The sequence below is a fragment of the Inquilinus sp. KBS0705 genome (assembly GCA_005938025.2).
Taxonomy (GTDB): Bacteria; Bacteroidota; Bacteroidia; order Sphingobacteriales; family Sphingobacteriaceae; genus Mucilaginibacter.
On the sequence record VCCI02000004.1, the window covers coordinates 57,672 to 173,014 of the forward strand.

The window sequence follows — 115,343 nt, forward strand, 5'->3', positions numbered from 1 at the left end:
AGCGGGCATAGTCGCTGTTACCTAAAGTGGCTTCAATATGCTTTAGCCCGTTGTGCCCCGCAGCGCTGCCTTTGGGTTTTAGGCGCAGGGTGCCTAATGGCAAAGCAAGGTCATCTACTACTACCAGTACATTTTGCACAGGTATTTTTAATTCTTTCATCCAGTGGTTTAGGGCTTTACCGCTAAGATTCATGTAAGTAGTTGGTTTAATTAAGTATAGCGTGCGGCTTTTGTAATTTATCTCGGTATAATAGGCATGGCGCATATTATAAAATTTTGCACCCTCCTGCTTAGCCAATTCATCTAAAACCATAAAACCTATGTTATGCCTTGTATCGGCATACTCGGGCCCTATATTTCCTAAACCAACAATTAAATATTTCATGCCCCCAACATTCCGCGCAACGGCGGGCTTACTTTTTAAATACTTACTAAAATAGGGCTTGAAACCCATAGCTGTTATTTTACCGGCAAATTAAAACAAAAACAGCGATAAGTTTAACTCATCGCTGTTAATGGTGTAATCACACAACAATCGGTGTAATCTCCAAATTATTTTTTAGCAGCTTCTTGTTCTGCCTGGCGTAACGCACGTGAAGTAGTTACAGATACGATAGTATCTTCTTGTGCATTGGTGATAGTTAAGTTTGCAACTTTAATATCAGCAACACGTACAGATTTACCTACTTCTAATTCGCTAATGCTTACTTCGATGTTATCTAAATGATCTTTAGGTAATGCTTTAACACGTAGTTTACGTAATTTTTGCACTAATTTACCACCCACTTTAACACCCGGAGAAGTACCTGTTAATTTTACAGGGATCTCGATAGTGATAGGTTTTTTCTCGTCTAACAACAAGAAGTCTACGTGAATAATTTGTTCCGTTAATGGGTGGAACTGCATATCCTTAATAATAGCTTGTGATTTAACTCCAGCTACTTCAATGTCGATGAAATGAACAACCGGAGTGTAAACTACGGCTCTCAAATCAGCTGCGGACACTGCAAAGTGGGTTTGGGTTGGCCCACCGTAAAGTACTGCAGGCACTAAGCCCTGGTAACGCAGTTCTTTAGCGTCTCTTTTCCCTACGTTCTCTCTTGGAGAACCGCTAATAGCAATTGATTTCATTATTTATATTTATTTACTTAAGCCATACCAATACGGCATGGATATTTTTATTCTGTTTTAATCTACCTTAAATAGCTGGCTTATCGATCCGTGTTCGTTCACATTCATAATTGCTTTTGCAAACAAATCGGCTGTTGATAATACCCTTATTTTGGGGCTGGTGTGTTTTAATGGTATAGTATCGGTTACTATCAACTCGGTTAAAGCCGAATTTTCGATAGTTTCGTAAGCCTTACCAGATAACACCGGGTGTGTACATACCGCGCGTACGCTACGTGCGCCACGCTCCATAATTAAGCTGGCTGCCTTTGCAAGCGTACCTGCCGTGTCACAAATGTCGTCTATTAATACAATATCCTGGTCGGTAACATCACCTATCAGCGTCATCGATTCTATTTCGTTGGCGCGTTTGCGGCGTTTATCGCATATTACCACTTCGGCATTAAAATATTTGGCAAAGCTACGCGCCCTGTACGAACCGCCCATATCAGGCGATGCAATGGTTAGCGCTTGTAAACCTAAACTTTTTATATAAGGCACAAATATGATAGATGCATCCAGGTGATCTACAGGTACATCAAAAAACGCTTGTATTTGGGCCGCATGCAAATCCATCGTCATGATACGGTGAATACCTGCCGCAACCAGTAAGTTAGCTACCAGCTTTGAGCCGATGGCTACACGTGGCTTATCCTTCCTGTCTTGCCTTGCCAAACCAAAATATGGGATAACGGCAGTAATGTAATGAGCAGATGCGCGGCGGGCGGCATCAATCATCATTAATAACTCCATTAAATTGTCAGTTGGTTGGTGGGTAGATTGAATAAGAAACACATCACAACCGCGGATAGATTCATTAAAGTGTGGCTGAAATTCGCCATCGCTAAAACGAGATACTGCCATATCGCCAAGCTCTTTACCATAAGATGAAGCAATGTTTTTGGCCAGCTCTGTTGAACCGGAACCTGCAAATAGCTTAACTGTATTAAACTGTAATGGCATCTTGTTTAGATTTCGAAATTCGAATGTTTAACAGCGATTTCTCTCTTATTAAACAGTGTATCAACCCTGTATAAAAAACTTCGGATTTCACATTTTCCATCAGACCTAAATCCGAAATTGAAAATCCGAAATCCGAAATCATCTTGTTGCCCGACCAGGATTCGAACCTAGACAAACGGTACCAAAAACCGTCGTACTACCATTATACTATCAGGCAATCTCCTTTGGTTTGTTATCCACCCCGAAAAGGAATGCAAATATAAGACGAAAAATCAGAACTCAAAAGCAAAATTTAAAAAAGTATTTTTAGGGGTGCAAAACACAAAAGCAAGCGTTAAAAAGTGTTAATGATTAGCTATTTCGCTTAAACATAGTAATGTTTTTACTAATTTCGGCTGCGTAAACCCGTATAAGCTTGTATAAAACAGCATGAATTACAATAAATTAAATAATATTTTTGGTTGGGCAGTAGGCATAATTGCCACCATCACCTACATTTTAACCCTCGAACCGTCTACCAGTTTTTGGGATTGCGGCGAGTTTATTGCCTGTATTTACCGGTTGCAGGTAGCCCACCAGCCCGGCGCGCCATTGTTTACCATGATAGGCAAGGTTTTTTCGCTGCTATCATTGGGCGATAATAACAAGGTTGCTTATTTTACAAACATGTCGTCGGCATTGGCCAGCGGTGCTACCATCATATTTTTATTTTGGACCATTACCGCACTGGCTAAAAAAATGCTGGTTAAAGCAGGCGAAGAAGTTAGCCCAACCAACCTGATCCTGATCATCGGTTCGGGATTAGTGGGTGCGCTGGCTTACACATGGTCTGATACGTTTTGGTTCTCGGCTGTCGAGTCGGAGGTTTATGCGCAATCATCGCTTTGTACAGCCATTGTTTTTTGGGCCATATTAAAATGGGAAGCCCACGCCGATGAGCCACGCGCCGATAAATGGATAGTATTTATTGCGTATGTAATGGGCCTATCTATAGGTATACACTTATTAAACTTGTTGGTTATACCGGCCATTGCCTTAATTATATACTTCCGCAGAGCTAAAAATGTAAGCACCGGCGGCACTATTTGGGCCTTTATATTAGGCGTAGTTACCGTTGCAGTTATACTTTGGGGTGTTATTCAATTTACGGTTAAAGGTGCCGCCTTTTCCGATCTGTTTTTTGTGAACACCCTGGGCATGGGTTTTGGCGATGGCGCTATCATATTTTTTGTATTGGTGATAGGCGCACTGGCATCGGGTATATATTATACCATTAAACCCTCTACAGCATTAATTGTAGCCGCTGCAGCATGCTTTATACTGCTGTTAACTTTTAGTGCAGGCGTTATAGGCTTTTTTGGCGGAACTGCTGTTTTAGCCATATTAGAGTACGTTTTAAAAGTGCGCGAAAGACGTTTTGCGCTTAACCGGGTTTTAATATGCGCCGTATTTATATTATTCGGATATAGCTCATTTGTGATGATCGTTATCCGCGCCAAGGCCGGTACTAACCTAAACAACAGCGATCCGCAGGATGCCTTTGCATTAAACGGTTACTTAAACCGCGATCAGTATGGCGATACACCATTAATGTACGGCGAATACTTTGATTCTAAGCCAATTGACCAAACGGAAGGTGCTAAAATTTATCGCCGTGGCGAAACTAAATACGAGGTAGCTGGTAAAAAACTAAACACTATATACGACCGCAATACGCTTTTCCCGCGTATGTTTAGTCAAAAGCCAAACCACCCCGAGTTTTACAGGAGCTGGTCGCAATTAGGGCCGCAAGAACAGCCCACAATGGCTACCAACCTTGGCTTTTTTGCCACCTGGCAAATTAACCAAATGTACACCCGCTATTTTATGTGGAACTTTGTGGGCCGCGCTAACGAAATGGATGGCCAAACCAGCTCATCGGGTATTGATGGTAGCTGGATAAGCGGACTAAACTTTAAAAAGGAGCTGCCTGCTACTGTTACGCAAAGCAAATCATATAACCGCCTGTACTTTTTACCGCTTATTATTGGCTTGTTGGGCGTTGTTTATCATTTTAAACGCAACCAGCGCGATGCCGGCGTAGTTACTGTACTGTTCTTTTTCACCGGTTTAGCTATTGTGCTTTACCTTAACCAGGACCCATTACAACCACGTGAGCGTGATTACGCGTACGCAGGATCATTCTATGCATTTGCCATTTGGATTGGTTTAGGCGTGTTATTTATAGCAGAATTACTAAGCAAAAAGATAAATGCCAAAACGGGTGCTATAGCAGCCACAGTGGTTTGTTTATTGGCCGCGCCTATACTAATGGCCAGCCAGGAATGGGACGACCACGACCGCTCTACCAAGCTTACCCCGCACGATATGGCCTACAACTACCTTAACTCGTGCGCGCCAAACGCTATCTTATTTACCTATGCCGATAACGATACCTACCCGCTGTGGTATATACAAGAGGTTGAAGGTGTTAGGCCGGATGTACGCATTGTAAACTTAAGTTTGTTGGGTACCGATTGGTATATCCGCCAAATGAAAACGCAGATGAATCAATCGGCACCCTTGCCTATCAGCATGGATAATAAGAAGTTTGAAGCCGGTGTACGCGATGTAATATATTACAACGATGCCAAAGTTGCGGGCCCTATTGAATTGAAGGAAGTATTTGATTTTATGACCTCTGATAACCAGCAGGCAAAGGTGCAGTACGAAAGCGGCGAAAGCGCTAACTACCTGCCTACCAAGAACTTTAAGTTAATGGTAAATGCCGACGAGGTGATAAAATCGGGAACGGTGCCTGCCAACCAGCGCGACCGTATTGTATCCGAAATGGACTGGACCTATCCGGGTAAATATGTTACCAAGGATAACCTGGCCATGATGGATATATTGGCGCATAATAACTGGAAACGCCCCGTGTATTTTGCCACCACCGTACCAAGCGACAACCTGCTTGGGCTTGATAAATACCTGTATAGCGAAGGCTTTAGCAACCGCCTAATGCCCTTTAAACCAGATACTACCGTAGCCCCGCAGGAAAATACCAACACCATGATCATGTACAACAATATGATGAACAAGTACAAATATGGCAACATGAAAAACGCCAAGTACCTTGATCATGAGTCGTTAACGTTGTTTAACCCGCTGATTGCCCGCTTATTTGGCACGCTTGCTGACAACTTGGTAAAAGAAGGACATAAAGACCTGGCTAAGAATGCGTTAAAGAAATACGCTGAGGTGGTTCCATCGCAAATTGTGGCACCGGAGATTGCCGTACGCAAATATTATATGGTTGAAACCGCCTTTAAAATGGGCGAAACCGCTTTAGCACTGCAACTGGCCAATCAGGTAGACGATTATGTAATAGACGTATTGAAATTTAATTACACGCAGTACCAAAAAGACACCAACGCAGTAGATGCGCGCGACGTACAACTCTCATTATCAATACTTAACGGTATGATGAATACCACCCGAGCTAATAACCAACCAGCGCTGGGCAGCAAATTTGAGGCACAGCTTAAAGATTACTCCGCTAAATTTGGCGGCCTGGCCCAGCAATAAAGGCGGACTTAAACAACAAAAAAAAGCGGCTGATGGCCGCTTTTTTTGTTACTCATAAATCTAAAAATATTGTTGTTTTATTATTACTTCAACACGCAAAAGCGTTGCATTTTCTTCGTTATTTTTCGCTGCTATTAGGTAATTTTTTTGTTATTATTCGTTTATTTTGTTGGTTGGTGCTTACCTAATATAACAAAAAAAAGCGACTAAAAAGCCGCTTTTGGTTTATTTATTTTTACTTGGCTTCTAAATATTAGCCTTCAATAACCACACCCATGTTGCAAAACTTGTCGATGCGCTCGGCAACCAGTTCGTCAATGTTGCGTTCATTTAGGGTTTTCAGATCCTTAAGTAATTGTTTCTTTAAAATGGCAGCCATAGCAACCGGGTCTTGATGTGCGCCGCCAAGGGGTTCTTTAATTACGCCGTCTATCAACTTGTTCTTCAACATCTCTGTCGAGGTAAGTTTCAGCATTTCGGCAGCACGCTCTTTTTGTTCCCAGGTTTTAAATAATATGGTCGAACAGTTTTCGGGAGAGATAACCGAATACCACGAGTTATCCAGCATCAGCACCCTATCGCCTATACCGATACCTAATGCACCACCCGATGCACCCTCGCCTATCACTACGCAAATAACCGGCACTTTTAGTACGGCCATTTCTAACAGGTTGCGTGCAATAGCCTCGCCCTGCCCGCGCTCTTCAGCTTCAAGGCCGGGGAAGGCGCCCGGTGTATCAATTAAGGTAACAACCGGTTTATTAAACTTCTCGGCCATTTTCATTAGCCTTAATGCCTTCCGGTAACCTTCGGGGTTGGCCATACCAAAGTTGCGGTACTGCCGCTCTTTGGTGTTGCGCCCTTTTTGGTGCCCTATAAACATTACGGTTTGCCCGTTTAACGATCCAAAGCCTCCAATAATGGCCTTATCGTCGCCAACTGTCCTGTCGCCATGCATTTCAATAAAGTCATCGCACATCAGCTCCAAGTATTGCAGGGTGTAAGGCCTTTCGGGGTGGCGCGATATCTGCACCTTTTGCCAGCCGGTAAGGTTAGCATAAATTTCCTTTTTGGCTGCTTCCATCTTGGCTTCCAGTTCAGCAATAGTAGCGCTCATGTCCAGCTTGTTTTTTTCTTCAACCTGCTGTACTTTTTCTATCTGCTGCTGTAACTCTGCCAGCGGTTTCTCAAAATCAAATGTGATCTTCATACAAATTTCCTGGCCGCTAAATTAAATAAATCCAACGGTATAATTATCAATTATGATTTTTCAATGCGCGCAGCCTGTTTATTTGCTGTGGCGACAACAATTGCTGCGTTTTAAATGCAGCCTGTAATATAGCGTTGCGCAGCTCGCCCTGGTATATCCCGTAGCGGTTGGTATAAAATATAATTACCCCGTCGTTAAGCTTATTGGTGCGGAACAGGCTGTCTATCACCTTCTCGTTACGTACAATAACAGCGCCCATTTCTTTCTTTTTAAACTGCAGGGCATCGTTAATTTTTTTGAGCGATACAGCCTGCGTAGGGCTAAGGTCAAGCTCTTTCTTATATTTTAAGGCTTTATCTGCCGATGGATAATTATTTAGTTCGGCCACCAGGCCAAAATTATTAAGGTCGTCGCCATTTATTAAAGCGGTATACTCCTTGCTGCTTAAGGTTTTTACCGGCGATGGTTTCAGTAAGCTATCGGGCGTTTGGGCGCTTAGTTTAAAGCTGATGATGAGGAATAGTATGAAGATGGGTAGTTTTTGCATAGTATTATTTAACGTATTTATCAAATCGTCATTGCATTTCGCCCGGTAAAGTGTCCACACTTTACCGTAATTGGCTAGGAAGCGTCTACGCTTCCTAGTAAATGTAAACGTGGACGCTTACTTCCTTAACATCCAAGCGTGGACGCTTGGATGAGCGGGTTGTCTTACTTTGACACACGCGGCACGCGTGCGCCAGCAATGGGGTATTATTTAACGACTTTATTGCATCGTCATTGCGCGGTTGTTAATTACCTCTACAGCTCATTCTTAAACATCAACAATTCCGCTTCTACCCTGTCGTTAGCAAACGTGAGCAGCCTGTAGCCAAACGTAGTGCCGCTTACCTCAATTTGGGCAGCATCTTTGTTTATTTGGTACGATGATGCCGGTGTAATGTATTGCGTTACGTTGCCATTGGTTTGCACATCATCCATATGGTAATGCCCGCAAAATACGTATACTTTGTTGCCGCAGTTGTGCAGTGCATCTAACATGGCTTCGCGGCCGTGCAGTGGGTATGCCCTATCCACAGGCGTATTTACGGGCAGCACAGGGTGGTGGATAAACAGTACCACAGTTTTATCGGTAGCCAGCTGACTGTTGAGCCAGTTAAACTGCGCAGCACTTACCCTTTCGGTGCTGGTATCCATAAAAATGTATTTAAAAGTGGCATCCTCGCTGCTGTAATACAATTCGTCATCGGCGGCGAGGTCTGCATCTTTATAAAAGCCCGCGTCGTTGGCAAACCTATCGTGATTGCCGAGTATAAACTTGTAGTTGTACTTTTGTAACGACTGAAAAAGCCAGGGGTATGCCGATGCGGCACCAATATCCCCGCCGAAAACGATCATATCTACATTGCGGGTGCTAACATCCTGCAACAGGCGTTCCCAGTTCAAATAACTATCAACCCCGGCCTCTTTGGGGTCGTCTTCATCTAAATGGATGTCGGTTATGAAAGCTATTTTTTTCATGGTTATTATTAACTATCTACAAATCGTCATTGCGAGGAGCGATAGCGACAAAGCAATCTCCCGACTTGGTTCACGAACATTGCTACGTGATTTTCTATCGGGAGATTGCTTCGTGCCTTTACAGCAATGACGATTCATTCTAATCCCCTTACTCCACCTTTATCACTTTCGTCCGCTTACTAATCCCGTTCTCGTTAAAGGCCTCTATCTGAAAATAATATGGCAGGTGTTTTTCCATGCCGTTAAAGTAGTACTCGTTTGCATTGTACACCATTATATTGTTGTACAGCTTATCGGGTGCTATGCCCATGTAAATGGTGTAGCCTACCGCGCCGTCGGTTTGGCGCCAGCGCAGCCAGGAGTTGCGCCGCTCGGCATCGCCACGCAGTACGATCAGGTTTTGCACTGTATCGGGCGCGGCCCCTGCCCCCTTGCCAAATACCCTAAAGCCCGAAAGGCCAAATTTACCCGTAGGCATGTGCAGGTTGGTTATTTTTAAATAACGCGCCCTGGCGGTTTTTTTTAGTTCCACATAATCGTGCGGTACATCGGTTTTATTTTTGCTTTTATCTACCAGGGTCTTCCAGTTTTTGCCATCTGTTGATGAAGAGATAACATACTGGTGGTACACGCCCAATGATTTGCCCATAAAGGTTGCATCCTGGTCGGCGTAATTAATTTGGATAGCCTTAACGGTGCTTACTTCGCCCAGGTCGGTTTGCATCCACTCGCCTTTGTTGGCGGTTTTTGCGCTCCAGTAGGTTTTAATATCCTCGTCTACCGCCAAATTAGGCACATAAGCGCCAAGCGTTGATGATACCTGCACAGGTTTGTTATAGTTCAGCAGCATCCAACCGGTAAAATTGCTTTTCAGGTGGTCTTCTTTCCCTGCCGATAGGTAATGCGGATAATCCCCATAGGCGGTATTGGTGTACAGTACTCCGTCATCATCAAAACCGGCCGGCCAAAAGCCAATGCGGCGTTCAAAGTTGTTTTTTACATCAACCACCATGGTAGATATGTGCCAGTAATTGCCAAACTTATCGGCCCAGGTTGCACCATGCCCTGCCCCCTTGGCAAAGCCGCCGGGTTTGTAGCTAAAGGGGTTATGGCTTTGGTATTTGAACGGACCAAGCGGCCTATCGCCTACATACACACCGTCGCCGTAGCCCTTGCCCTCAGTTCCGGGCGCGCCGTATTGCAGGTAGTATTTGCCGTTATGCTTGTTCATCCAGCTGCCTTCCATAAAGCCGGTCAAAAATACATTATCGTTGTTTTCGCCAAAGCGCTCCCAGCCATGCTCTTCCCAGTTTAGTTTTATCATTTCCTTTTTGGGGCCAATGGGCTCAAAGGTTTTACGGTCTATCTCTTGCCCGTAAAGCGGCAGGGTGTTGCTGCTGCCGTGGTATATATACACGCGGCCGTCATCGTCGGCAAACATGCCGGGGTCCCAGGCTCCTACCTTAAAATAATCTTTAGCTGCCTTCCAGGTATCGGTACGCGGGTCGGTGCTCATCCACAGGGTAAAATCCTTGTTATAGGTTGATCCGATAACCAGCAGCGTATCGCCAATAACCAACGTGGCCGGGGCGCAAAGTTCATCGCCCTGTACCTGGTTGTAGGGCCGCACAAACTTGCGCGATACAAACTTCCAGTTTAGCATATCGGGGCTCCACCAATAGCCAAACTGGTTGGTGCTAAACAGGTAGTAATTACCCTTAAAAAAGGTCATGGTTGGGTCGGCTGTGGCGCGGTGCTTGCCCCATGCGGCAAAATTTTCAAATGGCGTGTAGCCATAATCTAAATTTAGCGGGTTGCAGTACGTTAATCGTTTTTGTGCCGATGCCGATATTACACAGCAGGTTAATAAAATAAAAAGCAGGAAACGGTTGGGGTGTTTCATAGCCGGGATATAAATTGGTTAGAATTTCAAATATAGGTTTTGTTTGGATTTAAACACGTCGTAAAATGACCGGGAATAGCCGCAATTTACCTTACGTGCAAACGCCTAACCTGTTATATTTGTTAAACCAATAATCTAAATAGCTTAAAATGAGCAATAACACACCAGCCGAATTACAATTTGCCCAGGTTGGCTGGGTAGTGCCGGATATACAGGCGGCAGTGAAATTTCTGTCGGCAACGTTAGGCATCTCCTTCCCCGAACCGCAGCATATAAGCGCACAGGATTTGAACATGAGCCACTATGGCGAGGTTGTGCCCGGCGAATGGCAGACCACGCAAACCTATAATGGTATTTTTATTGAACTGGTACAGCCGCTATCCGGCCAAAGCATGTTTCACGATTATTTGGCCAAGCACCCGCTGGGTGGCATACAGCACAATGCCTACCGTTTACCAGTGAGTGATTTTGAAAAGGTTACCGCCGAACTGCAAGCGCGGGGCTACACGGTAATGAGCGAAGTGGACCACCATATTGCGCGAATGGCCTTTTTTGATACTTATGAAACGCTGGGTGTAGCTACCGAGATAATGGGCATCACCCCGCAGGGGTGGGAAGCTATTAACCAAATGGAGAAAGCATGATGAATAACTCACAGATCACCTTAACTAAAACAGAAGAAGATGACCTGAACACGCTTTTTCAATTTCAGCTTGATGAAGAAGCCAATTATTTAGCGGCCTTTACCGCTAAAGACCCTACCGATAAAGCGGCCTACTTAGCAAAGTATAGTCCGTTTTTAAGCGACTCTACCATAAACAATCGCACTATCAGAGCTAATGGCGAGATTGTAGGCAGCATAGCCAAATTTGTGATGCACGGCGATGCCGGGCTTACCTATTGGATTGACCGCAAATTTTGGGGACAGGGAATTGCTACTGCGGCATTAAGCGATTTTTTAAAAATAGAACAGGCAAGGCCAATTTACGCGGGTGTCGCTTTTGACAATTATGGCTCGCAAAGGGTGTTAGAAAAATGCGGCTTCGTAAAAGTTGGTACGGATGAAGGTTTTGCTAATGCACGGCATGCGGTAATAGAGGAATATATTTATAAGTTGGAAGAATAAGCATCTGGGATTCATTTTAACCTATCCTAAATGTTGTTGGTGACAATGCCACAGGTGTTCGGAAGATTAGAAAAACAGTCGTCCTGAACTTGTTTCAGGATCTCACAGGACGGTAATTAGCATGCTATCCACCTTTCTGATCTCGCATTTTGCATGTGGGATGCCGAAATAAATTCGGCATGACGGGTTGTTTTGTTTCTTCCGAACACCGATGGTGACAACACCAACAACGGCGCAAAATTGCCATGTCATAGCGAGCTTGTCCAACCAGTAACCAATTGTAAAGGTTTCGACAAGCTCAGCCTGACAAGGTTTATATCGCGCTTATTGCACCACCAGCGTAGCTATTGAGTGTGGCTCGCTTACGGTTTTGGCCTCTTTGCCTTTTATCCAAAGGCTGTATTCTATCTTCTCATCAGTGCGGTTCATTACTACAACTGCAATGGAGCCATCGGGGTTCTGATAGGCGGTGGTTAATAGTTTATCCCTGCTGGCGGCGGCGGCAATACGTTTGGCTCCCGGATGGATGAATTTAGAGAAATGACCAATGTAATAATACGAATTGGTGTATATCAGTTCGCCGGTGCGGGTATCGGCATGCACAGGTGCAAAACAGAAGTTGCCTACATGGTTGGGCCCGCCTTTTTCGTCAAGCAATACGTTCCAGTCGGTCCAGCCTACCGTACCTGCGTTAAAATCGTTTAACATGGATAAGCCGTAACGCTCGCCCAGTGCCCAATCGTTTAGTCGGTTAAAATCAAATTTCTCAACACAGCCTTCGGTGAATATTAAATTTTTACCAGGGAAGGCCGCGTGCGTAAGGCGAAGACTTTCGAAGTTTTGCCCCGCGCCTGTCCAGGTCTCATACCAGTGAAAGCCAATACCCCATATATACTTTTCAGCCTCAGGATCTTCAAGTATTGTGCTGGCACGCTGATACAGCAGATCGCGGTTATGATCCCAAACGATCAATTTTTTTGATGCCATACCGCCCTTGCGTAATGTTGGGCCCAAATAGTTCTTTACAAAATCACGTTCTTCCTCGGCAGTATACTTACACGATTCCCAGGTTTGGGTAGCCATCGGCTCGTTTTGTACCGATAAACCCCATACCGGGATGCCCGCTTTTTCATAAGCGTTTATAAACTTAACATAAAAATTTGCCCAGCTTTGTGCAAACTCCGGTTTCAATTTACCACCGTGAAGTACATCGTTATTATCCTTCATAAAAGCAGGAGGGCTCCATGGCGATACAAACATGGTTAGCTTACCTCCGGCAGCAGCGGTTGCCGCCTTAATAAATGGTATGCGATATTTTTTATCGTGGCTAATATCAAAAGTGCTTAGCGCTTTGTCGCCCTCTTTTACATAGCTATAGCTATCACTGCTAAAATCGCAGCTTTGTATGTTAGTACGGGCCAGTGTATAGCCTATACCTATTTTTTTATCGTAAAGCGCGCCCAAAAGTTCGTTCTGCTTCTCTTTAGGTAGTTTATAATAAGTTTCGGCAACGGCATCTGTTAAAGCGCCGCCGATACCCAGCATGGTTTGGAATTTCTTTGAAGGGTCTACAAATACCAGTGTTTGCGTTTCGGGCGGCTGCGGGTTACTTGTAAACTTTAAAGTTTCGGTTTGCGACAGGCGCTTGTTCGATCCTTTTTCGGTTACGTAAACCTTTACTGTTTTGTTGGCCGCATTGTATGGCGCGTGCCTGTCCTTTTGCATTTGGCCGAATGAGCTTGCCGCAAGGCAAACCAGGCATGTTACTAAATATCCTTTTTTCATGGTGAGACTGAAACAGGTTTAATTAAATTGGTTACTAAATGTAATTACATTATTTTACTTTATTGCCGGTACCCATCCACATTATAGCATCAATGATCAGCTTATCTTCTACCGGGTTACCCAGCGTGTGCGACAGGTCCTTATTGGTTTTGCCTTCATAGTCGATATCGTTATGGCCCATATTAAAGTATATCATTTTGTAATTGCGGTTGGTCCACACTACGGGGTAGTAACCGCTATGCCAAATCTCGTGCTGTTTGGGGCCTGTACCCAGCGGAAAGCTCGACGGATCAATAGATGCCAGTATTTTGATATCCGGGTTTTTGGTCAGGTCTTTTTCCCAGCGGTACCATTCGTTGGGCGATGCCTTAAAGGTTTCCGGCAGGTTTTTGGTTGCGGGATGGGTGCGATCCTCTACCTTTAAAATTGCCGATGTTGGCCGCCATGTATTGCTGCCATACTGCCCCGAGCCCAAAAACTCGTTATGGTACCAGTCCCAGTTAGCCTCAACCGCCGATGGCGTAAGCGCGAATGCCGCGAAATGGAAGCCCATCCAGCCGCCGCCAGCTTTCATATATTTTTCAAATGCTATGCGTTGCTGCGGATCTTCGGGGCGGGTATCTAAAAATATAACCACCTTATAATCAGCCAAAAACTTTTCGTTAAGATTGCTCCAGTTATTGGTAGAGTCGTAGCCGAAGTTGTATTTCTTAGCCATCTCGGGGAACCATTTATTGGCCTCGTGGACAAAGCTAATATGCGCCTGGTCTTCCTTAGCGGTATAAAAGGCTATCACTTTAAACTTTTGCGCCTGTGCCAAATTTATTACGCACAAAAAGGCCAGGCATAGCATTAAAGCTTTGGTTTTGTATTGGTTTAACATGCTGCGATTATTGGCTATTTTATTTTGACGTAGGTTTCTACAATCTCACGGTCTACTTTAAGGCTGTCTATCTTTTCGATACCTTTTTGTATAAGCGTATCACCTTTAAAGCTTGCCTTAAAATTGAACGAATGGTTTTCCCACTCGCGGTAGTTGCAGTATTGCAGGTTTTCGGTATAGTTGCCGTTTTCAAAAGTGTAGGTACCGGCACCCGAATCAAAAATGGCTTTGCTGCCGGGCTTTTTAAGATCATGCTTAAAAAAGGCAAAATGGTCGGCGTTGATCACCTTTATCATTTCGTCTTCCTGGCCCTTTTCCGGGTAAGTTACTACGGTATCGCCTTTGGTTACCGCTACGGCCGATACCAGTTTCCAGGTGCCTTGTATAGGTGCGGCGGCTAATGTGTCGGCGGTTTTTTGATCAGCAGGTGCCTTGCAAGCTGCTAATGCTAAAAATGGGATTATTAAAAATTTAGGTTTCATGTGAGATAATGAGCCCCCAATCTACACAATTTATTAATTATCAACCAACTGTTGGTAAAGGCGTGTTATGGTATCTTCGCCATCTATACAAAAGCCGGGGTGCACCTTTGAGGTTTGCACCACTGTACTGCGGGTAGCGGTTAACCACCTAAACCGCAATGGCGCATCCAACTGACCAATTGGCCCGCTATTTTTACCGCCGCTGCATATCCGCTCAAACGATAGCAGGTTTTGCTCCAATTCGGTAATGTCAAGGTCTTTGCTAAAGGCTTTAAGCCGGTTGGCATCTACCTTGTACATCATTTTTAAAAACTTTTGTTTGGCACAATACAGTATAACGCCCACATTCATAAACTCCTCGCGCTCTACCCTGGGCACTACACGTATTACGGCATATTCAAAAAGGTGCCTATCTTGCATTGTTAGCCTCCTTCACAAATATGGCCGAATTGGCCAACCGGGTATTTAAAAACTGTGCATATATAGCGCGTTGCTCATCAGGCGTGCCATAGGTGGCTTCGGTAAGCCAGGCATCAGGTATCAATGCGGTAATGGCATCTATCAACTCTGGTGTCAGTATCGCTTTAAATTCCGCGTCAACGGTATCCAGTTCGGTAGCTTTTTTGATCAATACATGATCTTTTATCTGCACAAAGGGGCGTATGGCCTGCTCTTTCCAGTTATCCATACTGTGATGAAAATACAGCGCTGCTCCATGGTCTATCAGCCACAGCTCTTTATGCCAAATCAGCATATTGGTATTGCGCACCGTGCGGTCAACATTGGTTAGCAGCGCATCCAGCCATACAATTTGCGATGCAAGCTTGCTATCAACCACAGTAACCGTAGGGTCGAATGTAATAGCTCCCGACAGGTAATGCAGCGCCAGGTTTAAGCCTACGCTAAATTTTAGCAGGTCTTGTATCTCTTCGTCGGGTTCGGTACGGCCGAAGGCCTCATCTAAATTTACAAACACCAGTTCGGGTATACGAAAACCCAATGCACGGGCAATTTCGCCGCCGATCAGTTCGGCAATAAGCGCCCTTGGCCCCTGCCCCGCGCCCCTAAACTTTAAGACATATAAAAAGCCGTCGTCTGCCTCGGCAATGGCAGGCAACGAGCCACCCTCGCGCAATGGGGTTACATAGCGGGTTACATTAACGGTGCGTAGTTCGGGTGTTTTAATAGCCATTTTAACGGCGCTAATATAGGGATTTTTAGAAAGGGGCTGGCTGGCTCAACTAAATCCCCTCCAAAAGAGAGGTTGGGATAAGGCTGGCCAAATGCAAGTATTAGATATTCTCAAATTAATTATATTAGTACCCATTATGAAACCTAACCTTACCTTATTATTTAAACTTACCTGCATTGTTTTACTTGCCACTACGCTGCAAAGCTGCAGCAACGAAATTGGCGTTTGGAAAAACGACCAGATAAAAGGCAGTATAAAAGATGACTTGCACAAATTAAACACTCAAACGTTTAATTATATCAAGGCCAACGATCAAAAAAACCTCGAATCAGTATTGTCTAAAGAAATGATAGAGAATAACACCACTACTACCATAGCAGGCCGGGTAAGCCACGAAATGGGCATGGATAGCTTTAAAGTAGTGAATGAATACTTTGTGGTAAACAAGTATATGGGTAAGGATACTATAGATATTGATAACGAGGGTATTAATAACCACAAGCTGGTTTACCCCTCAGCGGCGCAGGAAATGTATATAATTATGTACCTGCCGGTAAACAAAAACGTACCTAATAAATTTTTAGTGACCGCCTATTATACTCACTACAATTATGGCTGGAAACTAAGCGGGTTAGATTTGGATGCTTACACTGTAAACGGTAAAACCGCTCCCGAACTTTTAGCCCTTGCACAACAACACTACGAAAAAGGATACCTGGTTTCGGCATCAAACTTAATGACCCAGGCTGTTACTTGCGAAAGGCCGGCCAAAACATGGCTATATGATGATGAGTATGAGCTGGAAAACTTTGCCACTAAAGTAGGTAACGAAGTAAATGATAAATACCTGCTGCCAATATCATTGCGTAAAGTAAGTACACAACCCCTGCTATTGGGCATATATAACACTGTGACAGACGATGGTACTTTGCCGATGGTAAGCTACCAAACCAAAATAGACCTTAAAAATACCGAGGCCCTAAAAAAGGAAAAAGAGGAAGTTAAAAAAGCGGTTTATGAGTTAATGCCGGGTATAAATAAAGACCGCAAGTTTTTAGTCTTTGCCGCTTATCATGAATTGCCTTCGGCTACAAAAAACGTGTATCATTATGATATGCGCGAAAAGCTGTAACTTATCCTTACTCACTATCCTCATTTTTTATACCCTTTAGCAAGGCATAAATAGCCATAGCATGGCCGTGGCCTAAATCAAAATCGGTTTTTAGCCATTGTACAATGTCGCCTGCTTTTACCCTTAATTCGCCGTTTTGCGTAAAGTTCTTTTCTTGGGCAAGCTGCATAAAGCCTGCGGCAGTTTTGCCTGTTTTATCTTTTATGGTTTTTAAATATCCCTGGAAAGACATGTTCAAATGAATATTTTTTATCAAATTTGCATAAATAAATGTTTATTAAAGCCATTATTTGCCATAATTATAAAAAACTAACCTAAAAACCCATACGTATATACAAAGCCGGCGTAACAATTTGTATGACCATGCCGTCTTATTTTGAAAAAAACCTTCCCATTTTGGAGTGGTAAACGCTAACAGAAACCCGCACCTAAAAATAAATATCTGTGTTTAAACTATTTAAACACACATTACATATAAAGGCGCAATTTTCGGCACTCTTTTAGCTGTTTAATAATTATAAATATTGTATATTAATTGTAACCAACATGTTATTAGAATTTTTTGAGGTAATTGTCATGTTAGCACTGATCATATTACCCCTGGCCTACCCAAAACGCAAACCCAAACATAAAGCAGAATTAAAAGTAAATACTGACACACACGATTCTGAATATGCTGTTAACGAAAACGGTAAACTGGAAAGAATTACCTGGCACGCCCATAATTAGTAATTTATAACCTCGGGTTAACCACAAAAAGCCGCTCTGTTTAACAGGGCGGCTTTTTACATTTCAAGCATTGTTTATTTTTTTGCTTTGACTAACCTGCTCCCGTATATCCAGTTAATAGCAATTACCACTATTAATATCACCAGGCCAAAAAACTCTCTCGACTCTTCTATCCATGGTTTTTCGGCCTTCATGGTTTGTACCATGCTTTCGGCATGGTGCTCTTTCATCCAGTCTAACACACCTGTGCGGTCATAAAACAAATAAGCTGCATAGGCCGCATATACAATTATGCCTGCCAGGTAAGCTTTGGGATAAAACCTTTTTTGCGATGCCATATAGCATAGCGCGGCGCTATATAAATAAATAGGCATCCACACGTAAGGGTCGGGGTCGTTGTACTGCAGTGCGGCAAAAAACACAAACAGCACACAAAAAAACAGGTTAAATATTTTCATTTCGGGTTAGTTTTTATCTACAAATTTGCGGTTACTCTCATTGTAACGCTCGCCGATATTGGGGTACTTTTGCAGCAGTTCTTCTATTTGCTGCAGGTTTTGGGCCGATAATTCTACATCAACACTGTCGGCATTCTCTTGCAGGTATTTACGCTTTTTGGTGCCGGGGATAGGGATAATATTATCACCCTGCTCCAATACCCAGGCTATGGCCAGTTGCGCCGGGCTGCAGCCTATGCTATTGGCAATAGCTTCAAAGCCCTGTGCCAGCAGCAGGTTATTTTCGGCATGATCTTGCTGGTATCGCGGCAACGACTTGCGGAAATCCCCTTCTTTTAGCTCGCTTACATTAAGTTTATTAGTGATAAGGCCCCTTGCCAGCGGACTAAACGGCACCAGCGATATGCCCAACTCGTTACATAGCGGCAGTATTTCGCTTTCCACATCGCGGGTGAGTAACGAGTATTCGCTTTGCAGGGCGGCTATTGGGTGTACCGCATTAGCGCGGCGTATGCTGTTTGGCGATGCCTCTGAAAGGCCTATGTATTTTACCTTACCCTCTTTCACCAGGTCGGCCATGGCACCAACAGTTTCTTCAACAGGTACGTTTGGGTCTATACGGTGGGCATAATAAAGGTCTATTACATCTGTTTGCAGGCGTTTAAGGCTGGCCTCAACCGCGGTTTTCATATAGGCTGGCGACCCATCAAAAGTAGTAAGCCTGCCGCTACTATCGGCCCTGAAACCAAATTTGGTTGCTAAAAATATCTTATCGCGGTTGGGTTTTAATACCTGCGACACCAACTTTTCGTTTTGGCCATTGCCGTATACATCGGCGGTATCCCAAAAGTTAATACCCAATTCAATAGCCTTATTTAAGGTAGCTATAGATTCCGCATCATCCGGTTCGCCATAAGCATGGCTCATGCCCATACAGCCCAGGCCCACGGCCGAAAGCTGCACCCCTGTTTTCCCCAAAGTTCTGTATTTCATTATACAAGTATAAGGGTTGCGTAACTGATGTTATACATCTGATTTAAAAATTTTTATCCAACAAAAAAGCCGCCCGCTGAAACAGCGGACGGCTTTGTGATATAGGGTTAGTTTAGTTTTAGAAGTTAAAGCCCAGGCGCACAAAGAAACGGCGTCCGTTGCCACCCATTTGCACGGCATCACTCGGGCCCGAAGGCTCGTTATTATATGCGTAACCTTTAGCACCAACTACATAAGCAAGGTCGGGGTGTACGTTAAACACGTTATCGGCACCTATTGATACGCGTGTTGCTTTGTTTAAACGATAAGCAAAGTAAATATCGCTGGTTGCTTTACCGCTGTACAGGTACTCATCGGCTAACTGCGCGCTGCCGTCGTCGGTTGGTACGGTTGGGGTAAGCGTGCTGCCATCGCCATAACCTAATAGGTCTATTTTACCAAAGTAGGTAAAACGGGCACCAACGGTAAAGCTTTTATGGCCAAACTCGGGGTTAAGCGCAAATTTTTGCGGCGGTGCAGATGCCAGGATAAACTTCCGCTCGCGCGAGCTTAAAAAGGTTTCGCGCAGTGCAGCTGTTTTACCTAATATTGGCGGATAATTTACCTTATCAATGGTCATTTTTTGGAAGTTGCCGGTAAACAGCAAACGGTAGCGGTTATCGCCAACGTTTTTGTTGTAGTCTATTACTACATCCAAACCTTTGTTAATGGTATTAACCGCGTTGGCAAAAAACTGTGCCGAGCTTACATGCAGGCTGTTTAAAGCGCCGGTAAAGGCCGGATCAAGCGTTGGATCTGACGCGCTGAACTGGCCCGAAAGCACCACCCTATCTGTTACATATATTACATATCCATCTAACGTAAAGCTTAAGCCGGGAATGGGTTTAAAGGTAAAGCCTAAGCCGGCATTTTTTGAGCGCTCCTGCTTTAAGTTAGGTATACCCGCTGCTTTGGTTATAGTGCTATAGTTTGGCGCAATCTTCACTTCGGATATTACAGTACCCTGCACATTGGTAAAGGTGTTACTGTAATTGATCTGTTGCAGCGATGGCGCACGGAAACCCGTACCCAATGATCCACGAACATTAAAGTTGCTGGCTATTTTATAGCGGGTGGCAAACTTACTGGTAAAGCTCGATCCAAAATCACTGTAATGTTCGTAACGGTTGGCAAAGTCTACCAGCCATTGTTTGGTAACATCCAGCTCCAGATCAACAAAAGCACCTAAAACCGATCGGTTAGCATTCACCTCATCGGCAGGCTGGTAACCCGGGAAGCCCTGCGATCCCGCTGCTTTTACACCTGCAGGGTCGTAGTTTTTGTAGGATGCCTCCTCGCCGGCAAATATTTTATAACGCTCGTAGCGGTACTCGCCGCCAAAGCCAAGGTTAAAGCCTTGGGCCGCTTTAGGGAAGTGTTTATTAAAGTTTAGGTTGGTAGTATTTTGTAAAAACTCCGACCCGCCATCATCAAAATGTGTTTTATCGGGGCCTAACGAGGCATTAAAAGTTTTATCGCCAAAAAAGTGAAACTTGTTAGTACCAATGTTATTGCTCAGGTCCCAATCCCAGTCATTGCCCATGGTGCCTTTTAAGCCTGTTGCCAAAGCGATATCGGTATTGTGGGTTTGTATATGCGGGTTATAGTACGAGTCGCCGCTTGGGTCGCCAAATATGATGCCGCTAACAGGTATCAGGTCGCCACTGGCTGTAGTTGGGAAACGCTCGGGCCTGCCCGAAAAATTACGGGTAAAGGCATAGGCATCACCGGCTTTATAAGAATAACCGCCAAAGCTGTAAAACGTAGTGCGTGTGCCGGCAAGTGGTATCTCGTTATTAAAAAATATGGTACCGCTCTTTGATGAGCCATCGCCATTGGCGCGCCTGTAGGGGTTTATAGGTAAGGCGTTAGGGTTTGATGTAGTGGTATCGTGCGTTTGGCGGTAGGTTTTACCGTTTTTGGCATAATCGCCTGTAAGATTTAAAAAGCCACCGTTTTTACCAACGGGCAGGCCGTAATTGGCATCAATGGTAATACCGTTACCATCAATAGCGCCGCCATGCGGATAATAGCCCGATACTACGCTTTTGCCAGAATTATAAGTAGGATCGTAATAACCCGAGTAGCCTACGTTGGCGGTAAACTCCCCTGTGTTCTTTTTTAATACCAGGTTGATAACACCCGCAATAGCATCCGAACCATATTGGGCCGATGCACCGTCGCGCAATATCTCTATCCTGTCGATAGACGCGGTTGGTATCGAACTTAAGTCGACACCGGAATTACCACGGCCACGTGTACCAAATACCGATACAAAGGCCGTGCTGTGGCGGCGTTTGCCATTTATTAATACCAGGGTTTGGTCGGGGCCTAAGCCTCGCAGCGTACCCAGTTCTACGTGGTCGGCACCGTCAGATCCTGATTGTTTGTTGTAGTTGAATGATGGTGCAGAATAGTTTAGTATATCAGTCAGATCTAAACGGCCGGTTGTGGTGGCCGCTTTGCCAATGTTCACCACATCAACCGGTACGGCTGTTTCCAGCTTTACACGCCCTGCCGACCGGGTACCTATGGCAACTACTTCGTTCAGTTGGTTAACGTCGCTGCTTAGCGTTACATCAATTGTGCTGCGGCCGCCAATGCTTACCGTTAAGGCTTTATAACCTGTATAAGTAAACACCAGGTCGGCAGTTGCAGGCGCCGATAACGAGTATTCGCCTTTGGCGTTAGTGCTTGAACCTACTGTGCCGCCTTTTATGCGCACACTTACGCCCGGCATGGGCAAGCTGGTTGATGCATCAGTAACGGTACCTGTTACCGTACTGGTTTGTGCCGATACTATTTGTGTAATAGCAAATAATAACGCGATGATAAAGAGTAGATTTTTCTTCATATGGGGGTATTTAAGGGGATGAAACTTGTTTAAATCTCAACGTAAGATAACAATTATTGAATAATTATCAGTTAAAATCATTTTTAGTTGATAAATTTTAAATGACAATTTAAGTGTTAAGTAAATTAACCCGCCTTTTTAATAATATTATTTCGGGCATGGCTTATTTGTCAAAAACACAATTATTGTCATGCCAGTACCACAAATAGCATTTAATATAAAATAACATTTGCATAATATAGACCGAACGGTCTATATTTGATCCATCAAACCGAAAGGGCATGACAAAAGCAGAAAGAACACGCCAGTTTATAATAGAGCAAGCCGCCCCCTTGTTTAACACCAAAGGTGTTGCGGGGACTGCCATGAGCGATATTATGGAAGCCACTAAAATGGCTAAAGGCGGGTTATACGGCCATTTTGAAAGCAAGGAAGAATTATCGTACGCCGTGGTTGATTACAGTTTAAACCTGCTGGCCGATAAATTAACGCTGGCCCTAAGTAAAGCGGCTACTCAAAAAGATAAGCTGTTTGCCTTTGTCGACTTTTGGAGCAAGCCAAACCAATGCCATTTACAGGGCGGCTGCCCCATGATGAATTTTGGCATGGAGGCTGATGATACCAACCCGGTTATCAGGCAAAAAATAAAGGCCAACATTGAGGGTTCGATAGAATTGATAAAGTGTATTATAAGCACCGGTATAGCCAATGGCGAATTTAAAGCTGATTGGGATGCCAAAGAATTTGCTATTAGAGTATTTGCCATGATGGAAGGCGGCACCATGATATCGCGCGTTATTGGCAATGATGACTTTATGGCAATTATTACAAAATCACTTAAAAGAGAAATTGAAAACCAGGTTGTATAAGCCTTTTTTTATGACACAAGAAAAGACCGATAGGTCTATAATATAATTCACAAACAAAATAATAACAACAATAAAAAATGAAAACTCAAAAGATCGCTCTGATAACCGGAGCCAACCGCGGATTAGGATTTGAAACCGCTAAACAATTAGGAGAACAAGGTGTAACTGTAATTTTAGGTGCACGCCAGCTAAGCGCAGCAAACGAAGCTGCCGATAAACTAAAGCAACAAGGCATTGATGCCTATGGTATACAACTGGATGTAACTAACGATGCCGACCGTAAAGCTGCTGCCAAACAAATAGAGGAACAATTTGGCCGCTTAGATATACTAATAAACAACGCTGGCGTATCATCAAAGGGAGCATCGTTATTTGAAAACAAAACGGTTGCCACCACTGCCGATGAATTTGAATACGTATTTGGCATTAATTTGTTTAGCCTGGTATATTTAACAAACGAGCTGCTACCATTAATCAAGAAAAGTGACGCAGGCCGTATTGTAAACTTATCAAGCATATTAGGGTCGCTTACCTTACACTCGCAGCCCGATAGTCCTATAGCTTCTATGAAAAGGTTGGCTTATAACGCTTCAAAAACAGCTTTAAACGTTTTCACTAACCACCTGGCTGTTGAACTGGAAGGCACCAACATTAAAGTAAACTCGGCTCATCCGGGCTGGGTTAAAACCGACCTGGGCAGCGATGCCGCCCCTATGGAAATTGTTGACGGCGCTAAAACCAGCGTTGAACTGGCTTTAATTGGCGAGGATGGCCCCAACGGCCGTTTTATACACTTAGGCGAGGAATTACCCTGGTAATTAAATAAGCCTGTAAATGCAAAAGCCGCCCCGATAATATCGATGGCGGCTTTTTTTCGTATCGGCTAAAATAATCCTTGGGCAGGTGTTTTTACTTTATCACCTCTTTTGTGTTTCATTCTATCCTTCATTTGCGCTTTTAGCTCAGCATATTTAGTTTGCTGGTCGGCAGTTAAAACAGCTTTCAATTGTCCGTCAAGGTTGGTTAGCACAGCTCTGCGAGCCTGGCGGTTTGCCTTACGGTCGGTTGATCTGTTTTGTTTAAGGCTATCCATCTGTACTGCTTTAGTCAGTAAAATAGCATTCACCTTTACCGATTGATCGGCAGTAAGGTCTAACTTCTTCTGCAGCACTTGGGTCATGTGCTGTGCCTTTTGCTCTGGCGTTTTGTGTGCCTTGGTTTGTGCGTTAGCCATTGCTCCAAGCCCGGCCACCATCATTATCATCAAAATTAATTTTTTCATTTTTTTTAAATTTGATGGTATGACCCTGAAAAACCAGCCATGGTTTAACCCGTATTTGCTTAAATTCAATCTGTAGTTAATTTGTTACAATTATAGCTTATTGTCCTTTCCGGTTTTATCCATGCTTGCTACATATAAGGTAAGTTCTTTAGTAAAGCTATCCAGGTCAAGCGCGGATGTTTCCATGTAACTTACCAGCTTTTTAAGGGTGGCCGGTGCTTTTATATACTGCTCTAATACACAAGACAAACCCAAAATGTTGGCTATAGGCTGCCTTACCCTATGGTGGGTAATAAACATCATTTGCTCTAAGCCTTTAATATAATTTTTTAATACATCTTCTGCTTTCTTAATTTTAATATAGGCTTTTGATAGTTCTTCGGCGCGCTTTTCCTTTTCTTGGTTTTGAAAGTGTAATTCAGTATTGGCTACGCTTAACTCTGCTGCACGGTTCTCTTTTTCGGTATTTTGATATTTAAGTTCGGTATTGGCTATTGCCAGTTCCGAGGCTCGGTTCTCTTTTTCGGTATTCTGAAAAGCAAGTTCGTCATTAGCAACAGCCAGCTCTGCAGCCCTATTTCCTTTTTCGGTGTTCTGAAAAGCCAGCTCTTTATTAGCGATGATCAATTCGGCCGCTCGCTTATTTTTTTCAAAATATAATTCAATAAGTTCCTTATTGGCAAGTAATAGTTCGGCAGCACGCTTCTCTTTTTCTTTGTTTTGAAAAGCAAGTTCTTTATTAGCTATTATCAGTTCGGCGGCTCGTTTTTCTTTTTCTCCATTTTGAAAAAGCAGCTCCATATTAGCAATAATCAGTTCGGCTGCGCGCTCCTCTTTTTGCTGATTTTGAAAAACAAGTTCCTTATTGGCTATGATCAGTTCGGCAGCACGGGCTTCTTTTTCCCGATACTGGTAAGCAAGTTTCTTATTAGCAATAATTAGTTCAGCTGCAATTTTCTCGTTTTCCCGGTTTTGGTTGGCACGTTCCTTATCGGCTATCATTAATTCGGTTGCCCTTTGCTCGCGTTCATCTTGTTTAATGGCGGCGCCATTTGCAAGAACGGCCGAATCTTCCTTCCCGTTTTTTTTCTTCATAGCCGTTTTGATAAAGTGGGTCTACTGCTTAACACACAATTTAAGCAATAAATTACATTTGGAATGATAAATGTTTAATTGACTGCTATTAAAATGATTTTTGCGTAATAATTATAGCTATAAGCAAAAACAATGCTTTAAGCTTATAAAAACGGTTGTCTATGTTTGGATAATAAAGTCATTTAGTGTTATCAGGTTATTAATGGCATCGCCCATTGTATTATTAAAATAGGCATAAACGGTTTTGCCATCATGTATATAATCAATGATGTATTGAGCATACTCGTATAAAAAGGCATCGGTGTAGCTGCCGCGGTAACCACCGTTTGGCCCATGAAAACGCAGGTAAACAAAATCGGCTTCCTGGTCTATGATTGGTGTGATGGATTTTGGCATGTCCTGTATCACCATCACTGCATTATAATCATCTAACAAGCGGTAAATATCATCGGCATACCAGCTTTTGTTTCTAAACTCTACTGCCACATCCCAACTGTTTTCAACATCGGCCTGGCGTATGGTCTCTAAAAGCTTTTGTAATTGCATGCGGGTGGCTATGCCTGTACCTGGCGGCAATTGTATAAGCAGGCTGCCTTTTTTATCACCGGCAGCATTTATCACTTGCATAAAGCGGTCCACATCGGCAGGGTTAAATTGAAGCTCTTTGTTATGGGTGATGTCGCGCCAAAGCTTATAAGTAAACTTAAACCCCTCGGGTACATCAAGCGCCCATTTATTTACAGTTTTAGCTTGCGGTATTTTATAAAACGAGCTGTTTACCTCGATACTGTTAAACAACGATGCATAATAACAAAGCCGGCTTTTTTCCTGGTATTCGGGCGGGTATAATTGCTTGTTGGGCACAGGCAACACCAACCCGCTGGTGCCCGAATAGAATTTTATTGGCTCATCAATTGTCATACAATGGTATTATATACTTGTAAACACCGCATTTGAGCAATTGATTTGACAATAAGTAACGCATAACTAACATTTGTGACATTTCGATGTACATTAAATTTAATTTATCGCTGTACATTTGCTTAACGGTGTTAAATTAATTTACACCCTACAAAAATGGCAAGTAAAGACAGGATATTACGTTTGAAAGAAGAAACCAGGATAAACATCCTGGATGCTGCGCTTCAAATTGTGAAGGAAGAAGGATGGCAGGCTTTAAGCATGCGCAAAATTGCCGATGTAATTGAATACACCGCTCCTATTATATACGAGTACTTCGCAAATAAGGAAGCAATTTTATTAGAGCTTACCCGCAAGGGCTTTTTATTGTTATCAAAAGACTTAGAGGAAGCTAAAAGCCATCACCGCCTGCCGGCCAAACAACTGGAAGCCATGTGGCTGGCTTATTGGAATTTTGCTTTTGCTAATAAACAGCTTTACCAGGTAATGTTTGGTGTAAGCACCAACTGTTGCTGCGAACTGGTTAACAGCTTACCCGAAGCCGATTTGCCATGGGATCAGTTTACCGGTGTTATTGGCCAATTGATGAACATATCAGATATGGAATCGGAAGTTATTTGTACCAAGTACTACACTTTTTGGAGCGTAGTGCACGGGCTGGTTTCTATCAACCTGCTTAACAGGGGCAATACCGATGATATAAATAAGCAGGTATTAAGAGATGCCATCACCGGTATAATTAGGTCGATCACCCCTTAATTTTTTTAATACAAAAGCTACATCGTTAAATAATTTAACGATGTTAAATAACAAGCACAACATTAATACTATATATCATGAAAGCAATTTATCTAACTCCACCATTACAACTTAACAGTGTTAAATATCCTAACAATATTAAATATTGTAAAAATTAGCTTAATAATAACTCACAAATTACAAGTATTACAATATAACACACAATAAATAATAAAATGAAAACTACTAACTCCATATATATAAACAGTATCCGGGAGACCCTAAACCCCGACCGATCACCTTTAAAACTCATCATCATGAAAATTATCCTTGCAGCTATTATAGCTATATCATTATTCAGCTGCTCATCGCAGCCGCAAACGGCGCAGGCACCGCCGCCGCCATCGTTACCTGTAGCCAGCGTAACATCGGGCACCCAAACTACCTACCAGGATTACCCTGCATCAATAGAAGGTACCGTTAATGTAGAAGTTCGCCCGCAGGTAAGCGGCGCTTTAGACAAAGTTTTTGTTGACGAAGGCGCGTTTGTTAGCGCGGGCCAGCCCATATTCAAAATAAACGACCAACCCTACCGCGCAGCATTAAACAATGCATTGGCCAGCTTACATGCGGCAGAAGCAGCAGCAGGCAACGCACAGTTAGAGATTGATAAACTTACCCCATTGGTTACTAATAAAGTAGTATCAGACTACCAGTTAAAATCAGCCAAAGCAACGTACCAGGTGGCAAAAGCTAACATCGAATCGGCTAAGGCAAATGTATCAACAGCACAGATCAATTTAGGTTACACCTTAATTAAGGCGCCGGTTAGCGGTTATATTGGCCGCTTGCTAAAAAAACAAGGTAGCCTTGTTTCTCCACAAGATGCAGAAGCTTTAACCCAACTATCTGATGTGCATAACGTACATGTTTATTTCTCGTTAGGCGAAAAGGACTTTGTAAACTTTAAGGAACAATACCCCGGCACCAGCCTACAGGATAAAATTAAAAACCTGCCAGCGGTATCGTTACTATTGGCAGACAACAGCGAATACAAAACGCAAGGAAAGATAGACATGATAGACGGCCAGTTTGATAAAACTACCGGCGCTATTACCGTAAGGGCAAGCTTTGCTAACCCTTTGGGCTTATTAAGATCGGGCAATACCGGTAAAGTGCGCCTAAGTCTGCAACATACTAACGCGTTAATAGTACCTGAGTCGGCCACTATTGAGATGCAGGATAAAGTATTTGTTTTTGCATTGGCCGATAGCAATAAAGTAAAAAAAGTACCTATTGGCATAGTAGGTAAAAGTGGTACCAACTACCTGGTTAATGATGGCCTTAAAGCCGGCGACCAGATAGTATTAAGCGGTATTGACCACTTACAGGAAGGTACCGTAATAGCACCGCAAAAACAAGCTGATAAAGCCGCCGCAGTGGTAAAAAACTAATTATCTCTTAAAGATTCAAGAACCAGGAGTCAAGAATAAAGATAGCGTAGCGACAGTCGATTTTCGGCTTGTCTCTTGTGTCTTGAATGTTGCCTCTATAACCTCAAAAGTCATGTTTCAAAAATTCATAGAAAGGCCGGTACTATCAACCGTTATCTCCATACTGTTGGTGATAGTGGGCGTACTGGGCTTAACCAAATTGCCCTTACAGATGTTCCCGGATATTGCCCCGCCGGCAGTATTGGTAACTGCTGTATACCCCGGCGCTAATGCCGAAACCGTGCTTCGCTCGGTTGCACCATCGTTAGAAGAATCAATAAACGGTGTTGAGAACATGAGCTACATGAGCTCGACCGCAAGTAACGATGGATCGTTAGCCATAACAGTATACTTTAAACAGGGTACCAACCCCGACCAGGCTGCCGTAAACGTACAAAACCGTGTTACACAGGCCACAAGCCAGTTACCGGCAGAAGTGGTACAACAAGGTATTACTACTGTTAAACAACAAAACAGTTTAATAGGTGCCGTAGGTATTTATACCGAGGACCCTAAAAAGTACGATCAAACGTTTGTTGCCAACTACGCGCAGATCAATATCATCCCCGAAATTAAACGTATACCGGGCATTGGTTCGGCCGTAATATTTGGTGGTGTTAAAGATTACTCGATGCGTGTTTGGTTAAACCCAACACAAATGGCTACCTACAAAATTACCCCTGCCGAGGTAATGGCAGCCATACAAGATAAAAACTTAGAAGCCGCCCCCGGTAAATTAGGCGAGCGCAGCAACGAGGTTTTTGAATACGTTATTAAATATAAAGGTAAACTAACCAAACCCGAAGAATACGACAACATTGCTATCCGTGCAAATGCAGATGGATCTGTACTGCACTTAAGGGATGTTGCCCGTGTTGAACTGGGTGCCTACTCTTATACCAGCGCTACCCACCTAAATGGTAAAGATGGTATTGGTATCGGTTTGATACAATTAGCCGGTTCAAATGCCAACGAAATTCAGTTAGCGGTAGATAAGGTGATGGAAAAGGCAGCCAAAGATTTCCCTGCCGGTATTAAATGGAACCAGTTTTATCGTACCAAAACAGCTTTAGATGAATCGATATCGCAGGTGCAGCACACGCTGATAGAGGCTTTTGTGCTGGTATTCATTGTGGTGTTCATCTTCCTGCAAGATTTCAGGTCGACGCTTATCCCTGCTATTGCCGTTCCGGTGGCTATTTTGGGCACTTTCTTTTTCATGAACATATTTGGTTTTAGCATTAACCTGTTAACCATGTTTGCGCTGGTGCTTGCCATTGGTATTGTGGTAGATGATGCTATTGTGGTGGTTGAGGCAGTGCATGCCAAAATGGAAAATGATCACCTTGGGCCAAAAGAGGCCACTACAAAGGCCATGAAAGAAATTACAGGTGCCATTATATCAATTACCCTGGTAATGGCAGCGGTGTTTTTACCTGTTGGTTTCATGAGCGGATCTACAGGTATCTTTTACAGGCAGTTCGCCTTTACCATGTCGATAGCTATTGTTATATCGGCTATCAACGCTTTAACATTAAGCCCGGCGCTGGCTGCTTTGTTCCTAAAAAGCAACCACACCAATACAGAGGGCGAAGTAGTTAAAAAGAAAAGCTTTACCGAAAAATTTAACGCGGGTTTTAACAGCAGCTTTAGTGCTATTACCAGCAGATATATTGGTGGTGTAAAGTTCCTGATCAAAAACAAATGGATAAGCATGGGTGGTTTAGCTTTAATAACCGCCGCTACTATTTATTTGGTAAGTACCACCAAATCAGGCTTCATCCCAACAGAAGATCAGGGTTTTGTGGCTATCTCGGTATCTACCCCATCGGGTACTTCGTTAGATGGTACCACCAAAATACTGAACACAGCCGAAGCCAAATTAAGGGCATTACCGTCTGCAAGGTTTGTTACCGCTATCTCTGGCTTCAACTTGTTAACCAACTCTAACAGCCCATCTGCCGCTGTTGTGTTTGTGTTGTTAAAACCGAATGAAGACCGTGGCCAGGTAAAGGATATCAACGCTATACAAAACATTATTCGCGGCGAATTAGGTGCTGTAACCGGCGCAAGCTTCTTTGTATTCAGCTTTCCAACTGTACCGGGCTTCAGTAACGTAGAGGCCTTAGACCTTGTTTTACAGGATAAAACCGGTGGCAAGCTGGATAAATTTAGCGGCGTAGCCAACGAGTTTATAGGCAAATTGATGACCAAACCGGCCATCGCCTTTGCATTTACCTCATTTAAAGCTGATTACCCGCAACTGCAATTAGAAGTTGACGACGAAAAAGCTAACCAGTTAGGCGTAAATGTGAAAGACATTTTACAAACCATGCAGGCTTACTTTGGTAGCGCGCAAGCGTCAGACTTCAACCGCTTTGGTAAATACTATCGTGTTGTGGTACAAGCTGATATTGCCGACCGTACCGACCCTGCATCTATCGACCGTGTATTTGTAAAAAACAAAACAGGCGAAATGGTGCCTATCAACACACTGGTAAAATTAACCCGTGTATATGGTTCCGAAACGGCTTCACGTTATAACTTGTTCAACTCAATACAAATCAACGCTATTCCTAAACCGGGTTATAGCTCAGGCGATGCCATTAAAGCTATACAGGAAACAGCCAAAGAGCAGTTACCATCGGGCTTTGCCTACGAGTTCTCGGGCCAAACCCGCGAAGAGATATCATCAGGCGGACAATCGGCCATTGTGTTTATGCTTTGTTTGGTGTTTGTATACTTTTTGCTGTCAGCACAGTACGAAAGTTATATACTACCATTAGCCGTTATCCTGTCTATCCCTACAGGTATATTTGGTGTGTTTGTGGTATTAGGTTTAACCGGTATCGAAAACAACATTTACGTACAGGTTGCATTAATAATGCTGATAGGTTTATTAGCTAAAAACGCCATCCTGATCATCGAATTTGCCGTACAACGCCGCAAGGCCGGTTACGGGTTAATCGACTCAGCATTAGAGGCTGCCAAGCTAAGGCTTCGCCCAATTATCATGACATCTATGGCCTTTGTGTTCGGTTTGTTCCCTATGAGCATTGCTACCGGCCCATCGGCACAAGGTAATCACTCTATTAGTATTGGTGCCGCAGGTGGTATGGTATCGGGGGTATTATTGGGCTTGTTTATTATACCGGTGCTGTTTGTGATATTCCAGCACTTGCAGGAAAAGATAACAGGTGCACCTATATTAAGGCACCTGGATAAACCGGCACAGGGGCATGATAAGTCAGAAGCTGAACTGCAAAACGAATATTCGGCTTAATTTTAAACGATCACGACAATGAAAAATTTATTTAATAAACTCGGTTTTATACTGCTTGTATTAACCGGTTGTTCTGTTTCAAAAGATATAGAAACACCCAAAACCGCGCTGCCTGTAGCTTTCAGGAGCGCGGCAACCACCACTGATACCACCAGCATAGCTGATGTACAATGGAAGAACTTTTTTACCGAACCTACCCTGCAAAAGCTGATTGACAGCGCTATAGCCAACAATTACGATATGCAGATAGCGGTTAAGAATATAGAAGCATCGCAGCTATTATTTAAACAGGTAAAATGGAACTATGTACCACAGGTTAACCTAAATGTTACAGCTACCACCAACCGCCCGTCAGACAATAGCCTGAACGGTTTAAGCCTGGGCCAGTTTTTGGGCAGCAAGCATGTAGAGGATTACTCGGCTAACCTGGGTGTATCCTGGGAGGCTGATATTTGGGGCAAAATACGCAACCAAAGCAAGAGTGCCTTAGCCGCTTACCTGCAAACCAACGAAGCTAAAAAGGCTATACAAACCAATATCGTAGCCGGCGTATCGCAAGGGTATTATAACCTGCTGATGCTTGATGCTCAGTTAGCTATAGCCCAAAAGAATGTGAAGCTGAATGATAGCACCTTACGTATCATCCGCCTGCAATATGATGCCGGGCAGGTAACCTCACTGGCTGTACAACAAGCTGAAGCACAACGCTTAGCAGCAGCACAACTGGTACCTGTATTTGAGCAGAATATCACCATACAGGAAAACGCGCTGCGCATTTTAACAGGCGCGTTACCCGACAGGATAGAGCGTAACGCCAGCCTTGATGTTTTGGTAATACCTGATAATTTGCCCGCCGGGCTGCCATCGGCTATAGTTAGCCGCAGGCCCGATGTTAAAACCGCCGAACTGGCCCTTACCATCGCCAACGCGCAGGTAGGTATAGCAAAAGCCAGCATGTACCCATCCTTAAGCATTACGGCTACAGGTGGTGTAAACTCCTTTAAAGCAAGCAATTGGTTCAATATTCCGGCATCGTTATTTGGTACGGTTACGGGCGGTATAGTACAGCCCTTGTTGAACAATAAACGACTAAAAACCCAATACGAGGTGGCAAAGGTTGACCGCGAACGGACTGTATTACAGTTTCGCCAGTCGGTGTTAAACGCTGTGGGCGAGGTATCTGACGCGCTTGTAAAGATAGAAAAGCTTAAAAGCCAGCAGCTTATAGCTGCCAACCGTGTTAACACCCTGCAACAGGCTACCGGCAATGCCAACCTACTGTTTAAAAACGGCATGGCTAACTATCTGGAAGTGATTACCGCCCAAAGCAATGTGTTGCAAAGTGAGCTGGAACTGGCTACTATTAAGCGCGATCAGCTAAGCGCTATATCCGATTTATACCGCTCTTTGGGCGGCGGCTGGAACTAACATCAAAACTACACTAAACAAAAACGAGGCTATCCCAAAAAGGTAGCCTCGTTTGTTTGTATGCGGTTTTTTCCATTCCACAGCCTTACTTAAAGCATTCCACTTTTTTCGCTGCTATGCGGGAATTTTTCGTTTTTTTTCGTTTTAATTCGTTCGGGGTGCTCAACTAAGATAACATAATTTTTGACAATTACAAGTTATAAAAAGCAAAAATGGATTTGGTATATTTTTGTTGGGTGCAAGAGGCTCGACACTTTCTGTAACAATTATTATTATAATTCGCAGGTCGAAGAGGACCCTGAGGTTTTAAACCCCGCTGCTTTTGGCTTATCACTCATCACAAACACCAAATGCCCGCCCTTCATGATGCTTTGGTGGCTAATGTAGTTTTGCAGATAAGGCTTGCCGTTAAGGCTGATGCTTTGCACATATTTACGGGTGGCCGATAGTCCCCTGGCCTCGATGGTAAACACTTTATTGCCGGGCAGGCTCATGGTTATTTTAGGCAACTGCGGCGCACCGAACACATAATGCCCGTCCGCCGGGTTAACGGGGTAAAAGCCCATGGCTGCAAACACATACCAGGCCGACATTTGCCCGCAATCGTCGTTGCCGGATAGGCCCTCGGGGGTATTCAGGTAAAACTGGTCGGCTATTTGCCTAACCATTTGCTGGGTTTTGGCCGGGTTGCCTGCCAGCGTATATAAATAGGCTACATGATGCACCGGCTCGTTGCCATGGGCATACTGGCCTATCAGCCCGGTAACATCCAGGGTAGAGCCTTTGCCAAACACCTTTGATTCCATGCTGAACAGCGAATCCAGCTTATTGGAGAATGCTTTTTTGCCACCCATCAGTTTGATCAGTCCGGGTATATCCTGCTGCACCTGCCAAACATATTGCCAGGCATTGCCTTCGGTATAATCGCCGCCGGTAGCCAGCTGGCCGCTATCCAAATGGGCAAAGGGCTTTACCCAATCGCCGTTGGTCAGCCTGCCCCGCATCAGGTTGGTCGATTTATCAAACAGGTTCTTATAAAACCGCGACCGCCGCATAAAGTAGGCATAATCGGCCTGTTTGTGCAGTGCTTTGGCCAGTTGGGCCGCGCACCAATCATCATAAGCGGCCTCTAAAGTCCGCGATACCGCCTCGCGCTTAACGGTGTCTGATGGCAGGTAACCATAGCGCAGGTACAGGCTCCAGTCGTATTTGGGGTTTTTGTTGTGGGTGAGCGTGTATTTGATGGCTTCAAAGGCTTTTGCCCTGTTAAAACCGGGGATGCCTTTCAGACTGGCGTCCACAATAACCGGGATAGAGTGGTTGCCTATCATGGCATAGCTCTCCTTTCCCCATAGCGTCCAGATGGGTAATAGTTTGGTGGCGTTAAAATGCTGCAGCATACTCTCTACCATCTGCCCCGCTTTATCAGGTAACAGCAGGGTATACAGCGGATGCGCCGCGCGGTAGGTATCCCATAACGAGAAGGTAGAGTAAAACACCTTATCTGCCGATTGATGCACCAGGCTATCCGCACCGCGGTATTTGCCATCCAAATCGGCTATGTTATTGGGCTGTATAAGGGTATGGTACAGGCTGGTGTAAAACGTGATTTTTTGCTGGTTCGTACCTTCGGCCTTTAGCTTACCCAGGTAGTTGTTCCATATTTTATTGGCATCTTTTTTAACCGTTTCAAAGCTTTTGTTTGCTGTTTCGGCCAGGTTGTTAGTCGCCCCCGCCACGCTTACGCCGGATATGCCCACCCTTGCTTCTACCTCTTCGCCCGCGGTGGTTTTAAAATCGATAACCAGTCGCCTGCGGGCTTCGCCATCAATAAAATGGTAACCGCTAAATGCCTTGCTGAAACGCGCGGTAAAATACACTTGCTTATCTACCCAAAGGCTGGTAAAGGCATAGCCGCTAATGGTGTGGCTATCTATCACTTTAATACTGCCTTCGTTTACGTGCGTTTCCAATTGCTCCGGTGCATCAACCAGCCCGCTTTGCATATCTACTAAAATATGCGACTGCCCGGCTTTATTAAAAGTGTACCGGTGTACGCCGGTATGGGCCGATGCGGTAAGCTCGGCCTTAATATTATCGCGCGGCAAAACTACTGTGTAGTAGCCCGGAGCCGCTTTTTCTGTTGATTTAGAGAAGCCGCTGGTAAATACCTTTGGCGCATCGCCCCGGAAGGGAAAAAACAGCACGTCGCCCAGATCGACACCGCCCGTACCGCTCAAATGCGTGTGGGCAAAGCCGGTTATCACCGTATCTTCGTACCGGTAACCAGAGCAATACTGCCACCCAAAGTTGCCGGTTTCGGGGCTTAGCTGCACCATACCAAACGGAACAGTAGCCCCCGGAAAGGTATGCCCTGTTGCCGATGTGCCGATAAAAGGGTTTACATATTTGCTGTATTGCGCCCATGTTTTTGTATTTGTACACAGCACAGCAGCAAGCATTATATATTTGATCAAATTCCGTATCATTCCTTGTATTCCAAAGTTTGTTTTAAAACTATATCTGTTGCCGACCGGCCTATCATCACATCAAAGGTGCCCGGTTCGGTTACCCATTTCATCGCGGCATTCCAAATACCTATATCATCGGGGGTAAGGGTAAATTTTACGGTTCGGGTTTCGCCGGGTTTAAGGTCTATCTTGTCAAAACCTTTCAGCGCCATTACCGGCGTAGTTACCGAGTTTACCTTATTACCCAAATACAGCTGCACCACTTCCTTGCCTGCTACCGCCCCGGTGTTGCTTACCTGTACCGATACCTCTACCTGATCGCCCTTAGCAAATATGGCTTTTGATGTTTTAAGGTTGCTGTATGTAAAGCTGGTATAGCTTAAGCCAAAACCAAAGGGAAACAGCGCATCTGTTGATGCAAACACATAATCCTGGCCGGGTTTGCTTGCCGAGCCGGGGTTATGGTAAAAGCCCCTGCCCGAACTAACATGATTGTAAAATACCGGTATATGCCCGGTAGACTGCGGGATGCTTACATTTAACCTGCCCGATGGGTTTACCCTGCCAAACAGGATATTGGCTACCGCGCTGCCACCCTTTTCGCCGGGGTACCAGGCCTCCAATATGGCGGGGATGTTTTCTTTTTCCCAACTGATGCTCCAGGGGCGGCCATGTACCAGTACCAATATAATGGGCTTGCCGGTTTTGTATAAGGTTTGCAGCAATTCGCGCTGTACGCCTTGCGGACTGATATCGCTTACATCGTAACCCTCGCCGCAGGTAAATGGGTCTTTAGGCTCTCCTTCGGGTGTGTGGCCGTTCCAACCAATGCCCGAAAATACTACGCTGGTGGTGCCTAACACCACTACCACCGCATCGCTTTTATTAGCTGCGTTTAGGGCCTCATCAAAACCACTTTTATCCATCGACGACAGGTCGCAGCCTTTGGCGAAGTTAACGGTGAGCTTATTGCCGGCCAGTTGTTTTATGCCATCCAATATGGTAGTACCCGAACGGCTGTCGCGGGTAGAGCTGTAATCGCCGTACTGCACCTGGTTGGCATTAGGGCCAATTACCGCCAGCGATTTAAGGTTATTGATATTCAGCGGTAAAAGCTGCTTATCGTTTTTTAACAGGATGATAGATTCTTCGGCTATTTGCTGTGATAAGGCCACGTGCTCGCGCGTATGCACCCTTACTTTTAGTTGGGTGGTATCGACCAGGGGTTTCTCAAACAATCCGGCCTTAAATTTGGCGGTGAGTATGCGGCTAACAGCCGTATCAATTGCAGCTTGCTTTACTTTACCCGCCTTAACCAGTTTAATCAATTGCGCATAAGCATCGGGCTTGGGCGCTTCAACATCCACCCCTGCACTTATGCCGCGTAAAGCGGCACCCTCGGCATCCTTAACAATGCGATGGAAGGAGTATAACATACTTAAGCCCTCGTAATCCGAAAAAACGAAGCCCTTAAAACCCCACTCGGTACGCAGTATTTGCCTAAGCAAAAAGTTATTAGCATGGGCGGGTACGCCGTCAATCTCGTTATACGATGGCATTACCGAGTAGATGTTTGCCTTTTGCACCGCATCCCTAAAGGGCGGTAAAAATACCGACCGCAGTTCGCGCTCGCCTACCGATGCAGGCCCTAAGTTGATGCCTGCTACGGGTATGCTATACGCCGCGAAGTGTTTAGCTGTGGTCATTACTTTATCTTTACCAATGCCTATGCGGCTTTGTGCTGCCGTGCCTTGCATACCCGTTACAAAGGCGCTGCCCAGGCGGCCCACCAGGTAAGGGTCCTCGGCTAAGCACTCTTCTACCCGGCCAAAGCGCGGGTCGCGTATCAGATCGAACAACGGCGATAGTGCCTGGTCCACACCCGATGACGTAGCCTCGTAGGCAATAACCGAACCCATCTTTTCAATCAATGCGGGGTTCCAGGTGCTGCCCTGTGCAATAGCCTGTGGGAATATGGTTGCCCCGCCAGTCAGCTGCCCGTGCAGTGCCTCGCCTATTTGTATGAGTGGTATGCCCAGCCGGGTATTTTGTTTAGCGTATTGTTTTGCCGCTATGGATTGCGAAGCAACCTCGCCAACGGTTACAAAAGGACTCTCGACAAAGCCATAGGCTATTTTACTATCGGTTGAGCTTTTTAGCGGACTCATGCTCATTTGGGCTACCTTTTCTTCCAGTGTCATGCGGGCAAGCAGGTCTTTTACACGCGCGGCAACAGTTGCTTTGGGGTTTTTATATAACTGGGCATTTGCCGCGGTGATAGCTAACAATAGTATAAGGCACAATTGTATTCTTTTAAGCATAGCCAATTAATGAAACAGGTAAGCAGCTACATTTAATACCCTGCCCGATGGCGCTTTTAACTGCAATAGTTTTTCGTCATTATTCACTTCGGTTACGGGGTAATAAGCTTTTATGGCGTAATAACCTTTCTTTAAATGCAGCAGGGCCTTTTGTGGCTCGGCATAGCGGTTTTTATCTATGCTGATAGCCGGCTTATCATCTACCCAAATTTCAGGGCTCATTTCAAATGCTGATGTCAGCTCGTAATCGCCTTCGGTTGGTATCTTAAGGTAACCGCTAACCTTTACCCAGTGGTATTCCTCATCGGTTGCTTCGGGCATGGCATGCGGATAGGTAAGGATACCCAAAGCGATAGGCTCGCCGCTTATTTTATTGTAGTCGCGCTCTTTTGTTTTATAAACCGCATAGCTTAAACCCGGCGCGGCGTTGGCCACCCTAACCGCATTAATATCCTGGTGGGCTATTAACGCGGTTTGCCTGATATGCTGATCGTTCAACGTCCAGGTGGTGTAGGTAGACAAACGTAAAGTATCTTTTAAGGGTACATTTATTACTAAGGGGAATTGATGTATGGCCGAGGCGCTATCGGGCATTTTTCCGTTTATGCTATACCGCACCTTAGCGCCTTTTAGGGGATAACGCAATGTTTTAACCCACCTGCTTTTATTGGTTACTACGTTATCTACACCCTCAATATCGGGCAGGCGGGCATTAAAGCCCCACAATTTAAACAGGGGATATTGGCGGTACATTTTATATTTAAAACGCGCTATATCCTTATTCTGCTTAGCCGACCAAGTAAGCTCGGCCACGCAAAGCGCGCGCGGATAAACCATATATTCCAGGTGCGGCAGGTTAGGTACCTTTTCGGCCCATATATTGCCCTGCGCACCTAATATGTAGGTAGCCTCTGTCGGGTTTAACTGTTTGGACATGGGCTCGTAGTTATACACCATTTGCCAGGTTACCGGCGGGTTCCAGCCTATAGGCTCCAGCTCTTCGTTGGCCTGCGGGGCATCAAAATACATTTGCGGCAGGGGTGTCATAACTACCTGGTGGTGCATTTTGGCGGCGGCTATACCACCCGCTTCGCCCTGCCAGCTCATTACCGTTGCCGATGGTGCCAGGCCGCCCTGCAATATCTCGTCCCAGCCTATCAGTTTCTTGTTTTTGGATAGCAGGAATTTTTCTATCCGTTTAATAAAATAGCTTTGTACTTCCCTCTCATCCTTCAGGCCCTCTTTTTTCATTAAAGCCACGGCAACCGGGCTTTTTAGCCATGCCGACATGTCGGCTTCATCGCCACCAATGTGGATATACTGGTTAGGGAACAGCGCAATAACCTCTGTTAATACATCCTGTAAAAAAGTAAAGGTATGCTCGCTTGGGTCCAACATGCGCACCCGGTGTTTGGCCCCTGTCGAATCCTGGCATCCTAATTCGGGATAGGCAAAAATGGCCGCTTCGCTATGTCCCGGCATTTCAATCTCGGGTAATACCGTTACATAGCGTTCTGCGGCGTATCTTAACACTTCGCGTATATCTGCCTTGGTATAAAAGCCATCGCGGCCAGCATCTACCAAATTATCCAGCTTGCGAAATTTGCCCTGTTTTTCGTAATAGCTTATCCTGGCCCCAACCTCGGTTAGCTTGGGGTATTTGTCTATTTGTATGCGCCAGCCCTCATCATCAGTTAAATGCCAGTGAAAGGTATTTAGCTTGTAATGGGCCATTACATCAATGTATTTTTTCACCTCGTCTACCGTAAAAAAATGGCGACTAACATCCAAACTTAAGCCCCGCCATTTAAAACGCGGCGAGTCGGTTATGGTACAGGCCGCAATACGCATAGGCACGCCACCATTAGCCGGCAACATTTGTATTAACGATTGAACACCGTAAAACACACCTGCACCAGCACCTGCAATTTTAACCCCAGCCTTGCTCACCTTTAAGGTGTATGCCTCCTCGGCACCGGCATTGGCACTTACAAGTTTGATTGCAACATTGGCCGGTATTGTGGTATACACTTTCAGTTTTAGGTGCAGCTTATAGTTTTGGGCCAGGTAGTTTTGCAGGTATAAACCAATAGCCTGTGTTTGCGCATCGGTACCAATAACCGCGTTGTTTTGTAAAATAAAGCCGCCTTTTTTCGATTCGATATTTAAGGGCTGCGGAATGATGCTTAGCTGTGCCTTTACCCCCATGCTAAGCAATAGCACAATGCAGCAAACAGATAAGGTTTTAAAGGTTTTGGTCATGTATGTATTAATTCTTCTTTATACTTATAAAATTCATGTCATTTCGAGGTACGAGGAGAAATCTTGTTCATTATGCAAAGATCGCCGCCTGTCTTTCGAACAAGATCCCTCGTCGCTACGCTCGCTCGGGATGACACGGTTTTTTTTGTCCCCTCAGGGTCTCCTGAAAGGGACCCTGAGGTATCCATACGCCTTAGGGTCCTCTGCGAGAGACCCTGAGGGGACATAACAGATAAGGTTTTAAAGGTTTTAGCCATGTTTATTAATTCTCTCTATCCTTATAAAATTTATGTCATTTCGAGCGATAGCGAGAAATTTTGTTCATTATGCAAAGATCGCCGCCTGTCTTTCGAACAAGATCCCTCGTCGCTGCGCTAGCTCCGGATGACACGGTTTGTTTAAAATAACTTTTGTCCCCTCAGGGTCCCTTTCAGGAGACCCTGAGGGGACATCATATCAATTCTTTTTACCTTTTACTTTTAAAGTGTACACAAAACGGTAAGTACCCGAGCCTACGTTTAACTGCTCGTCGTTACCCGCCTTTTGGATGTTGGTAATATCCTTTACGGTATTTATATCCAGCCCTCCCTCGGTTACCGTATCCGTTACCGATGGCAGTACAATTTGAGCCGAAGTATTTGGCGGTACAATAACATCTAAGGTAAAAATGCCATCAACAATGCTCCATGCCGACTTTACTTTGCCATACATTGTTTCAAGCTCGGCCTGGGCAGCGGTTAACTTGCCGCCCGGGTGCGGCGCTATTACAATCTTGTGGAAACCCGGACCGCTCTCGTCGGTATTAATGCCGGTAACCACACGGTACATCCAATCGCCAATGGCGCCGTAGGCATAGTGGTTAAAGGAATTCATGCCGGGGTCTTCAAAACTTTTGTCGGGTTTTATGCCGTCCCAGCGTTCCCAAATGGTAGTAGCACCGTTCTTAACCGGGTACAACCACGATGGGTACGACTCCTTCATCAGCAGTTCGTAGGCCATATCGGTATGCCCAAAGCGGCTTAAAACGTGGCATATATAAGGCGTACCCAAAAAGCCGGTGGTAATGTGGCCGTCGTAATCGTCAATATTGTTCACCAACCGTTTGGCCGCCGATTCGCGCAGGTTTTCGGGCAGCATATCAAAGTTAAGGGCCAGCACGTATGATGTTTGCGTACCAGATATCATGCGCCCGTTAGGCGTTACATACTCGCTTTGGAAAGCTTTTTTAATATTGGCCAGCAAGCCGGTGTATTTTACTACATCATCGGTTTTACCCAATATTTGCGCCGCGTTGATAAGTAACTGGGTAGAGTGCGCGTAAAATGCCTGTGCTATCAGGTTTTTATCGGTTAGGGCCGCGCCGTCCTCGTAATCGGTGCCGGCGTAAAACAGCCAGTCGCCAAAGTGGTTGCCGGTGTCCCAAAGGTAATTGCGGCTGTGCTGCTGAATGTAGCCTACCCAGGCCTTCATGCTTTGGTATTGCTGCTCTAAAATTTGCTTATCGCCATAGGCCAGGTAAATATTCCAGGGAGCAATGGTAGCCACATCGCTCCAGCCGGATGCCGCTGCCAATGTGCTATCTAACATATTGGGTATTACATAAGGCACCGCCCCATCTTTATGCTGATCGGCGGCCAGGTCTTTTAACCACTTGGTGAAAAAGCCGGCCACATCCATATTAAAGGTGGCGGTACGGCAAAATGCCTGTGCATCGCCGGTCCAGCCCATGCGCTCGTCGCGCTGGGGGCAATCGGTAGGTACATCAATAAAGTTGCCCTTTTGCCCCCACTGTATATTGTGCTGCAATTGGTTTATTAACGGGTTTGATGTAGAAAACTTACCCATTTGGGCCATATCCGAATACACGGCATTGGCCACCATATTGGTCGAATCTATAGGGCCGCTATAGCCTACTATCTTTAAAAACCTAAAACCCTGAAAGGTAAAGTGCGGCTCATACGTTTCTATAGAGTCGCTTTTAAATACGTATGTATTCTCCTGTTTTGCGGTACGCAGGTTTTTGGTATAAAAGTTACCCTTTTGGTCCAGCACCTCGGCGTGGAACAGCTTTACGGTATCGCCTGCTTTGGCTTTTAGTTTAAACTGCACCCAACCCACCAGGTTTTGGCCAAAATCAACCACGCGGTCGCCCTCGGGGGTGGTAAGCACCTTTAAGGGATAAAACTTTTCGTGTTTTTTTACGGGTGGGCCAATCATGCTCACCAAGTTATCTTTTATGGTATTGTCTACTTTAACGGTGTCCCAGGTTTTATCATTATACAGCGGTGCCGCCCAGTTGGGCTTCTCTTTGCGGGCATCATAAACCTCACCATCAAAAAACGACGATGACCGTATACCCCCATAGGCTACCTTCCAGCTTTTGTCTGATGTAAAAACTTCGCGCTTGCCGTTGGTATACAAAACCTCTAACTGGCAAAGCAGGGCCAGTTTTTTACCGTAAACATCTTTTATACGGTTATAGGTATACCCACGGTACCAGCCGTCGCCAATGGTTACGCCAATGGCGTTAATACCTTTTTTAAGGCCTGCGGTAACATCGTAAACCTGGTATTGTATGCGTTTGTTATAGCTTGTCCATCCGGGGGCAAAGTAATCGTCGCCTATGCGTTTACCATTCAGCTGTGCCTCGTATACGCCGTGGGCGGTGATGTATAAATGCGCCGCACGCACTTTATGCTCCAGCTTAAAGGCTTTACGAAACATTGGGCTGGGGCCACCGGTAGTATCGCTTTCGTAGTTGTTTTGTATCCACTGGGCCGTCCAGTCTTCGGGGGTTAACAAGCCCATTTTCCAGTAGTTTACCATGCTCCAGGGCGATACATGGCCATAGTTGTTCCAAACCCTTACCTGCCAATAGCATTTTTGGCGCGATGCCAGGGCGGGTCCCTCGTAATTAACCTGAATAGATCTGTCGGAAGTTACCTTGCCCGATGTCCACAGCAGGTCTTTCCCTTTGGTGAGTGTTACCGCGTTGCCGCCTACCCTTATCTCGTAGGCCGTTTGCACTACGCCGCGCTGCTGCGTAATTAGTTTCCAGCTTAGGCGCGGGTTGGCTGCCTCAACGGCAATGGGGTTGGTTGCATATTCGCATACCAGGTTATCTACCTTAAGCAAGGTAACCGGCTCAACCTTTTTTTGAGCGTTGGCCCTTGCCCCAAACAACAATAAAACAATACTGAAATAAACCCCTTTGCGAACAATCTTTTGTGAAAAATTCATACTAAAATGATATATCGGAACATACGTTTATTAATATACACCGGTTTAAAAAACCAGTATAAGGTAGTCATATAAACGATAATTACAGCCCCGCGTATATACGCGGGGACTGTAATATCATTAACTATTGATTTTCGAGGAGTTGCTCATTTAAAGGATACTGGTATAGCAAACGAATGTTTGCATAAGCAGCCGGGTTAATTGTCCACGAGTCGGACTTGTAAGCCCGCTCGTGCGCGGCATGGGCCGTCATTACTTCGGTGGCCTTGCCTGTGCGCAAAAGGTCAAACCAGCGGTGGTTTTCAAAAGCCAGTTCTACTTGCCTTTCGTGGGCTATAGCCGTGCGAAAAGCTACCTGGTTTGGCGTATTTACCGGCGTTTTACTTGCCAGGCCCGCGCGCGTACGCACCAGGTTTAAATACTTGAACGCGTCGCCACCGCCCGAGTAGCCCTGCTCGTTAAGGCACTCGGCAAGCATTAAATAAACATCAGCATAGCGGTAAACCGGGAAATCGTTGGCGGTTACACCCTGCACAGCGCCTATGCTCTGGTATTTTTTGATGAATGGCAGATCAATGCCATACTCATCTGATGTAAAATCAATTAAAGACGCGGCTCTTCTTTTATCACCCGGCTCATAAGCGTTTACCATATCCTGTGTAGGTATGTTCCAGCCGTTTTGCGCGCCGTTGTTTATTTCGTAACCGGTTACATCCGTATCATAATAATCCCACGGGATAAATGAATCGATAAAATCGCTGCCTAAACCGTTAGGGCCTTCCATATATTGTATCTCGAAGATAGATTCGGGGCCATTTTTGGTGTTGATGTTAAAGTTATCGGCATAGTTAGCATTTAAACTATACGCGTTTGAGGCGATGATAGCCCTTAACAAGGGGATAGCCTGATCATACTTTTTCTGGGTCATGTATACTTCGGCAAGCATGGTTTCGGCAGTACCTTTGGTTACCCTTCCCTTATCGGTATCTGAGGTGTATTTAACCGGCAGTTTGGCAATGGCATCTTTTGCATCGGCAATAATGGCATCGTAAACACTGGCTACCGGTGCTTTGGTGGCTATTTTATAAGCCTCATCTACCGATTGTACTTCTTTAAGCACCAGGGGCACATCGCCAAATATGCGTACCAGGTTAAAATAGCTAAAGGCCCTTAAAAAGCTGGCCTGCCCGGCAATAGGGTCGGCTATAGCGGCATCAATTTTAGCGGCGGGCAAACGGCCCAATATGGCATTGCAACGGCCAATTATGGTGTAGTTAGTACCTAAAAATACAGCAGGATAATCGTTATTGTTTAACTCCCTAAACTCGTCTACCTCTTCTTTCAACGTCCCCGAACGGTCGTATGGATCGTATTCGTAAGATGTATTGTCTGACCGCATTTCGCTCATTACCCAAAAAGTACCGTTGTACAAACCCTGCAGGGGCTGGTAGGCACCGTTTATGGCCTGCCTGAACTGATCAGGTGTTTTGAAAAAGCTGGCTGCGTTTTGCGAATCGGCAGGCTGCAGGCTTAAGTAGTCTTTCTTACAACCGGCTATGCCAATTACAGTAACAAAAAGGTATATATATTTTTTCATGCCGTTACTAATTTGTTGAGATCAAAAAAATCAATTAACCATTAAAACGTTACGTTACAACCCACTGTGTAAACCGCCGATACAGGGTACCCCGTAAAATTCACGTTTGGCGAAAGCGAACGGTTACCGTCCTGCCCATCTATACCTACCTCGGGGTTACCGCCTTTGTAGCCGGTTATCAGTATGGCGTTTTGCGCGCTTACATATACCCTAAAGTTTTTACTGAATTTGGTTTTAAAGTTGTACCCCAGGTCAATATTCTTCACCATTAGGTACGAGTTGCTCTCTACCCAGTACGACGGATAATAATCGCGCGCCAGGTTGGTGTTTGATACGGTTGTTGGTAGCAAACCGGCACCGGGGTTACTCTCGGACCGCCAGCGTTGTATTACCGATTTTTCGACATTAAACACCCCATCTAAATTTGTTGTAAACTGCTTGTACATATCAAACACATGGCCGCCTACCGAGCCTGCCGAAATAATATTCATATCAAACCTGCGATAGTTAAAGTGGTTACTAAAACCAAAGGTGAATTTGGGCCATGGGTTGCCAATAACGGTTTGGTCGGCACCATCAATTACGCCATCGCCATTAATATCTTTATACCTGATGTTACCTACCTGCTCGCCATCAAAGTGAGGGTATTTATCCAGTTCGGCCTGGTTTTGGAATATCCCATCAAAGAAATAGCCATAAAACTGACCCAGCGGATAACCTACTTTAGTAATGCTGGTTGGGTTATCATTAGCAGGCGCATCTAATATTTGCGGGGTTGGGCCCAAGCTTAAAACTTTGTTACGGTTAAACGATATATTAAAATCGGTAGACCAGTTGAACCCACTGCCTACAATGTTTTTAGTGGTAAGGGTAAACTCCCAACCGCGGTTACGTACATTACCAACATTGGTCCATGTACCCGTATAGCCCGATACACCGGGTACAGGAATATATTGCAGCATATCGCGCGTAAAGCGGTTATAATACTCGGCAATTAAATAAATACGGCCGTGAAGAAGCGATATATCAACCCCAATATCTAACTGGCGGGTAGTTTCCCAGCCAAGGGCCTTATTACCCAGATCAGATATAGCGGTGCCCGGTGCAAGCACGCCACCAAAAGTATAATTGTATTGATCTACGGCCGCTATATATTCATAATTAGCAATGTTGTTATTACCTGCTAGGCCATAGCTACCGGTAAACTTCATTTGATCAAGGAAGCTTATTTTGGGAAAGAATGATTCATCCGAAATTCGCCATCCGCCCGAAACAGACGGGTAAGTACCCCAGTTATGGCCCGGTGCAAAGCGCGATGAACCATCGCGGCGTATAGACGCGCTTAACAGGTACTTATCTTTAAAGGCATAGTTTACACGGCCTATTAATGATAGCAGGCGCCATTGCTCGTCGCCTGCATTGGCGGTTATGATGGTAGCTGCAGCAAGGGAGCGTATAGCATCATCAGGGAAACCGGCTCCATGCGCAAAACGGTAGTGGCTTGTTTCCTGCTGTATACTAAAGTCGCCCAATACGGTTAAAGTATGGTTGCCCCAGGTTTTTTTATAGGTAGCGCTATTTTCGTTAAGCCAGTTAAATGAGTTCGACGAGCTAAAGTTACCCACCGCCTTTACCTGTGTACCATCGCGGTTGGGTACGCTAAACGCGCCTAAAAATGATGGGCGGAAATAATCGCCGCTGCTATTTTGATAATCAACACCAAAGGTTGACCGGATATCTAAGCCATTAATAGCTTTCCAGTTTACGTAAGCGTTGGCCAGCGTACGGAACTGGGTAAAATTATTGGTGGTGTTTATTAACTGGCTTACCGGGTTTGAGTTTTGAAAGGTACCGGGTGAGCCAACCACATTTGTGTAAGAGCCATCGGGCTGTTTGATGGGTGTTAACGGGCTCTCTAAATATGCCTGGCTTAGTGTGCCTGTTAAAAAGTGCCCATCGGTTTCCTGCAAATGGCGCTGGCTGTAAGTAGGCGCTATACTTAGCCCGGCGGTAAGGTTTTTAGTAATATCGGCATCCATATTGCCTTTTAGCGAGTAGCGCCTAAAGCCTGTGTTAAGCACCGTTCCCTGTTGGTCAAAGTACCCCATAGAGAATAATGAGCGTACCTTTTCGGTACCGTTTGCTACGGTAACATCATAATTTTGCATTGGGGCAACCCTTGTTACAGCGTCAAACCAATCGGTACCGTTGCCATATTGCGATGGGTTTTGGTACTCGGCAGGTATGGGGTTGTTTGTACCGTTAACGGCGTTAGCATCCTGTATAGCCTCCTTTCGCCATTGTGCAAACTCGGTAGCATTCATCACCTTTAACTTGCTTTGCGATAGTATAGACTGAACACCCGACGAGGTATTTACCGTTACGCTCGACTCGCCCTTTTTAGCCCTTTTAGTGGTGATCAAAATAACACCGTTTGAACCCCGTGAACCGTAAATGGCTGTTGAAGCGGCATCTTTTAATACGCTGATATTTTCGATATCATCGGGGTTAATGGTACTTAGCGGATTGGAGTATTGGTCGAAACCGGGCGAAACCGGGAAGCCATCTATTACATACAGCGGGTCGTCGCCGGCACCAACCGAGCCTGCGCCACGTATGTTTACCGATACGCCACCACCCGGTGTACCTGTTACCTGGTTTACGGTAACACCTGCCAACTGACCGGCCAGTTTAAGGTCTACACTGGCTGCTTTTATCTCTTTGATATTGGCCATTTTAACCGTGCCCACAGCACCTGTTACATCGCGGCGCGCCTGGGTGCCATACCCTACAACAACCACCTCGTTTATGCTGCGGCTATCAACCTCTAACTTTACGTTAATGGAGCTGCGCTTGTTTATAGGCTCTTCTGTACTTTTAAAGCCGATAAAGGAGAATACCAGCACATCCGTTTCTTCGGCTGTAATACTATATTTTCCGTTTATATCGGTAATAACTGCATTGGTACTGCCTTTAATGGTAACGCTGGCACGGGGGAGGGTTTGGCCGTTATCGTCAACCACGGTACCGGTTACGGTTATTTTTACCGTGGCCACGGGTGCTTGTGCAAGCGCGTCTTTTTTACTTACTACAATCGTTTTATTTTCGATAGTATAAACAAAAGGTTCGTTTTTAAAGCACTCTTTTAAAGCATCTTCTAACGATGCACCCTTTAAATTTAGGGTAACAGGTTTGGCGCCGCTAAGATCCTTATACCGGTAAAAAAAGTAATAGCCGCTTTGCTTTTCAATAGCGGTAAATACTTTATCCAGGTCGGCCTTATTGGTGTTTAATGTAATGGTTTGCGAGAGGCCTTTAGCGCTTAGGTGCAAACAGCCAATAATAATTAATAGTACCGTTAATTTCATGGGCAAAAATAGTTATGGAGGTGACGTAGCTTTTGTGATAAAGCACTTTACCACTAAATATTAATTGCATATCTTAGTAATGTTTGGGTTGAGAAAATCTGTTGTGGAAACACATTAAATCTTTATCCATTCTAATAAATCGGTGGTGTTGCAGCACCCCGATTTTTTTTTGGATAAAAACTAAAAAAGATATGCTATTAATGGTTGTGTCGGTGTTTTTTCATAAGGGCTCATTTAATTTTTAATTGGTTTATTGTTAAGGTATTACTGTAATTTTTTTATCTTCTACTTTAAAATTTACCTTACTTAGATGCAATATGCGCAACACCTGCGATAGCTTGGCGCTACGCGGTATTTTACCCACAAATTCATCATCGGGCACGTTGCCGGCATACGATATATCCATATCATACCAGCGCGAAAGTTGGTTCATTATCTCCTTTATACCCGATCTTTTGAAGTCGAAGTAGCCGTTTTTCCAGGCCACGGCATGGTCGGTATCTACATCAGATACCTTGATATCGCCCGCTTTATTAACTGCACCCTCCTGGCCGGGTTTTAAAATGCTTTTTGCCAAACCGTTACTTAACTGCACCGAGCCTTCTAACAAGGTGGTTTTAATGGCAGGCTCGTTGTTGTAGGCCATAATATTAAAATGCGTGCCCAATACCTTTACCTGCATATCGTTCACCTTTACGCTAAAGGGCATGGCGGCATTTTTTGCCACCTCGAAATAAGCCTCGCCGGTAAGCTCTACCACGCGCTGGCTACCTTTAAATAAGGTTGGGTATTTTAATGATGATGCCGCGTTTAACCAAACTTTGGTACCATCGGGCAAAATAACCTGGTACTGGCCGCCTATGGGCGTAGCAATGGTGTTAAAGGCAACTACATTGTTAGCATCGGTATTTTTTGAAGCTCCTATAACGTATAATAGTTGTCCGTCGTGGGTTTTATTAATACTGATATGGCCTGCCCGGGCAAGTACGCCGTTTTTGGCGGCATTAAGCTCAAGTTTTGAGCCATCGGCCAAGGTAAGTATGGCTTTATTGGTACCCGGTTCGGCATCGTGCTTTACCGGTTTGCTTAGAGCAATTAAAGGCTGATCGGGGCCCTTGTTTGAGGTGTAAAAAACAATACCTATTATTAAACCAAAGCCTATAAAAACAGCGGCTATCTTTTTTATCCAGGTAAAATCAACCACTTTTGCATTGCGCTGAACCCTATCCTGCCTGATGGCAGCCTGCAAACGCTTTAGCATTTTATCTTCCAGCTTTTGCTTTACACCAAGCAGCTTTTCGTCCCAGCCGCCATCTTGCCTAAAGCTATCGAAAAAGTTAAGCAGTTGCTGCTCCTCTTCAATTGAAGCCTGCCCTGCCAAATACTTATCAATAAGTCGTAAAAATTGCTGCTTATTCACTTTAACCTGTTTATATATAGAAGAGTAAAAAAACAGGCCTATCCCCTACTACCGGGCGAAATAAATTTAACAGGATATTAACGCAGGGTTTTTATTTGATGAAATACGCCATCAAAAGCACCACTACATGGATACTTAACGATGTGCGCAATTGCCTTAGCGCCTTGGTCAAATGATTCTCGACCGTTTTTGCCGAAATATTCATGCGCTCAGCAATTTGCTTGTGCGACAGGTGTTCTTCGCGGCTTAGCTTGTAAACCTCGCGGCATTTTTCGGGCAGTTTGTTAATTACAGAACTGATCTGGGCTATCAGCTCTTTATATTCTATAGTGCCGTATACGGCGGGTGTGTGTATACGCTCTAAAAGGTCATCGTAAATATCGGCACGCACGGAACCGGAACGAATTTGCCTGTACACCTCGTACCTGATGGCCGCGTACAGGTAGGCTTTTAACGATACGGTAATTTCAATTGCCTGGCGGTTGTTCCATAGTTTTATAAACAACTCCTGTATAATATCCTCGCATATCTGCTTATCTTTTATTACATGATAAGCCGATAAATAAAGCGGTTGCCAGTACTTTTTATATATGGCACACAAAGCCGATTCATCGTCCTGCTTAAGGCGATCGAGCAATTGAATATCATATAATAGTATCTCGCACATATTTTATCTAAGCTAAAAATATGCATTGATATTTTTGCATATCATACTACAAAAAGTTGTGTAACATGTTTATATACATTTGATTTCGGGGCTTTAAACACTGTTTATTTAATATATTTAGCTTTAAAATACATCTTTTCCCTCAATTACAGATTTTCTCCAGTATTAACATTTACTTTTAAATAAAATAATCATCCGTAGGCGTTTACAAAGGTTTTGCAACATATAAATGAAATATTTAGCCGGCTTATTCATTTTATTTTTCGCTACAACTCATTGCTTTGCCCAAACAAAAACCCTGGACGACTACCTGCAACAGGCGGTTAAAAATAGCCCCTTATTAAAAGACCTTAATAACCAAATACTATCGGCACAAATAGATAGTGTACGTATTAAGGCCGGCTTTAAGCCACAGGTTACAGCCAGCAGCACGGGCTTGTATGCCCCGGTGATAAAGGGTTACGGCTATTCGTCGGCTATTACCAACGGGCAATCGCTTAGCGGCTTAGTTACGGTTAGCAAATCGTTTATTGGTAAAGACTACCTTAACGCACAATTTGCCGGCCTGGGCTTGCAGCAAGATTCGTTACGAAACAGCATTAAACTAAGCGAGCAGGACCTGAGGCGTACCATTATTGGCCAGTATATTGCCGCTTATGGCAGCCTGCAACAGCAAAAATTTAACCAGGAAATTGTGAACCTGCTTAGCAGCGAGGAGGACCTTTTAAAACGGCTAACCCGCAGCAATGTATACCGCCAAAGCGACTACCTAACCTTTTTGGTTACCCTTAAACAAGCGCAACTACAGCTGCTGCAAACCAAACTACAGTATAAAACCGATTATGCTACGCTTAATTATCTATCCGGCATAGCCGATACCACTATAGCAGAACTTACTAAACCCGAACTGCAAAGAAACATAAGCTACGACCGCAACAACAGTATATTTTTTAAACAGTACCAACTGGATAGTTTAAGACTACTGAACAGTCGTAAACTGATAGATTACAGCTACCGCCCGCGGGCCAGCCTGTTTGCCGATGGTGGTTACAACTCGGACCTGACGAGCCAGTACTATAAAAACTTTGGCACCAGCGTGGGCTTTAGCGTTAGCATGCCTATTTACGATGGCGGCCAGCGTAAGTTGCTTTACAAAAAGCTATCGCTTGAGCAGGAATCGCAGCGCACCTACCGGGCCTTTGCTAATAATCAGTATACCCAGCAAATTAACCAGCTAAACCAACAGATAAACGAGTACGATAAGCTGATAGCCGAAATAAACGATCAGTTTAAATACTCCGAAAGCCTGATAAAGGTAGATACCAAGCTGCTGCAAACCGGCGACCTTAAAATGGCCGACCTGATACTGGCTGTTAATAACTACCTCAGCATAAAAAACTTGTTAACGCAAAACGTTATCAGCAGGCTACAACTTATTAACCAACTTAATTACTGGAGCAAATAATTATGAAGCAATCCTATTTTAAGCCATTACATATTTTATTTGCATGCCTGGCAGTAGCGGTAACCGCATCGTGCGGCGGTAATGCAGCAAGTGATGAGGATGCGGAGGTAAATGCGCAAACACCCGTAACCATTACCACCGTTAGCAATAGTGCCCTGGCCGATACTATCGAACTGAATGCCACTTCATCGTTCCTGCAAAAAAACTTTGTTAAGGCCAATGCCATTGGTTATATACAAAAGGTAAATGTGCAGCCCGGCCATTATGTAGAAAAAGGGCAGTTAATGTTTACCATAAAAACCAAAGAGGCGCAAACCATTGGCAATACTATTAATGTATTAGATACCACTTTTAAATTTTCGGGCATAAACAATATACGGGCATCGCGCAGCGGCTTTGTAACGCAACTGGCACACCAGGCAGGCGATTATGTGCAGGATGGCGAACAATTGGCCACCATCAGCGACCGCGAAAGCTTCGCCTTTGTTTTACAGTTACCCTACGAATTAAGAGGCGTTATAGCCAACAACCAAAACCTTGTACTTACCCTGCCCGATGGCGAAAGGTTAAATGGCCATATTGCATCGGTAATGCCATCGGTAGATACTTTGTCGCAAACGCAGGGCATCGTAATAAAAGTAAACAGCAGCCATCCCATTCCCGAAAACCTGGTGGCTAAGGCGCTGCTCATTAAAACCGCTAAAAGCAGTGCGCCATCGTTACCAAAATCGGCCGTGTTAGCTAACGAAACCCAGAACGAGTTTTGGGTGATGAAACTGATAAACGATACCACCGCCGTAAAGCTGCCGGTTAAAAAGGGAATAGAATCGGGCGGAAGAGTGGAGATACTTTCGCCGCAACTGGGCGCTACCGACCGTATTGCGGTAAGCGGTAATTATGGTTTGGCAGATACCGCCCGGGTTAAAATTGTGAAATAATGGATAAGCTGAATAACTTTTTCATCACCCATAAAAAGCCTATCAGCTTAATGCTGTTTATTATTTTATTAGGCGGCGGCTTTGCTTATTCACGGCTGCAAACATCATTATTCCCCGAGATCACCTTCCCTAAAATAAAGGTAATTGCCGATGCGGGCCTGCAGCCGGTAAACAAAATGATGGTAACGGTTACCAAGCCGTTAGAGAACGCTATAAAACAAGTGCCCGACCTGCATTATGTGCGCAGCACTACCAGCCGTGGCAGTTGCGAAATATCAGCCTATATGAATTGGGATGCCGATATTGACCTTAGCCAGCAACGCATCGAATCACGCATAGCGCAAATAAAAAACGACCTGCCGCCCGAAGTGAGTGTTACTGTAGAGAAGATGAACCCATCTATACTACCGGTAAGTGGCTACACACTGGAGAGCCACAACCTATCGCCCATTGAATTAAAGCAGCTGGCAACTTATACCGTAAAACCATTTTTGTCGCAGGTTGATGGGGTATCGGAGATACGGGTTATAGGTGGTAAAACAAAAGAGTACTGGCTGGTGCTTAACCGCCAAAAAATGAGCTCGCTTGGCTTAACGCCGGATATGATAAGCAACGCGCTTACACAAACGGCGTTCATCAAATCGGAGGGATACCTGTCTGATTATAAAATGCTGTACCTAACCGTAACTGATGCAAGTGTTAACACCAGCCAGCAACTGCAAAACCTGGTAATAAGCAACGACCGCAAACGGGTTATACAGCTAAAAGATGTAGCCGAAATACAAATAAACCCCGGCATTGAGTATACCAAGATAAACGCGAACGGCCACGAGGGCGTGCTGATAGCGGTTATTAAACAACCAAACTCCAACCTGGTCGATCTGTCATCGGCCATGGCCGATAAGGTTGCCGCACTGCAAAAAGTATTGCCAAAAGGCGTAACCATAAAGCCTTACTACATACAGGCCGATTTTGTGAACGAGTCGGTTAAAAGCGTGAGTGATAGTTTATGGATAGGTTTGGCGCTGGCCATTATTGTGGCTATTATTTTTTTACGATCTGTTAAGGCAAGCGCTACCATATTAATAACCATACCGGTAACCCTATGCCTAACACTTATTGTGCTTTACGCTATAGGCTACACGCTTAATATCATGACGCTTGGCGCCATAGCAGCCGCCATAGGTTTAATAATAGATGATGCCATTGTAGTGGTTGAGCAAATACACCGCACCCACGAAGAGCACCCCGAAGAGCCGACATTAGCCCTGTTACAAAGGGCTATAGATTACCTTTTCCCGGCAATGGTGGGCTCATCTGTGAGTACCATTGTCATATTTATTCCCTTTTTGTTAATGACAGGTGTAGCAGGAGCCTATTTTAAAGTGATGACCAATACCATGATCATTACGCTGGTATGTTCGTTTTTTGTGACCTGGATAGGCTTACCTGTAATTTATTTGCTGCTTACCAAAAACAAAGCAGGGAACAGTCTTAAAGCTAAAGAAGAAGCGCATGGCGTTAAACGGCAGCGCTGGGTATCCTTTTTTATTTTACGGCCTTTTGTGAGCATCATTGTTATACTGCTTTTAGTTGCGGTAATCGTATTTATACCCTCAAAACTGGAAACCGGCTTTTTACCCGATATGGATGAGGGCAGCATTGTATTAGATTATAACTCGCCGCCGGGCACTTCGTTAGAAGAAACCGACCGTATGCTGCGGCAAATAGAAACTATTATTCTAAAAGAGCCCGAGGTACAAGCCTACTCGCGACGTACGGGCACCGAAATGGGCTTTTTTATTACCGAACCTAATAAGGGCGACTATTTGATACAACTTAAAAAAGGCCACGATAAAAGTACCGAAGAAGTGATAAGCGATCTGCGGCAAAAAATTGAGGCATCGCAACCGGCATTAAGGGTTGATTTTGGGCAGGTGATAGGTGATATGCTTGGCGACCTGATGACCTCTACCCAACCTATCGAAATTAAGGTTTTTGGCGACGATCAGGCTAAACTGCAACAATTATCTAAACAGGTTGCCGCTATAGTAACTGATATAAAGGGTACTGCCGATGTTTTTGACGGTATAGTAATAGCCGGCCCATCGGTAAACATTATACCCGATTATGCAAAGCTGGCGCAGTATGACCTGAATCCGTCGGCCTTGCAATTGCAGGTACAATCGGCATTAGAGGGGAATGTAATAGGTAACCTATTTGAAAAGGAACAACAATCGGCCATACGTATGGTTTACCCTGGCAACCGCCAGTTGGATGTAGCAGGCATAAAAGGTTTAAACCTGTTTTTACCCAATGGCAGGTTAATACCCATTACCCAATTGGCCAAAGTAGAACTGCACACCGGCGATGCCGAGATTGAGCGCGAGAATTTACAGGCAATGGGCGTTATCAGCGCCCGTTTAGAAAACAGCGACCTGGGTACAGTGATACCGGCCATACAAAAAGGTATAGCCGAGAAAATAAACCTGCCACCGGGTTACCATGTAGAGTATGGTGGTGCGTATGCCGAGCAGCAGCAATCGTTTAAAGAATTGTTAATGATATTGGTTACTGCAAGCTTGTTGGTTTTTGGGGTAATATTGTTCTTGTTTAAACAATTCAGGATAGCATTGCTGATACTGGTAGTAGCTGTATTGGGGATTGGCGGTAGTTTACTGGCTTTATTTTTGACCCATACGCCGCTAAACGTAGGCAGCTATACCGGGTTAATAATGATTGTAGGCATTATTGGCGAGAATGCCATATTTACCTTTTGGCAGTTTAGAGAAAGCGCGAGGGAAAGCAGTGTTGACGATGCGATAGTTTACTCGATATCGACCAGGTTAAGACCGAAGTTGATGACCGCCTTAGGCGCCATTATAGCGCTAATGCCATTGGCATTAGGCATAGGGGCCGGTGCGCAATTACACCAGCCCTTAGCTATTGCTGTAATTGGTGGCTTTTTAGCAGCACTGCCGTTGTTATTAATAGTGCTACCCAGCATGATGCGTGTATTTTACCGCAACCACCAGTTTGATAAAAAGTAATTAAACGGATCAAAACTCCATGGCAAACTGCATACCTAATACTCCGTTGTTATAGGAAGGCAAGAGTAAAGAGCTGCTGCTGCGTTGTTTCTTCAATTCAACAGGTACGTCTTTATTTTTTTCTTTATCGCGGTCGCCTTTAAAAAAGGTGTTACGTATATAGGGATATAGTAAGTAGGCACCCTTGGTAGCCAAAATACCAAAGCCTGCCCCGGCTATTACATCACTAAACCAGTGGTCGCGGTTATAAATACGCAAAACGCCTGTAGCCGTTGCAAAGCCGTACCCTACAGCGCTATATCCTATTGATTTACCGCCCAACTCCTGCGCCATAAATTCGGCACCGGCAAAGGCATTGGCGGTATGGCCTGAAGGGAACGAATAATAATTTGATCCGTCGGGGCGTAACCGGTGGGTAGCTTTTTTAAGTATAAAAGTTGTTGCCCCCATCATACCCTCGGCCATCAGGTAAATAAACGTACGATCTACAAAGGTATTTTTACCGTGTACCCCAACCAGGTTTAGCCCATAAACCAAAGCTGCGGGCGTGTACTGAAAATAGTTTTCGGGATGGTGCTTAAAGTTAGGATGATCCTCATTTACGTCATTATAAATACTTACATCCAATCGCCTTACCGCAGGTATAAAAAAGTTACTTGCCCCATAAGCTACCAACACAGCCGGCGGCACCATGGCCCACGCCTTTGTATGCAGGTGTTTAACGGTATCGGGCACCGTTAACAAGTCCTTTTTTAGCGTATCAATAACACTTACTTTCTTGGTAGTATCGGTGGTAACTTGCTGTGCGTTGGCCTTAAAAGCTAAAAGGCATAATATAATAACAACTACTTTTTTCAAACTAAGGGGTATAAATTAACAGTCCTATTTTCCTAATTCTATTACATGAAAAGTACCCGGTACCACTTTAGGCCACGGGTGCGCATTATCTGCAGTTGGTGCAACGGCCTGTGTTTGGGCTGTTGGTAAAAACAAATGATGAGTAAGCTCATCAATACCAATGGTGCGTGCGCCCTTTTCTGTAGCAATGTTTTCTACAAATATAAATTTATTGGCGCTAACTTCTTTTATTACAGATACGTTGCCATCACCGTTTGATGAATACGCCAGTTTTAAAGCCGGGTCAAAGGCCACGCCATCGCAATCGCCAATGGCAAACTTTGCCAGGTTTTTACCATTTGTGGCATCCATAACTACCATGGTTTGGTTACCACCGCAGCCAATAAATAAACGATTGGTCGCCCTGTCTATTGCCAAACCCGAAGGTTCGTCGCCATTAAGTATCTTGTAACGGTTTAAAACCTTATATGTTTTAGCATCAATTACAACTACCTCGTTGGTAGTTTCGGCGTTTACAAATATTTTGCCTTTACCATCAGATACACCTGTCTCGGGCTTGGCTCCCAGCGGAATGGTAGCCACTAGCTTATCGGTAGCCGGGTCTATTACGCTGGCATCCTTACTGCGTCCGTTAAATGTGTATACCTTTTTCGAAAAATCATCATAAAATATAGCATCCGGATTGGTGCCTACCGGTATCCTGGTTATTTCGGCATTGGTTTTCAGGTTAAAAACCAAGCATGTGTTATCGCGGCCATTGCTTACGTAACCTTTACCCAAACCCTTTACCAATGCTATGCCATGCACCCCATTGGTGTTTGGAATAATGCCTATCGAGTCGCCGGTAACTGTGCTTAGAATATTAACCTGCGTACCATGCGATACATAAATCTTTTTTTCCGCGGCATCAACGGTTACATAATCCCAACCGCCTTCGCCTTTAATAGCATGTTTTTTTATAATATGCAAACCCGTGCCTTTTTGCGCAAAAGCGTTGGCACAACAAAGCGTAACCATGCAAAGCAACAATCCCTTTAAAATTTTAATGTGTTTCATACCTGCTATTTAATTTAATGCTATATAAAAATCTATTCTGTTTAAAATCTGAAGTTGGCGTCATCAAAAGCTGATCTCAAAAACGTGCACCTTAGCCATGTATTTGTACACAATATCCCAGTTGTAAACCGAGCAGATATTTTTTACAATGGTTAAGCCTAAACCGGTGCCTTCAGATTTACTGCTTTTTTGAAACCTGTCAAATACGGTATCACCATTTAGGGGCGTATCAGCGCCTGTATTTTCAAAAATAAGCTTATCGGCACTTAAGCTAACGTTTATTGTGCCGTTAGCATTATTGTGCCTTATAGCGTTACTAAAAAGGTTATTCAGTAAAATGTCTATCAGGTATTTACTGGCGGTTACCTCCTTCTCGCCCAGTGTTTGTTCCAACCGGATGTTTTTATCGTGCATTAACTCCTGAAACTGCCTCGACTTTTCGGTTACCATGCTTTTAACATCAATTTGCTCGGTATTGTCTATAAGGTTATTCTCAATTTTAACCAGCAACAAAAGCGATTGGTTAAGCCGCGACAGTTTACCCGCCGCGCCATATATATCGTGTATCTGGTCAAATTGCTCAGGTTTTAAGGTTTCGTCCTGTATAAGGGTATCCAGTTTTGAGGTGATCACCGCCAGCGGGGTAAGCATCTCATGCGAGGCATTTTCGGTAAATTGCTTCAGGTTTTGAAAATCGCTTTTTACCCGCGACGACATCACCGCGATGGCGCTATCCAGTTCATTAAATTCGTCAACATTGTTATCGGCCAGCTTAAACCCGCTGGGTTCTGATACATTAAAAGCTTTTAAATGGCCAATAAGGCCATAAAATGGTTGCCATATATCGTTTAGCAAATACCGGTTGGCTAAAAACAATACGGTTAACAAAACTATGGTTAGCACCAGGGTTATTATGGCAATAACTTGTATCATGTATTCAGTACTTTCTCTTGATATGGTGATGATACACTTATAGTTTTGCCCTTTAAAGTTAATCTGCCTTTCTACAGCCCTGCCGTCACTTTTTGTTTTTAACTTTTTGTCGCAATACACCGTATCAAAAAACCGGGTGTTTATTTTTGTATTACTTGTTTTTATAAATACGGTCTCGTTCTCATCAAAATCAGCCGGCCGGGGTAGTTGCTGATGCTGGTCAATGTATTCTATAACCTCAGCTACCTCTTTAGACAGGTCGCGGTCCAGTTGGTCGCGGGCTATACTGTTTATGGCAAAAAAGTAAATAATGCCCCCTATAAGCAATACCGAAATAGTACCCACAATACTCACCTTATTGTAATAGGCGGACAGCTTCATTCTTTAGGCGCTGAATTTATAACCTATCCCATATATCGATCGCAGGTAATCGTTCGCCGATGCATCCATCATCTTTTTACGCAGGTTTTTAATGTGGGTATATAAAAAGTCGAAGTTATCGTGCATATCCATTTCATCTCCCCATAGGTGCTCGGCAATGGCGTTTTTTGATATTACCTTGCCCTTGTTTGCAATAAAATAAAGCAGCATATCAAACTCTTTACGGGTTAAAAACACAGGCGTGCCGTTAATTTCGACCGTGCGGCCCTGCAAGTTTATAGCAATTTCGTTAAAAATTATGGTATTGTTGCCATTGGCGGCTTTACGTCTAAAAATTGCTACTACACGGGCCTTAAGCTCCGCCAGGTGAAAAGGCTTCACCAAATAATCATCAGCACCAATGTTAAGGCCCTTTATGCGGTCATCTAACGAGTTACGGGCCGATATAATGATAACCGCCTCGTTCTTCATTTTAGATTTTAAGTAATCTAAAACCGCAAATCCTTCGCCATCGGGCAAGCCGATATCCAGCAAAACACAATCGTAATCGTAGCAAGCCAGTTTATGCATGGCACCTGCAAGGTCGTGTGCGCTTTCGCAAACATTACCATCTTCGCTTAGGTAGCTTGTAATATTCTCTCGCAGGCCCTGTTCATCTTCTACTATTAGTATTTTCAAAGGTTGTTTTTATCAAATATAATTATTGATGTTGAAGAAATTCTGAAGCACAACTTACTTCAGTTTTAACTCAATTTTATTATTTATTTTTATTTTGACATAATCCGTATAACTCATACGGCATAACATAATTAATAAACAACTGTATTACATCAGTATAATTTATAAAACATGGCAACTATTGAACCTACCCGTAGAGATGTACAACACCCCACACAAATAAAAAGGTATTCGGCATCGTTACGTTTTTGGCATTGGGTAAATTTCATTGTGATAAGCGGCTCGTTAATTACGGTACTCATCAATTCAACCATAACAGATGACCGCGCAACATCGGGCCTGTTAAAAACCGAGCTGCAAAAATCGGGCGCTACCGTAACTGATGAGCAGACACGGGGAGCCGCGCATGCCTTAAGCGATAGCGTTTGGGCCGTGCATATTTATTTTGGCTATGTATTAGCAGGGTTACTGGTGTTTAGGTTACTATTGGAGTTTTTTCAGCTGGCCGACCAAAGGTTTATCCGCAAAATGAAGAGCGCCTACAAGCAGTTTAACACTATTAAAAAACGCGAAGTTGCCCGCCACGAATTGACCGTAAAAGCCATATACGCTGTTTTTTACCTGCTGCTTATTGTAATGGCAGTAACCGGTTTGTTCCTGGCTTTTGAAGATGCTATGGAACCGTATAAAGCCATCAGGCATTCGGTTAAAGAAGTGCATGGCTTTTGCATGTATCTTATTATTGCCTTTATAGTAGTGCATTTAGCTGGTGTGTACCTGGCCGAGCGCAAGGATGGTAAAGGTATTGTATCTGACATGATAAACGGCGGCGCAGAAAACAATTAATTATTATGCTTAAAATTTTATTCGCTGCTTTAATTATCGTTTTTGTATCTGACCATGCAAAGGCGCAAGACAACTACGAGATACAGGTATATGGCTCGGAAACTATAGAAAAGGGCCGCACTATGCTGGAATTGCATAGCAACTATACCGCCAGTGGGTTTAAAACAGGCAGCAACGGTGAGTTGCCCGATAACCATGTATTCCACGAAACTATTGAGATAACCCACGGCTGGACCACCTGGTTCGAAACCGGATTTTATATTTTTAATTCGTTGGGTAGTGGTGGCCGCTCGGCTTATGTGGGCTCGCACATACGGCCACGGGTTATGGCTCCCTTAAGCTGGCACCTTCCTGTGGGACTAAGCCTTTCTACCGAATTTGGCTTTCAAAAAAGGGCATACTCGGCCAATACCAGTAGTTTAGAGATACGACCCATCATAGACAAAAAGTGGAACAAATTGTACATATCGGTAAACCCAACATTAGAAAAAAGCTTTAACGGGCCCGATAAAAATTTGGGGTTGATTTTTTCGCCAAATGTTAAGGGTAGCTACGATGTAAGCAAGGTGGTAGCACTGGGGCTTGAATACTATGGCAGTACCGGGCCCTTTTTCCATTACGATGCATTTCAGCAGCAACAACAACAGCTTTTTGCGGCAACCGACCTAAATGTGAGCCCCAACATTGAGCTAAACGGGGGGATAGGTTATGGTTTTACTAAAGGCACCGATAAAGCCATATTTAAAATAATATTAGGCCGCAGGTTTTAACACAAACACTATATATTTTTTGTAAACAAAACAATATTAGCTTTTTATGCTTCATGTATTACACTAACAAAAAACATATCATGAAGAAACTACTTTTTGCAGCAGCTATACTACTTAGCTGTTTTGCTTTTAAAGCCGCTAATGCGCAAATAAGCGTAAACCTTGGTGTAAACATTGGCAGCCAGCCTGCCTGGGGCCCTGTTGGCTACGACCGTGCCGACTATTATTATATGCCCGATATTGATACTTATTATTCGGTGCCTACACACCAATATGTTTATTACGAAAACAACACCTGGGTACGCCGTACAACCTTACCTGTACGCTACCGCAATTATAATGTATATGACGGCTATAAAGTAGTTATAAACGAAAGAAGGCCCTGGCTTAGAAACGATGTATACCGTGTAAAGTATGCAGGCTATAAAGGAAAAAAGGGACAAACTATTATACGCGATAGCCGCGACGAAAAGTACCGCGAACATTGGGATAACGGCAAACACAAGGGCTGGGCTAAACAAGGCGATAGAGGCAACGGTGGCGGCCATGGTAAAGGCCACGGCAAACATTAATATTATTATTTAATTCAACAAAAAAGCGGGTTGCCTTATGGGCAGCCCGCTTTTTTGTTTACTATTTAAATTTTAAAGCCAGGGTTACAATGTTAGAATTTAAACCAGTTGAGCGCATATAGTGTCCGGCCCTGAGTTCGAGCGAGGTAAAATGCGCTGAGCCAAACACCCCATTAGGCGGCGATAAGCGGATGTTTGCACCCACAAAATTACTGTGCAGGCTCGACAGGTCATAGTCGCTGGTGTAAAATTGCGCGTTAGGGTCGTGTTGGCCGTAGGGGGCAAAGTAACGGGTGCCCACCTGGGTATTATACCTGTAAAACGGACTTACCGATACAAACGAGGTTAGCTTTACCGGTATTTCCAGTTCGGCCGTATGTGCCCTTATGCCCCAGTTATCCATATAATAGCGGTAAAAGGCGCGTATAATGAAGTGGTCGTCCAGAAAGTAGTTTAGCCTTAAACCAATAGGCAGCTTGTACCTGTTATCGGGCAGGTTTTCTACCCTTTCAGATCCATCTGTAAAATAATCGCGCTGGTATTTGGTAGCCAGTAAGCCATGCTGGTACGATGGTTCTACTATTATAGCCGCCTGCAACCTGCTGGTTAATACCTGCGAAAGCGAGAATGATGTACTGTACGAGTTACGCGGCTTAGAATCAACCGGGCGGTTATCTTCTTTATCCGAACCCGAGCCATAACCCGGCGGCCTAAGCTCTACGGGCAATATTACTTTCCACTTGTCTAAAAACACGTTCGCCTTAAAGTCAAATTGTGTGTTCTTGTTTTTTGATAACCTGGTAAAATTTAACCCCGCACCTACTGATTGATAATCAAACTCGTGCGAGTATGATGCCGTTAGGCCAAAGGCATTGCCTGTTTTATCGTTAGATACCGTCCAGTTTAACGATGGGTATACGCGAGTATCCTGCATTGATGCCGAAGAAACGCTGTAAGGGTCAATTTTATCAGACGAAGCTGATGTGTAATGATCTACCCCTAACTCAAACAAAAAAGTATGCTTTTTACCGCTTTTGCCATATTTTGATAACTGCAGATCGAAGGTATTGGCAAAGTCGGTCAGTTTCTCGGTTCCTATACCGCCTGTAACCGCCGAGTTATTACCATTCTGATGATAGTAGGCCGATACAAAATTCACCTCGTCTATTTTAAGCTTACGCGCTTCGTAATTTGTCGAATCTTTAACAGGCTTTGGGGTAGTTTGCGCATGCGAGGCCAAAATGCCCATATACATGGCAATAACACCTAAATATATTTTTCTCATTTAAAATCGCTTAAATATTAATTACAACCACAACCACCGCCGCTTTTGCCGCCATTAGCACCCGAACCACCTTCGCGGTAAAGCTGAAAGCTTTGTTCAAATTTTTGCGATTTACGCGCGGTCAGATCCATTTCGGTATCATTTAGCCTGTTTTTTTGGTAGGGTTTTACCGCCACGCACGATGCCATACTGCCAAGTATGCAAAGGCACGCCACAGTTAGAATTTTAAGGGGCATTTTATTCATCTGTATGGGTTATTTAATATTTATATTTTTTGAAGTATAAAGGCAACTGTTATCGGCAATTATTACACAAGCGGTTTGTTGCAATTGGTTAATAAGGTTTAAACCAACGTTAACACCCATTACAGTTACAGGGGTTGCCATGGCATCGGCAAACTCGGCACTGGGGCTAATAATGCTTACGCTTTTTATACCGCTTACCGGCAACCCGGTTTTAGGGTCGATAGTGTGCGAATATTTTTTACCGTTTATAACAGCGTACTTGGCATAATTACCAGATGTGGCAATGGCCATATTACTAATGTTCAGGGTCGAAAATGGCGTAACCTCCTGGTCGGGGTCGGCAATGGCTATTGTCCAGGGTTTGCCATTGGGCTGGGTCCCCCAGGTAATAAGGTCGCCGGCCGCGTTTACAATGCCGCTTTCAACACCATTACTTTGTAGCACCGCTTTGGCCTTATCGGCGGCGTAACCTTTGCCAATACCGCCAAAGCCTATACGCATTCCTTTTTCTTTTAAAAAAACGGTGGTATTTTCGGCATCCAGCAACACATTTTTATAGTTGATCAACCTTACCGATTCGCGCGCGGTTTTCGCATCGGGCAGGGCGGTCATGTTTACATCAAAGTTCCACAGGCTTTTATCAATAGAACCGTAGGTAATATCAAAAGCACCCTGTGTTAGGTCGGATATTTTTAAAGAGCGTGCTATCAGGTCAAAAACCTCTTTATCAACCTTTACCGGGGCTATGCCGGCATTGGCGTTTATTTGGTTGGTTTGGCTATCATCGCTAAAAGTGGTAAGCAGCTTTTCTATGCGGCTAATTTCTTCAATAGCCATATCAATGCGCCTGTTGGCCCATTCGGCATTGCTGCTTACTACGCTTATTTCAAAGCGGTTGCCCATTAATTTAAGCACCCGCTTATGAACAGTTAGCTCGCTTTTTATAGCTTTAGTTACCGGCATTAACGGTTTTATTTATTTGTTCAACAAACGCGTCTGCAGACTCATTAGGGAAACCATCCCAATCTTTTATCACTTTACCATTCTCATCAACCAATAAGGTGTATGGGAACTTTCCATCGGGGTTGTATTTATCGGCCAGGGCCTCGTTACGTTTTACCTGCTCTTTACTTAACTGGTTTTTCTTTTGGCGCGGAAAATCGGCACGTACCAGTACCAGGTGCGATGTGGCATAACTTTCAAACTTAGCCGATTCTAATATCTCTTTACGCAAGCGTATACATGGCCCGCACCAATCAGAGCCCGAAAAATTAATGATCATATATTTATGCGCTTTTTGAGCCTCTTTTTGCGCGGCGTCAAAATCGCCCGACCAGGTAACCGGCGTAGCCATAAATGCCAGTAATATAATTGCTAATATTTGTTTCATGTGCTTATGTTTTTATGAATACACCCTTAATGATGTACCTGTTAATGTTGTTTTATATACCGTTAACGACCGGTTAGTCGGTCCACCGGTAACAACTCCCTTTTCGTTAAACGTGGCACCATGGTTATTGCAGTAAAAGCGCTGGTTTCCCGGCTCGTAAGCAAGCGGGTAATTTTGATGTGTACACGATTGCTGAACCGCTATATAAGCCCCCGCGTTGGTGCGTGCTACTATTATACTATTTGAAACTACATGCCCGCCATTGCTTAATAACGACGCGTTTGCCCCCGCGCTTAGGTCAAGGGTAAAATCAACTCCTGTTGCGCCATTAACACCCGATGATGCACCGCTATCGCTGCTTTTGCTGCAACCTGCACAACTTAATGCTGCAAAAGCTACCGCGCTAATGCCAACTGCCGAAAGAAACTCTTTTCTATCCATGATATTCAACTTTAAGTGCTTTAATAATATGGCTTTGAATTTCTGACGACACTTTAAAGCCCCAATAACGTATATACGATATATTAATTGTATAGATGTTTAAACAGCACAACTTTCTGAGCCTTAGTATCAATATTACTGTTCAAATCTGTAGTTAACATGAAATCAACGCCGTTTAACGATTTTTAACAATCTGATAATACATTGCAACCGCGAATTAACAAAGCTGTGGCATATAAATATTAGCAAATGGTATATTTACCTTTCATATAAGCCATACCTATGTTTGCTAAAAAACCCATCGCTTTTTTAACCTACCTGTTAATTGCTATTACACCTGCTGTATCTAAAGAGATCATCATTAGCAACCCCAAAATAAGCATGGTATTAAGTTATAGCGAGGGGGTTAGTATCCAATCGCTGGTTATTAATGGGCAAAAAGTTATCAATAGTACCGATGGCATATATACGGCTATACAATTAGGGGGTTTTACTTATTCTTCGCTACAGGCAAAACAAAGCCCGGTGGTTTTAAAAAGCGGCAACGTTATTAAATTGAGCGGCATACATTACGGCCCTGTAACCGAAAACTGGTTATTCACCATCAGCAATAATGCCATTAAGTGGACCATTGAAAGAAGCATTGGCAAGGCCACGCTAACCAGCCAAAGTGCCACCCCTGTATTTAATTTCGACAGTATCAATACCTGGGAGGGTGCCTACCAGGGCTATGGCGGCCTGGCGTGGTTTTACCTGTTTAACGAAAAGCTTTGCACCTACGGCGTACACACCCGCTCATCGGATTTTTGGAACAGCAAAACGGGCAATGGCCTAAATATTTCCGTAGCTGCCGGAGGCAAAAACGTAGCCATGAAATACAGCCGCACCAACGACGATAAACTGGCTTACACCATCAGCGTGAGCAATAAAGAGTTAATACCCAAACAGGATAGCGGCACCAACCGCAGGCGTTTTATACGCGGCGGAACAGATGTATGGGCACCGTTTACCAGCCCCGCAGGTACAACCAGCCAAACCATAACACTCAGTTATTTTGATTTTGACCAAAAGTATGGCCGCGGCACATTTAAGGCTATTGATGGTAATAAAGTAGGCGCGGTGTTAAACACCATTGCGCGCATTGGGGTGATAGATTCGTTACATTTTGGCGGTAACAGCTGGCATACCCCGTATGGCCCAATTTGCCTGCACGAGCAATATATAGCACAAATTGGCTTAGCCGTAAACGACCTTAAATATTTAACCGGCTACGCCAGTACCCTTAACTATTACCGCGACCACGCCATAAAACCCGATGGCCGCGTATACCCACGCTGGGCCTACACCAACGAAGACGCTGCACCGGGCCAATATAACAAGTACGGATTTTACGAGGCCCAATGGGGTGTTTTAATGGATTCGAACCCCGACTTTGTAGCCAACATTGCCGACCTGTATGACATGACAGGCGATAAGACATGGGTAAAAAGCCATCAGCTATCGTGCGAAAAAGCCCTGGAGTGGATATTAAAACGCGACAGTAACGGCAACGGCCTGGTTGAAATGACCAACAGCAACACCGCCGAGAAAAAAAGCAGCGACTGGATAGATATTATATGGGCATCGTACGAAAATGCCTTTGTAAACGCCAAGCTATACCACGCCCTTATTAAATGGGCCGATATTGAGCAGCAATTGGGCAATACGCCAAAGGCTAAATACTATACCGCCTTTGCAGCCAAACTAAAGGACAACTTTAACAAAAGCACAAAAGATGGCGGCTTTTGGGATGATGAAAAGGGTTATTACGATTATTGGCGCGATAAGGACCAAACTATGCATGGCCGTAACCTGGTTACCCCGGTAAACTTTATGGCCATTGCCTACGGCATTTGCGATAACGACACGCGCCGCAATACTATATTGGATAACGTAGAAGCAGTGATGAAAAAAGAAAACCTTTTCTTTTGGCCCCTGTCTATGTTCCCCTATGAAACCAACGAAGGCAAGGAATACCAGTTCCCCTACCCTATATATGAAAACGGCGACCTGTTTTTATCATGGGGATCGGTAGCGGTAAAGGCATATGCAGCGTATAACCCCGGCCTTGCCTTAAAATATGTAAAGAATGTATTAGAACAATATAGTAAAGACGGGCTTGCCTATCAGCGATACGGCCGTGTAAAGCAGGATGGCCTGGGCGATGATATACTATCGGGCAATAGCCTGGCCATTGTCGGTTTATACCAGGCTATTTATGGCGTAAACCCGCTATACAACCGCTTTTATCTGGAGCCACATATAACACCCGACCTTGCAGGCACCGCGCTTAAATACAAATACAGAGGAAAGCAATTGCTGATCAATCTTGATAAAGACAGTTACTCGGTAACGCAGGGCAGCTATAAAGTTTGCGCTAACCAACCTTTTGGCTTTAACACCGCAAAAAGCAGCCTGTTGTATTTTAACAAAGCTAACGCTAAAGTTGCTTTGCAGGCTACTGCGCCGGCTTTAAGCATATACATAAAAAACTGGGGTGCCGCTAAAATGGAATGGCAGCAAAGCGGCAAGAGCCCGATTGCTTACACGCTTTACCAACTACGGCCCAATACGGTTTACAATTTTGCGGTTAATGGTACAAAGGTAAAAAGCATCACAAGCAATGTTAGGGGCGAAGCGCAAATCCATTACGCCCCGAAATCAGCTAACGAAATAATATCGGTAAGTAAATAACTTAAAAAAATGTCATTTCGAACGACGAAGGAGGAGAAATCCTGTTCGAGACACAAAGTTCCCCACCTGTCAATCGAACAAGATTTCTCTCTACGGTCGAAATGACATGGTGTAAATCAGACCTTATTCTACCACTTCGTAAATGGTAACGGGCAGGGCTTTGTTTTTAAGGGTAACCTCGCCTATCCGTTCGCATTTGAACGATTCTTTGGCTTTATGGTAGGTTTCTTCGGATATGATGATCTGCCCCGCCTTTGCAGACGATTGCAGGCGCTGCGCCAGGTTTACGGCATCGCCAATTACGGTATAATCCAATCGTTTTAGTGATGCAGAGCCGATATTGCCCGATACCATTTCGCCCGAGTTGATACCTACCGCTATTTGCGGTTTGTATGATTTATCGCCTGCCGTTACTGCTTCAACGTTGTTTAACTGCGCTTTGGCTGCAAGGGCGGCATCAATCGCCCTGTCCAAATGGTAATTGCCCCTAAATACAGCCATTACTGCGTCGCCCATGAATTTATCAACATGGCCGCCCTGTGCAACAATCTCTTTTACAATCTTATCAAACAACGAGTTTATCAGGTTTACTACCGTATTAGCGGGTACGTTTTCGGTAATGGCTGTAAAGCCGCAAACATCAATAAACAACACAGTGGCATCAACTACCTCATTCTTCATCAGGCTGTTTTCAAACTCCTTGTGCGTCATAAAATTAAGCACATTCTCGTCTACATACATTTTTAGTATGTTGTTTTCTTTAATGGCCCTTATGGTTTCCTGTAGTTGTTTTACATGCTGTATGGTTTTTTCCATGGTAAGGTCCAGGTCCTCAAAATCAACCGGCTTACACACAAAATCAAAGGCACCCCTGTTCATGGCAGTGCGTATATTTTGCATATCGCCATAGGCCGATACCACCACCGCCTTAAGCATGGGGTTAGCCTCGGGCAACCGGCTTAGCAAGGTAAGGCCATCCATTACCGGCATATTAATATCACTTAATATAATATCCAGGTCGGGGTGTTCCTTTACTTTTAACAAAGCCTCTTCGCCGTTTTGCGCAAAAACAAACTCATACACGTTTTCGCGTATTTTTTTACGAAACTTTTGCTTTACCAGCAGCTCCAGATCGGCTTCATCATCTACTACTAATATTTTGGCCATTATTGTTCAATAAACGCTTTAAGTTTTTCTTTCAATAAATTAAAATCAAGGGGCTTGGTTAAAAAATCATTCGCCCCTTTTTCCATCGCCTGCCGGCGGTTCTCTTCATCGCCATAGGCGGTTATCATCATAACCACGGGTGGCGGCGGCGTATCAAAGTCTTCGCGTATGTGGCCAAGCAACTCAATACCGCTCATGCCGGGCATATTAATATCGCTTAGTATCAACACTATTTCCGACTTTTTTTGCTTTAAATAATCCAGCGCTTCCTCGCCTGATAAGGCAAAGCCAAAGTCTATTTCGTGATTGCGTATCTCTTTGCGGAAACGCTGTAAAAATAGCGGCTGTACGTCCGCCTCATCATCTACTACCAGTATCTTCATATATATGCGCTGTAAATATACTTGTTTAGTTTTTAGCCGGAATGTAAATTACAAACTCGGTGTACTCGCCCTCTTTGCTATCTATATCAATGGTGCCGTTATGCGCCTTCACTATAATATCGTAACTAAGTGATAGGCCCAAGCCAGTACCCTCGCCGGTAGGCTTTGTGGTAAAAAAGGGCTGTAATATTTTATCCTTAATTTCATCGGGGATGCCCGTGCCGTTGTCCCTAACTTTAATAACAATGCCGTTTTTACCGGGTGCTGTGCTTACCTGCACAGTAGGCTTAAAATCGGCCACACCTAATTTTTGCTTTTGCTGCACCGCATAAAAGGCGTTGTTGAACAGGTTCAGCAATACCCGCCCTACATCCTGCGGCACCACATTTACTTTGGGTATATCGGGGCCAAAACTGGTTAACAGTTCGGCATTAAAGCTTTTGTCTTTGGCGCGAAGGCCGTGGTAGGCCAGCCGTAAATACTCATCGGCAAGGGTATTAATGTCGGTCGGTTCGGTTACGTTACTGCTGGCACGGCTATGTTGCAGCATACCCTTTACAATGCCGTCGGCACGTTTGCCATGGTGCCTTATCTTATCTAAGTTTTGGCGTATGTCGCTTGCTATGGCTATGGCTTCTTGGGTATCGCCTTTAGCAAGTTCTTCTTCCATTTCGTCTATCAGCTCCATGCTTACTTCCGAAAAATTGTTTACAAAGTTTAGCGGGTTCTGAATTTCGTGCGCTATACCGGCTGTAAGCTCGCCCAGCGAGGCCAGTTTTTCGGATTGTATCAATTGCTGCTGGGTGGTTTGCAGCAGTTTTACCGCTTCCTGCAACTCATCCTTTTGGCGGGTAAGTTCGGCGGTACGCTCGGCAACAAGCTTATCCAGTATTACGTTTTGCTGGTTAATGGCCCTAAACTCCTCCTCCTGCTTTTTAGAGGTGGCCCATCGCGCAAATATCCACGAAAAGCCTACAAGGATGGCTAAGGTGAAAATCGTGTCATACTTGTCGTAAAACTTTGGTGCAATTAATTCAACCAGGCCGCTTACAAACGTAATTACCACCAGCGGATAATGCGATTCGAGATAAAAGCTTACTAATTTAAAATCTTCCTCTTTTTTAAAGTAGTACAGCAAGCCCCCTAAAAATACCGCGCTAAACAGGTAGTCGTAACCGTCGGGTATCTTCTCATCCACAATAATAAAAACAACCCAAACCAGTACACTGGCAATATTTAAAATGGTTGCCCATTTAGCCTTTAGCGGGGTGAATTTTATTACTTTAATAATGCGCCTTAATAGGAAGAACGCGGCGATGTATAAAAAAACTTGCATGCGTAAGCGAGGTATTAATTAAACATAAAAGTAATTATTTTAAGCATATTAGCCCATACATCGTCATAAAACATATAGGGTACCGCTTGTATATGTAAAAAATGCCTGCCTACAGCAAAACATTTAATATATTAGCCCTAAAAAACGGCAATTAATTAAGGATATTGATGAAGACCACAAACATTCCGCAATGGATAACCGATACCCTTTATACCCTTGCAGGTATCTTGTTTTCGGGGTTCGCTTTAAGGAGTTTCCTGATACCCAATAAGTTTTTTGACGGCGGCGTAACTGGTATATCACTGTTGATACACGAAATTTATCACTTAGATATTAGTTATATTATAGTGCTGGCCAATATCCCGTTTATTATAATGGGCGCTTTTCATGTAAATAAACGCTTTGCCTATAAAACTTTAGCCGCTGTAATAGCCCTGGGGCTTTGCCTGCAGTTCTTCCCATATCCGCAAATAACCTCCGATAAACTGCTGGTATCCATATTCGGTGGGGTATTTATGGGTATCGGCGTCGGTTTGGCCATACGCGGTGGCTGCGCGCTTGATGGCATCGAAGTGCTGGCGCTTTATACCGGCAAACGCATCAGTTTTACCATCAGCGAGATCATATTAGGTATCAACATCATTATCTTTTTGATAGCTGCTATTGACCTTGGCTTGCCAACCGCCCTATATTCTATCATGACGTATTATACAGCTTCCAAAACCATCAGCTTTGTGATAGAAGGGTTGGAAGAGTACACCGGTGTAACCATTATATCGGGCGAAAGCCAGCTGGTTAAAGAACGCCTGGTGATGGAACTTGGCCGCGGCATTACCGTTTATAAAGGCGAGCGCGGTTTTCTGCGCGACAGCTTTGATATTAGCCAACCCGTTGATATTGTTTTTACCGTAATAACCCGCCTTGAAGTAAGGCGCCTGCGCAACCTTGTACACGAAATAGACCCCAAAGCCTTTATTTTTACCAGCACCATTAAAGAAGCCGCCGGTGGCGTGCTCAAAAAACGGGCGAGACATTAATAACGTTTGGCATATTAAGCGGCAAAATCACTAAATTTGATAAAAGCCTTTAATGATGAGCCAGATAAAAAAAGAAGACGTTAAGCAGGAAGTTTTTGACCTTTACGACGATTACGCGCATAACCGCCTGGATAGGCGCTCGTTTATGCAAAAACTGTCTATTTACGCGGTGGGTGGGTTAACCGTACCCGCGCTGATGAGTTTTTTAATGCCCGATTATAAGGGCAACGTACAAATAAAGGCAGATGACCCGCGCCTGCAATCGGGTTATATTAACTATTCGTCGCCTAAGGGCGGTGGTACCATTAAGGGGCTACTATCAAAACCCGCTGACGCCAAAAAGAAACTGGGTGGTGTAATTGTAGTTCACGAAAACCGCGGCCTAAACCCATATATAGAAGATGTAGGCCGCCGCGCCGCGTTGGCAGGCTTTATTTCGCTGGCGCCTGATGCGCTTACCCCGCTGGGCGGTTACCCCGGTAACGACGATGCCGGGCGCGAATTGCAAAGCAAAAGGGATAAAGGCGAAATGGAAGAAGATTTTATTGCCGCCTATAACTACCTTAAAAACCACCCCGATTGCAATGGCAAGGTGGGTGTTGTTGGCTTTTGCTTTGGCGGCGGCATAGCCAATATGATGGCTGTGCGCGTGCCCGACCTTGCCGCCGCCGTACCTTTTTACGGCAGCCAGCCCGCTGCTGATGATGTACCTAAAATTAAAGCGCCGTTGTTACTGCATTATGCATCGTTAGATACGCGCATAACCGCCGGCTGGCCGGTTTACGAGGCCGCTTTAAAACAGAATGGTAAAAAATACGATGCCTTTATTTACGAAAACGTGAACCATGGCTTTCATAACGATACCACGCCGCGGTATGACAAAGCCGCCGCAGAACTGGCCTGGAAACGCTCAATCGACTTTTTTACAGCGCAACTGGCATAAAGTATCACCAAAAAACAAGCGGAATTTGGGCTAAATATTAAAATAGGGGTTTATCAGTACATCCCTTATATTTGCGTTCAAAATTTTACAATCGTTTTATGGCAAAAGCATCTGAAGTTAAAGTAGGAAATATATTACGTTACAACGGCGAACTGGTAACCGTTACCGAAGTAATGCACCGTACACCAGGTAAAGGCGGCGCCTTTTATTTAGATAAGTTTCGTAATATTAAAACAGGCAAAATTGTTGAAGCGCGTTTAGCTACAGATGAACAAGTTGAGATTTGCCGTGTAGAAACCAATGATTACCAGTACCTGTACGAAGATGGCGACTACATGGTGATAATGGATAACACCACCTACGAGCAGCATAACATCCCAAAAACATTATTTGGCACAGCCGTTAGGTTTTTAAAAGAAGGTATGAACGTAATAGTATCTTTTGAAAGCGAAGAGCCTATTATGGCGCAGGCCCCTAACAACGTAGAGCTGGAAATTACCTATACCGAACCTGCAGTTAAAGGCGATACCTCATCGGGCGCGTTAAAAAACGCCACAACCGAAAATGGTGTCGAGATAAAAGTACCTCTGTTCATCAATCAGGGCGATAAAATTAAGGTTGATACCCGCACCGGCGAATACCTGGAGCGCGCAAAATAAGCATCACAAACAACACATAACAAAGCCCCCGGATTAACCACCGGGGGCTTTGCTTTTTACCTTATAGCGGTTAATTATAAACCGCTGTGTTTATAATTATAAATATATCTGCTATATTTATAAGTGCCTTAAAAGCAAGGTAAACCCCTGTATTATCAATAATTTATAACCTGCAGCCACGGCTATAAAAGCCATGTGCGTGTAATTTATTATTCCATAACGGCGTAGTACTATAACATTAACATATATAACTATAAATTTAGACGTATAAACTAACCCTATAAATTATGGCAACCAACGAAGATAACATCACCAAATTGGGCGATATGAACACCAGCGAAGCTAAGTGCCCGTTTCTTAACGGATCGCTTAAGCAAAGCGCGGGCAATGGTACCCGCAACCGCGACTGGTGGCCCAACCAGCTTAAACTAAACATACTGCGCCAATACTCTTCATTATCTAACCCTATGGGTGATGATTTTAACTACGCCGAGGAATTTAAAACCCTTGACCTGGATGCCGTAAAAAAAGACATTTTTGAACTGATGACCACATCGCAAGACTGGTGGCCTGCCGATTATGGGCACTACGGCCCGTTTTTTATACGCATGGCCTGGCACAGCGCGGGTACTTACCGCGTATCTGACGGGCGCGGCGGCGCGGGCTTTGGCACACAACGCTTTGCCCCGCTTAATAGCTGGCCCGATAACGCCAACCTGGATAAAGCGCGTTTACTACTTTGGCCAATCAAGAAAAAGTATGGCAAAAAACTATCATGGGCCGATTTGATGATACTTACCGGCAACTGCGCGTTGGAATCAATGGGCTTTAAAACATTTGGTTTTGGCGGTGGCCGCGCCGATGTTTGGGAGCCTGCCGAAGATATATACTGGGGCGCCGAAAAAGAATGGCTGGCCGATAACCGTTATACTAAAGACCGCGAACTGGAAAACCCGCTTGCGGCTGTACAAATGGGGCTGATATATGTAAACCCCGAAGGTCCTAACGGTAACCCCGACCCGCGTGGATCTGCCCGCGATATACGCGAAACCTTTGGCCGCATGGCCATGAACGATGAAGAGACCGTTGCACTTATTGCAGGCGGCCATAGCTTTGGCAAAACCCACGGCGCTGCAGACCCAAGCCAGTATGTTGACAAAGAACCCGCGGCAGCAGGCATAGCCGAGCAAAGCCTGGGCTGGCGAAACAGCTACGGCAGCGGCAATGCAGGCGATACCATTACCAGCGGCCTGGAAGGTGCCTGGACCACCACGCCAACAAAATGGAGCAACAATTACTTTGAAAACCTTTTTGGTTTTGAATGGGAACTAACCCGCAGCCCTGCAGGCGCACACCAGTGGAAACCAAAAGACGGCGCCGGCGCAGGCACTGTGCCCGATGCCCACGACCCGGCTAAACGCCATGCACCGTTTATGCTTACAAGCGATATCGCATTACGTGTAGACCCGGTTTACGAGCAAATATCAAGGCGCTTTTTAGAGAACCCCGATCAGTTCGCGGATGCTTTTGCCCGTGCATGGTTTAAACTAACCCACCGCGATATGGGCCCCCGCGCGCGCTACCTTGGCCCCGAAGTGCCTGCCGAAGTATTGATATGGCAAGACCCTATCCCGGCGGTAACACACGAACTAATTAATGAGCAGGATATTGCTGACCTAAAAGGCAAGCTGTTGGCTTCGGGTCTTTCTGTATCGCAGCTGGTATCAACCGCATGGGCGTCGGCATCAACCTTCCGCGGGTCCGACAAACGCGGCGGCGCAAATGGCGCGCGTATACGCCTTGCCCCGCAAAAAGACTGGAAGGTAAACAACCCGGCCCAACTGGCCACCGTTTTACAAACACTTGAGGGTATACAAGCCGCATTTAACAACGCGCAGCAAGGCAACAAGCGTGTATCGCTTGCCGACCTGATTGTATTAGGCGGTAACGCCGGTATTGAGCAGGCGGCTAAAAACGCCGGTTATACTATTACAGTGCCCTTTACACCGGGCCGTACAGATGCATCGCAGGAGCAAACCGATGTAGAATCGTTTTCGGTAATGGAGCCGGCTGCCGATGGTTTCCGCAACTATTTAAACAGCCACCATATTGCCGCGGCAGAGGAGTTACTGATTGATAAGGCGCAGTTACTAACCCTTACCGCACCCGAAATGACGGTTTTAGTAGGTGGCTTACGCGCATTGAACACCAATTTCGATCAATCGAAACATGGCGTATTTACTACGCGCCCGGGCGTGCTAACCAACGACTTTTTTGTTACCCTAACTGATTTGGGTATCAAATGGAACGCTGTTTCGGATACGCAGGATATTTTTGAAGGCAGAGACCGTAAAACTCAGCAAGTTAAATTTACCGGTACGCGTGCCGACCTGATATTTGGGTCAAATTCTGAACTGCGTGCCCTTGCCGAAGTTTACGCTACCGAAGATTCCCATGATAAGTTTGTGCACGACTTTGTTGCTGCATGGGCTAAAGTAATGAACCTGGATCGTTTCGACCTGGCTTAATTTATAGCCTGTGCTATATTTAAAGGTGGCCCCTATTGAGGAGGGGGCCACCTTTTTGTTACAGAGCAATATCCAAACGTCATTTTATAACCATATTATACTATTTGAAATAAATTAATACAATATCGTACTATATTTGTTTGGCGATTTAATTACGCTGCTATAACTTATAAGCCCACCAATACTTTTATGACAAACAACACTATAGTTGACCAACAAGACGAACAAGACCTTTTACACTTTGACCACGACCACCATAGTTCAACCCTTAACACCCCTTTAAGGGAAGATGCCTTTGTGCTTGACGACGACACAAAAGTAGACCTGATAGCCAAGCACTTTGCAGGCATAATGCAGGTATTAGGTATGGACCTGGAAGACGACAGCCTGAAAGATACGCCAAAGCGGGTAGCCAAAATGTATGTTAAAGAAATTTTTAGCGGCCTTAACCCGGCCAATAAGCCAAAGCCAACGCTTTTTAAAAACCCGTTCAGATACAAGCAAATGCTGGTAGAAAAAAACATATCGGTTTTTAGCAATTGCGAGCACCATTTTGTACCCATTGTAGGCAAGGCACATGTAGCTTACATCAGCAACGGGCAGGTAATAGGCCTGTCTAAATTAAACCGCATAGTACAGTACTGCTCGCAACGCCCGCAGGTGCAGGAAAGGTTAACCATACAAATAGCCAACCTGATGAAAGAAGCCCTTGGCACGGAAGATGTAGCCGTTATTGTAGATGCACATCACCATTGCGTATCAAGCCGGGGTATAAGAGATGCCGGCAGTACAACCATAACGGCCGAATACAGCGGCCGCTTTTTAGAAGCCGATACCAGGAATGAATTTCTTAAACATATAGCATCCTGATATTTAAGCGCGGCATATATTAGTTAACATGGTTTAAGTAAATAATAACGAATAAATGAAAAGCATTACCAGCCACCAGATAACCGACATGGAGAAATACTACCGTATTAACCTTATCAATAGTTTGGCGGGCTATAAATCCTTACACCTGTTGGGTACTATCAGCAATGATGGTATTACCAACCTTTGTATCGTTAGTTCAGTATTTCACCTGGGGGCCAATCCCCCGCTGCTGGGTATGGTTATACGGCCCGAGCGCGAACATAACGACACACTAAGCAACATTAACACAACGGGCCAGTATACACTAAACAATGTTTTACCCGCCTGGTATATGCAGGCCCACCAAACCAGCGCAAGCTACCCCTCGCAGGTATCGGAGTTTGATGTGTGCGGCTTTAAAAAACAATACATTACCGGCTTTAAGGCCCCTTTTGTAAAACAGTCTACCATAAGTATTGGCCTCGAGCTGCGCGAAACCATTGATGTAGAGCTTAACGGCACCACCATTGTAATTGGCGAAATAATGCACATACTGGCCGATGACGAGCTGATAACCGCCGACGGCACTATAGACCATGTAAAGGCCGAAACCCTTACGGTGGCCGGCTTAGATACCTACTCGCTGCCACAGCCAATAGGCAGGCTGGCCTATGCCAAGCCGGGTGTGCCAACTAAACAGTTAATTACAGCAGACAAAGTATAGTTATGCTACAAACAGACGCTGAAGTAATTATAATTGGCGCGGGCTTAGCAGGGTTAACCGCCGCAAAGGTATTAAAGGCAGCGGGCCGGTCGGTAAAAGTGATTGAAGCTACTGATAGTGTTGGCGGCAGAGTAAAAACCGATGAGGTAAATGGCTTCCTGCTCGACCATGGTTTCCAGGTTTTGCTAACCGCCTATCCCGAAACAAAACGCTTGTTAGACTACGATGCCCTTGATCTGCGAAAATTCCATCCCGGCGCTATAATACTTGGCAACAAGGGTATCACCAGCATCGGCGATCCTATCAGGCAACCCTCGTCTTTAATAAGTACCTTATTTTCTTCGGCAGGTAGTTTAGCCGATAAGTTACGCATGCTTAGGCTTAAAATAAAACTGGCAAATAAAAGCATCGATAAGATATTTACCGATAAGGAAACAACTACGTTAAACTATCTAAAAAAGGCCGGTTTTAGTGATAGGATCATAAGCCGGTTTTTTATACCATTTATGACAGGTATTTTTCTGGAACCTAAACTGAGTACATCAAGCCGCATGTTTGAATTTGTGTTTAAAATGTTTAGCGAGGGCGATGCAGCCATTCCGGCAAAGGGCATGGCAATGATACCCCGGCAACTTGCAGATGCGTTAAACCCAACCGAGCTGCTATTAAACCAAAAAGTTGTTGCAATTGATGATGGCCGGGTAATAACCAATAGCGAGGCTATATATACCTGTAAATATGTGCTTATAGCTACTAATGGGGTAAGTTTGCCATGGCCTTATCAACAAGCAACAGGGTCTTATCATTTGGTAACTAATATTTACTTTACCGCCGCCAACAAACCGTTTAATATACCCATTATTGCGCTAAATAGTAAGCCCGGCAGGCTTGTAAATAACATAGCGGTGATGAATGAGGTATCGCCGCGCTATTCTAAAAACGGTGAGGCATTAATATCGGTATCACTTATTGGCGACCATGTAACCGGTGATGAAGCAGCACTTGCTGCAAGGGTAACAAACGAACTTAAAACGTGGTATCCGGAAGCTACCAAATGGAAACATTTAAAAACATATCATATCAACTACGCCCTACCAAATAATGACAGCGTGACAAATGAACCTGATTATAAAATAATGAGGCCAAATGCACGATGTTTTGTTTGCGGCGACCATTTGATGAATGGATCTATAAATGCAGCTATGAAAAGTGGCCGCCTTGCAGCCGAAGCTATTATAAACACGATGAGTAATAATGAATAATAACAGCCCATATAGCAACGATTTTTTGGACCATAAAAGGTTACTGGGCGACCCGCAGGCCGATGAATTTATACAGTTTGTTCTTGCCGACCCTGCCCGCAAGCTGCAATTGCAGCAATGGCTAAGCGGCAATTTAAACCCCGCCTTTTTAAAGGATGCCTATCCGCAGTTTGCCCTTATAAACCGGGCAACCGAGCTGCCTGCATGGGCCCGGCCCGAGCTTATGAAAACCGGTGCCGCTTTTTTTGCCCGCCATTCCGAAATGATAATGAGCCTGCTGGGGCTGTTGTCGTTACCCTATTGCTATACCGCAGCCAATGGGGCAATGGTGTTGTACTTGTCGGAGTTAATACGCAAACAAACCACCAAGCGGCTGTACGACACGGCGCTGTTTGTTTGGGAGGTAATGGGCCCCGATGCGTTTGACAAAGATGGTAACGCTTATACCGAAATTTTAAAGATACGCCTGGTGCATGCCGCTGTACGCTATTACACCCTGCAAAGCGGCAAATGGGACGATGCATGGGGACTGCCCATTAACCAGGAAGACATGGCGGGTACCAACCTGTCCTTTTCGCTTATTGTGATACGCGGCCTGCGCATGCTGGGCTTTACCGTTAGCCGTAATGATCAGGAAGCCTTTATGCACCTATGGGCGGTTATAGGTTACCTAACGGGACTGGATGAGGACCTGATACCCCAAAACGCTAAAAAGGCGCAACTACTGGATACAGCCATCAAACAGCGGCAGTTCCGGGTTTCAATCCATGGGCAGCAGCTCGCGCAGTCGCTTACCGATCATATCCTTACGGTTAACAAAGGCAAGGCCAGCGCAAACGATATACTGGGCCTGATGCGCTACTTGCTGGGTACCGAAATAGCCGATATGCTTGCCATAAAGGCGCCTGACCTGGCCGGGTATAAACTGGCCCTTATTAAAACAATAAACCTTTTAAAAACCTTTAAGCCAACAGGCGATGCACGGCAAAATCACAGCCGGGCCTTTGCGGCATTTAAAAAACAAAACCCGGCGCTTAATAAGGCAACTTGATACAATAGGGTAATTTATCCCGCAACATAAAACGCAACAATGAAATCACATCAACTCATTCATCATTTGATTACCCTGGTTGGGCAACTGGAGCAGGATAACAATGGCAATGAGGTTTCGATACAGGAATTCGCCGGGTATTTACTAAAACAGGCTGGGCCGCAAATAGCCGGTACAGAAAGTACCGAGATCCGCTTTGGCGGCAATGAACCCCTGGCACAGCAAATTGCCTACCAGCTGGATAACAATATAGGCCGCTTATTTGTGTTTATGAGTCGCTACGCCAAAATATATATTAAAAAGGCGCTTGATGATACCCTGCTGCAAACCGCCGAAGACTTTACGGCTTTAACCATACTGCTTACCCATAACCACCTTTCTAAAACCGAACTGATCAACCATAACCTGCAGGAGAAAACCTCGGGCACCGAAGTGATTAGGCGCCTGGTAGCCGCCGGCCTGGTTAAACAATGGGATAACCCCCATGACAAACGCGGCCGGCAAATTGCCATAACCGATGCCGGCAAGGAACTACTGTCCCGGGTGTTTATAGATATGAGCTTTGCAGGCAAAATAATAGCCGGCCAGCTAACCCTACCCGAAAAGCTAAGCCTGCTACACCTGTTGCAAAAACTCGAAAACTTTCACCGGCAGCACCACCAAAATAAAACCATCCAAACCAAGGCTGACCTGAAAACTGTTGCCGCGCAACTAGCCGATAAATAAACACCTAATTTTGATGTACGCGGTTTTAAGCGTTCCAAATTTCAGGATAAATCTGATAAGTTTTAGTGACAGTGTTTTGTCACTAATTTTTTGGTACCGGGCTACCAAAATTGGCCTTATGACAAAATAGGTGTTTGGAAATATGGTTTATATTTTTATATTAGTTGACCCCACCCCAACAAAAAAAACGAAAATTTTACAGCTGCATCTGCAATTAAAAGCAAAAAACAACAAAAATTCACACAGGGTGTGGAATAGAGAACCATAGCCCCCGGCATTAAGTATTTTGTTGTTAGCGGGTATTTATTAAAATCCAACCAATTTTTATAATATTAACCAAAACCAATTATTATTTCTTAAAACTATAATTAATTAATTATGTTAAATAGTTGAATACCTATAAAATATAGCGTATTAAACATAGTAAGAGATAATTAATTAAACTTTTGATCTGAAAATTCTGGTTAATGTACACATTAGGGATTAACGCCGTATTTCACGATTCGGCAGCTTGTATTATTAAGGATGGTATACTACTTGCCGCTACCGAAGAAGAACGTTTTACACACTTTAAACATGGCAAACGCCCGGTGCCATTCTCTACCTGGGAGTTACCCTTCCACGCTATAGACTACTGCCTTAAAGTAGCCGGAATACACATAAACGACGTTGACCATATCGCTTACTCCTTTGACCCTTACCTACTTATAGGCGAGCAATACAGGGGTAAACCAACCATTGAGATTCCCTTCGAAGAAAGCCAATCACAACTAAACAACGAGTATAAAAACCCCTGGGAGCCTTTGTTCTTATCATCCATAATAAATGCCCCCGGGCAGCTAAGAGATGGCTACCCCCACCACTTGCAGCAACGCTTTCTGGGCTGCAATATACAGCGCGATAGATGGCATTTTGTAGAGCACCATGTGTCGCATGCGGCCAGTGCGTTCAACTGTTCGCCCTTTGAAAGCGCCGCCGTAATAACGGTTGATGGTCGCGGCGAATTGGCTACAACTACCTATAATATCGGCAACGGGCAGCAGCTAAGCAGGATAGGGCAGGTAAATATGCCTCATTCCTTAGGGTTGCTATATGAGGATGTTACCACACACTTAGGCTTTCTGCACTCGTCAGACGAATACAAGGTAATGGCCCTGGCATCATACGGCAAGCCGGAGTTTGTTAAGGACTTTAGGGAGATAGTGCAAATAGGCAGCAACGGGCAGTACACTATCAATAACCAAAACCTTACGGAGCGTTTTGGCCCTAAACGGCTTCGTCATGAAGACTTTACCGCTTTTCATTTCAATATAGCGCACTCTATGCAGCTGGTGTTGGAAGAGAGCATGCTTGAACTAACCGGCTGGCTGCAAAAAGAAACCCGTGAAGACGACTTATGCATGGCAGGCGGTGTAGCCCTTAACTGCGTGGCTAATGCCCGCATACGCGACAGGGGAGCGTTTAAAAACATATGGGTGCAACCAGCCTCGGGCGATGATGGTACCGCATTGGGTGCAGCCCTGCAAGTAGATGCTGAACAGCGTAAAAGCAACACCAAAACATTTGTAATGGACCACTGCTATTGGGGGCCTGAATATACCGACGAGGAGATAGAAAGGTATTTGAAGCTTTGGAAAGTACCCTATCGTAAGCTAACCAACATCGCCGAAGAAACCGCCGATATCTTAATACAGGATAAGATAATAGGCTGGTACCAGGGCCGTATGGAATTTGGCCCGAGGGCATTAGGTAGCCGCTCTATATTAGCATCGCCAATTAACCCCGCCATGCAGGCCCGGTTGAACGAGGTAAAGGACAGAGAAGACTTTAGGCCGGTGGCCCCGGTAGTATTGGAAGAAGAGGCCGGCGAATGGTTCGAAAACGCCTCCTATTCGCCTTTTATGCTGTTTATTTACGATGTAAAGGCAGATAAAGCTGACAAGATACCGGCCGTAAGGCACACAGATGGCACTGCCCGCATCCAAACAATTAACCAGCGCCAGCATAAAAACTATTACGACCTGTTAAAGGCCTTTCATCGTAAAACAGGGGTACCGGTATTGGTAAACACATCTTTTAACACTTTGGGCAAACCCATTGTATGCACACCAAGGGATGCCGTTGAATGCTTTTGGTCGTCGCCGTTTGATGCCTTGGTAATTGGGTCATTTGTTATTGAGAAATGAATATGATAGTATCTGTAATTGTACCTACCTATAAGCGGCCGCAGCTGCTAACCAATTGCCTGAAGGCACTGTTACTGCAAAAATTTGACAAGCATGAGTATGAGATAATAGTTGTGAGTGATGGCCCCGACGCCGAAACCAAAAAAATACTTGATACGCTTTGCTGTTACAATTATCCTTTAATACGGTTTATACAAATGCCTATAAAAAAAGGGCCGGCAGCAGCGCGCAATTACGGGTGGCTAAATGCACGGGGTAACATTATTGCTTTTACAGACGATGATTGCCTTCCGGATGCTTACTGGCTTAAAGAAATTATTGCCAATTGTAATCCTGATGAAGATGTTGCGATTACGGGACAAGTAAAAGTGCCAATCAGCAAGAATCCTACAGATTACGAGCTTAATACGCAGCACCTGCAAACAGCCGATTTTATCACTGCCAATTGCGCCTGCACTAAAAATGCCCTTATTAAAGCAGGCGGATTCGACGAACAATTTAGCATGGCCTGGCGCGAAGACAGCGACCTTGAGTTTAAATTTATTAATAACAACATCCCTATAAAAAAAGTTGAAAGCGCATTGGTAACCCATCCTGTACGCAAATCGAGCTGGGGCGTTAGTATTAAGGAGCAAAAGAAAACCATGTATAACGCTTTGCTTTACAAAAAGCATCCTACCCTTTACCGTAAAAAAATCAAATCAAAGTCGCCGGTATTTTACTACCTGATCATTGCGGGTTTTACGTTAATGATAACCGGGCTACTAATCGGCCATTACCCATTAGCCTTAACGGGTTTAACCGCATGGACATGCTTAACCGCTTTTTTTATTGCTAAGCGACTATATGCTACGCAACATACAATAACCCACATCACCGAAATGGTTGTCACCTCGCTTGTAATTCCTTTTGTATCGGTATTTTGGCAATGGTATGGTGCGGTAAAATACAGGGTATTATTTATCTAAAACCATGAAACTCCCCCCCTCCGAAATTAAAAAGATAGCCATATTCAGGTCATTGCAATTAGGTGATATGCTTTGTGCCATACCGGCTATAAGGGCATTGCGCCATGCGTATCCAGACGCTGAAATTATATTGATAGGGCTGCCATGGGCAAAATCGTTTACAGAGCGGTTTGCCAATTACTTTAACGGCTTTGTTCAGTTTGCAGGATATCCCGGCTTACCCGAGCAACCTTTTAACCCTGAAGCATTTACCACATTCTTATCGGCAGTACAAAAAGAGAAATTTGACCTGGCTATACAAATGCAGGGCAACGGATCAATAATTAACCCGATGATAGAGCTTTTGGGAGCCAAATATGTAGCGGGATATACTTTTGAAGGCCACTACGCCCCTGATAATGATTTATTTATGCCCTATCCTGACTATGGACATGAGATAGACAGGCATTTATTGTTGATGGGATTTTTGGGTATTGAAGCGCAAGGTGTTGAGCTGGAATATCCTTTAACTACTGCCGATTACGATTCGCTTGAACAATTAAAACTTGATATTGAGCCTAAAAAATACATTTGCATACACCCCGGTTCACGCGGTGGATGGCGCCAATGGCCGGTACAGTACTTTGCCTCGCTGTCCGACTACTGTATTGAACAAGGCTTTAAGGCTGTGCTAACGGGAACCAACGATGAGGCTACTATAATAAACGATGTGATCAAACACATGCGCTACACGCCCATTAACGCGGCCGGTAAAACCTCTATGGGTGCTATTGGGGCTTTAATTCAAAACGCTGCAATGCTGATTTCTAATTGCACCGGGGTATCACACATTGCGTCGGCATTTAAAACGCCAAGCATTGTAATTAGTATGGATGGAGAGCCGCAGCGATGGGGGCCTCTTGATAAACGCGTACATCGTACCATTAACTGGCTGCAATCACCCGATTTTCACTCGGTATTCCGGGAGACGGTTGAACTGGTGAGTTTGGCAAGTTAAGCAGGCTTGTTACCGCATCAATAATATCATTAGCAGCAGGCATAGTTATTGGCTGGTTATATAACTTATTATTTACATAATTTATAATCTCATTTTTACTGCACAGATGATGGGGAACCGGGAAGTTCAATACCTTATTTGCCACTTGCCAGGGTGTGTGTTGGGGGTTAGTTTGAGCATATAAAACAACTACCGGTGTATCGACAGCCGCGGCTATATGTACCGTACCTGTATTTACAGATAGCATAATTGGGGCATGCTTTACCAAACAAATGTATTCATCCAAATTAAACTTGCCGCCTAAATCTATACTACCCTGGCCTATTAACTGCTCAAGCTTATCAGTAAGATATTTCTCTGCCAGCGAACCTGTTAAAAGTACTTGAAAACCCTTCTCTTTGATCAGCATTTTTGCTGTTTGTACCCAATTATCTAAAGGATATTCGCGCTTTTTTTCGCTTACACCGGCATGTAAAATAAGCCATGGTTTATTAATATTAACACTGGCAACAATCAGCTTTTCAACAACAGACTGCCACAAATTGTCGTCAACAGTTAGCAATAGTTTATTATTGTTTGTAAAAGCACCGATAGTTGCAACCAAGTCCAGGTCGCGTTTTACCTGATGCTCAATATGATCGTATGGTTCTTTATCAGGCACCCAATCTGTTATTAAATGATAAGGGTTTTCGCGGCAATAAGCCAATATTTTAGGTATACCAGCCAAATAAGCCAGCATAGCTGTGGGTAAGGGGTTTTGACTATAAACTGTAAAGATAATTGTGGCATCAAAATGCCGTTCTTTTATAACAGAAACTACCTCGTCAAAACTTTCCACACCAGGTTCATCTGCAGCTTTAACCCAGGGCAGGTCGAATATAATAGCATCATCAATGCCCGGTAGATGCTTAACAATGCCCTTTGCCATTGATGAGGTAAGCACAGTTATTTTGGCGCCAAAACTTTCTTTTAAAGCCCGTATGGCAGGGCCCGTCATGATCAGGTCGCCCATATTGTCCGGGCGAATGCAGAGTATATTTTTACAATCCTGCCAATGCATGGGTATCTATCTTTAGTATTTGCTCAGCAGCCTCATTAATGGTTTTACAGGCAATAGTTGGGCTGCGGTAATCTCCGGGTAACCATTCCGTTTCGTTGCCATTATCAATAAGTACTGTTTTACAGCCTGCCCTGTTGCCTGCTTCTGCATCATTTAAAATATCACCTATCATCCACGATCTGCCAAGGTCAACTTGATGTTCTGCGGCTGCTTTTATTAGCATGCCAGGCGCTGGTTTACGGCAATCGCAATTAATGTTATAGCCGGCCACTGTCCCTTGAGGGTGATGCGGACAATAATAAAAACCGCTCAGATCTAAATTATTGTAAGTAAAAAGCTGCCAGAGTTTATTTTCTACATCAAGCAACTTGTCTTCCGTAAAATATCCTCTGGCTACGCCCGATTGATTTGAAACAATAATTAACAAGTACCCCTCTTCTTTCAATTGTTTTAAACCCTCAATAATATTTGGCTGCAGTGTTATTAATTCAGGGTCGACATTATAAGGGATATCAAAGATCAGCGTACCATCCTTATCTAAAAAAATAGCCTTGTTTTCCATTATGCTGCTCGTGATCCGGCGGTTGCTGTTTGGACTATCTGTACATCAGGTATCAGCATGTTATATAAGTTAGATACCTTGTTTGCCACCTTTGCCCAGGTAAAATATGTATTTACACGACAGATAGCATTTTCGCCCATACGGCTTAGTAAGGCATCCTGTTCAATGATCTTATCAATTTTTTCGGCAAGTGTATCGGGGTCATGCGGATCAACCAACATGCCCGTTTCCCCATCGGCAACACTATACTTAATGCCTCCTACGTTAGCGCCAATTACCGGCGTACCACAGGCCATTGCCTCTAAAGGCGTTATGCCAAATGGTTCGTACCATGGGGTGGTGATAAACAAGTCGGCAGCCGAATAATAATACTTTAGTAAAGGCCGATCTTTACGACCTGTAAAAATGATGGAGTCGACCACGTTATGCTCGCGTGCAATGCGCATTAACCTTGCAAATTCAGGGCAGCTTTCTTCGGTTAAATTTTCACTTTCGCCACCTACTATTAAAAGCTTAACAGGCTTTTTTTCGTTTTTTAAGATGCTTATAGCGCGTATCACATTGTCTACCCCTTTGCGCGGCACCATGCGGCCAAGTTGCAAAATAATACGTTCGTTCAAGGGCAGGCCCAAAGTTTTGCGGGCGGTTACCTTGCCAACCGGGTAAAACTCTTTAGGGCTAAAGCCGCATGGTATTATACTCACCTTACTTTTCGAAGCATTATAATATTGTACCAGGTCGTCCATATCCTGGGGGCACTCTGCAATAATATGATCGGCTTGTTGTATGGTCTGCTCCTCTATCAAAAGGCGCTCTGCCGGGAATTTATCTTCTTCGGGCTGGTGTATTTTGCGTACGTGGCCAAGCGCATGAAAGGTAACCACAAAAGGTATATCCAGCTCCTGCTTAATACCCATAGCCACATAAGCCGACATAAAAAAGTTAGCGTGTATTAAAGAGTAATGCATTTGCTCGTTTATAATAAAGGCAACCATGTTACTTTTAAATTCGTCCATATACTGTAACAGATCTTCTTTAATAACATTTGTTGCAGGGCCTGCAGTTACATTTATAACCCGCACGCCGGGTACCCAGTTGATTACATCTTCAAGTTCCTGGTTATCCTTACGGGTGAATACGTCAACATAAAGCCCGCGTGCAGCCAAATGTTTAGCTAATTGCGCTACATACACATTTTGTCCGCCGGTATCTACCCCACCCAGTATTGCCAGGGGAGATGCATGTTCGCTTATAAAAGCGATTCTTTTATTTTGATATTTCATGGTATGAGTCAGGCTGATATAAGATCTTGTTTTTTGTATTCGCAACTTCATTGAACAACCGCTCCCAGTCGTTAACAAACCGGTCGATATTAAAGCGTTGCATGGCTACGTCCCGGCCATTAGCGCCAATCTCCCTTGCTAACTCGCGGTCGGCAATTAAGAGGTGCATTTTCCCGATCAGGTAATTGATATCCGTATGAATAAAACCTGAGTAGCCATTATCAATTACAGAAGAAAGTTCTGTTGTGGCTAAGCCAACTACCGGCAGGCCCATCATCATGGCTTCGCAAATGGCTAAACCCAAGCTGGTATACCTTATAGGGTTAAAAAAGAAACGGTATTGGCTCTGAAATTCGGGCAGTAGTGGATGCAACACCTCGCCAAGCCCCAATTCGCCGGTACCCATGCCTACAAGGTCAAGTTTTACCTGTTGCCGTGCTTCAAGGAATACATCAAGCCCCAATAAACGACCGCGGGTGGGTAAATTATTTATCACTACTATACCCTTATCTAAATTGCCCGAGTAGGCTGTTTTAGGCATGGTTACGCCATGCTCTATTACGCGCGTTGGTGTACGGTTACTATCCCACATTAATTTATTAAAGTGGGTTACATGCACCAAAATTATGTCAGGGTCGTCAATAAGGTGTTTGGTATCTGTAGGGTGCTGACGTGGGGGGTCATGCTCTAAATATATCTTTGGCAGGTTGCGCTGTTCGTCAGATAATATCTCAAACTGATCTTTGGTATAATTTTGATTAGTTTGAAAAAGGATACAGTCAAATTGATGATTACGCACATCTTGTGCAGGCACCTCAATTACATTATCTCCAAAGGGAAAGGTTTCGCCCCGCCCGTAATAACCTTCTGTTTTTTGTGGTGTTATAGGGATATAGATATCGTAGTTCCCTTGCGACAGGTAGTACAGGTAACTACCATGAACGTGCCATGTAAAAATTTTGAGTTTGTTTTGCATGAGTGTGATAAATGAACACTCTTACTGAACAACATCAAAGCCAAACAATAATTAATTATTAAATAATTTAATATCTTTATAAGATTAATAATTTCATCACTTAATTTATTGAAATAATTATAATTTTCATAATAATTTCATTTTTGGCATACATCAAAATACGTAAAACTGTCCACTTCTCCTAACACGTATAATTTCATAAACACGTATTTATACTGCTTTCAAGGGCGTATAAATACATTATTACGCGTCAAAGCCAAAAAGACTGATGTAAAAAAAAATTGAAACCAGTATTTTGCGAGTGAAAATAATGGACGATCATCTACCATACTTTATTTATATGAGCGGCGTATATTTTTAATTTTTAATTAATTATTACGCTATTAAAGCGAAGAACATTAACTTACCGACAGCATTTCTACTCCGCTAAAGCCGGTATTATATTAATATTAGGGTACTACTATTTATTATTCCCAAATGCCGTTTTGGGCTGTAAATATTACAGGTTGGCCACCGGTTACCATAATGGTATGCTCGTGCTGGGCAACAAAACCACCTTTATTTCCGGTTAATGTCCAGCCATCAGCCTGCGTTTCTGCTATTGTTGATCGCGTAGAAATGAAAGTCTCTATGGCTACCACCGAATTCTTTTTAAAACGCGTGGTGTTATATCTGTCGCAATAATTTGCTATTTCGTGGGGCTCTTCGTGTAAGCTGCGGCCTATGCCATGCCCGGTTAGGTTTTTTACTACAGTATAGCCAGCCTTCCTGGCCTCAGTTTCTATTAACTTACCTATCTCTGATACCCGTACACCACCTTTAATATTGCTGATGGCTTTTTTTAATATATCCTTTGACGCTTGAACCAATCTGCCATGCCCATAAACATCTTCGCCCAATACAAAAGAGCCGCCATTATCGGCCCAGTAGCCATTTAGCTCGGCAGACACATCAATATTTACCAGGTCACCCTCTTTTAAAATCTTATCGGTGGATGGTATACCATGCGCTGCCTCGTTGTTAACGCTAATGCATGTATACCCGGGGAAGTTATAAGTTAACGCAGGTGCAGACCGCGCTCCTAACTGTGCCAGTAATTCGCCGCCGTATTCATCAAGTTCTTTTGTTGAAATGCCCGGCTTGGCAAACTCACGCATCTTTTTTAGCGTGATGGCAACGGCATCACTTGCCTGCTGCATTCCATTTTTTTCGCTTTCGGTAGTTATAGACATTGTACCTTTTATCTACAACAAAATTAACAATTAATGGACTTAATATCGTTTGCCAAATGTCAGCTTATGATTGATATAAGGAAGGCATTAGGCATATTCTCAATAGCATAAAATGCAAAAAGCCCTTAACAACTAAGTTAAAGGCTTTTTGCATTTGCTCCCAAACTGGACATAAATCGGAACCATTTGTAGATCAATCGAAAGTTCTGAACGATATACAAGTAGCTTAAAGGGGTTCGATCCCTCTTATGAGCAAGGAATTACTTTATGAAGAAAGTGGATTCAATTATTTTGATCACTTAACTATTAGCTTGAAAAAGTTGTTTTTCCCATCATTGGAAGTAACTATAACAGAATAGAGGCCCGGCCGCAGTTTACTATAGGTTACATGATAACTGTAAGAGGATGGCGTAAACGATATATTACCGTTATTAACTAACAGTGCCTTGCCATTACAGTCGATGATACGCGTCTGTATTACACCGCTGTAAACTGGCGGAAACACGAGGGTGAAATTATCAGAAGCAGGATTAGGGTATAAATATGGCTTTATAACTTTGTCGGTTTCGTTAATTTTATTTTTATCTCTTTTGTTTGTGTCGATTTCCATTGTATAAGTCTTGGTTATTACAGATACCGACGAATTCATTTTTAACTTAGTGATACTGGCCGTATCCGGTATACCGTTGACTGCCTTTACCAGCACAACGTATTGGCATTGGGCACCCATTGCCGGCGACGCGAGGTTGCCGCCCAACACAACTTTGCCGGGATTGAAGTTTTTAGTATAAAGATTGAGTGAGGTTATTTTGGGGTCATGCACGCCAAGTTTATCAGAAAGTTTCTGCCAGCCTTTTAACCAGGCAGGGAGTGTTGTCCCCCTGGGGTCATAGGCCACGTACACCGTAGCTGTATCGGAAAGATTGAAGGATAGCATAGATACGGACTTGTTAGCTTTATCATCGTTTGCTGTCCGTATTGTAGCAACACCCTCTAATATGTTGGGTACATTTGCAATTGTGTAAGCTCTGTCTGTGTAATACTCTATCCCCGAATGCAGTTGGGTTAATGGATAAGTTTTACCGGTGGTAGCGGTAATATTTGTAATTAAAGCTCCCTCTCCCCCTATACGCTCAAACAAAGCAGCTACCCTTTTATCAGTATCCATCTTTAAATTGAGTGGGTTGGTAGCTGTAACACTATCGCCTGACCATCCTTTGAACGCCCATCCTTCTAATGGTGTCGCATTCAATACAACCACTTCATCATCATTATAACTATCCTTTTTAGGCGATTGGGTAACCAATCCGCCCTCATTTGTTGTTATTTTTAATGTATGCCCGGATGTGGTGCCGTTTATAGTTAAGTTGACACAAAATGACACCTTTGAACCTGTTAGCATAGAGGTTGCTGTTACATTACCCTTATAGGTACCAGGTAACATGCCGTTGCTATAAACGCTGGCTTCTATATCTTGTCCGTTAAGGCCGGCAACTCCGTTACCTTTTTTAGTTATTTTAAGCCAGTCTGCATCAGATGAGATGCTGTAAGCGGCATCATCTTCAACACAATATAATAAATTTTTAAAAGTAACTGTTGTATCCCCTTTAATAGTACCTGATAAACAGGAAGCACTAAACCCTAAGGTACGGCTTTTGCTGCGCGTTATGTTTGCTATATAAGTTTCCTTGCGTTCATCGCTGTAAACTTTTAAAGCACCATTTGTTATAATAAACGAGTTACCTACCAATCTTGCTGATAAGCCTAAAAAGCTTCCGGGCAATTTATAAGCCGTGATGTTTGTCCAGCTACCGAGGCCATTGTTTGCTTTAGGGTCAAACTGATATGTAGTGTTTTGTGTAACATTATCTTTTCCCTGGCCCGCTACCAAAAATATCTTACCGTCTATTGCAAAAGTTGCCGCCTCGGCATGCGAGCGTGGAACAGGTAAGTCTTTTAGCCTTGTCCAGGTATTGGTCACCTCATCGTACACGTGGCAGTATATCTGATCGACGGCGCCGCAATCGTGTTTAAACTGACCACCCAAAGCGTATATTTTACCGGCCAGCGTAACATAGCTTAAATGATTACGCGGTATAGGCATTGGGGCCAATTTATTTTCCCAAGTAACAGACGTTTTGTTTGCAAGATATTTGTCCACATCAATTGTTAAATGCAGGGTAGACTGATCTTCGCAAATGGTTGGCCCAAACCCACCAAAAACGTGGATGGTTCGGCCGAGCAGGGCATATCCACCGCCCCCGATTGGAAAAGCAGTACCTGTAGCGGGATTAATAAGGCGGGGGCCGTCCGTCCATGTATTAGTTGTAATATTGTATATAATTACCTGGCTGCTTACAGGGCCATGGGCATCAACTGCGCGCCCACCTATTAGCCATACATTATCATCAATCAATACGATTCCCTGGTGAGTTATTTCTTTACCGGCAGGAAACGACGCTATCCTGCTCCACTTGTTAGTAGCAATATCGTAAACTTCGTTCGTTTTTTCGATAGTAGGATTATCACCAAAACCACCAAACATGTAAATTTTTCCCTTGTAAACCACGTTATTACATTCGGCACGTTTACTTAATTCATCTGCCTTTCTCGTCCACTGTGCGTGAGCCGTTCCAATAAAACAAAACAACGACATAATAAGAAAAACAGTGTTCTTGAAGTGATACAATAAGTATCGACGATTGGATTGGGCTAGCAGGGTTTTCATAAAAGTGATAAAGTAAATACTTGGCTATCAAACAAATGACCTACCAATTTAAAGAGAATACAAAGCAGCAACAATCCCCCGGGCATTATTGTCCCAATTTTGTCTAAATTGCACACATGTGTTACTCTTTGGCACTAATTTAACCTATCGGCAAATTTTTAACTTTCCATAGCGTATATTTAAATACAACCGTACTTTACAGCTCAGCTTCGGGTGGCATGGCAATAATGCAGGGGGTACGTATAAAAGCCAAAATACAACGCAAACGATTTCCCGCTCCGATTTCCTTAAAGAGATGAAATACCTGAACAGCCCTATAGCCAAAGCAAGGGAACTTCTGCTTAACGGTGGTATGATGAGTGAATTATACTCTTTTATTACTTGATTAACAGCATATAGATGAAAAAAAGAAGGGCAAGCGACCGATTTATCGTGCTTGCCCTTTTGAAGCTCCTGAGGCTGGGCTCGAACCAGCGACCCTCTGATTAACAGTCAGATGCTCTAACCAGCTGAGCTACTCAGGAGTATTTTCTGGTTTGGAGTGTGCAAAAGTATAATTATTGAGCTAATTTCACAATATTTGCAGCAAAAAAAATTAAATTATTTTTACATGAGTTTGTTAGTTATTGGTACTGTGGCGTTTGACGCGATCGAGACTCCTTTTGGTAAGACGGATAAGATAGTAGGCGGGGCCGCTACTTACGCCGGTTTGGCCGCATCATACTTTTATAATAAGGTTAAAATAGTGGCTGTGGTTGGCGACGACTTCCCCCAGGCGGAGATACAGGATTTTAATAACCACGGCATCGATACTGAGGGTCTGCAGATTAAAAAGGGCGAAAAATCCTTCTTCTGGAGCGGAAAGTACCATAACGACATGAACAGCCGCGACACTCTGATTACCGACTTAAACGTACTGGCCGACTTTGACCCTATCATACCTGAGAGCTACCAGGACGCCGAGTTTTTGATGCTGGGTAACCTAACCCCACAAGTACAGCAAACGGTTATAAAACGCCTTAAAAACCGCCCTAAGCTAATTGTAATGGACACCATGAACTTTTGGATGGACATAGCAATGGACGATCTGCTGGAGACCATTAAACTGGTTGATGTACTAACCATTAACGATGCCGAAGCACGCCAGCTTTCGGGTGAATATTCGTTAGTGAAGGCAGCTAAAAAGATATTAACTATGGGCCCTAAGTACCTGATTATCAAAAAGGGAGAGCATGGCGCATTGCTTTTCCACGAAGACCATATCTTCTCGGCGCCGGCCCTGCCACTGGCCGAGGTATTTGACCCAACAGGCGCCGGCGATACCTTTGCGGGCGGCTTTATTGGCTATATGGCCAAGGTAGGTGCGGTTAACTTCAATAACATGAAAAACGCCATCATTTTTGGTTCGGCGCTGGCCTCTTTTTGTGTAGAAAAGTTTGGTACAGAGAAGATTAAGAACCTTAGCCAGGAGGATATCTCGGCACGCGTGCAGCAGTTTGTACAACTGTCGTCTTTTGAAATATAGCAGGATTATGCTGCATAAAAAAAGCTCCGCCAATTTTTGGCGGAGCTTTTTTTATATGTTATTTTGGGGGTAAAATCTTTATTCCAGCCCCCGCTATAAATTTTTCTTTATTTTTCGTTTTTTTTGCAATTTCTGCTTAGGCATTTTCCATTTTTTTGTTCCGGTCGGGCTAACTAATATAAAATAAAAAAACCATAATTCCTAACATCTATTTTTGCAAGGCGGGGGTTGCCATGCAATTTTTGCCACCCGGGCCTTAGTGACAAAACAGTGTCACAAACAATATTGATCTTTATCCCGACATTTGTAGGAGGCCAAATTGTGGTGCCAATTTCTAACCCTGCCTCTTCACCATCTCGTTTATCCATATAGGTGCAAAAGGTGAGGTGCAGCCTTTTGATACCGGGTAATCGCGGTAGATGCCCATTTGCTCGCCCATTGCCAGGGCACGCTGGCGGTAGGCAGGGTGATTAATGCCAATTTGGGCCAGCGCGGTGTTCATGGTCCATTGTGGTTCGGGTGCGGCGTTGGGCATTTCGGCAGCTATCCTATCCAGTATAGCCGGGATATCCAAACCTTCGGGGCTACGTGCAATACGGCCACTGGTAAGGGCCCAGTAGGCACGGCCGGCCATCGGGTCGTCGGTATGTTCCCAAAGCTGTCGCAATTGTTCTTTGTCGGGGTGCTCTTTTAACACATACGAGCTAAACCAGTCGGCTACGTGGGTAAAGCGTTCCGAGCGTACCATGCTATCTATTTCGGCAACCGATAACTTTTTTGGCTCCAGTATCAGCGTAGCCAAAAAGCGGGCCTCTACATTACCGGTTTCCCATAATTGTTTAGCCAGCATGTGGTCGGTTTTTATCTTCGCGGCAATTTTGCGTATGTCGCCCATTTTTACGCCGAATTGGTTAGGGCCGGAACCGCGCTTTTTGTTTTGAGCGAACACCTTGTCGTCCTTTAAGGATTCGAACTTGGTGAGTATTTCTGTAACGGTCATGCTTGATACAATTGGTTGTTTGAATTTAAAGTCTCCTCAGGGTCTCCTCAAAGGGACCCTGAGGAAATCAGCGACCTCAAGGTCCTCTGCGAGAGACCCTGAGGGGACAATGATTGGATTCCTGAATTTAAATCTACTACACTTTATCCAAATAATCGGGCGGGTACAATTCCTGCCCATATTTTTGGGCGAGGGCCATCAACGCCTTCATCGCTTCGGCATCGGGTGGTGGCGGCGGTGTGGCCGATTGGCGTTCACCGGGCTCTACCTGTGTACCTATCTGCATAAAAAACTCTTCCAGTCCGGCGGGTACCACTATGCATATCATCTGCGCCATATTATCCGTTTTATTTTTAAACTGGTGTACAATGCCACCCTTAGGTATGGTAACAAACGAACCCTTTTTGGCAATGTAGGTACCCGCTTCCGATTTTACCTCCACCTCTCCCTCGGTCACATAAAACGACTCCTGGAAATTGGCGTGGGCATGCGGGCCGGGGCCACCACCGGGCGGTATCAAAAAATCCATTACGGCAAATTCGCCGCCTGTTTGCTTGCCGGTTACCAGCATGCGGTAGGTGTTGCCGGCCATGGCAATGGTAGTGCCCTCATTGGGGCCGGTTACTATAGGGCTTGGTTTTGAGTTTTCCATTTTGGGTTTTTGTTGATGATATGCGGGTTAATAGGGAATACTAATATAAAATTTTACTTTAATAACTAACACTGGTTGCAGGTTGTATTTTCACATCTGTTTACCTTGTGACAAAATAGCGTCACCAAATATTCAAGTTATTGTGCCGATATTTGTACAAGCAGTTACATGCGGTAACAACCGCTACTTTTAAGCGAATTAAAATGAATACAGATCTATCCGAACTTTTCGAACGCGACCTTTTAAGATTAAGAGACGAAATAACCAATTTTAAGGTTGAAGACAATTTGTGGCGCAAGCCCAATGGCATCAGTAATGCTGCCGGCAACCTGGCCCTGCACTTGTGCGGCAACCTTAACACCTACGTGGGCGATCTGCTGGGTAATAGCGGCTATGTACGCAACCGCGACCTGGAATTTTCGGCATCCGGCGTTCCGCGCCACGAGATCGTATCGGCTATAATTGCAGTGGCCGAGGTGGTAAAAGTTACGCTGACTAATTTGCCGCAGCAGCAACTGGAAGACACCTTTCCGCTTGATTTTTTAGGTACCAAAAGCACCACATTTTACCTGCTACAGCTTTATGGCCATTTGAATTACCACCTGGGCCAGGTAAATTATCTCAGGAGGATATTGGAGGATTGAAAGTAAAAAATTAAAGCCCCCAATAGGATCAGGGGGCTTTAATCTCTAATATGTAATCAGTTTTTGAAAAAAGCGTTGAATTGCTTATTCCAATCGTCTAAGTTATTGTGAATAATACGTTTTAAAAATGAAGGCTCGTTTGATGCTGTTTGTTTATTTAACTCTCTGTTCTTATCAAAATTAGATAACTTGAAAATAAACGTTGCGTTACCTGTTTTCAAGTTTTCGAGTATCATAAGGTCATTATTGTTGAATTCAAACATTAAATATTCATGGAAGCCTCCCAAACCCATAGTTACATCTGATGGCTCTTTTTCCTTTAACAATGCAAATCTGTAGCTGTTACCTTCTGAAACTTCCCCTTTTTCTTGAGAAATAATTTCATCTCTGATAATTTCTAACTTTTCAGCTATAGACAACGTTCCAGAGGATAATATCTTTTTATGCTCAAATTTCGTAACAGGTACTATTGGTTCAAATTTGCTGTCATAAATCATAAAATAAGATCCTAAAGCGATAGACATATTCATGGCAGCACCAGCTTGAAGATACAAAGCATCACTATCATTCATTTTGAAAGCCGGAAAGTGAAGAATAATCTCGCCTTGTGGAGTCCTTGCAGTTTCTAAAGCCAAGTTATATTTATGTAGCAATTCTTTTTCCCAAATGTGAAACTCCCTATCATAGTCGATATCCTTTTCAAACCTTTTACTATAATAATGGATATGCTTCCAAATAGTTTCTTTGCTCTCAGGTTGCTTTCTAACCATTTTGCCAGCCGTATTTTCTTTCAATGACCCTTTTTTACCGGTCACGATAAGTGTAGTTTTTGATCCGGAAATAAGCTCTCTTAACCCTGGGTGTGACTTTCCCAATTCTGTAAGATTTTTAATTCCAAATCCTATGTAGAAAGTTTTGTCTTCTAAAACTACCCCTTTGAGATATTTTGAAGAATTTAATACTCGATTCATGAATTGCAGTCCTTTCTGAGCCCTTTAAGAGGCTCTCTGTTTTGCTCAACATTCATAAATTCATTCATTTCTGAATTACTTTTAATCCATTTTTTTTCAAGTGGATTAATTACTTCCGAACCGGAGCATACCGCTCCCGATCGGTGGTTATCACCAATTTTGGCCATGTCTAAAGAAATTAATTTTTCTTCTAATTCCTCGGGAAGAAGAGTATCCGACAATCTTTGGGAGTATGACAACGCCTTGATAATAAACTTTTCAAAGTTGAAACTTTTTATACCTTTGCGGCGTTAAAAAACTAACATGCGTCATATAGTATGTCACTGTTGAAACAGTAGATTGTTTTGACATTACTTAAGCCAAGAGGATTCGCACTCCTTTTGGCTTTCTCGTATAAAGAACGTTTCAGTGCTGATTATCAATAGGCTTGCCAAAAATGTTAGCACTTGTATTTTATCTTAAAGGTTAAAAATCTACTGTCTTTTTTCGCGACACATCAAGACAATATGTCACAACTTTGTAAAAAGCCGTATCAAAGGTTGATTTTAAAATCTACTGTCATGTTTGTCAGTTTTTGCCGTTGTTGGTGTTGTCACCAACAACTTTACGACTATTAAGTAATGGAGGAATGCATCGAGGCTTGTTGGAGACAACTGCAACAAGGGCAACATCGCCCATCTGCCCTGCCGAGCTTGTCGAAGCATTAGCGAATAGGCCTTTACGCACGCCCTTCGACGGAGCTCAGGGTGACCCTTTTTCTTTAATGCGAAGCGTCTTAACCCCTGATAAGCTCTAATACTCCAGCCACTTTTTAATTTTGAGGCCGGTGGCGGCACCTTCAGCATATTTGCCATCCTCGTGGTTTACGGCGCGCAGCAGTACCCCGTTGTTCTCCAGTATCACGTCCTCATAAAAACCTTTAAACAGCACCTGCTTTACGGTCCATTTACTGGTTTTTAAAATACCGTTAAGGCGTATCCATTCGGGGTATATTACTACATATTCTTTTGTCGGCTCTAGTCCGCAGGCACGGGCCTCGGCGGCGGTTAATACATTGCAATTAGTTAGCAGTTCGGCAGTATACAGGTTTGCGGGGGTTTTGTACAGCTTTTTTGGGTGCCCGCTTTCTACTATACTTCCCTGCTTTAATACCAGCATCTCGTCGGCCATTGATAGCACCTCGGCAGGGTCGTGCGATACCATTATCACCGTAAGCCCCGTTTGCTTTACTATCTGCCTTATATCGTGCTGCAGCCCCTCTCTAAACGATGTATCTACCTGGTTAAAGGGTTCATCAAGCAACAGCACTTGTGGGCGGGTAATAATGGCGCGGGCAATGGCTACACGCTGCTTTTCGCCGCCGCTAAGGTCGGCAACCCGTTTAAGGGCCAGCGGCATCATATTTAGCTGTGTTAAAACCTGTTCGGTTTGTTCCTCTTTAAATTTCACGTTGGTACTGGGCAGCATGGCCGCCACGTTATCCCAAACACGGGCAAAAAGGTTAAGGTCGTCGGTATGCTGGGTAACCATTTTCATGGCATCGTGGCCGGGTATCAGCTTTTCTTCGGGGCCCCAAATGCGTTCGCCCTTAAAGTTTACTGTGCCCTCATCGGGCGATAGCAGGCCGTAAAGTAAGCGCAGCAAGGTGCTTTTACCGCTACCGCTTTCGCCTATTATAGCCGTAATTATGCCGGGCTTTATCTCCAGGTCGATATTTTTTACGCCCGATTGTTCGGCGCCGGGGTAGGTTTTAGTTATCGAAACCGCCTGCAAAAAAGGTACATCTGCCATTTAGGGCCAAAGATAACATCATTTAAGAATTTATAAGATGAAAAGGATATGCCGGAAAGTTCTAATTTCGAAAAATGAAAAGCATTAAACCTGTTAGGCTCATCCTGTCGCTGGCTGTTATTGGCCTGCTGAGTTCTTTTATCATTATAGATAAACCTGTTAAAAAACAAAGTGCCAAACCGGCAATAGTTAACATCGTCAACTTTATACGCCTGCTGGAGCCTCGCGATTCGGCAATTACCCAGGATGTGCTTTATCAAACCGTGGTAAAGCAGGTAGCTATCATGAAAAAGTATAAGCTGGGCGGTAGCTTTTTGCTGCAGTACGACGCGCTGATGGACCCGCGCTATCAAAAGCTATTAAAGGCCTTGCCGCGCAACTCTTTTGAAATTGGCGCCTGGTGGGAAATACCGCAACCCCTTGTAGAAAAAGCCGGGCTAAAATGGCGCGGCCGCTACCCCTGGGATTGGCGTGCCAATATTGGCTTTTCTACAGGGTATACATTAGCCGAGCGCGAGAAGATCACCGACGTATACATGGCCGATTTTAAAAGGATATTTGGATATTATCCAAAATCGGTAGCATCGTGGTTTATAGATGCGCATACGCTACAGTACATGTATAATAAATATCATATTGTGGCATCGGCCAATTGTAAAGACCAGTACGGTACCGATGGCTATACCCTTTGGGGCGGCTATTGGAACCAGGCTTATTACCCCAGCAAAATAAACTCCTATATGCCGGCGCAGCATGCCGCTAACCAAATACCGGTCCCCATTTTCAGGATGCTGGGCAGCGACCCTATACGCCAGTACGATACCGGCTTAGGCACCAGCAGGCAGGGTGTGGTAACGCTTGAACCGGTTTATGCCTTTGGTGGCGGCGATGCCGAATGGGTAAAATGGTTTTTGAGGGAATTTGTACAAGGCGAATCTATGGAGTTTGCCTATACACAGGCCGGGCAGGAAAACTCTTTTACCTGGGATGCCATGGCCAAAGGTTTTGAGATACAGATGCCGCTGATAGCTAAACTGCGCGATCAGCATAAAGTGAAGGTTGAAACGCTGGCAGCATCAGGCGAGTGGTTTAAGGCGCATTATAAAACTACCCCGGCAACATCAGTTACGGTTAATAAAGACATGGCCGGCAGCGACCGCAAAACGGTTTGGTTTAACAGCCGCTTTTACCGCAGCAACCTGCTTTGGGAAAAAGGCACGCTAAAATTCAGAGATATACATTTGTTTGATGAAAAGTTCCCATCAATATACGAAAAGGAAAAGGCTACGGCTAATGAATGTGTATTTTTTACCCTGCCTGTAGTTGATGGCTACATTTGGAGCACACCTAAAGAATTGGCGGGATTAAAATTTAAAGCTGTAATTGATAACAAGGTTGTGGATTTAGAAGGCGGCGACCCGGTTATTAGCAACCCATCGCCGGGCAAATTATTCATCAGCTGGCCGCTAAAGGGCGGGCACGGCAACCTAACCATTACCATGGGCGAGCGCATTATTAAAATAAATGTTACCGGCGGTAAAGCCAATAACTGGTATTTAGATATGACCGCGCCCGACAAAAGCAAGCTGCCCTATACCACCATCGCCCAAAACAAACTAAACGCCAGCTTTGAGGGGATGAATTATGCGGTAAAAGCGCTAAGCGGATATTTTAAAGGAGCCGACGACAGCAGCGCCTTTAAGCTATACCCGGATAACAATACCATTATACTAAACTTGGCGGGCAGCAATTAAAAGAGCAAAGCCTTTAGGCCTAAGGCCTAAAGGCTTTGAATTGTAGTGCCTTTGCTTTTTACCAGCCCAAACTCATCCCGAAAGAGAAGTTACGCAGGCCGCTTTGGGCGGGGCTATCCTGAAACATATCGTTAAAGTAGTACTTGGCAAATACGCCTATTGCGCCGTAACCTGCACGCAACGATGCACCATACCTGAATTTGGCAAAATGGTAATTGCCGCTTAACTTTTGGCTGCCGTTAGCTTCGCTTTCTTGCTTTAAGCTGCTGCTTAGCAAAGCGCCCATTTCTAAAGCACCCACAAAGTGAAACCGGCGGCCATCCCAGTCCTCGCGGGTCCTAAAATCAAAGGCAACGGGTATCCGTATATAAGTTGCGGTAAGGCGGTTTTTATCGTATTTAACATTATCGCGTACATAGGTAAGCGACGATTGATCGCGCTGTATGGTCACACTTTCGCGCAGGCGCAGGTTTGTCCAGTCGAACCCGCCGGCAGTATATATCCTGAACGAGCTATTAAACCTGTAGCCCAACTGTAACACATCAAAGCCTATGTTGCTACTTCGCCACGAGCGGTAGTTCAAAAACTGGTTGGCCGGCGATAGCTTAAAGCTGCCGTTATCATTAAGGGTGGTTAAACCAATATCAAACCGGGTAAAAGTTAACCCGAACGACAGGCCCGGCGCTTTTGATGCATGGTAGGCCGTATCGGGGCTGCTGGTGCTTACCTCTGTAGCATCGCCGCCAAAGCCAAGCCTTATGCGTGTATGGCGGCTTTTAGTAGTATCTGTTTTAACGGAGTCGGTTACTTGTGCAAATGCAAATGTTGTTGCAGCACATATCAGGGCGGTTAGTATTAATCGTTTCATATATATTGGTAATAAAGGTCGGTAATTTTATTCTTGTTTTTTTATTTTGATAATACCCAAATTGATGCCTGTGATGGTAGATTCATCGCCATCGGTATTGGTAAATTCTATTAGTTTATCCTTGCGCTTATCCAGCTTGCCAATCACCACGTTTAACATATCGCCAAAGCTGCGTATACGGTGCTTTCTGACCGGTGCGGCGGCCATAGCCTTACTACTTTGCGGCAATTGCGCCGGTAGCACATTTGGCGTAGTTGCAGTAGTTACAAAAGCCATATCGTCTTTAATATCGGTTTTTATACTCAAAGGTGTTTCTATATCGGGCACCACCGCTTTCAAAACCTCGCGGCGCGGGCTAAGCCGGGCCAATTGCTCTTCGGGCTGGGTTTGTTGGGCCGTTGCAGGCGGTATTTGGCTTTCTTTAGGGCGATGACCGCCTTTTGCCTTTACTTTAATTTTTGCAATCAGCTTAACCGGCTCAATATTGCTTGCAGTTACAGGTGCAATACTCGGTGCAACTTTAGCTGCCTGTGGCATATTATTGCTTTTTGTGGGATGTTCGTTCTTTTGCGCCACAAGCTTATTGGGCTTCGTCGCGGCAACATCATCACGCTGCATAAAGTATAAGCCTGCCGATAGCAACACAATAACACTGGCCGCTATACTTAACCAGGCAATTACAGGTTTCCTTTTGCCTGAATCCATGCGGCGGGTAATATCCGGCCAAACCTGTGCTGATGGTTCTACCTCAACATCCTCCAGTTTATTGCGGAATAGCCGGTCAAGTTCTTTATCCTGCATAGCCATATTTTTTTCCTTCCATTTTTAATAGCTGTTCTTTTAAAATAGCCCTCGCCCTTGATAATTGCGATTTAGACGCCCCTTCGGTTATCCCCGCTATCTCGGCGATCTCTTTATGCGAGTACCCGTCAATAGCATACAGATTAAACACCATACGATACCCCGGCGACAAGCCCTTTATTAATAGCAGCAGGTCCTTAGCTTCCAAACTGCTGGCCGCAGCCGCGTTTACCGATGGCTCGTGCCCTGCTTCGTCAATATCAACCACCTGCATCATTTTATGGTGCTTGCGGTAATATTCTATAGAGCTGTGCACCATTATGCGCCTCATCCACCCTTCAAAAGAACCCTCGCCGCGGTAATCGGCCATTTTTCCAAAAACCTTTATGAAACCGTTTTGCAGCATATCCTCGGCCTCCATCCTATCGGTGGCGTAACGCATGCAAACACCCAGCATTTTGCTTGCAAACTGCTTATACAGCAGCTCCTGCGCTTTGCGCTGGCCGGCTTTGCACTGGTTTACAATCTCGTCGATACTTGGTTTAGGTTCCAAAAACATCATTTAACAGTAAGATGGTATTTGAAGGATAATGGTTGCATGGGTTGTAAAATAATTTTGAGTAAATTTGGATATGAAAGTAATAACCCTAAATGTACCCGATTCTACTAATATAGATGATAAGGAAGCCGCTATGCTGTTGGCAAGCAGTTTATATGAGCGCGGTAAACTTTCGTTGGGACAAGCTGCAGAACTTGCGGGACTTACAAAAACCACATTTGCCGAATTATTAGGCTCTTATAATGTGTCGATATTCAACTTTCCTGCAGATGAACTGATCAATGATATAAAAAATGCCTGAAACAATTATTGCAGATACCAGCTGCTTTATTTTATTGACGAATATAAACCAGTTAGATTTACTGCAAAAATTATACGGTACAATTACCACCACTACCATCATAGCAGAAGAATTTAAACAGTTATTACCCGAATGGGTAAATGTAAAATTAGCGGCAGATAATAAATATCAACGAATACTTGAGCTACAGGTAGATAAAGGCGAAGCAAGTGCTATAGCTTTAGCGTTAGAAATCACAGACAGCACAATCATATTGGACGATTTAAAAGCCCGCCAGTTAGCCAGCCATTTGGGGATATCTATTACCGGTACGTTAGGCATTATTATTAAAGCCAAGCAAATAGGTATCATCCCTTCAATAAAACCTTTATTAGAAAAAATACGGCAAACTAATTTCAGGATTTCGCCAACACTAGAAAGCATTGCACTAAAAGAAGCTGGAGAATAATATGAAAAAAGCACTTATAGTTTTATGTATCATTTTTTTGAGTGCCCTGCGCTTATCTGCGCAAGATACCTACACCCTGCTTAAACCCGACCGTATATTCGATGGCAAACAGATACATACCAATTGGTATGTTTTGGTTAAAGGCAAAGTGATAGAAGCAGCGGGCGATTCATCTGCCATTAAAGCACCTGCGGGTACAAAGGTTATTACCCTAAAAGGCAGCACCATAATGCCTGGGATGATAGAGGGCCATTCGCATTTATTTCTACATCCATATAACGAAACCAGCTGGAATGACCAGGTACTTACCGAAAGCCGTGCCGAGCGCACCGCCCGCGCGGTACAGCATGCCAGGGCAACACTAATGGCCGGCTTCACCACCGTGCGCGACCTGGGTACCGAGGGCGCCGCTTACGACGACGTGGGCCTAAAAACCGCTATTAATAAAGGTATAGTCCCCGGCCCGCGAATGCTGGTAGCTACGCGCGCTATTGTGGCAACCGGTAGTTACGGGCCAAAAAGCGCAGTAACCGAAGCCCATTTACCCATTGGCGCCGAAGAAACCGACGGTATAGAGGGCATTAGTCATACGGTGCGTTCGCAAATTGGCTACGGGGCCGATGTTATTAAAATTTATGCCGACTACCGCTGGGGCCTAAACGGTGCCGCCCAACCTACTTTTACTTTGGAGGAATTAAAAACCGCTGTGCAGGTGGCTAATAGCAGCGGCAGGCAGGTAGTGGTACACTCTGGTACGCCCGAGGGTATGCGCAGGGCTATTGCCGCCGGTGTGCGCACCATTGAGCATGGTGATGAAGGCACACCCGAAATATTCGCGCTGATGAAAGCGAAAGGCGTTGCCCTTTGCCCCACCCTTGCCGCCACCGAAGCTATTTACAGCTACAGGGGATGGAAAAAGGGTACAGATGCCGATCCGGATGGTGTTAAGCAAAAGCATAAGATGTTTGCCGACGCGCTTAAAGCCGGTGTTACTATTTGCATGGGCGGCGATGTGGGTGTATTTACCCATGGCGATAATGCCCGCGAAATGCTGCTAATGGCCGAGTACGGTATGAAGCCGATTGATGTGTTAAGATCGGCTACATCAGTAAATGCCGAAGTTTTTGAATTAAAAGATTTGGGCAATATAAAAGCCGGTTACCTGGCCGATATAGTTGCCGTAACAGGCGACCCGTCAACCGATATTAATGTGGTAAAACAGGTACAACTGGTAATGAAAAACGGTGTAGTGTACCTGCAAAAATAAACCCTTAAGAAGACCAATTATAACCAGTAAATATATGTACTTACTTACCAAACCAATGGCCAAACTGGCCCTTGCTGCTTTTATTTGGGCATGTGCCTTAACTGCAAATGCACAAGCTGTGTTAATACCGATAGAAACTAAGGATAACGCGATGGTGCTGCAGGCCAGTGCCGACAAGCACCTAACCGTAATATATTTTGGCAATAAGCTATCGGCTAAAAACGAGTATGGGGCCATTACTAAAGCTAACCGCAGTGGCGGCGATACCGAAGGCTATAACTCGGCCTATACTACATCGGGTACCCAAAACTTGCTGGAGCCTGCTATTGCCGTAACCCATGCCGATGGCAATAAGTCGTTAGAATTACAATACGTAGACCATAAAACCACTAAAATAAACGATGATGTATCGTTATTGAGCATACGCCTTAAAGACCCTGTTTACAACTTTGAGGTTACGCTTAACTACCAAACCTATTACAACGAGAACGTAACTGAGCAGTGGAGCGTGATCACCCATCATGAAAAAGGCGATGTTGTATTGAATAAGTACGCCTCGGCCAACTTATACCTGCAGGCTGGTAGTTACTGGTTAAAGCATTACCATGGCGAGTGGGCCCGCGAAATGAAGCCTGAAGAGGAACAACTAAACCATGGTATTAAAACACTGGATAGCAAATTAGGTGCCCGCGCCGATCTTTTTCAGCCCCCGGTATTTATGATATCGCTTAACAAGCCATCAGGCGAGGATGAGGGCGAAGTATTATATGGCAACGTAGAGTGGAGCGGCAATTACCGTATAGACCTGGAGGTTGACCCATCAAACAATTTACGTCTGATAGCCGGCATCAACAATTATGCTGCCGAATACACCCTTAAACCGGGCCTGGCTTTTGAAACCGCCAAGTTTGTTTATACCTATACCGATAAGGGCCAGGGCGAGGCCAGCCGTAACCTGCAAACATGGGCGCGCAAATATAAAATTGTAGATGGCAATGGCCCGCGGCTTACGCTGCTGAACAATTGGGAATCGACCTATTTTGACTTTAACAATGATAAACTGGCAGGGATATTAAAAGATACCCATACCCTGGGTGCAGACCTGTTTTTACTTGACGACGGCTGGTTTGCCAACAAATACCCGCGTAATGATGACCATGCAGGCCTGGGCGATTGGGAAGTGAACAAGGCCAAACTGCCCGAGGGCATTGCCTTTTTAACCAAAACAGCTAAAGCCAACGATGTAAAGTTTGGTATATGGGTTGAACCCGAAATGGTAAACCCAAAAAGCGAACTTTACGAAAAACACCCCGACTGGGTGGTGAAACAACCGCAACGCCCCGAGCTTTACTACCGTAATCAATTGGTATTAGACCTAAGCAACCCAAAAGTGCAGGATTTTGTATTTGGCGTAGTAGATAAGCTATTTACCGAAAACCCTGAACTCGCTTACATTAAGTGGGATTGCAACGCGGTAATGTATAACGCGCAATCGAGCTACGAAACGCATAAGGCTAACTTTTATACCGATTATGTAAAAGGGCTGTACAGCGTGCTGGATAGGCTGCGTGCCAAATACCCTAAAGTGCCCATGATGCTGTGCAGCGGCGGCGGTGGCCGGGTTGATTATGGCGCGCTTAAATACTTTACCGAGTACTGGCCAAGCGATAATACCGACCCATTGGAGCGTATATTTTTGCAGTGGGAGTACTCGTACTTTTACCCTGCTATAGCCAGCAGCAACCATGTTACCGATTGGGGCAAACAGCCCATTAAATTCCGTACAGATGTTGCCATGATGGGCAAATTGGGTTTTGATATTGTGGTGAGCAAACTATCAGCAAATGACCTGGCCTATTGCCAAAACGCTATTAAGGTTTACAAACAATACAGCGAAGCCATATGGCACGGCGACCAATACCGCCTGCAAGACCCTTGGCACAACGATGTAGCAGCTGTAATGTATACCGAAGAAGGGAAAAACAAAGCCATTATGTTTAACTATTTAGTGAGTAACCGCTATAACGCAGGCACACATTTGCCTATCAAACTAAAAGGATTAAAAGCCGGTAAAACTTACACCGTAAGCGAGATCAATTTATACCCCGGCACCAAATCATCCATAGGCACAGCAACCTATAGCGGCGATTTTTTAATGACCGTAGGTATAAACCCCGATGTTAGACAAGGCCGGGCAAGTGTGATATTGAGTGTGGAGGAGAAGTAAAAAAAAATATTAACCGTAACTTTTAAATACAAAACCTACTTAATCTACACGTATGAAATTTATATTAAAGCGGCAAAAACTATTATTAAAGATCATTGGCCTTGTTCAGCTTATTGGCGGCATATTTGGTATTGGCCTGATGGCTTACTTGATGATGCACATTGAAACTATTACCGGACCAACTTTATTAATTTTACTTTTTGGCTTGAGTTTATATATATATTCCATTTATTGTGGCAAGTCACTGTTGTTTGATAGGAACAAGACAAAAGCAATTATAGTAGGTATAATTAATCAGGCATTACAGATATTACAATTTGGTATGTTTGGCTATGCCTTTAAATATGTGTCTGGTTTCGAGTTTACTGTAGGTATACAGAATTTATCTTTAAAATTTAACATTTCAGCCATTTTATCATCATTCACAATGTCTATAAACTCTCAAGCTGATTTTAATTTAAGTATCAATTTAATGGCCCTTGCAGGTGCAATTATATTGGTTGAAATTTACAATAACCGGAATGTTGTAATACTAGAAAATGAAACGATAGTCGAAAATAATGATAATGACATGGGTACTTTTAACAATGATAAAGATCAGGAATTAACCCCCGCTAATAACTTATAAATAAAAATGATTTAAGATACATTAGTGGACGTGAAGTAATGACGCTGATAGATTAGTTTTAACTATATGTAACGTTTTTGTTTCAATCTTCGTCCTGTTAGGTAATTGTTAAAAAAAACCGAAACAGAATGATCACAAAATTTACCAAACGTACTGTTCTATTATTTGCATCAGGCGTATTATTATTAGCTGCCTGTAAAAAAGACGACCAATCCGAAATAACAGCAACACCTGTTGATGAACAGGATACTATTACACAAAACGGTTTAATGCTTGCCGCTACTACGCATATGCTTACCCGTATGGACCAGGACGCTAAGAACTACACGGCTTTTGCCTACAGCAACGGCCTTATCACAAAAGTAGATGAAAAGGAAGATGGAGAACTTACTACCACAACCTTTACCTATGATGCCAAAAAGATATTGAAAAGCGCGCTTACCAAAGGCGGTGGCATGAACTATATTTACACAGGCGGCCTGCTTACCCGTGTAGATATTGTAACTAACCCCGGTAACAAAGTAGTTAGCTACATGAAATTCGCTTATCAAAACAACAAGATATCCGAAATAACCATGTATGTTAAATACGGAACCGCAGATGTGGCATTTTTAAAGCTAGCCTATACTTATACAGGCAGCGATGTAACTACTAACAAAAGTTATATTTACTCGTTTGTAACGCATAAATTTTCGCTTACAGAGACAACCCAAACGGTTTATGATACTAAAAAAAGCCCCATAAGCAGTACACCTCAATTGTCGCAAGCTTTTTTCCAGGCTTTTTCTATACATAATCCGGTTAAAGAAACCACAACAGATGAAAAAAATAAGGTTACCGAAATAAACACTTATACCTACACTTACGATAGCGCCGGCTACCCTTTAATCCAAACTAAAAAGAACGCGCAACCAGGCTTGCCACCTGTAACTACTAAAATTAAATACGCCTATAAATAAAAAGGTTATAAGTACAAAAGCCCCGCATGCGGGGCTTTTGTACTTATACTAACTTGAATAGTGGCGACAGATTAGTAAATATTTAAACCTACGCCTACTTCAATATCAGTTTACGTATGGTATTGTTGTCGGTAAAGTAAATGGTGTTCTCATCTTTAGATAATGCTATACCATCGGCCAAAACGTAGGCTTTGTCCCCTACCCCGTCGGGGTGCGAAAACGTAGATGAACTGCTTAAACCCACCAGGCGCGTTAACTTATTATTAGATATGCTTACAATGGCACCCTGATCTACTATGTAAATAGTGCGGCTGTCTTTATTGGCAATAAAGTCAATTATCTCATGAAAATTGATGTCGCGGAAAATACGGGTAAACACGCCACTTTTGGTAAGCTTATACACATATTTATGGCGTATAACAATGTACTTTACGCCGTTATAGCCACAAAACACATTGGTTACCGCTGCATATTCCCGGCTGCTGGTATTCAACGAATCTAAGGGCGGGGTAAAGGGATGTTTTCCAATAACGCCATTCGCTATTTCGGTACTTTCGGTAAATCCCTGCCTGTGATTTTCGGCACCGGTAACAAAGCGTTCGCCGCATGTTTGTAAATAATCGCTATATGGGTCTTTGGCAATGTTATAATAGATATAGGTATAATAATTTACCTGGCTGGCGGGGGTTATCAGTTCGCCGGATGGTTTCAATATCCAAAATTTATGCTGTTCCTTAGGTGTAAGATCATAATAGGCCAAAATATTAAGTGAGCCATCTTTTGATAACAATACCTTTTCGGGATAAACAAGTTTCTGGCCGTCCTTAGCTGTTGGAATATTCACAGTAGTAACCACACCCCCGGGGGTTAATTTGCGTACCGCGTTATTAAATAAATCTGCTACATATAAGGTGCCATCATCTGCAATATCAATCCCATGCGGATAGTTGAACCTTGCATCGGCACCTGTACCATCTGCATTACCCTGAACATTGTACGAGCCGGCAATTGTTATTACCGATAATGGAGCAGGCCGGGCTGTATCAATCATCGAGGCCCTGGTTACCGCCAGCTTAGCGTTAGTTAGTGCCGGTTGTTCGCTTTTTTTACATTGGGTAGTTAACAATACCGACCCTAACAGTAATGCCTGGTAAATTTTCTTCATAACCTAAAATTTTAAACTTGAATTGGTTTGATTTTGATATGGCCTTATAAGGGGATAGTAAAGGCTTAGGGCAAATTACAAAGCTTATTAAAATTGCAGGTATACAATATTGGCACAGTTATTTTCACATATATGGGTCATAATTGGCAAACAACCCAGGTAAGCACCGAATAATAATTTATGGTAAAGGTGAGGAGAAGAGCGGATATTCGGCTAATGTTTTTCCCTTAACCTTTTGTAAATGTTTACAGCAATCATAATAATGATGCTGAAAAGAATTATACCTACTACGCCATATATCCAGTTAACGGCATTTTTTAACACCACTAAAAATACAATAGCGAAAAGCAGTATGGTAGCCAGTTCGTTCCAAAGGCGTAATTGGGTAGATGTCCACTTGAAAATCCCTTTGGCCATTTGATTCATTTTTTGCTGACACAGAAAATGATAAATAATAAGCCCTATCACAAACAGCAGCTTTATATGTAGCCAGCGCTCGTGCCACCAGGCTGGTAACAAATGCAGCATGGTTGCACCCGCAATAATAACCAGGTACATGCTTGGCGTAGTAATGATCCACCAAAGCTTGCGCTCCATTATCTCAAATTGGTCAGAGAGTATCTTGCGGTCGGGTTGTGGTCTTTCCTGTGCTTCGGTGTGGTAAATAAAAAGGCGCACCATGTAAAACAGCCCCGCCATCCAGCAGACTACAAATATGATATGTATGGCTAATACGTATTGGTACATATACCCCCCACCCCCCTGAAGGGGGAGTTTTTTAATCGTTTATAATGCCGCCTCACCTAATCATCACCCCTTCAGGGGGTTAGGGGGCTTAATATTTATATTCCTTTATCACCTCTACCGCGTACTTTACATTATCAAATGGGATATCGGGCATAATGCCATGGCCCAGGTTAAATATAAAACCCTCCTGCCCGCGCATGCGCTCGAAAAGGCGGTGGATGCGTTCTTTAATTACTGTTTTATCGGCGTACAAAATATGCGGATCAAGGTTACCCTGTACGGCAATGCCTTTTGGCAAGCGGTTTTTGATATCCAGCAGATCAACATTCCAGTCGATAGATATTACATCCGGCTTAGCCTCGGCCATTAGCGGCGCAAATACCGAGCTGCCCTTACAGAACGATATCACAGGAATATCCTTCCTGTTCAGTTTACTGATGATCTCTACAATATAGCGGTGCGAAAACTCTTTGTAATCATCCCATGACAAGGCCTGTGCCCAACTGTCGAATATCTGTACGGCGTTTACACCTGCGGCAATCTGCAGGTTTAGGTAATCGGCAGTAACGGTAGCTATTTTTGATAGTAACTGGTGCGCCATTTCCGGGTGGTTATGCAGCATCAGTTTGGTCAGCTTAAAATCTTTTGACGATCCGCCCTCTACCAGATAGCTCATTACCGTAAAAGGTGCACCAGCGAAACCAATTAGCGGTATGCTGCCATTTAAGCGCTGCTGTATAACTTTTATAGCATCAGCCACATATTGCAGTCTGTCGCCAACATCTGTCTGTAAAGCATCTATATCAGCCTGTGTGCGCACGGGGTTGGCAAATTTGGGGCCAATGCCCTGCGTAAAGCTTAAATCGCCCCCCATGGCTTCGCCGGTAACCAATATATCCGAAAATAATATGGCGGCATCAATATCCAGCAAGTTTACCGGCAGCATGGTAACATCGGCAGCCAGCTCGGGCGTTTTGCACATCTCCAAAAAAGAGTACTTATTTTTGATCTCCCAGTACTCGGGCATAAAACGGCCTGCCTGGCGCATCATCCACACGGGCGGTCGTTCTGCTTTTTCTGAAAATGCGGCTTTTATAAATAACGAATCTTTCATTTTATGTCAGAGAGTCAAGACGCAAGAATCAAGATGCAAGACTTATTCTTGGCTCTTGATTCTTATTTCTTGCCTCTTTTTTAGTGTTTTTTAAGTTCTTGCTCTACCCGTTGGATAACATCCTTCATTTTGGCAGTTATATTGTCTTTATGTTTTTCGGTTAGTTGCAGGTATGCCCTGGCTTTTTCGTAGTTACCCTTGCGCACATTTATATTGGCCACATGCACCAGTGCTGCCACATGGTCGTTTGCACTGCGCAGCGGGTATTGTGCTGCTATTTCGTAATGCTTTTCGGCTTCGTCATACTCCTTTTTTTGCAGGCATATGCCGCCGTATATAAATTCGTAAAACCCGCGCCTGCGTTTGCTGAGCCAATCGGGCCGGCTCACTTCTTTCAGCAAGCGCTCGGCACCAAAGTAATCTTTGTTGTGAAAATGCTTTGCGGCCAGTACAATAGGCCCTTGTTTAAAGTAACCCCATACCAGTATCACAATAAACATTACAGCCACAGCAGCCAGCTGATAAACCCGCAGGTATAATATAACAGCCAGCAAAACCACAAAAAGCCCGGTAACTAAAATGCGTGCCCTTTTTGTGAACATTTATTAATGGTTATCGGTAAACTTATAGCCCACACCACGTATAGAATGGAAATAAACCGGGTTTTTAGGGTCTGGTTCAAAGTACTTACGGAATGTAAGGATGAAGTTATCAATAGTACGTGTTGATGGATAAACATCGTAATTCCAAACCGTCTCCAGTATTTGCTCGCGCGATACAGCCTCATTGCGGCGCTCTATCAGCAACTTTAGCAACATGGTTTCTTTTTTGGTAAGCGGTGTAATGCTGCCATCTTCGTTAACCAATTCAAACGAGTTAAAGTGGATGGTTTTTTCGCCTATTTTGTAGCTGTTAAACTCTTTAAGGTCATCGCCTTTAAGGCTGCGTTTTACCAGGTTGTTAACACGCAGTATCAGCTCTTCCAGGTTAAAGGGTTTGGTTAGGTAATCATCGGCACCTTTTTTAAGCCCCGATATTTTATCCTCGTTGGTGTTTTTAGCAGTCAGGAACATAATAGGCACCTCCGAGTTTTCTAACCTGATGGTTTCGGCAACTACAAAGCCATCAATCTCGGGCATCATTACATCCAGTATTACCAGGTTAAAGCGCTCCTCTTTAAAAATTTGCAGGGCCTTTTTACCATTATTGGCTGTAGAAACTTTATAACCTTCCAGTTCAAGGTTTAATTTGATGGCCTCTAACAAATGGTCTTCGTCTTCGGCTAATAAAATTCTTTTTTTGGACATGATCTATAAATTTAGGTTAATGCAAAAACAACTTCAAAAACACTACCTGCAGGGCGGTTGTCTTTAACTTTTATACTGGCCTGGTGTTTATCCAGCACCTCTTTTACAATGTACAAACCAAGGCCTGTACCTTTTGTATTGCGTGTATCCTCGCTGCCTACACGGTAAAACTTATCAAAAATACGGCTTTTTTCGTTATCGGCTATGCCTATGCCATGGTCGGCCACCTGGAAATATATCTTGCCTTCTTTTTCAAAAAGCTTAACATCAACCGTTTCGCAGGGGCTGGAATATTTAACCGCGTTCTCTACCAAATTGGTTACTACCGATGTTAGCGCGAACTTATCGCCGGTTATCTCGATCTTTGGTTCAATTTCGGCATGTATGATCTGTTGGTTACAATCGCACTTGCTTATTTGCAGGCGGTTTACAATACTATCTACCAAAACCGAAAGGTTGAATTTTGCCTTAGGGAAGGTATATGAGCGGTTATCAATTTTTGATGCCAGCAGCATATTCTCTACCATGTCGTCCAAACGCTCTACATCAAGTAACGATTTATCTATAAAATCGAGCACTTGTGATTTGGTGAGGTCGCGCTTTTGGATGGTTTGCAGCAATATTTTGATAGATGCCAGTGGCGATTTAAGCTCGTGAGTTACAGATAGCAAAAAGTTCTTTTTTTGCTCCATCAGCTTTTTTTCTTTGTTGATGGATTTGTGCATGTAATAAGCGCCCAGCAAAAACACGACAACAAACATCGAGCCTTCGCCCATGATCATGCCTAAGCGCTTTGGCTGCAATTTGGCCAGCATGTAGCCCCACCACATCAGCTCCGCAACGGCGTAAATGATAATAGCATAAAATATAACCAGTGACTTCTTCATTATTATGGGTTTGCATTAAGCTGTTTGCAGTCGGCAATAATTGCTATCAATAGATGGCTAACCGCTAACTATAAACTGCTAACTAATTAAATACTATGTCCAGACTATCAAATATAGCTGATTTTGTTGTTTCTAAATCGGCATTTGTGTGGGCGGCAGATATAAAGCCTACCTCATAGCCCGATGGGCCTAAATAAATGCCCCTATTTATCAGCTCGCGGTGCATCAGCTTAAATTTTTCCATGCTTTTAGGGTCAATTTCTTCCGCGGTGGCAATGCTGTCATTATCTGTAAAGGCAAACCAAAATATCGAGCCGATGGTAAACACCTTAAATGCATAGCCACGCTGTGCTGCAAAATGCTGTATATCGTTTACAAAACCTGCTGTTTTAGCATGCAGTTCATCGTAAAAACCGGGTTTTAACAATTCGCTTACCTGCGCTATACCCGCTGCCATAGCTACCGGGTTGCCCGATAATGTGCCCGCCTGGTAAACCGATCCAACAGGCGATATATGATCCATCACCCCGGCCGATGCCCCATAGGCGCCAACCGGTAAACCACCACCTATTATTTTACCATAAGTAATAATATCGGGCTGTATGCCATAGTAACCGGCCGCCCCTTCAAAACCTACGCGGAAACCCGATATCACCTCGTCAAATATCAGCAGCGTACCATTTTGGGTACAAAGTTCACGCAGATATTCTAAATATTCTTTGGTTTGCAACAACAAGCCGTTATTAGCCGGTACAGGCTCGATGATGACTGCCGCTATCTGCCCTCCAAACTCATTAAAGGCCTCCTCAAGGGCTTTTATATCATTTAACGATACCACTATAGTTTCGTCGGCAAAAGCCTTTGGCACGCCCGCAGATGAGGTTTCGCCAAAGGTTACTAAACCCGAGCCCGCCTTTACCAGCAAGCTATCTGAATGGCCATGGTAGCAGCCTTCAAATTTTAAA

At 44.1% G+C, this 115,343-nt stretch carries 99 protein-coding genes and 2 tRNA genes (2 of these 101 cut by a window edge); 39 read left to right on the forward strand and 62 right to left on the reverse strand.

The features are described 5' to 3' along the window. The 4 genes from FFF34_016885 to FFF34_016900 form a co-directional block, all read right to left on the reverse strand. Positions 1-385, reverse strand: the 5' portion of a protein-coding gene (locus FFF34_016885; protein TSD63276.1) for an aminoacyl-tRNA hydrolase. 176 nt of this gene lie to the left of the window's left edge; only the first 385 of its 561 coding nucleotides appear in the window; the start codon lies at positions 383-385; its stop codon lies off the left edge, out of view. A gap of 167 nt (positions 386-552) precedes the next feature. Next, on the reverse strand, positions 553-1,131 hold the full coding sequence (locus FFF34_016890) for a 50S ribosomal protein L25/general stress protein Ctc (protein ID TSD63277.1): 579 nt from the start codon (positions 1,129-1,131) through the stop codon (positions 553-555). Between the two features lie 57 nt (positions 1,132-1,188). Beyond that, positions 1,189-2,133: a ribose-phosphate pyrophosphokinase gene (locus tag FFF34_016895; protein TSD63278.1), complete on the reverse strand. Its 945-nt coding sequence runs from the start codon at positions 2,131-2,133 to the stop codon at positions 1,189-1,191. Positions 2,134-2,276: 143 nt separating this feature from the next. After that, positions 2,277-2,350, reverse strand: a tRNA-Gln gene (locus tag FFF34_016900). Between the two features lie 212 nt (positions 2,351-2,562). Here FFF34_016900 and FFF34_016905 point away from each other — a divergent pair. Next, entirely contained in the window at positions 2,563-5,700 is a 3,138-nt protein-coding gene (locus tag FFF34_016905; protein ID TSD63279.1) for a DUF2723 domain-containing protein, read from the forward strand. A 253-nt stretch (positions 5,701-5,953) separates the two neighbouring features. Here FFF34_016905 and FFF34_016910 read toward each other — a convergent pair whose 3' ends face one another. The 4 genes from FFF34_016910 to FFF34_016925 all read right to left on the reverse strand — a co-directional run bounded on the left by FFF34_016910 (position 5,954) and on the right by FFF34_016925 (position 10,334). Continuing rightward, the gene (locus FFF34_016910; protein ID TSD63280.1) at positions 5,954-6,910 is read right to left on the reverse strand and encodes an acetyl-CoA carboxylase carboxyltransferase subunit alpha; all 957 of its coding nucleotides are present in this window, start codon (positions 6,908-6,910) and stop codon (positions 5,954-5,956) included. A 46-nt stretch (positions 6,911-6,956) separates the two neighbouring features. After that, positions 6,957-7,457, reverse strand: a complete 501-nt coding sequence (locus FFF34_016915; GenBank protein ID TSD63281.1) for a hypothetical protein — start codon at positions 7,455-7,457, stop codon at positions 6,957-6,959. A gap of 254 nt (positions 7,458-7,711) precedes the next feature. Then, entirely contained in the window at positions 7,712-8,431 is a 720-nt protein-coding gene (locus FFF34_016920) for a metallophosphoesterase (protein TSD63282.1), read from the reverse strand. A gap of 148 nt (positions 8,432-8,579) precedes the next feature. Next, positions 8,580-10,334, reverse strand: a complete 1,755-nt coding sequence (locus FFF34_016925; protein ID TSD63283.1) for a family 43 glycosylhydrolase — start codon at positions 10,332-10,334, stop codon at positions 8,580-8,582. A 149-nt stretch (positions 10,335-10,483) separates the two neighbouring features. On the opposite strand from FFF34_016925, the gene FFF34_016930 reads away from it, so the two are divergent. Continuing rightward, positions 10,484-10,978, forward strand: coding sequence for a hypothetical protein (locus tag FFF34_016930; protein ID TSD63284.1), 495 nt, complete (start codon positions 10,484-10,486; stop codon positions 10,976-10,978). Next, positions 10,978-11,460 (forward strand): GNAT family N-acetyltransferase, encoded by a 483-nt coding sequence (locus FFF34_016935; protein TSD63520.1) that lies wholly within the window; start codon positions 10,978-10,980, stop codon positions 11,458-11,460. The genes FFF34_016930 and FFF34_016935 overlap by 1 nt, the downstream gene beginning before the upstream one ends. Positions 11,461-11,784: 324 nt before the next feature. Here the strand turns inward: FFF34_016935 and FFF34_016940 are convergent, their stop codons facing one another. From FFF34_016940 to FFF34_016960, 5 genes are read right to left on the reverse strand one after another with little or no spacing between them, the layout of a single operon-like run. Continuing rightward, entirely contained in the window at positions 11,785-13,245 is a 1,461-nt protein-coding gene (locus tag FFF34_016940) for a glycosyl hydrolase (GenBank protein TSD63285.1), read from the reverse strand. Positions 13,246-13,294: 49 nt separating this feature from the next. After that, positions 13,295-14,128 (reverse strand): ThuA domain-containing protein, encoded by an 834-nt coding sequence (locus tag FFF34_016945; protein TSD63286.1) that lies wholly within the window; start codon positions 14,126-14,128, stop codon positions 13,295-13,297. Positions 14,129-14,142: 14 nt separating this feature from the next. Further along, positions 14,143-14,610 carry a lipocalin family protein gene (locus FFF34_016950; protein ID TSD63287.1) on the reverse strand — a complete coding sequence of 156 codons (468 nt, stop codon included), beginning with the start codon at positions 14,608-14,610 and terminating at the stop codon, positions 14,143-14,145. A gap of 33 nt (positions 14,611-14,643) precedes the next feature. Continuing rightward, the gene (locus FFF34_016955; protein TSD63288.1) at positions 14,644-15,030 is read right to left on the reverse strand and encodes a DUF3037 domain-containing protein; all 387 of its coding nucleotides are present in this window, start codon (positions 15,028-15,030) and stop codon (positions 14,644-14,646) included. Continuing rightward, the gene (locus FFF34_016960) at positions 15,020-15,802 is read right to left on the reverse strand and encodes an aminotransferase class I and II (GenBank protein ID TSD63289.1); all 783 of its coding nucleotides are present in this window, start codon (positions 15,800-15,802) and stop codon (positions 15,020-15,022) included. The genes FFF34_016955 and FFF34_016960 overlap by 11 nt, the downstream gene beginning before the upstream one ends. A gap of 136 nt (positions 15,803-15,938) precedes the next feature. Between FFF34_016960 and FFF34_016965 the strand changes: the two genes are divergently transcribed. After that, positions 15,939-16,934: a hypothetical protein gene (locus FFF34_016965; GenBank protein TSD63290.1), complete on the forward strand. Its 996-nt coding sequence runs from the start codon at positions 15,939-15,941 to the stop codon at positions 16,932-16,934. 7 nt (positions 16,935-16,941) lie between these two features. Here the strand turns inward: FFF34_016965 and FFF34_016970 are convergent, their stop codons facing one another. Next, positions 16,942-17,166: a DUF4287 domain-containing protein gene (locus FFF34_016970; GenBank protein ID TSD63291.1), complete on the reverse strand. Its 225-nt coding sequence runs from the start codon at positions 17,164-17,166 to the stop codon at positions 16,942-16,944. 314 nt (positions 17,167-17,480) lie between these two features. On the opposite strand from FFF34_016970, the gene FFF34_016975 reads away from it, so the two are divergent. Then, positions 17,481-17,663 (forward strand): hypothetical protein, encoded by a 183-nt coding sequence (locus FFF34_016975; protein TSD63292.1) that lies wholly within the window; start codon positions 17,481-17,483, stop codon positions 17,661-17,663. 74 nt (positions 17,664-17,737) lie between these two features. On the opposite strand, the gene FFF34_016980 is transcribed toward FFF34_016975, so the two are convergent. The 3 genes from FFF34_016980 to FFF34_016990 all read right to left on the reverse strand — a co-directional run bounded on the left by FFF34_016980 (position 17,738) and on the right by FFF34_016990 (position 22,007). Next, positions 17,738-18,121, reverse strand: a complete 384-nt coding sequence (locus FFF34_016980) for a hypothetical protein (protein TSD63293.1) — start codon at positions 18,119-18,121, stop codon at positions 17,738-17,740. A 6-nt stretch (positions 18,122-18,127) separates the two neighbouring features. Beyond that, positions 18,128-19,114 carry an aldo/keto reductase gene (locus FFF34_016985; GenBank protein TSD63294.1) on the reverse strand — a complete coding sequence of 329 codons (987 nt, stop codon included), beginning with the start codon at positions 19,112-19,114 and terminating at the stop codon, positions 18,128-18,130. Between the two features lie 118 nt (positions 19,115-19,232). Beyond that, complete coding sequence (locus FFF34_016990; protein ID TSD63295.1) at positions 19,233-22,007, reverse strand: TonB-dependent receptor; 2,775 nt, start codon at positions 22,005-22,007, stop codon at positions 19,233-19,235. 281 nt (positions 22,008-22,288) lie between these two features. On the opposite strand from FFF34_016990, the gene FFF34_016995 reads away from it, so the two are divergent. Together FFF34_016995 and FFF34_017000 are read left to right on the forward strand one after the other, a co-directional pair. Next, positions 22,289-22,876, forward strand: a complete 588-nt coding sequence (locus tag FFF34_016995) for a TetR/AcrR family transcriptional regulator (GenBank protein TSD63296.1) — start codon at positions 22,289-22,291, stop codon at positions 22,874-22,876. A gap of 77 nt (positions 22,877-22,953) precedes the next feature. Then, positions 22,954-23,694, forward strand: coding sequence for an SDR family oxidoreductase (locus tag FFF34_017000; GenBank protein TSD63297.1), 741 nt, complete (start codon positions 22,954-22,956; stop codon positions 23,692-23,694). 65 nt (positions 23,695-23,759) lie between these two features. On the opposite strand, the gene FFF34_017005 is transcribed toward FFF34_017000, so the two are convergent. From FFF34_017005 to FFF34_017015, 3 genes are all read right to left on the reverse strand, one after another. Further along, complete coding sequence (locus FFF34_017005; protein ID TSD63298.1) at positions 23,760-24,158, reverse strand: hypothetical protein; 399 nt, start codon at positions 24,156-24,158, stop codon at positions 23,760-23,762. A 90-nt stretch (positions 24,159-24,248) separates the two neighbouring features. Next, positions 24,249-25,160, reverse strand: coding sequence for a diguanylate cyclase (locus tag FFF34_017010; GenBank protein ID TSD63521.1), 912 nt, complete (start codon positions 25,158-25,160; stop codon positions 24,249-24,251). Positions 25,161-25,412: 252 nt separating this feature from the next. After that, positions 25,413-26,174 carry a DUF72 domain-containing protein gene (locus FFF34_017015; protein TSD63299.1) on the reverse strand — a complete coding sequence of 254 codons (762 nt, stop codon included), beginning with the start codon at positions 26,172-26,174 and terminating at the stop codon, positions 25,413-25,415. Positions 26,175-26,330: 156 nt separating this feature from the next. Between FFF34_017015 and FFF34_017020 the strand changes: the two genes are divergently transcribed. The 4 genes from FFF34_017020 (at position 26,331) to FFF34_017035 (ending at position 33,116) form a co-directional block, all read left to right on the forward strand. Further along, positions 26,331-26,933, forward strand: a complete 603-nt coding sequence (locus FFF34_017020) for a TetR/AcrR family transcriptional regulator (GenBank protein TSD63300.1) — start codon at positions 26,331-26,333, stop codon at positions 26,931-26,933. Positions 26,934-27,229: 296 nt separating this feature from the next. Further along, positions 27,230-28,366, forward strand: coding sequence for an efflux RND transporter periplasmic adaptor subunit (locus FFF34_017025; protein ID TSD63301.1), 1,137 nt, complete (start codon positions 27,230-27,232; stop codon positions 28,364-28,366). A 112-nt stretch (positions 28,367-28,478) separates the two neighbouring features. Next, entirely contained in the window at positions 28,479-31,688 is a 3,210-nt protein-coding gene (locus FFF34_017030) for an efflux RND transporter permease subunit (protein TSD63302.1), read from the forward strand. Positions 31,689-31,706: 18 nt separating this feature from the next. Beyond that, the gene (locus tag FFF34_017035; GenBank protein TSD63303.1) at positions 31,707-33,116 is read left to right on the forward strand and encodes a TolC family protein; all 1,410 of its coding nucleotides are present in this window, start codon (positions 31,707-31,709) and stop codon (positions 33,114-33,116) included. A gap of 272 nt (positions 33,117-33,388) precedes the next feature. On the opposite strand, the gene FFF34_017040 is transcribed toward FFF34_017035, so the two are convergent. From FFF34_017040 to FFF34_017075, 8 genes are all read right to left on the reverse strand, one after another. Beyond that, positions 33,389-35,605, reverse strand: coding sequence for a glycoside hydrolase family 92 protein (locus tag FFF34_017040; protein TSD63304.1), 2,217 nt, complete (start codon positions 35,603-35,605; stop codon positions 33,389-33,391). Beyond that, the gene (locus FFF34_017045; protein TSD63305.1) at positions 35,602-37,908 is read right to left on the reverse strand and encodes a glycosyl hydrolase; all 2,307 of its coding nucleotides are present in this window, start codon (positions 37,906-37,908) and stop codon (positions 35,602-35,604) included. The genes FFF34_017040 and FFF34_017045 overlap by 4 nt, the downstream gene beginning before the upstream one ends. A gap of 6 nt (positions 37,909-37,914) precedes the next feature. Then, complete coding sequence (locus FFF34_017050; GenBank protein TSD63306.1) at positions 37,915-40,170, reverse strand: beta-N-acetylhexosaminidase; 2,256 nt, start codon at positions 40,168-40,170, stop codon at positions 37,915-37,917. A gap of 456 nt (positions 40,171-40,626) precedes the next feature. After that, positions 40,627-43,410, reverse strand: a complete 2,784-nt coding sequence (locus tag FFF34_017055) for a Bacterial alpha-L-rhamnosidase (protein TSD63307.1) — start codon at positions 43,408-43,410, stop codon at positions 40,627-40,629. Between the two features lie 124 nt (positions 43,411-43,534). Further along, positions 43,535-45,007 carry a RagB/SusD family nutrient uptake outer membrane protein gene (locus FFF34_017060; protein ID TSD63308.1) on the reverse strand — a complete coding sequence of 491 codons (1,473 nt, stop codon included), beginning with the start codon at positions 45,005-45,007 and terminating at the stop codon, positions 43,535-43,537. A 41-nt stretch (positions 45,008-45,048) separates the two neighbouring features. Continuing rightward, the gene (locus tag FFF34_017065; GenBank protein TSD63309.1) at positions 45,049-48,375 is read right to left on the reverse strand and encodes a TonB-dependent receptor; all 3,327 of its coding nucleotides are present in this window, start codon (positions 48,373-48,375) and stop codon (positions 45,049-45,051) included. A 256-nt stretch (positions 48,376-48,631) separates the two neighbouring features. After that, positions 48,632-49,795, reverse strand: coding sequence for a DUF4974 domain-containing protein (locus FFF34_017070; protein ID TSD63310.1), 1,164 nt, complete (start codon positions 49,793-49,795; stop codon positions 48,632-48,634). Between the two features lie 91 nt (positions 49,796-49,886). Further along, positions 49,887-50,462, reverse strand: a complete 576-nt coding sequence (locus FFF34_017075; GenBank protein ID TSD63311.1) for an RNA polymerase sigma-70 factor — start codon at positions 50,460-50,462, stop codon at positions 49,887-49,889. Positions 50,463-50,691: 229 nt separating this feature from the next. Between FFF34_017075 and FFF34_017080 the strand changes: the two genes are divergently transcribed. Genes FFF34_017080 through FFF34_017090 form a run of 3 tightly spaced genes read left to right on the forward strand, consistent with a single transcriptional unit; the run spans position 50,692 to position 55,915 of the window. After that, positions 50,692-51,927 carry a TolC family protein gene (locus tag FFF34_017080; GenBank protein ID TSD63312.1) on the forward strand — a complete coding sequence of 412 codons (1,236 nt, stop codon included), beginning with the start codon at positions 50,692-50,694 and terminating at the stop codon, positions 51,925-51,927. A 2-nt stretch (positions 51,928-51,929) separates the two neighbouring features. Then, entirely contained in the window at positions 51,930-52,865 is a 936-nt protein-coding gene (locus tag FFF34_017085) for an HlyD family efflux transporter periplasmic adaptor subunit (GenBank protein ID TSD63313.1), read from the forward strand. A gap of 8 nt (positions 52,866-52,873) precedes the next feature. Continuing rightward, a complete protein-coding gene (locus FFF34_017090; protein ID TSD63522.1) occupies positions 52,874-55,915 on the forward strand; it encodes an efflux RND transporter permease subunit in 3,042 nt (1,013 codons plus the stop codon). Positions 55,916-55,924: 9 nt separating this feature from the next. Here the strand turns inward: FFF34_017090 and FFF34_017095 are convergent, their stop codons facing one another. The 4 genes from FFF34_017095 to FFF34_017110 form a co-directional block, all read right to left on the reverse strand. Then, positions 55,925-56,773, reverse strand: a complete 849-nt coding sequence (locus FFF34_017095) for a phosphatase PAP2 family protein (protein TSD63314.1) — start codon at positions 56,771-56,773, stop codon at positions 55,925-55,927. 24 nt (positions 56,774-56,797) lie between these two features. Next, a complete protein-coding gene (locus tag FFF34_017100; GenBank protein ID TSD63315.1) occupies positions 56,798-57,829 on the reverse strand; it encodes a YncE family protein in 1,032 nt (343 codons plus the stop codon). Positions 57,830-57,892: 63 nt separating this feature from the next. After that, positions 57,893-59,143 (reverse strand): HAMP domain-containing histidine kinase, encoded by a 1,251-nt coding sequence (locus FFF34_017105; protein TSD63316.1) that lies wholly within the window; start codon positions 59,141-59,143, stop codon positions 57,893-57,895. A gap of 3 nt (positions 59,144-59,146) precedes the next feature. Next, a complete protein-coding gene (locus tag FFF34_017110) occupies positions 59,147-59,821 on the reverse strand; it encodes a response regulator transcription factor (protein ID TSD63317.1) in 675 nt (224 codons plus the stop codon). Positions 59,822-59,992: 171 nt separating this feature from the next. On the opposite strand from FFF34_017110, the gene FFF34_017115 reads away from it, so the two are divergent. The 3 genes from FFF34_017115 (at position 59,993) to FFF34_017125 (ending at position 62,009) form a co-directional block, all read left to right on the forward strand. Beyond that, positions 59,993-60,667 (forward strand): cytochrome b/b6 domain-containing protein, encoded by a 675-nt coding sequence (locus tag FFF34_017115; GenBank protein ID TSD63318.1) that lies wholly within the window; start codon positions 59,993-59,995, stop codon positions 60,665-60,667. A gap of 5 nt (positions 60,668-60,672) precedes the next feature. Continuing rightward, entirely contained in the window at positions 60,673-61,437 is a 765-nt protein-coding gene (locus FFF34_017120) for a hypothetical protein (GenBank protein TSD63319.1), read from the forward strand. Between the two features lie 80 nt (positions 61,438-61,517). Beyond that, complete coding sequence (locus tag FFF34_017125; protein TSD63320.1) at positions 61,518-62,009, forward strand: hypothetical protein; 492 nt, start codon at positions 61,518-61,520, stop codon at positions 62,007-62,009. Between the two features lie 61 nt (positions 62,010-62,070). On the opposite strand, the gene FFF34_017130 is transcribed toward FFF34_017125, so the two are convergent. Genes FFF34_017130 through FFF34_017150 form a run of 5 tightly spaced genes read right to left on the reverse strand, consistent with a single transcriptional unit; the run spans position 62,071 to position 65,370 of the window. Beyond that, positions 62,071-63,294 (reverse strand): DUF3570 domain-containing protein, encoded by a 1,224-nt coding sequence (locus FFF34_017130; GenBank protein TSD63321.1) that lies wholly within the window; start codon positions 63,292-63,294, stop codon positions 62,071-62,073. 17 nt (positions 63,295-63,311) lie between these two features. Beyond that, positions 63,312-63,530: a DUF4266 domain-containing protein gene (locus tag FFF34_017135; protein TSD63322.1), complete on the reverse strand. Its 219-nt coding sequence runs from the start codon at positions 63,528-63,530 to the stop codon at positions 63,312-63,314. Positions 63,531-63,548: 18 nt separating this feature from the next. Then, positions 63,549-64,502, reverse strand: a complete 954-nt coding sequence (locus FFF34_017140; GenBank protein TSD63323.1) for an FAD:protein FMN transferase — start codon at positions 64,500-64,502, stop codon at positions 63,549-63,551. Next, complete coding sequence (locus FFF34_017145; protein TSD63324.1) at positions 64,489-64,929, reverse strand: redoxin domain-containing protein; 441 nt, start codon at positions 64,927-64,929, stop codon at positions 64,489-64,491. Before FFF34_017145 ends, FFF34_017140 begins: the two co-directional genes overlap by 14 nt. Positions 64,930-64,941: 12 nt before the next feature. Next, entirely contained in the window at positions 64,942-65,370 is a 429-nt protein-coding gene (locus FFF34_017150; GenBank protein TSD63325.1) for a Rieske 2Fe-2S domain-containing protein, read from the reverse strand. A gap of 282 nt (positions 65,371-65,652) precedes the next feature. Between FFF34_017150 and FFF34_017155 the strand changes: the two genes are divergently transcribed. After that, positions 65,653-68,103 (forward strand): hypothetical protein, encoded by a 2,451-nt coding sequence (locus tag FFF34_017155; GenBank protein TSD63326.1) that lies wholly within the window; start codon positions 65,653-65,655, stop codon positions 68,101-68,103. Between the two features lie 123 nt (positions 68,104-68,226). Here FFF34_017155 and FFF34_017160 read toward each other — a convergent pair whose 3' ends face one another. From FFF34_017160 to FFF34_017170, 3 genes are read right to left on the reverse strand one after another with little or no spacing between them, the layout of a single operon-like run. Beyond that, positions 68,227-69,273 carry a response regulator gene (locus FFF34_017160; protein TSD63327.1) on the reverse strand — a complete coding sequence of 349 codons (1,047 nt, stop codon included), beginning with the start codon at positions 69,271-69,273 and terminating at the stop codon, positions 68,227-68,229. Further along, complete coding sequence (locus FFF34_017165; GenBank protein TSD63328.1) at positions 69,270-69,653, reverse strand: response regulator; 384 nt, start codon at positions 69,651-69,653, stop codon at positions 69,270-69,272. The genes FFF34_017160 and FFF34_017165 overlap by 4 nt, the downstream gene beginning before the upstream one ends. 25 nt (positions 69,654-69,678) lie before the next feature. Then, positions 69,679-70,989, reverse strand: coding sequence for a GHKL domain-containing protein (locus tag FFF34_017170; GenBank protein ID TSD63329.1), 1,311 nt, complete (start codon positions 70,987-70,989; stop codon positions 69,679-69,681). A 161-nt stretch (positions 70,990-71,150) separates the two neighbouring features. Here FFF34_017170 and FFF34_017175 point away from each other — a divergent pair, with 161 nt between their 5' ends. The 12 genes from FFF34_017175 to FFF34_017230 all read left to right on the forward strand — a co-directional run bounded on the left by FFF34_017175 (position 71,151) and on the right by FFF34_017230 (position 84,922). Beyond that, positions 71,151-72,026, forward strand: a complete 876-nt coding sequence (locus FFF34_017175; GenBank protein ID TSD63330.1) for a YitT family protein — start codon at positions 71,151-71,153, stop codon at positions 72,024-72,026. A 55-nt stretch (positions 72,027-72,081) separates the two neighbouring features. After that, complete coding sequence (locus FFF34_017180) at positions 72,082-72,969, forward strand: dienelactone hydrolase family protein (GenBank protein TSD63523.1); 888 nt, start codon at positions 72,082-72,084, stop codon at positions 72,967-72,969. Between the two features lie 98 nt (positions 72,970-73,067). After that, the gene (gene efp, locus FFF34_017185) at positions 73,068-73,628 is read left to right on the forward strand and encodes an elongation factor P (protein ID TSD63331.1); all 561 of its coding nucleotides are present in this window, start codon (positions 73,068-73,070) and stop codon (positions 73,626-73,628) included. A 287-nt stretch (positions 73,629-73,915) separates the two neighbouring features. Continuing rightward, positions 73,916-76,156, forward strand: a complete 2,241-nt coding sequence (katG, locus tag FFF34_017190; GenBank protein ID TSD63332.1) for a catalase/peroxidase HPI — start codon at positions 73,916-73,918, stop codon at positions 76,154-76,156. A gap of 189 nt (positions 76,157-76,345) precedes the next feature. Further along, on the forward strand, positions 76,346-77,026 hold the full coding sequence (gene folE / locus FFF34_017195; protein TSD63333.1) for a GTP cyclohydrolase I FolE: 681 nt from the start codon (positions 76,346-76,348) through the stop codon (positions 77,024-77,026). Positions 77,027-77,081: 55 nt separating this feature from the next. Further along, the gene (locus FFF34_017200) at positions 77,082-77,732 is read left to right on the forward strand and encodes a flavin reductase family protein (GenBank protein TSD63334.1); all 651 of its coding nucleotides are present in this window, start codon (positions 77,082-77,084) and stop codon (positions 77,730-77,732) included. A 2-nt stretch (positions 77,733-77,734) separates the two neighbouring features. Further along, positions 77,735-78,994, forward strand: a complete 1,260-nt coding sequence (locus FFF34_017205; GenBank protein TSD63335.1) for an FAD-dependent oxidoreductase — start codon at positions 77,735-77,737, stop codon at positions 78,992-78,994. Continuing rightward, on the forward strand, positions 78,987-80,045 hold the full coding sequence (locus FFF34_017210) for a DUF2236 domain-containing protein (GenBank protein ID TSD63336.1): 1,059 nt from the start codon (positions 78,987-78,989) through the stop codon (positions 80,043-80,045). Before FFF34_017205 ends, FFF34_017210 begins: the two co-directional genes overlap by 8 nt. Before the next feature lie 39 nt (positions 80,046-80,084). Next, positions 80,085-80,771 carry a winged helix DNA-binding protein gene (locus FFF34_017215; protein ID TSD63337.1) on the forward strand — a complete coding sequence of 229 codons (687 nt, stop codon included), beginning with the start codon at positions 80,085-80,087 and terminating at the stop codon, positions 80,769-80,771. Between the two features lie 467 nt (positions 80,772-81,238). Next, complete coding sequence (locus FFF34_017220; GenBank protein ID TSD63338.1) at positions 81,239-82,957, forward strand: carbamoyltransferase; 1,719 nt, start codon at positions 81,239-81,241, stop codon at positions 82,955-82,957. After that, positions 82,954-83,925 carry a glycosyltransferase family 2 protein gene (locus FFF34_017225; protein TSD63339.1) on the forward strand — a complete coding sequence of 324 codons (972 nt, stop codon included), beginning with the start codon at positions 82,954-82,956 and terminating at the stop codon, positions 83,923-83,925. The genes FFF34_017220 and FFF34_017225 overlap by 4 nt, the downstream gene beginning before the upstream one ends. A 4-nt stretch (positions 83,926-83,929) precedes the next feature. After that, entirely contained in the window at positions 83,930-84,922 is a 993-nt protein-coding gene (locus FFF34_017230; GenBank protein TSD63340.1) for a glycosyltransferase family 9 protein, read from the forward strand. Here FFF34_017230 and FFF34_017235 read toward each other — a convergent pair. The 7 genes from FFF34_017235 to FFF34_017265 all read right to left on the reverse strand — a co-directional run bounded on the left by FFF34_017235 (position 84,849) and on the right by FFF34_017265 (position 93,287). Then, on the reverse strand, positions 84,849-85,982 hold the full coding sequence (locus FFF34_017235; protein TSD63341.1) for a glycosyltransferase family 9 protein: 1,134 nt from the start codon (positions 85,980-85,982) through the stop codon (positions 84,849-84,851). The two genes, FFF34_017230 and FFF34_017235, sit on opposite strands and share 74 nt — an antisense overlap. Beyond that, the gene (locus FFF34_017240) at positions 85,963-86,544 is read right to left on the reverse strand and encodes an HAD family hydrolase (protein TSD63342.1); all 582 of its coding nucleotides are present in this window, start codon (positions 86,542-86,544) and stop codon (positions 85,963-85,965) included. Before FFF34_017240 ends, FFF34_017235 begins: the two co-directional genes overlap by 20 nt. Then, on the reverse strand, positions 86,544-87,827 hold the full coding sequence (locus FFF34_017245) for a glycosyltransferase family 1 protein (GenBank protein TSD63343.1): 1,284 nt from the start codon (positions 87,825-87,827) through the stop codon (positions 86,544-86,546). Before FFF34_017245 ends, FFF34_017240 begins: the two co-directional genes overlap by 1 nt. Continuing rightward, entirely contained in the window at positions 87,811-88,803 is a 993-nt protein-coding gene (locus tag FFF34_017250; protein ID TSD63344.1) for a glycosyltransferase family 4 protein, read from the reverse strand. The genes FFF34_017245 and FFF34_017250 overlap by 17 nt, the downstream gene beginning before the upstream one ends. Positions 88,804-89,270: 467 nt before the next feature. Then, entirely contained in the window at positions 89,271-90,035 is a 765-nt protein-coding gene (map, locus tag FFF34_017255) for a type I methionyl aminopeptidase (GenBank protein TSD63345.1), read from the reverse strand. Between the two features lie 295 nt (positions 90,036-90,330). Further along, entirely contained in the window at positions 90,331-92,763 is a 2,433-nt protein-coding gene (locus tag FFF34_017260; protein ID TSD63346.1) for a T9SS type A sorting domain-containing protein, read from the reverse strand. Positions 92,764-93,213: 450 nt separating this feature from the next. After that, positions 93,214-93,287 (reverse strand) — tRNA-Asn (locus FFF34_017265). A gap of 86 nt (positions 93,288-93,373) precedes the next feature. Here FFF34_017265 and FFF34_017270 point away from each other — a divergent pair. Further along, positions 93,374-94,288, forward strand: coding sequence for a sugar kinase (locus FFF34_017270; protein TSD63347.1), 915 nt, complete (start codon positions 93,374-93,376; stop codon positions 94,286-94,288). 334 nt (positions 94,289-94,622) lie between these two features. Here the strand turns inward: FFF34_017270 and FFF34_017275 are convergent, their stop codons facing one another. Continuing rightward, positions 94,623-95,288: a DNA alkylation repair protein gene (locus tag FFF34_017275; protein ID TSD63348.1), complete on the reverse strand. Its 666-nt coding sequence runs from the start codon at positions 95,286-95,288 to the stop codon at positions 94,623-94,625. 136 nt (positions 95,289-95,424) lie between these two features. After that, positions 95,425-95,940, reverse strand: coding sequence for a cupin domain-containing protein (locus FFF34_017280; protein ID TSD63349.1), 516 nt, complete (start codon positions 95,938-95,940; stop codon positions 95,425-95,427). 203 nt (positions 95,941-96,143) lie between these two features. On the opposite strand from FFF34_017280, the gene FFF34_017285 reads away from it, so the two are divergent. Beyond that, on the forward strand, positions 96,144-96,584 hold the full coding sequence (locus tag FFF34_017285; GenBank protein TSD63350.1) for a DinB family protein: 441 nt from the start codon (positions 96,144-96,146) through the stop codon (positions 96,582-96,584). Between the two features lie 56 nt (positions 96,585-96,640). On the opposite strand, the gene FFF34_017290 is transcribed toward FFF34_017285, so the two are convergent. From FFF34_017290 to FFF34_017300, 3 genes are all read right to left on the reverse strand, one after another. Beyond that, on the reverse strand, positions 96,641-97,555 hold the full coding sequence (locus FFF34_017290) for a hypothetical protein (GenBank protein ID TSD63351.1): 915 nt from the start codon (positions 97,553-97,555) through the stop codon (positions 96,641-96,643). After that, positions 97,552-97,776 carry a hypothetical protein gene (locus tag FFF34_017295; GenBank protein ID TSD63352.1) on the reverse strand — a complete coding sequence of 75 codons (225 nt, stop codon included), beginning with the start codon at positions 97,774-97,776 and terminating at the stop codon, positions 97,552-97,554. Before FFF34_017295 ends, FFF34_017290 begins: the two co-directional genes overlap by 4 nt. 571 nt (positions 97,777-98,347) lie before the next feature. Beyond that, a complete protein-coding gene (locus tag FFF34_017300) occupies positions 98,348-99,346 on the reverse strand; it encodes an ABC transporter ATP-binding protein (GenBank protein ID TSD63353.1) in 999 nt (332 codons plus the stop codon). Between the two features lie 74 nt (positions 99,347-99,420). On the opposite strand from FFF34_017300, the gene FFF34_017305 reads away from it, so the two are divergent. Then, a complete protein-coding gene (locus tag FFF34_017305) occupies positions 99,421-101,100 on the forward strand; it encodes a hypothetical protein (GenBank protein TSD63354.1) in 1,680 nt (559 codons plus the stop codon). A 58-nt stretch (positions 101,101-101,158) separates the two neighbouring features. Here FFF34_017305 and FFF34_017310 read toward each other — a convergent pair whose 3' ends face one another. The 3 genes from FFF34_017310 to FFF34_017320 are packed head-to-tail and all read right to left on the reverse strand — an operon-like array spanning position 101,159 to position 103,328. Beyond that, positions 101,159-101,968 carry a PorT family protein gene (locus tag FFF34_017310; GenBank protein TSD63355.1) on the reverse strand — a complete coding sequence of 270 codons (810 nt, stop codon included), beginning with the start codon at positions 101,966-101,968 and terminating at the stop codon, positions 101,159-101,161. Positions 101,969-101,995: 27 nt separating this feature from the next. Beyond that, entirely contained in the window at positions 101,996-102,769 is a 774-nt protein-coding gene (locus FFF34_017315) for a hypothetical protein (GenBank protein ID TSD63356.1), read from the reverse strand. Further along, positions 102,759-103,328, reverse strand: a complete 570-nt coding sequence (locus FFF34_017320; protein ID TSD63524.1) for a sigma-70 family RNA polymerase sigma factor — start codon at positions 103,326-103,328, stop codon at positions 102,759-102,761. Before FFF34_017320 ends, FFF34_017315 begins: the two co-directional genes overlap by 11 nt. Positions 103,329-103,401: 73 nt before the next feature. On the opposite strand from FFF34_017320, the gene FFF34_017325 reads away from it, so the two are divergent. The 6 genes from FFF34_017325 to FFF34_017350 all read left to right on the forward strand — a co-directional run bounded on the left by FFF34_017325 (position 103,402) and on the right by FFF34_017350 (position 109,158). Beyond that, positions 103,402-103,629, forward strand: coding sequence for a UPF0175 family protein (locus FFF34_017325; GenBank protein TSD63357.1), 228 nt, complete (start codon positions 103,402-103,404; stop codon positions 103,627-103,629). Beyond that, on the forward strand, positions 103,622-104,077 hold the full coding sequence (locus tag FFF34_017330) for a DUF3368 domain-containing protein (GenBank protein TSD63358.1): 456 nt from the start codon (positions 103,622-103,624) through the stop codon (positions 104,075-104,077). The genes FFF34_017325 and FFF34_017330 overlap by 8 nt, the downstream gene beginning before the upstream one ends. A gap of 1 nt (position 104,078) precedes the next feature. After that, entirely contained in the window at positions 104,079-105,344 is a 1,266-nt protein-coding gene (locus FFF34_017335; protein ID TSD63359.1) for an amidohydrolase family protein, read from the forward strand. A gap of 55 nt (positions 105,345-105,399) precedes the next feature. Continuing rightward, positions 105,400-107,571, forward strand: a complete 2,172-nt coding sequence (locus FFF34_017340; GenBank protein ID TSD63525.1) for an alpha-galactosidase — start codon at positions 105,400-105,402, stop codon at positions 107,569-107,571. Positions 107,572-107,623: 52 nt separating this feature from the next. Continuing rightward, on the forward strand, positions 107,624-108,199 hold the full coding sequence (locus tag FFF34_017345) for a hypothetical protein (protein ID TSD63360.1): 576 nt from the start codon (positions 107,624-107,626) through the stop codon (positions 108,197-108,199). 128 nt (positions 108,200-108,327) lie between these two features. Continuing rightward, on the forward strand, positions 108,328-109,158 hold the full coding sequence (locus FFF34_017350) for a hypothetical protein (GenBank protein ID TSD63361.1): 831 nt from the start codon (positions 108,328-108,330) through the stop codon (positions 109,156-109,158). 94 nt (positions 109,159-109,252) lie between these two features. Here the strand turns inward: FFF34_017350 and FFF34_017355 are convergent, their stop codons facing one another. The 7 genes from FFF34_017355 to hemL form a co-directional block, all read right to left on the reverse strand. Then, positions 109,253-110,323: a hypothetical protein gene (locus tag FFF34_017355; GenBank protein TSD63362.1), complete on the reverse strand. Its 1,071-nt coding sequence runs from the start codon at positions 110,321-110,323 to the stop codon at positions 109,253-109,255. A gap of 213 nt (positions 110,324-110,536) precedes the next feature. Then, positions 110,537-111,070: a CopD family protein gene (locus tag FFF34_017360; GenBank protein TSD63363.1), complete on the reverse strand. Its 534-nt coding sequence runs from the start codon at positions 111,068-111,070 to the stop codon at positions 110,537-110,539. 88 nt (positions 111,071-111,158) lie between these two features. Beyond that, positions 111,159-112,184, reverse strand: coding sequence for a uroporphyrinogen decarboxylase (gene hemE / locus FFF34_017365; protein TSD63364.1), 1,026 nt, complete (start codon positions 112,182-112,184; stop codon positions 111,159-111,161). A gap of 80 nt (positions 112,185-112,264) precedes the next feature. Continuing rightward, on the reverse strand, positions 112,265-112,786 hold the full coding sequence (locus FFF34_017370) for a hypothetical protein (GenBank protein TSD63365.1): 522 nt from the start codon (positions 112,784-112,786) through the stop codon (positions 112,265-112,267). 3 nt (positions 112,787-112,789) lie between these two features. Further along, positions 112,790-113,494, reverse strand: a complete 705-nt coding sequence (locus FFF34_017375) for a response regulator transcription factor (GenBank protein TSD63366.1) — start codon at positions 113,492-113,494, stop codon at positions 112,790-112,792. An 8-nt stretch (positions 113,495-113,502) separates the two neighbouring features. Further along, positions 113,503-114,378, reverse strand: coding sequence for a GHKL domain-containing protein (locus tag FFF34_017380; GenBank protein ID TSD63367.1), 876 nt, complete (start codon positions 114,376-114,378; stop codon positions 113,503-113,505). A gap of 82 nt (positions 114,379-114,460) precedes the next feature. Next, on the reverse strand, positions 114,461-115,343 hold the 3' portion of the coding sequence (gene hemL / locus FFF34_017385) for a glutamate-1-semialdehyde-2,1-aminomutase (protein TSD63368.1). The gene runs 428 nt beyond the window's last position; 883 of the gene's 1,311 nt are visible here — the last part of the coding sequence; its start codon lies beyond the right edge, outside the window; its stop codon occupies positions 114,461-114,463.

What these genes read in the sequence shown, in the direction of transcription:
- FFF34_017350 (TSD63361.1), top strand. Translation starts at nt 108,328, where the DNA reads ATGATCACAAAATTTACCAAACGTACTGTTCTATTATTTGCATCAGGC.
- FFF34_017075 (TSD63311.1), bottom strand. Translation starts at nt 50,462, where the DNA reads ATGTGCGAGATACTATTATATGATATTCAATTGCTCGATCGCCTTAAG.
- FFF34_016925 (TSD63283.1), bottom strand. Translation starts at nt 10,334, where the DNA reads ATGAAACACCCCAACCGTTTCCTGCTTTTTATTTTATTAACCTGCTGT.
- FFF34_017125 (TSD63320.1), top strand. Translation starts at nt 61,518, where the DNA reads ATGAAGAAACTACTTTTTGCAGCAGCTATACTACTTAGCTGTTTTGCT.
- FFF34_016980 (TSD63293.1), bottom strand. Translation starts at nt 18,121, where the DNA reads ATGAAAATATTTAACCTGTTTTTTTGTGTGCTGTTTGTGTTTTTTGCC.
- FFF34_017370 (TSD63365.1), bottom strand. Translation starts at nt 112,786, where the DNA reads ATGTTCACAAAAAGGGCACGCATTTTAGTTACCGGGCTTTTTGTGGTT.
- FFF34_017050 (TSD63306.1), bottom strand. Translation starts at nt 40,170, where the DNA reads ATGACCAAAACCTTTAAAACCTTATCTGTTTGCTGCATTGTGCTATTG.
- FFF34_017325 (TSD63357.1), top strand. Translation starts at nt 103,402, where the DNA reads ATGAAAGTAATAACCCTAAATGTACCCGATTCTACTAATATAGATGAT.
- FFF34_016995 (TSD63296.1), top strand. Translation starts at nt 22,289, where the DNA reads ATGACAAAAGCAGAAAGAACACGCCAGTTTATAATAGAGCAAGCCGCC.
- FFF34_016965 (TSD63290.1), top strand. Translation starts at nt 15,939, where the DNA reads ATGAAACCTAACCTTACCTTATTATTTAAACTTACCTGCATTGTTTTA.
- FFF34_017220 (TSD63338.1), top strand. Translation starts at nt 81,239, where the DNA reads ATGTACACATTAGGGATTAACGCCGTATTTCACGATTCGGCAGCTTGT.
- FFF34_017015 (TSD63299.1), bottom strand. Translation starts at nt 26,174, where the DNA reads ATGACAATTGATGAGCCAATAAAATTCTATTCGGGCACCAGCGGGTTG.
- FFF34_016985 (TSD63294.1), bottom strand. Translation starts at nt 19,114, where the DNA reads ATGAAATACAGAACTTTGGGGAAAACAGGGGTGCAGCTTTCGGCCGTG.
- FFF34_016960 (TSD63289.1), bottom strand. Translation starts at nt 15,802, where the DNA reads ATGGCTATTAAAACACCCGAACTACGCACCGTTAATGTAACCCGCTAT.
- FFF34_017080 (TSD63312.1), top strand. Translation starts at nt 50,692, where the DNA reads ATGAAATATTTAGCCGGCTTATTCATTTTATTTTTCGCTACAACTCAT.
- FFF34_017215 (TSD63337.1), top strand. Translation starts at nt 80,085, where the DNA reads ATGAAATCACATCAACTCATTCATCATTTGATTACCCTGGTTGGGCAA.
- FFF34_017320 (TSD63524.1), bottom strand. Translation starts at nt 103,328, where the DNA reads ATGTTTTTGGAACCTAAACCAAGTATCGACGAGATTGTAAACCAGTGC.
- FFF34_016905 (TSD63279.1), top strand. Translation starts at nt 2,563, where the DNA reads ATGAATTACAATAAATTAAATAATATTTTTGGTTGGGCAGTAGGCATA.
- FFF34_017210 (TSD63336.1), top strand. Translation starts at nt 78,987, where the DNA reads ATGAATAATAACAGCCCATATAGCAACGATTTTTTGGACCATAAAAGG.
- FFF34_016975 (TSD63292.1), top strand. Translation starts at nt 17,481, where the DNA reads ATGTTATTAGAATTTTTTGAGGTAATTGTCATGTTAGCACTGATCATA.
- FFF34_017135 (TSD63322.1), bottom strand. Translation starts at nt 63,530, where the DNA reads ATGCCCCTTAAAATTCTAACTGTGGCGTGCCTTTGCATACTTGGCAGT.
- FFF34_017230 (TSD63340.1), top strand. Translation starts at nt 83,930, where the DNA reads ATGAAACTCCCCCCCTCCGAAATTAAAAAGATAGCCATATTCAGGTCA.
- FFF34_017145 (TSD63324.1), bottom strand. Translation starts at nt 64,929, where the DNA reads ATGAAACAAATATTAGCAATTATATTACTGGCATTTATGGCTACGCCG.
- FFF34_017345 (TSD63360.1), top strand. Translation starts at nt 107,624, where the DNA reads ATGAAATTTATATTAAAGCGGCAAAAACTATTATTAAAGATCATTGGC.
- FFF34_017105 (TSD63316.1), bottom strand. Translation starts at nt 59,143, where the DNA reads ATGAAGCTGTCCGCCTATTACAATAAGGTGAGTATTGTGGGTACTATT.
- FFF34_017270 (TSD63347.1), top strand. Translation starts at nt 93,374, where the DNA reads ATGAGTTTGTTAGTTATTGGTACTGTGGCGTTTGACGCGATCGAGACT.
- FFF34_017310 (TSD63355.1), bottom strand. Translation starts at nt 101,968, where the DNA reads ATGAAACGATTAATACTAACCGCCCTGATATGTGCTGCAACAACATTT.
- FFF34_017315 (TSD63356.1), bottom strand. Translation starts at nt 102,769, where the DNA reads ATGCAGGATAAAGAACTTGACCGGCTATTCCGCAATAAACTGGAGGAT.
- FFF34_017085 (TSD63313.1), top strand. Translation starts at nt 51,930, where the DNA reads ATGAAGCAATCCTATTTTAAGCCATTACATATTTTATTTGCATGCCTG.
- katG (TSD63332.1), top strand. Translation starts at nt 73,916, where the DNA reads ATGGCAACCAACGAAGATAACATCACCAAATTGGGCGATATGAACACC.
- FFF34_017150 (TSD63325.1), bottom strand. Translation starts at nt 65,370, where the DNA reads ATGGATAGAAAAGAGTTTCTTTCGGCAGTTGGCATTAGCGCGGTAGCT.
- hemE (TSD63364.1), bottom strand. Translation starts at nt 112,184, where the DNA reads ATGAAAGATTCGTTATTTATAAAAGCCGCATTTTCAGAAAAAGCAGAA.
- FFF34_017025 (TSD63301.1), top strand. Translation starts at nt 27,230, where the DNA reads ATGAAAATTATCCTTGCAGCTATTATAGCTATATCATTATTCAGCTGC.
- map (TSD63345.1), bottom strand. Translation starts at nt 90,035, where the DNA reads ATGTCTATAACTACCGAAAGCGAAAAAAATGGAATGCAGCAGGCAAGT.
- FFF34_017130 (TSD63321.1), bottom strand. Translation starts at nt 63,294, where the DNA reads ATGAGAAAAATATATTTAGGTGTTATTGCCATGTATATGGGCATTTTG.
- FFF34_017245 (TSD63343.1), bottom strand. Translation starts at nt 87,827, where the DNA reads ATGAAATATCAAAATAAAAGAATCGCTTTTATAAGCGAACATGCATCT.
- FFF34_017355 (TSD63362.1), bottom strand. Translation starts at nt 110,323, where the DNA reads ATGAAGAAAATTTACCAGGCATTACTGTTAGGGTCGGTATTGTTAACT.
- FFF34_017250 (TSD63344.1), bottom strand. Translation starts at nt 88,803, where the DNA reads ATGCAAAACAAACTCAAAATTTTTACATGGCACGTTCATGGTAGTTAC.
- FFF34_016895 (TSD63278.1), bottom strand. Translation starts at nt 2,133, where the DNA reads ATGCCATTACAGTTTAATACAGTTAAGCTATTTGCAGGTTCCGGTTCA.
- FFF34_016910 (TSD63280.1), bottom strand. Translation starts at nt 6,910, where the DNA reads ATGAAGATCACATTTGATTTTGAGAAACCGCTGGCAGAGTTACAGCAG.
- FFF34_017240 (TSD63342.1), bottom strand. Translation starts at nt 86,544, where the DNA reads ATGGAAAACAAGGCTATTTTTTTAGATAAGGATGGTACGCTGATCTTT.
- FFF34_017035 (TSD63303.1), top strand. Translation starts at nt 31,707, where the DNA reads ATGAAAAATTTATTTAATAAACTCGGTTTTATACTGCTTGTATTAACC.
- FFF34_016920 (TSD63282.1), bottom strand. Translation starts at nt 8,431, where the DNA reads ATGAAAAAAATAGCTTTCATAACCGACATCCATTTAGATGAAGACGAC.
- FFF34_017300 (TSD63353.1), bottom strand. Translation starts at nt 99,346, where the DNA reads ATGGCAGATGTACCTTTTTTGCAGGCGGTTTCGATAACTAAAACCTAC.
- FFF34_017360 (TSD63363.1), bottom strand. Translation starts at nt 111,070, where the DNA reads ATGTACCAATACGTATTAGCCATACATATCATATTTGTAGTCTGCTGG.
- FFF34_017030 (TSD63302.1), top strand. Translation starts at nt 28,479, where the DNA reads ATGTTTCAAAAATTCATAGAAAGGCCGGTACTATCAACCGTTATCTCC.
- FFF34_017165 (TSD63328.1), bottom strand. Translation starts at nt 69,653, where the DNA reads ATGAAGATACTGGTAGTAGATGATGAGGCGGACGTACAGCCGCTATTT.
- FFF34_017290 (TSD63351.1), bottom strand. Translation starts at nt 97,555, where the DNA reads ATGAATCGAGTATTAAATTCTTCAAAATATCTCAAAGGGGTAGTTTTA.
- FFF34_017225 (TSD63339.1), top strand. Translation starts at nt 82,954, where the DNA reads ATGAATATGATAGTATCTGTAATTGTACCTACCTATAAGCGGCCGCAG.
- FFF34_017285 (TSD63350.1), top strand. Translation starts at nt 96,144, where the DNA reads ATGAATACAGATCTATCCGAACTTTTCGAACGCGACCTTTTAAGATTA.
- FFF34_016935 (TSD63520.1), top strand. Translation starts at nt 10,978, where the DNA reads ATGAATAACTCACAGATCACCTTAACTAAAACAGAAGAAGATGACCTG.
- FFF34_017000 (TSD63297.1), top strand. Translation starts at nt 22,954, where the DNA reads ATGAAAACTCAAAAGATCGCTCTGATAACCGGAGCCAACCGCGGATTA.
- FFF34_017275 (TSD63348.1), bottom strand. Translation starts at nt 95,288, where the DNA reads ATGACCGTTACAGAAATACTCACCAAGTTCGAATCCTTAAAGGACGAC.
- FFF34_017260 (TSD63346.1), bottom strand. Translation starts at nt 92,763, where the DNA reads ATGAAAACCCTGCTAGCCCAATCCAATCGTCGATACTTATTGTATCAC.
- FFF34_016970 (TSD63291.1), bottom strand. Translation starts at nt 17,166, where the DNA reads ATGTCTTTCCAGGGATATTTAAAAACCATAAAAGATAAAACAGGCAAA.
- FFF34_016930 (TSD63284.1), top strand. Translation starts at nt 10,484, where the DNA reads ATGAGCAATAACACACCAGCCGAATTACAATTTGCCCAGGTTGGCTGG.
- FFF34_017115 (TSD63318.1), top strand. Translation starts at nt 59,993, where the DNA reads ATGGCAACTATTGAACCTACCCGTAGAGATGTACAACACCCCACACAA.
- FFF34_017205 (TSD63335.1), top strand. Translation starts at nt 77,735, where the DNA reads ATGCTACAAACAGACGCTGAAGTAATTATAATTGGCGCGGGCTTAGCA.
- FFF34_017330 (TSD63358.1), top strand. Translation starts at nt 103,622, where the DNA reads ATGCCTGAAACAATTATTGCAGATACCAGCTGCTTTATTTTATTGACG.
- FFF34_017100 (TSD63315.1), bottom strand. Translation starts at nt 57,829, where the DNA reads ATGAAACACATTAAAATTTTAAAGGGATTGTTGCTTTGCATGGTTACG.
- FFF34_016915 (TSD63281.1), bottom strand. Translation starts at nt 7,457, where the DNA reads ATGCAAAAACTACCCATCTTCATACTATTCCTCATCATCAGCTTTAAA.
- FFF34_017380 (TSD63367.1), bottom strand. Translation starts at nt 114,378, where the DNA reads ATGAAGAAGTCACTGGTTATATTTTATGCTATTATCATTTACGCCGTT.
- FFF34_017340 (TSD63525.1), top strand. Translation starts at nt 105,400, where the DNA reads ATGGCCAAACTGGCCCTTGCTGCTTTTATTTGGGCATGTGCCTTAACT.
- FFF34_017180 (TSD63523.1), top strand. Translation starts at nt 72,082, where the DNA reads ATGAGCCAGATAAAAAAAGAAGACGTTAAGCAGGAAGTTTTTGACCTT.
- FFF34_017060 (TSD63308.1), bottom strand. Translation starts at nt 45,007, where the DNA reads ATGAAAAAATATATATACCTTTTTGTTACTGTAATTGGCATAGCCGGT.
- FFF34_017235 (TSD63341.1), bottom strand. Translation starts at nt 85,982, where the DNA reads ATGCATTGGCAGGATTGTAAAAATATACTCTGCATTCGCCCGGACAAT.
- folE (TSD63333.1), top strand. Translation starts at nt 76,346, where the DNA reads ATGACAAACAACACTATAGTTGACCAACAAGACGAACAAGACCTTTTA.
- FFF34_017305 (TSD63354.1), top strand. Translation starts at nt 99,421, where the DNA reads ATGAAAAGCATTAAACCTGTTAGGCTCATCCTGTCGCTGGCTGTTATT.
- FFF34_017010 (TSD63521.1), bottom strand. Translation starts at nt 25,160, where the DNA reads ATGATAGCCGATAAGGAACGTGCCAACCAAAACCGGGAAAACGAGAAA.
- FFF34_017055 (TSD63307.1), bottom strand. Translation starts at nt 43,410, where the DNA reads ATGAATTTTTCACAAAAGATTGTTCGCAAAGGGGTTTATTTCAGTATT.
- efp (TSD63331.1), top strand. Translation starts at nt 73,068, where the DNA reads ATGGCAAAAGCATCTGAAGTTAAAGTAGGAAATATATTACGTTACAAC.
- FFF34_017155 (TSD63326.1), top strand. Translation starts at nt 65,653, where the DNA reads ATGTTTGCTAAAAAACCCATCGCTTTTTTAACCTACCTGTTAATTGCT.
- FFF34_017020 (TSD63300.1), top strand. Translation starts at nt 26,331, where the DNA reads ATGGCAAGTAAAGACAGGATATTACGTTTGAAAGAAGAAACCAGGATA.
- FFF34_017140 (TSD63323.1), bottom strand. Translation starts at nt 64,502, where the DNA reads ATGCCGGTAACTAAAGCTATAAAAAGCGAGCTAACTGTTCATAAGCGG.
- FFF34_016940 (TSD63285.1), bottom strand. Translation starts at nt 13,245, where the DNA reads ATGAAAAAAGGATATTTAGTAACATGCCTGGTTTGCCTTGCGGCAAGC.
- FFF34_017120 (TSD63319.1), top strand. Translation starts at nt 60,673, where the DNA reads ATGCTTAAAATTTTATTCGCTGCTTTAATTATCGTTTTTGTATCTGAC.
- FFF34_017040 (TSD63304.1), bottom strand. Translation starts at nt 35,605, where the DNA reads ATGATACGGAATTTGATCAAATATATAATGCTTGCTGCTGTGCTGTGT.
- FFF34_017200 (TSD63334.1), top strand. Translation starts at nt 77,082, where the DNA reads ATGAAAAGCATTACCAGCCACCAGATAACCGACATGGAGAAATACTAC.
- FFF34_016955 (TSD63288.1), bottom strand. Translation starts at nt 15,030, where the DNA reads ATGCAAGATAGGCACCTTTTTGAATATGCCGTAATACGTGTAGTGCCC.
- FFF34_016950 (TSD63287.1), bottom strand. Translation starts at nt 14,610, where the DNA reads ATGAAACCTAAATTTTTAATAATCCCATTTTTAGCATTAGCAGCTTGC.
- FFF34_017005 (TSD63298.1), bottom strand. Translation starts at nt 24,158, where the DNA reads ATGAAAAAATTAATTTTGATGATAATGATGGTGGCCGGGCTTGGAGCA.
- FFF34_016990 (TSD63295.1), bottom strand. Translation starts at nt 22,007, where the DNA reads ATGAAGAAAAATCTACTCTTTATCATCGCGTTATTATTTGCTATTACA.
- FFF34_017170 (TSD63329.1), bottom strand. Translation starts at nt 70,989, where the DNA reads ATGCAAGTTTTTTTATACATCGCCGCGTTCTTCCTATTAAGGCGCATT.
- FFF34_017280 (TSD63349.1), bottom strand. Translation starts at nt 95,940, where the DNA reads ATGGAAAACTCAAAACCAAGCCCTATAGTAACCGGCCCCAATGAGGGC.
- FFF34_017045 (TSD63305.1), bottom strand. Translation starts at nt 37,908, where the DNA reads ATGCTTAAAAGAATACAATTGTGCCTTATACTATTGTTAGCTATCACC.
- FFF34_016890 (TSD63277.1), bottom strand. Translation starts at nt 1,131, where the DNA reads ATGAAATCAATTGCTATTAGCGGTTCTCCAAGAGAGAACGTAGGGAAA.
- FFF34_016945 (TSD63286.1), bottom strand. Translation starts at nt 14,128, where the DNA reads ATGTTAAACCAATACAAAACCAAAGCTTTAATGCTATGCCTGGCCTTT.
- FFF34_017065 (TSD63309.1), bottom strand. Translation starts at nt 48,375, where the DNA reads ATGAAATTAACGGTACTATTAATTATTATTGGCTGTTTGCACCTAAGC.
- FFF34_017335 (TSD63359.1), top strand. Translation starts at nt 104,079, where the DNA reads ATGAAAAAAGCACTTATAGTTTTATGTATCATTTTTTTGAGTGCCCTG.